Origin of the sequence: Pseudomonas sp. UBA5666 (assembly GCF_002420785.1) — a bacterium.
Lineage (GTDB): Bacteria > Pseudomonadota > Gammaproteobacteria > Pseudomonadales > Pseudomonadaceae > Aquipseudomonas > Aquipseudomonas fulva.
This window is the reverse complement of the sequence record NZ_DIIQ01000037.1, coordinates 1-115,343: the sequence shown is the minus strand read 5'-3', so window position 1 is coordinate 115,343 and position 115,343 is coordinate 1. Positions and strand designations below refer to the sequence as shown.

The following is a 115,343-nucleotide window of genomic DNA, read 5'->3' as shown; positions in this document are numbered from 1 at the left end:
GCCGCCTCGAGCGCGGCATCGGTGTCGAACGGGTAAGCGCCGATCTGTTCGCCGGTGAACGGGTCGAGTGAGATGGCGTGGGTCTGGCTGCTGATCGCATTCATGGCGGAGCACTCTCGCTGTAGTTATGCAGTGGGCTCAGACTAATGGGCTAGGGCTTTAATGAAAACTGAATAATAATGAGTCACTCATTCACGTTTGGAGAAAGCCGTGGACCTGATACAACTTGAGATGTTCAAGGCAGTCGCCGAGCAAGGCAGCATCAGTGCAGCCGCGCAGCATATCCACCGGGTGCCCTCCAACCTGACCACGCGCATCAAGCAACTGGAAGAGGACCTGGGCGTGGACCTGTTCATACGTGAGAAAAGCCGCCTGCGCTTGTCCCCGGCCGGCTGGAACTTCCTGGAGTACACCCGGCGCATCCTCGACCTGGTTCAGGAAGCGCGTAGCACCGTGGCAGGGGAGGACCCACAGGGCACGTTCGCTCTGGGCTCCCTGGAGAGCACTGCGGCGGTGCGCATCCCGGCTGTATTGGCAGCCTACAACCAGCGCTATCCCAAAGTGGACCTGGACCTGTCCACGGGCCCCTCCGGGACCATGCTCGAGGGCGTTCTGTCGGGTCGGCTGGTGGCCGCGTTCATCGACGGGCCGGTCTTGCACCCTACCTTGGAGGGCATGCCGGTTTTCGAAGAAGAGATGGTCATCATCGCGCCCCTCAACCATGCGCCTGTGAACCGGGCGCAAGACGTCAACGGCGAGAATATCTACGCGTTTCGCGCCAACTGCTCCTACCGGCACCATTTTGAAAACTGGTTCGTCAACGATCAGGCCGTCCCACGCAAGATTCACGAAATGGAGTCCTACCACGGCATGCTGGCGTGCGTCAGTGCCGGTGCGGGCTTGGCCATGATGCCGCGCACCATGCTGGAGAACATGCCAGGGTGCAGCACGGTCAGTGCCTGGCCGATGTCTGAAGACTTCCGTTACCTGAAGACCTGGCTGGTCTGGCGCCGTGGGACGGTCTCGCGCAGCCTTTCGACGTTCGTGAATCTACTTGAAGAAAGCATCTCATCATCCTGATTTGAAAAGATTTGAACGATGCTGAGGGCGTTCGGTCTAGGCATCGGACGCCGGGCTCGATGCATCAGACTGTCACGCTAGAGCCTTGGATATATCAAGCGGTCTAGCACGCTTATCTGCCTAACCCAAGCAGTAAACGGCTAAAAGGATCACGGGAAGTGATAGCAATCTACTTCCAAGTTCCTATACAACTGACCATAATCCGGCAATTATTACATCGTGTGACCGAAACACGAGATTCGGTTACCAAAAATTTCGAGAGGTTAAACCCTGCGCCGTTCGGTCAGCGTTCAGCAAGCTGACGCAACCAACTGACACAGGGTCCATGCCTCCAGTTGTCGCACTTACCATCAGGAGATGTCATAGATGAAATCCCGTATCGCTGCTTCGTTGGCTGCCGCCGTGCTGGCCTTCGCCGGGGCGAACCTGGCCCAGGCTGCCCAGGTTACCGGCGCCGTCGGTGTCACCAGCCAAGGCGACATGACCTACCGTGCAGGCTTGTCCTTCGACTGGGACAAGCAGTGGTTCGAGACCAGTGTCGGCCACCTGACCGGCTACTGGGACGCGGGCTACACCTATTGGGAGGGCGGTGACGCCAGCGGTGCCCACTCGCTGTCCTTCAGCCCGGTGTTCACCTATGAATTCAGCGGCTTCACCTACACCCCCTACATCGAAGCAGGCATCGGTATCGCAGCATTTTCCAAGACCCGGGTCGGCGACCAGCGCATGGGCTCGTCCTTCAACTTCGAAGACCGCATCGGCCTGGGCCTGAAGTTGCCGTCGGAGCAGAAGGTCGGCATCCGCGCCATCCATTACTCCAACGCGGGCATCCGCCAGCCTAACGATGGCATCGAGTCGTACTCGCTGTTCTACAGCAAAGGCTTCTGATGACCAGCCCGGCTCGGCGGCTGCCTGGCCGCCGAGCCGGTCGAGTGCCTGTCAGAAGGTGTAGGCCACGCCGGCCTGCACCGTACGAGGCGCGCCCGGATAGGCGTAGGTGTTGAACGAGCCTTCGTCATAGCCCTTATTGAACAGGTTCTTCACGTCCAGGTTCAGGCGTACGTGCTCGTTGACCTTGTAGAAGCTCAGCAGGTCCACCACGCTGTAGCGCTCCATGGTGTAGGTGCTGGTTGCGGTCTGGCCGGCACGGTCATCCACGTACTTCACCCCAACGCCCAACCCGAGCCCCTTGGCCAAACCGTCCTGGAACTCGTAGGTGTTCAGCAGGCTGAAGGTGTTGCGCGGGATATTGGCAAGGCGCGTACCGCTGGGCAGGCTGGTGTCCTTGGTGACTTGGGCATCAACATAGGAATAGCCACCGATGACGCGCCATTCTGGGGTCAGGTTGCCTGCCACGTTGATATCAAGCCCGCGGCTGCGCACCTCACCTGCAGCCACCTTGAAGGTGTTGGTAGGGTCGCTGGGGTCGTTGGCCAGGACGTTTTCCTTGACGATGTGATAGACCGCAGCATCCGCGCTCAGCTGGCCATCGAGCGACGCCCACTTCAACCCCAGCTCATAAGACTTGCCCTTTTCCGGATCGAAGCCGCCTCCGCTGGCGGGCGTGCCGGTGTTGGGCTTGAACGAGCGCGCGGTATTGGCGTACACCGCCAGGGTATCGGTCAGGTCGTAGATCAGGCCAAAGCGCGGCGTCACGCCATTTTCGCCTTTGCTGAAGTCGCGGTTGGTCGGCATCTTGTCGTCGTAGTCATGCTCGAAGCGCTCCAGGCGTACCCCGGCCAGCGCCTTGAGGCGCTCGGTCAGGGCCACTTGGTCCTGAATGAAGAACGCCCAGGTTTGCAGGTTTTCCTTGTCCCAGGTGGTCGTGCGGGTCAGGGCAGGGCGAGGCTGGCCCAGTACCGGGTGATAGATATCGATGGGGTAGGTGCCATCGCGCGCCGAGGAGCGCTGGATGATGGAGTTGTAATCGTAGTTCTCGTATTCGACGCCGGTCAGCAAAGTATGGCTGAACGCGCCTGTATCGAAGTGCCCTGTCAGGTTCAGCTGCCAGTCCCGGTCGGTCCACTGCAGCTTGCGCCAGTTGAAGTTGCGCTCCAGGGTGCGACCATTCACCGGGGCCTTGTTGGCTTCCACGGCATTGCCCTGCAGGCTGCCATCGAGGAACTGGAACCCGCCGGCCAGCGTCCAGTCTTCGTTGAGCAGATGCTCGAAGCGTATCTGGGCCATGTTGTTGTCGTTGTGCAGCAGGTTGTCACTGCCCTTTTCCCAGATGTAGGTGTCCCGCGAGGCGCTGCGCGGTTGGGTAGGGTAGCGGGTCAGGCCGCGATCAAGGGGGTGGTTGTTGCGCATGAAGTCGCCTTCGAACACCACCTTGGTGCTGTCGTTGACCTGCCAACTCAGTACTGGGGCCACGTCGTAGCGCTCGCCCTGCACATCGTCACGGAAACTGTCGCCGCCTTCGCCCAGCACATTGAGCCGGTAGGCCACAGAGCCGTCCTCGTTTAGCGGCCCGGTGGCATCGAGGGTGGCGCGGTGCATGCCTTGGTCGTCGAACTGACTGCCCAGTGTCACGCTCGGGTCCGACAGGGGTTGCTTGCTGACCACGTTGAAGGTGCCACCCGGATCGCCACGGCCATACAGGCTGCTGGCCGGGCCACGGATGACTTCCAGGCGCTCGACCGTATTGGCGTCTGGCGCATTGGGGTACCCCCGGTTGATCGGGAACCCGTTGCGGTAGAACTCGCCGGTGGTGAAGCCGCGCACCGTGAAAGTGGTAAGGCCTTGGCCGCCGAAGTTGTTGGCGCGGCCGACGCCGCCGGCATAATCGAGCCCGTCCTGCAGACGGGTGGCGCCGGTATCCTGGAGGACATCCTTGGGTACCACGCTGACGGACTGAGGCGTCTCGTGCAGTGCCGTGTCAGTGCGCGTGGCACTGACCGAGCGGCTGGCCTTGTACCCCTGGACCGGGCCGTCGGCCCGTTCGGCATCGGCACTGCCGGTGATGCTCAAGGCTTGAAGTTCGATTTGCGCGGCGTCGGGCGGGGAGGCCGGATCGGCAAACGCCAGGGGGGAAACGGCATGAAGTACACAAAGCGAGACGAACGTGCGACGCATCGACAGTACGATCCTGAGTAGGGCGCTGGAGTTGGAGGTGTAACCGCGCCGGGAAAATACTACGAATCATTATCAAATGCATCTATTTCGGTTTACACCTGTGCTCTGTTTGCGCAGAGGGGTAGGCGCAGGTCGCTACCCGCCTGTCATCCATTTTGTCAGGCCATTACGGCCGCTTACGCCTAACTTGGCAGCAGCGCGTTTGAGATAGGTTTCCACCGAGCTGTTCTTCACATCCAACCGCCGGGCGAGCTCAGGGACCGTGCAGCCGCTCAGCAGGCCCACGCACACCTCTTGTTCGCGCACCGAAAGCTTGACTGAAGCCTGCATCAGACGTCTGCCGAACGTCTGTTGCAGTCTGCCGACCTCTGCGTCATCCAGCGCCTGGCCAATCACTTCGGCGCCGTCATGATCGAGCAATTGACCGTGATGTTCGACGAGCGGCAGTAACGTACTCGAGAGGCTCTTGAGTTGCGACAGCTCTGCCAGCGAAAAGCGTCGCTCGCAGGGCAAGCGGTAGGCACTGATCACCCACCGTTTGGTACCGCTGCAGGACACCAGGTGGCATTGATGGGCCGGGCGCAGATTACGCGGATTGCTGCCTTCGGGCGCCTTGAACTCGATGAGCAATGGGTCGTGCATCTGCTCGATCGATTGCAGCAGGGGATGAGGCAAGCGTGAACCCACCTGCCTTGCATGCACACCGGCGCGGCCGAGCACCTCCACGCGGCTGTCCGTCAACTGCGGTGCATTGAGGGTCCATTCACTGATTTCCAACCCGTCGATGCTGACTTGATCCTGTACCAGTCGAAGCATCTGCTCGGCGAAACAGGCGCCTCCGGTCTGCGCGATCAATTCACCCAGTTGCAGATAGAGATGAGGGTCTGGTCGGTAGTCGGAGCGAGCGTTCAACATCATGTCGATGGGTTCCTGAGGGCCTGCTGTAACTGCGTCTCCCCGCGCAATCCCATTGCAATCGGGCAGGGTGTATGGGCGTATTCAAGCCCGCTGATTGGAAGACGTCTGTAGCGGGATTCAGGGACAGAACATGCCAGCAAAAGGTGGTAGGCGCAGATCATCGGATGCGTGGGGAACGCTGGAAAAAGGGCCAAATGCCAGCAAATTGGCGTCAGAAGGGTGGCTCCGCAGGGATAAGCGACGCCAATACAGTATGCCGTGAGCCATCGTCGCCAGCCCCGTGTAGGTAATCTCCTACAAGGATTTCAGCAGCCCACGTTGCTTGCGAGGGTGTCCGGGTTTAATGGGCCATACAGGGCAGGCGCCCGGTGTTTGAATCGCACGCTGACCCCTCAGAAGGACCTGACCGATCATGCCTGCCGCCGACCTTTTCGACCTCACCGTTGCCCAGCGGGATATCTGGCTGGAGCAACTCAGCCAAGGCACATCCCCGCTGTACAACATTGGCGCCTATGTCGCGCTGGAGGGGCAGGTGGACAGGACCAGGCTGACGCTGGCACTGCATCACCTGGCCAGCCTCCACGATGCCTTGCGTACCGTGTGGGTACAGGAGGGTGGCTCGGCGCGGCAGCGTTTCGCCCCCCAGCTGCCCGTGACCTTGATGTGGGACGACCTTCAAGCTGACGCCCACCCGACCGATGCAGCCCTGAACCTCCTCGATGCCTGGATGCGCATGCCCATTGCACTGGAGCAAGGGCCGCTTTGGGAGGCCAGGCTGATCAGGATGGGCCCCCGCGACCACTTGCTGGCCTTGCGCGCCCACCATCTGGTGCTCGATGGGTGGGGCGTTGACCAGTGGTTCAAGCAACTGGCCGACCTCTACCTCACGCTCGAACATCAACAGGCGCTGCCCGGCAACGCGCCCTCGTACTGCGCCTTTATCGAAGAGGATGCGCGCTACCGGGCCTCGGCGCGTTATCAGCGTGACCGTGAGTACTGGCTGACCAGGCTTGCCCAACTGCCCGACCCCCTGCTGCGGCCTACCCAACCGGCCTTGTCGCCGGAGCATTCACCGAGCCATGCGCTTGATCTGGCGGTTACGCCTGGCTTGATGCGCAAGCTGCGGGCGCTGGCCGACACCCTGGGCGTGTCGCCGTTGCCGGTGTTGCTGGGGGCACTGCACGTCTGTGTCTGCCGCACTTGGCAGCGCGATCAATGGATGGTCGGCTTGCCGGTACGCAACCGCGCCAACGCACAGTTCAAGGCAACCCTGGGATTGTTCACCCAGGTCAGCCCACTGCGCATGGACTTTGGCAGGAACCTGTCCTTCGCGGACCTGATTCAAGCCATCGTCGCTACGCTCAAGCAGGATTTTCGCCATCAGCGCTACCCGTTGAGCGCGCTCAAACGCGACGTCGCCGCGCAGCAGGAGGGGCGCACGCAGTTGTTCGAGCTGCTGGTGTCCTTCGAAGAAGACAGCAACGCGCTGCAAATCGGCGACGTGGCCGGTGCGACGGTCATGATCTGCAATGGCCATGAACCCTCACCCTTGAGCATCCATTTGCGCTGCAACACCCACGCAGGCACCGCGCGCCTGCACTTGGTGCACAGCCGCGCCTGGTTCAGCGACGAACAGGCCAAAGCCCTCGGCGCACGACTGCTGCATGTGCTGGAGCAGGGCCTGGCCCAACCCCAGGCCCTGGTATCGGCCTTCGACATGCTGACCGCACCCGAGCACCAACGCCTCAGGGCATGGAACATGACGGCCATGTCAGCGGCGCACACGGCGCCCTGCCTGATTCAGCAACGCATCGAGCTGCAAGCCCGCACGCAGCCGGGAGCCCTGGCAGCCTGTTTCGGCGACCAAACCTTGAGTTACGGCGAGCTCGATCACCGCGCAAGCGCCTTGGCCCAGCACCTCGCAAGTCTCGGGGTAGGCCCTGAACGGCGCGTGGCAGTGGTCGCCCAGCGAGGGCTGGACACCCTGGTTGGCCTGCTGGCGGTACTCAAGGCAGGCGGTGCTTACGTGCCGGTCGATCCGGCCCATCCGGCAGAGCGCATCGCCTACCTGCTGCAGGACAGCGCTCCGCACGTGGTCCTGACCCTTTCGCGCTTCGCACCGCGCCTGCCCAAGCATGGCAGGCCACAGATCGAACTGGACGACCCGTCGTGGCCGACCGAGCCCGCAGCCACCTTCTCGTTCTCACCGCAAACGCGTACGGATTTGGTCTACATCATCTATACCTCTGGCTCCACCGGCCAACCCAAGGGAGTGATGGTCGAGCAACGCATGCTGGCCAACCTAGTGGACTGGCACTGCACCCAATTCGCGCTTGGCCCAGGCCGCCATCAGTCCAGCGTGGCGGGCTTTGGCTTCGATGCCATGGCCTGGGAGATCTGGCCGGCGCTGTGCAGTGGCGCCACCTTGCACCTGGCACCGGTACGCGAAGGGGCCGAGGATGTACACGCCTTGCTCGCCTGGTGGCGGGCCCAAACGCTTCACGTCAGCTTCTTGCCCACGCCGATTGCGGAACTCGCCTTCGCCCAGGGGATGCCCCATCCAACGTTGGAAACCCTGCTGGTGGGCGGTGACCGCCTGCGACGACTGGGCCGGGAGCTGACGTGCAAGGTGATCAACAACTATGGCCCGACCGAAGCCACGGTAGTGGCCACGTCGGGGCAGGTGCAGCCGGGCGGGCCACTGCACATCGGCGTTCCGGTCGCCAACACCCAGGTGTATGTGCTGGACGGGCAGGGCCAGTTGCTGCCGCCCGGCGCGGCCGGTGAGCTGTATATCGGTGGCCAAGGGGTGGCCAGGGGCTACTTCAACCAGCCGCAACTGAGCGCCGAGCGCTTCGTTCAAGACCCGTTCAGTAGCGCGCCTGGCGCCCGGCTTTACCGGACCGGTGACTGGGTGCGCTGGCTGTCCGACGGCACGCTTGAGTACCTGGGCCGCAACGACGACCAAGTGAAGATCCGCGGTATGCGGGTCGAGCTTGCGGAGATCGAAGCCGCCTTGAGCCGTCACCCGGCGGTGAACGAAGGCGTGGTCATGCTCCGCGAGGGTCAGTTGCATGCCTGGTTCACGGCGACCCATCCGGTCACGCCCCGGGCCCTGCACGATCACCTGCGCGATAGCCTGCCAGTCGCCCTGTTGCCGGTCGCCTACATGCAGGTCGCCCACTGGCCCTTGACCGCCAATGGCAAGCTCGACCGACGCGCGCTGCCCCCAGCGGATGACACGACCATGGTGCGGCACGAGCATGAGCCGCCAGAAGGGGAGATGGAGCAACGCCTGGCCGCGCTCTGGGCCCAGTTGCTGCACATCGAGCGCATCGGCCGGCACGACCATTTCTTCGAACTGGGCGGGCATTCGCTGCTGGCTGTCCAACTGATCGAGGGCATGCGCCAACAAGGCCTCCAGGTCGATGTGCAGGTGCTGTTCGGGCAGTCGACCCTGGCAGCGGTCGCCGCCAGCACCAGGGCCACCGAGTGCGTGCACACCCCACCGCCTCGCATCCCTTTGGAGTGCCAGCGCATCGAGCCGGGCATGCTGCCCTTGGCCACGCTCGGTCAAGCAGCGCTCGACCGCATCGTAGCGAGGGTGCCGGGTGGCGCGGCCAACGTGCAGGAAATCTACCCCTTGGCGCCCTTGCAGCAGGGGCTGCTGTACCACCACCTGACGGACACGGTCGACCCGTACCAGCAACAGGCCGTGTTCTCGTTCGCCACCGAGCAACAGGTGCGCGACTTCGCCGCAGCGTTGCAGCATGTGATGCAGCGCCACGACATCCTGCGCACCAGCCTGGCCTGGGAAGGGCTGGAGACGCCGCACCAGGTGGTCTGGCGCCATGCCCGCCTGCCGGTCGAACGCTGGCAGGGGCCTGAAGGTCAATGGCGTGACCACTACCATCCCGGCCGGCGCCCACTCAGCCTGGACAAGGCGCCGATGCTGGCACTGGTGTGCATGGATGCACCTGAACAGGGCCGTTGGCTGGCCTTGCTGCGTTTTCACCATCTGGTCAACGACGCGGTGTCCTTGCAGGTGCTACTGGGCGAGCTGGAGGCCTGTATGGCGGGGCGGGGCGCGCAATTGCCAGCGCCAGTGCCGTATCGGGATTACGTGGCGCTCACTAACCGCGCCGAGCGCCAGGCCGCCCACCGGGCATTTTTCACCGAGCAACTGGCGGGGTTGGCGCCGCAGCAGCCGCTGTCGGGCTGGGGCGCAGTGGCGCTCGATCCGGCCGACCTCGAGAACGCCAGCCGTGACCTGCCCGCCGCCACGGTCGCCAGCCTGCGCGCCCTGGCAAGGGCGCATGGCGCCAGCCTTGCGAGCCTGCTGCACCTGGCATGGGCCCATGCACTGGGTAGCCTGAGTGGGCGCGACCAAGTCGTGGTGGGCACGGTATTGCTGGGGCGCAGCATGGCCGGCCCTGGCGCCGACCGGGCGCTGGGGATGTTCATCAACAGCTTGCCGCTGCGCATCAACCTCAATGACTGCACCCCAGCGCAGGCGTTGGTGGATACCCATGCTCGCCTGGCGGCGCTACTGGCCCATGAAGATGCGCCGCTGATCCTGGCCCAGCAATGCAGCGGTCTGCCGGCCGGCAGCGCACTGTTCGACAGCCTGGTGAACTACCGTCAGGGTGCGCTGCCGTTGGGCGAGGTCATGCCGGGTGTCGCGCTGGTCGAAGCCAGTGAAGTGACGAGCCATGGCCTGGTATTGACGGTGGATGCCCCGGGAGATCGCCTGCAACTGTCTGTGCGTGCCCCGCGTGCGCTGGGGGCGCAGCGCATGCTGGACTACCTGGGCACGGCGCTCGAACAGATCGGCCAGGCACTATCGGACCCGACATCCGGCATGCTCCAGCAGCTATGCCCGGTGCCTGCACGGGAGCTTGCGTTGATGCTCGAAGGCTTCAACGCCACCGAAGACCCCACCAGCCCTGTTCACCAGACACTGCCGACGCTGTTCGAGGCCCAGGTGCAACGTACCCCCTGCGCCATCGCCCTGCAGGCCGACGGCCAGAGCCTGGACTACCAGACGCTCAACGAACAGGCCAACCGCCTGGCGCACTACCTGATCGGCCTGGGCGTGACACCTGACAGCCGAGTGGCGGTGTGCATCGAGCGAGGTGTCAGCCTGATGATCGCCTTGCTCGGGGTGCTCAAGGCAGGTGGTGCCTACGTGCCGCTGGACCCTGAATACCCGCAAGAGCGGCTGCGCTTCATGTTGCAGGACTGCAACCCGGTCACGGTGCTGGTGCACGGGGCCACGGCAGGGCTCTTCGCGCCGTTGCAACAGCCCACCCTGAACCTGGACCGCTGTGATCTGACCGAGCGTTCTTGCACCGACCCTCAGGTGCCTGGCCTTGGCCCGCAGCACTTGGCTTACGTGATGTACACCTCAGGTTCGACCGGCACGCCCAAGGGCGTGATGATCGAGCATCGCGGCCTGTGCAACCTGATGCACTGGGGCTCGCTGATCCGGGCACCACGTGCCGGTGACGCCTTGCTGCAACGCGCCCCGTGCACCTTCGACGGTTCGGTCTGGGAGTTGTTCTGGCCGTTGACGGCGGGGGTGCGCCTGGTCCTGGCTCGCCCCGGTGGGCACCGCGACCCTGGCTACCTGGTGGAGCTGATCAAGGCGCAGCAGGTCAGCATCGTCAAGTTCGTCCCGGCGCTGTTGCAGCAGTTCCTCGATCAGCCAGGGGTGCAGGGGTGCACCCGGCTCACCGACATTTTCTGCGGAGGCGGCGATCTTACCCCCGCGTTGCTGCAAAGCCTTCGCGAGCGCTTGCCCTGGGTGTGCGTGCATAACGTGTATGGCCCCACCGAGGCCACTGTCGACAGTACCGCCTGGTCGTTGCCGGCCCATACGCCACTGCCGGTGCAGACACCGCCGATCGGCCGTCCGATCCCCAACACCCGCGTGTATGTACTCGATGAACACGACCGCCCGGTACCGCTGGGCGGCGTAGGCCAGTTGCACATCGGTGGAGTAGGCGTGGCGCGCGGCTATCTGGGCTTGCCTGAGCTTCAGGCCGAACGCTTCATCGCCAGCCCCTTCGTCGACGGCGACCGGCTCTACCGCACAGGCGATCTGGTGCGCTATCGAGAAGACGGCAACCTCGAATTCATGGGCCGCAACGACTTCCAGGTCAAGCTGCGCGGCCTGCGCGTGGAACTTGGAGAGATCGAGGCCTCGCTCACCGCCCACCCGGCCGTTGCGCAGGCGGTGGTGCTGATGCGCGAAGAGCGCCTTGTGGCCTACTTCACCCTGTGCGACGGCCAGCCTGCGCCGGCCCTCGAAGCCCTGCGCGGTCACCTGCTGGCCTGCATGCCGGAGTACATGGTGCCCCAGGCCTTCGTGCGCCTGGCACAGTTGCCCTTGAGCGCCAACGGCAAGCTGGATCGGCGCGCCTTGCCCGCGCCCGGCGCCGATGCGGTCATCAGCCGCGCCTACCGTGCACCCGAAGGCGAGCTGGAAGCGGCCATGGCGGCCATCTGGGCCGAGTTGCTCAAGATCGAGCAGGTGGGCCGTGACGACAACTTCTTCGAGCTGGGCGGGCATTCATTGCTGGCCGTGAGCCTGGTGGCGCGCCTGCGCCAGGCCGGGCTGCACGTCGATGCCAGGGCGCTGTTCACCCAGCCCACCCTCTCGGGGCTCGCCGCCAGCACCCAGGCCCAGCCTGAACAGGCCGTCATCCCGCCTACCACCATCCCAAGCCTGGGCAAACGCAGGCGCCTTTGAGGCCAAGCCCGGGGCCCGCCGGCCCCGGCAATCGTTTGCGCGGTTGTCCCCACTTCCCATGTCAGACCGGCCGGTCGCGTTGCTTTAGCGTGTCGGCCATCAACCCTTCCAGGCAAAGCAGGATGCTTACCGATGCACTTCAGCGAACTGATCAACGCACTTTCCACCCGTCCCATCCGTCTGCAGCGTGAAGACCAGGACCTGATCGTCCTGGGTGATGACCAGACGCTGGACGACCCCCTGTGGGAGGCGTTGTCCCGGCACAAGCCGGCCTTGCTGGAGATGCTTGCAAGTCAGGATGACGATTGGCTCAGCCCGGCATTTCGCGTCACCCCCGACATGCTGCCGTTGGTCAGCCTCGACCAGGCGGCCATTGACCGTATCGTCGACAGCGTGCCGGGCGGGGCGGCCAACGTACAGGACATCTACCCGCTGGCACCCCTGCAGCGGGGCATGCTGTACCACCACCTGTCGGCGCAGGACGGCGACCCCTACCTGTCGCAGGTGCAACTGCGTTTCGCCAGCAAGACGCACCTCGATGCCTTCGCCGACGCCCTGCAAGCGGTCATCCAGCGCCACGACATCCTGCGCACTGCCGTACATTGGGAATGCCTGGACGAGCCCGTGCAGGTGGTATGGCGCGAAGCGGCCCTGGTGCGTGAAGCGTTGCCGTTCAAAGGCCACGGTGCACTGACCGAGCTGTGCGACCACCTCGCCCCACGCCATTATCGACTGGACCTGCGCCAGGCACCCCTGATGCAACTGGCCCAAGCCCAGGGTGAGGGGCAGGCGTGGGTGGCAGTGCTGACCTTCCATCACATGATCATGGATCACACGGCGCTCGATATCGTGCGCCGGGAAATCCAGGCGCATTTGGCCGGTACGGCCGCGCAGTTGCCCGCGCCGACGCCGTTTCGCAACTTCCTGGCGGCGGCCCGCCAGGCCCTGGACGAACAAGCCCACACCCAGTTCTTCGAGCACATGCTGGCCGATATCGACGAGCCGACCCTGGCCTTCGGTGCCCAGGCAAAGCCCGAGCAGCTTCTGCAGCAAGCCCGCCTGACCTTGCCGACCCCTCTGGCCCGTCGCCTGCGTCAACAGGCCCGGCTGCTCGGGGTCAGCCCAGCCAGCGTCCTGCACCTGGGCTTCGCCCGGTGGGTAGGGCAGCTGGCCGGGCGTCAGACGGTGGTGTTCGGCAGCGTATTGCTGGGCCGCATGACCGCCGGGGAGGGCGGCGAGCAGGCATTGGGCATGTTCATCAACACGCTGCCGCTGCGTATCGACGTGACAGAGGTGGGGGTCAAGGACGGCCTGTTGCACACCCACCGTCGTCTGACCGGCTTGCTGGCCCACGAACAAGCGTCCCTGGCCCTGGCTCAGCGCTGCAGCGGGGTGGCTGCGCCCACGGCCTTGTTCAACAGCATGCTCAATTACCGTCACAGCGACGCCGGCGACGCCGCCGAGATCATTCCTGTCGCGCCGGGTATCGACATTGTCGGCGCCGAGGAGCGTACCGATTACCCATTGACGGTGAGCGTGGACGATTTGGGCGACGACCTGCGCCTGACCGTGCAAAGCCTGCCTGAATGGGATGCCGCACGCCTGAGCCAGCAGTTCGAGCAGGTGCTCGCCAATCTCGTGCACGCCCTGGAACACGAGCCCGACACGCCTTTGCAGCACGTGGCCGTACTGCCGCCGCAGGAATTCGATCAGGTGGTGCGTCGCTTCAACGACACCGCCTGCACCTATCGGCAGGGCGACACTGTGCACGCACGGATCCAAGCCCGTGCGCGCGTGGCGCCAGAGGCCATCGCACTGCGTCAGGACGGCCAGGTGCTGAGCTACGCGGCGCTCAACCAGCAGGCCAATCAGCTGGCCCACTGGCTGCTGGCTGAGGGTGTGGAGCCAGGCCAACGCATCGCCCTGTGCCTGCCGCGCAATGCCAACAGGCTGGTCGGCATGCTCGCGGTGCTCAAGGCCGGTGCGGCCTACGTGCCCGTCGATCCCGCTTACCCCGCCGACCGCATCGCCTACTTGCTGACCGACAGCGCACCCGCCTGGGTGCTGGCCGAGTCCGGCATCGAAGGCCTGCCCACTGGCGTGCCGCGTCTGGATCTGGACCATCCCCCTGCCGACGCCCCGACACACGACCCTGTGGTCACGGGGCTGGATGATCGGCAACTGGCCTACCTCGTCTACACCTCAGGCTCGACCGGCCAGCCCAAGGGCGTAATGGTCGAACACCGTGCCCTGGTCAACCTGGTGGACTGGCACTGCCAGGCCTTCGAGCTGGACGAGCACGGCCACGCCTCGAGCGTGGCCGGGTTCGGTTTCGATGCCCTGGCCTGGGAGGTATGGCCCTGCCTGTGCGCCGGGGCTACGCTGCACCTGCCGCCGGCGGATGTTGGCAATGAGCATGTCGAGGCGCTGCTCGACTGGTGGCTGGAGCAGCCGCTGACGGTGAGTTTCCTGCCAACGCCCGTGGCCGAGCACGCGCTGCGCCGCGAGCGCCAGCACCCGACCTTGCGCACCCTGCTGGTAGGCGGCGATCGCCTGCGCCACTTCGAGCGCGACCCAGGCTTTGCGTTGGTCAACAACTACGGCCCGACCGAAACCACCGTGGTCGCCACTTCTGGACAACTGCGCCCAGGCGGTGCCCTCCATATCGGTACGCCGATCGCCAATACCCAGGTCTACGTGCTGGACGCAGGCCTGCAACCGGTGCCCGTGGGCGTCGTAGGCGAGCTGTACATCGGGGGCGCTCAGGTGGCGCGGGGCTACTTCAACCGCCCCGAACTGACGCACTCGCATTTCATCAATGATCCGTTCAGCGATGACCCTCAGGCACGCCTGTACCGCAGCGGTGACCTCGTACGCTGGAACACCGACGGCACGCTGGATTACCTCGGGCGCAACGACGACCAGGTGAAGATTCGCGGCGTGCGCGTTGAGCTGGGTGAAATCGAGGCGGCGCTCAAGTGCCAGCCTGGTGTCGAAGACGCCGTGGTGCTGGTGCGCGACGGCCGACTGCTGGGTTGGTATACCCAAACTCGGCCTCTTGAAGCGCTGGCGCTGCGCGAGGCGTTGCAGGCCTGTCTACCTGCGCAACTGGTGCCCGCGGCACTGACCTGCCTCGATGCATTGCCGCTGACCCGCCATGGCAAGCTTGACCGCCGGGCGTTGCCAACCCCGGACACCTCAAGCCTTGCTGCCAGCGCCTTCGAAGCCCCGCACACCCCGACTGAAACAGCCGTGGCCGCGATCTGGGCCGACGTGCTGCAGGTCGACCGGGTAGGGCGCCACGACAACTTCTTCGAGCTGGGTGGGCACTCGTTGTTGGCGGTCACGCTGGTCGAGCGTCTGCGCCGGGCGTCGCTGGTGGTGGACGTGCGCATGCTGTTCGCTCAGCCCACCGTCGCCGCCCTGGCTGCTGTGGTCGGCGATAGCCCGGCCTTGCAGGTGCCGGCCAATGGCGTGCCGACGGGCGCGCAGCGCATTACGCCCGACATGCTCAGCCTGATCACGCTGGAGCAGCACCTGATCGACCGCATCACTGCTCAGGTACCAGGCGGCGCTGCCAACGTGCAGGAAATCTATCCGCTGGCACCCCTGCAGCAGGGCGTGCTCTACCATCACCTGAGCGCAGAGCAGGGCGACCCCTACCTCTTGCAGACACGCCTGGCATTCGACAGCATCGAGCGTCTGTTGGCCTGGGCCGGCGCCCTGCAACAGGTCATCGACCGACATGACATTCTGCGCACCGCTGTCCTGAGTCACGGCTTGGCGCAGCCGCTGCAGGTGGTGTGGCGCAAAGCCGAGCTGGGCGTCTTCGAGGTGACCGACCTGCACGAGGATTCGGGCACCTCGCGCATCGACCAGTTGCAGGCGCGCTTCGATGCCCGCCATCACCGCATGGACCTGAGCCAGGCACCTCTGGCGCAGTTGCACTATAGCCTGGACCCTGACAATCACCGGGTGGTGGCCGTGTTGCTGTTCCATCACCTGGCACTGGACCACACGGCCCTGGACGTGGTGCTGTACGAGATGCGCGCCTTGCTGTTCGGGCAAGGGCATACCCTGCCGCCGGCCGTGCCATACCGTAATTACGTTGCCCAGGCTTGCCTGGGCAACGAAGCCGCCCACGAGGCCTTCTTCAAGACCCTGTTGGCCGATGTCGATGAGCCCACCCTGCCGCTCGGTCATGCCGACGTGCAAGGCGACGGTGCTGGCATCGAGCACGCCTTGCTGGCGCTCGACCACGGCCTGGCCCAGGGCCTACGTGCCCAGGCCAGACGCCTGGGTGTCAGTGCTGCGAGCCTGATGCACGTGGCCTGGGCCCGTGTACTTGGGGTGTTGGCCAACCGCAGCGATGTGGTGTTCGGCACGGTGCTGATGGGGCGCTCGCAAGCCGGCGAGGGCGCCGACCGCGCACTGGGCATGTTCATCAACACCCTGCCTCTGCGTGTCGATACCGCCGCCGGGGTAGAACAAGGCGTGTTGGCCACGCACCGCCACTTGTCGGCCCTGCTGGCCCACGAGCATGCGTCGTTGGCACTGGCCCAGCGTTGCAGCGGCGTGGCCGCCGGGACGCCGTTGTTCAGCGCGCTGCTCAACTACCGCCACAGCGCCGACCCGGCCGCCCAGGCAGGTGACGGCCTCTGGGAGGGCGTACAGCTGCTGGGGGCAGAGGAGCGCAGCAACTACCCGCTCACCCTCAGCGTCAACGACCTGGGTGATGGTTTTACCTTCAATGTGCTGGCGTTGATCGACATCGGCGCGGCGCGGGTCGCCGAGTGGATGGCAATGGCCGTGGCGCAGATGGTTCGGGCGTTGGAGCACAACCCGCAAACCAGCGTTCAGCGCCTGTCCATACTGGACGATGCGGCGCGCGAGCAGGTGCTGGGCGGCTTCAACTTGACCGCGCAAGCGTACCCACAGGGCCAGACCGTACATGGGCTGATCGAGGCCCAGGCTGCCGCGGTGCCCGATGCCACAGCGGTGTGCCAGGGCTCCCTGACCCTGACCTTCGCCCAGCTTAACCGACGCGCCAATCAGTTGGCCCATCGGCTGATCGCAGAGGGTGTAGGCAGGGCTGACCGCGTCGCCTTGTGCCTTGATCGCACACTGGACCGTATCGTCGCCTTGCTGGCCGTGCTCAAGGCCGGGGCCGCCTACGTGCCCGTGGACCCGGCCTATCCGGCCAGCCGTATCGCCTACCTGCTCGAAGACAGCGCGCCGGCCCTGTTGCTGGCCCAGGCCGACATTGGCGGCCTGCCGCCGCACGTGCGCCGCATCGACCTCGACCAGCCGGATGCTTACCTGAGCCTTACCGACAACCCGCACGTGGCGGGGCTGACTGCCAATGACCTGGCGTACCTGGTGTACACCTCAGGGTCCACCGGCCAGCCCAAGGGCGTCATGGTCGAGCACCACACCGTGACCAACCTCGTCCACTGGCACTGCCAGGCGTTTGCCGTGCAGGCGGGCACACGCACCTCCAGCGTTGCCGGTTTCGGTTTCGACGCCATGGCTTGGGAAGTCTGGCCCGCCCTGTGCGCGGGGGCCACGCTGCACCTGCCGCCGGCCTACCTGGGCAACGAGCAGGTCGAGGCGTTGCTGGACTGGTGGCTCGAACAACCCCTGACGGTCAGTTTCCTGCCGACCCCTGTGGCTGAACAGGCGCTGCGCCGCCCACACCAGCACGCCACGTTGCGCACCCTGCTGGTGGGCGGCGATCGCCTGCGTCAGTTCGAGCAGGACCCAGGGTTCACCGTGGTCAACAACTATGGCCCCACCGAGTGCACCGTGGTTGCCACCTCGGGTGCGTTGGCACCCGGCGCAGCCCTGCACATTGGCACACCCATCGCCAATACTCGTGTCTACGTGCTCGATGACCTGGGCCAGCCTGTGCCGGTCGGGGTCACCGGCGAGCTCTACATTGGTGGCGCGCAAGTGGCGCGAGGCTATTTCAACCGGCCGGACCTGACCGCAGAGCGCTTCCTGCGTGACCCGTTCAGCCGCCTTCCCAACGCCCGCCTATACCGCAGCGGCGACCTGGTGCGCTGGAACAGCGACGGCACGCTTGATTACCTGGGCCGCAACGACGACCAGGTCAAGGTGCGTGGCGTCAGGGTGGAGCTGGGTGAAATCGAGGCCGCGCTCCGGGCGCAGCCCGGCGTCGGCGATGCCGTGGTGCTAGTGCGCGGCGAACGCTTGCTGGCCTGGTTCACCGAGACCTCTGCTGTCGAGGTGAGTGACGTGCGCCAGGGCTTGCAGGCAAGCCTGCCTGGTCAGCTGTTGCCCCAGGCCTTCATCCGCATCCAGGCGCTGCCCCTGACCAGCCATGGCAAGCTCGACCGTCGCGCGCTGCCCGAGCCACAGCCCCAAGACCTGGTCCAGCAGGGGTATGAGGCCCCGCTGGGTGAAACCGAGGCGATCATCGCTCAGGTGTGGGCCGACGTGCTGGGCCTGGAGCAGGTCGGCCGGCACGACAACTTCTTCGAACTGGGCGGGCATTCGCTGTTGGCCGTGAGCCTGATCGAGCGGCTGCGCGAACAAGGCTTGGCCCTGGATGTGCGCGTGTTGTTCGGGCAACCGACGGTGGCGGCACTGGCCGGGGCGCTGGGCTCAGCCCGCGAGGTCCAAATCCCTGCCAACGGCATCCCGGCCCACTGCACCCGCATCATCCCGACCATGCTGCCCTTGCTGATGCTGGATCAGACTGCGCTGGACCGCATCGTTGCTGCGATCCCCGGCGGTGCGGCCAACGTCCAGGACATCTACCCACTGGCGCCGCTGCAGGAGGGCATTCTCTATCACCACCTCAGTGCAGACGATGCCGACCCGTACCTGCTGCAATGGCGGGTCGCCTTCGATTCGCGGCAAAGGCTGCATGCCTTTGCCCAGGCCCTCGACCAGGTGGTGGCTCGCCACGACGTGCTGCGCACGGCGGTGCTCTGGGATGGCCTGCCCCAGCCGGTGCAGGTGGTGCAGCGTTCGGCGAGCCTGGCGTTGATCGAGGTGACCTCGAACGACGCGATGCTTGCCGGTCAACGTATCGAGCTTGCCTCGGCGCCGCTGATTCGGCTGTTGCCTATCCATGACGCGGCAGGCGTGCAGGCCGTGCTGCAGTTCCACCACATCGTGCTCGACCACACCGCCATGAAGGTGGTGTTGGCAGAGATTCGCGATCACTTGCACGGCCAGACGCCGGCAGGGGCGCCGGTGCCTTACCGCAACTACGTGGCCCAGGCCCGGCTGGGTATCAGCGAGGCCGAGCACGAAGCGTTCTTCAGGACCGAACTGGGCGATGTCGAAGAGCCGACGCTGCCCTATGGGCTTGCCGATCTGCAGCATGAAGGCGGTGATTTCGAGCTGGCCAGTACCGATTTGGCCACTGAGCAGTATCAACGGCTGCGGGCGCTGGCCCGCCAGTGCGGGGTGAGCGCCGCAAGCCTGGTGCACCTGGCCTGGGCGCGGTTGGTCGCGGCCACCAGTGGCAAGGACGACGTGGTCTTCGGCACTGTGCTGCTTGGGCGCCTGCAAGGCGGCGAGGGCGCCGACAGGGCCTTGGGTATGTTCATCAACACCCTGCCGCTGCGCCTGGACTTGGCAGGGCTCGACGTACGGGCAGCGGTACAGCTGACCCACCAGCGCCTGGCTGCGTTGTTGGTCCACGAGCACGCCTCGCTGGCGCTGGCCCAGCGCTGCAGCGGCGTGGCCGCACCCACGCCGCTGTTCAGCGCGATGCTCAACTACCGCCACGGCGCGACCGAGCAAGAGCAGCAGGCGCGCGACCAGGCCCTTGAGGGTATCGAGGTGCTGCCGGCCGGCGGGCATGGCAATTACCCGATCAGCGTCAACGTCGATGACCTGGGCACAGGGCTGCGCATCACCGCCCAGGTGTGCAGGCCCATCGGCGCCCGCCCACTGTGCGAGCAATTGGCGCATGTACTGGTCGAGCTGCTGGATGCGCTTGAACGGCGCCCGGCGCTACCGGTGCACAGCCTGTCACTGCTTGACCCTGCGGCGCGCGCAGCAGTACTGGGTAACCATCGCGCCTGTCCACATGACCTGACCCAGACCCTGCACGGTCTTTTCGAAGCGCAGGCCCTGCGCAGCCCGCAGGCCATCGCGCTGGTCGCTGAGGACGGCGAGCTGAGCTACGCCGAGCTCGATCAACAGGCCAATGGTCTGGCTCACCATTTGCTGTCGCTGGGCGTACAGCCCGACGACCGCGTTGCGCTCTGCCTTGAGCGCGGTGTCGCGCTGGTGGTTGGCCTGCTGGGCATCCTCAAGGCCGGCGCGGCCTATGTGCCGATCGACCCTGGTTACCCCGCCGAGCGGATTGGCCACATGCTGCGCGACAGCGACCCACGCGCGGTGCTGGTGCATCGCGCCACCGGCGACCTGGCGCTGCCTACCCAGGCGCCCAAGGTGGACATGGACACCGCCCTGTGGGCGCAGCAAGCGCTTTTGGCTCCCCAGGTGCCTGGGCTCACAGCACGCAACCTGGCCTACGTAATCTATACCTCCGGCTCTACCGGGCTGCCCAAGGGCGTCATGGTCGAGCACCGCAACGTGGTGAACTTGGTGCACTGGAGCCAAGGGCAGTGGCCGCTCGCGGGGATCCAGGCTGTACTGCACAAGACGCCGATCAGCTTCGACGCCTCGGTGTGGGAGCTGTTCTGGCCACTGTGCAGCGGCTTGCGCCTGGTGCTGGCCCGCCCGTTGGGCGAGCGCGACCCGGACTACCTGGCTCGGCTGATCCAGGCGCAGAGCGTGGCCGTGGTGCAGTTCGTGCCTGCGCTGCTGCAACAGTTCCTCGATCATCCAGGCAGCCGCCTGTGTTCAGGCTTGACAGACATCGTGTGCGGCGGCGGTGAGCTGACCCATGCGCTGGCCACGCAAGTGCGCGAGCAGTTGCCCCAGGTGCGTCTGCACAACGTCTACGGCCCCACCGAGACCACGGTCGATTGCAGCGCCTGGACGCTGCAGCCCACTGCCGGCATCCCCATCGCTGGTCTGCCGATCGGAAGCCCGGTGGACAATACCCGCCTGTATGTACTCGATGCACACGACCAACCGGTGCCGCCAGGCGTTGCCGGGCACCTGCACATAGGCGGTGCTGGCGTGGCGCGCGGGTACCTGGGCCTGCCCGAGCAGCAGGCGGAGCGTTTCCTCGACAATCCCTTCATCGAGGGCGAGCGGCTTTACCGAAGTGGCGACCTGGTGCGCCTGAATGCTCAGGGCGAGCTGGTCTTCCTTGGTCGACTCGACCAGCAGATCAAACTGCGTGGCCTGCGGATCGAACCAGGCGAAATCGAAACCTGCCTGCAGCGCCTGCCTGGCGTGCACGCCGCCGTAGTGCTGGCGGTGGACGGTACGCGCCTGGCTGCCTGGTACACCGGTGACCCACAGGCACCAGAGGCACTGCGCCAGGGCGTGCTCGAGCACTTGCCCGAGCACATGGTGCCTGCGGTGTTCATTCACGTGGATCGCTGGCCGCTGACGCCGAACGGCAAGCTCGACCGCAGAGCCTTGCCCACCCCGGACAGCGTGGTGCAGGGACGGGCCTTCGAGGCGCCGGTGGGTGATACCGAAGCCCTGCTGGCCCGCCTGTGGGGCGAATTGCTGGGGGTGGCGCAGGTAGGCCGGCATGATAATTTCTTCGAATTGGGTGGCCACTCGCTGCTGGCCGTCACCCTGACTGCTCGGCTGCGCCTTGAAGGCTTGCAGGTCGATGTGCGCACCTTGTTCGGCCAGCCCACCGTGGCTGCCCTGGCTGCCACGCTCACTGCCAGCCGTCAGGTCCAGGTGCCCGAGAACCGCATCCCGGCCGGCTGCTCGCACATCACCCCCGACATGCTCAGCCTGATCGAGCTGGATCAGGCTTGCATTGCGCGGATCGTCTCGCAGGTCCCGGGCGGTGCAGCCAACGTGCAGGACATCTACCCCCTGGCGCCGTTGCAGGAGGGCATCCTCTACCATCACCTGTCGGCCGAGCATGATCCCTACGTGCTGCACACGCGCCTGCGTTTTAGCGACAAGCAACGGCTGCAGGCCTTTGCCGCTGCACTGGACCAGGTCATCGCCCGCCACGATGTATTGCGCACGGCGATCTTCTGGGAAGGGCTGCCGCAAGCGGTGCAGGTGGTGGTGCGCCAGGCGCGCCTGAGCGTGGACGCCGTGGCTGACCTGTCGGCCACTGCCACCCTTGACCTGGCGCGGGCGCCGCTGCTGCGACTGGTGTACAGCCAGGGACAGAACGGCATCGACGCCAGCTTGCAGTTCCACCACATCGTGTTGGACCACACGGCGCTGGAGGTGGTGGGCGAAGAACTGACAGCCTTGCTCAGTGGTGCCCCCGCACCGGCTCATGCTGCGGTGCCTTACCGCAATTACGTCGCCCAGGCCAGGCTGGGGGTCGATCAGCGCGCCCATGAAGCGTTCTTCACCGCGCAACTGGGTGACATCGACGAGCCGACCTTGCCTTATGGCCTGGATGACGTACAAGGCGACGGCCGCGACCTGGACGAGGCCAGGCAGGTCTTGCCCGAGGCGCTGTCCACCGGCTTGCGCCAACAAGCTCGGCGCCTGGGCATCAGTGTTGCTTCGTTGTTCCACCTGGCCTGGGCCCGCCTGCTCGGGGCTGCCAGTGGCAGAACGCGCGTGGTGTTCGGCACCGTGCTGCTGGGGCGCCTGCAGGGCGGAGAAGGGTCCGAGCGGGCACTGGGGATGTTCATCAACACCTTGCCACTGCGTGTGGACCTGGAGGCCATCGGCATGGTCGATGCGGCCAGGGCCGTGCATCAGGGGCTCAGCGACCTGCTGGCCCATGAGCATGCCTCGCTGGCGCTGGCACAGCGTTGCAGTGGCGTCGCGGCGCCGCAGCCGCTCTTCAGCGCAATGCTCAACTATCGCCATGGCACCCAGCCGGGTGCCGATCGCGGCGAAGGCTGGGCGGGTATTGAGGTGGTGGACGGGCAGGAGCGCACCAACTACCCGCTGAACCTGAACGTGGATGATCTGGGCGAGGCTTTCCGACTGGTGGCTACCGTACCTGCGCAGATCGGCGCGCAGCGCATCTGCGGGCAGGTGCAACAGGTGCTGCAAGCGCTGCTGAGCGGGCTTGAACGCACCCCCATGCTGCCCGTACAGCAATTGCCCGTGCTCGAAAGCCATGAGCGTGAACGCGTGGTGGCAGGTTTCAACGCTACCGAAAAGGCGTACGGGCTCGATCACACGCTGCATCGACTGATCGAAGATCAGGTACAGCGCACCCCACAGGCCATCGCCGTCAGCGCCGAAGAGGGCGAACTGACCTTCGAGCAGCTCAACGCCCAGGCCAACCGCCTGGCTCATCACCTCATCGCGCTGGGCGTGACGCCCGATGATCGCGTGGCGATCTGCGTCGAACGCAGTTTGTCGATGATGGTGGGACTGCTCGGAATTCTAAAAGCGGGCGGCGCGTATGTGCCGGTCGATCCAGATTACCCGGCAGAGCGTATTCGCCACATGCTCACCGACAGCGCCCTGGTGGCGGTGCTGGTGCACGCGGCGACTCGGCATGTGCCTGAGCACGGCGTCGTGATCGATCTGGACGCGCCGTTGAGCCTGGAACTGCCTGCCACCAACCCGGAAGTGCCGGGGCTCACCCCGCAGCACCTGGCGTACGTCATCTATACCTCAGGCTCGACCGGCTTGCCCAAGGGCGTGATGAACGAGCATGCCGGCGTGGTCAACCGCCTGCTGTGGATGCAGGACGCCTATGCGCTGGGTGCCGACGACGTTGTGCTGCAGAAGACCCCGTTCAGCTTCGACGTTTCGGTCTGGGAGCTGCTGTGGCCATTGCAGACCGGTGCGAAACTGGTCATGGCCCGGCCCGGCGGGCACCGCGACCCGCAGTACCTGCAACAGGTCATCGATACTGAAGGTGTCAGCACGCTGCACTTCGTGCCGTCGATGCTGGACGTGTTCCTCTCGGCCATCGAATCAGGCTGGTGCGCGCCTTTGCTCAAGCGTGTGGTGTGCAGCGGCGAAGCACTGCCAGGCAGCCTCGTGCGCCGCTTCCACCAGCAACTGCCGGATGTTGAGTTGCACAACCTCTACGGCCCGACCGAAGCCGCCGTGGATGTGAGTGCCTGGCACTGCGTGAGCGCACCCGACAACACCCCAATCGGCAAGCCCATCGCCAACACCACCCTGTACGTGCTGGACGAGCAAGGCCAGCCGGTACCGCAGGGCGTGGCCGGCGAGCTGTACATCGGTGGCGTGCAGGTCGCCCGCGGTTACCTGAACCGGCCCGAACTGACTGCCGAGCGCTTCCTGGATGACCCGTTCGGTCAGCGCCCAGGCGGGCGGCTGTACCGCACGGGAGACCTGGCGCGGCACCTGCCGGACGGCAACCTTGAATACCTGGGGCGTAACGACGATCAGGTGAAGTTGCGTGGGCTGCGTATCGAACTGGGTGAAATCCAAGCGGCCATGACGGCTGTCGCGGGCATCAAGGAGGCCGTGGTCATCGCCCGCGACCAGCGCCTGATTGCCTACTACACCGGAGCCGAACAAAAGGTGGACGCGCTTCGCACGGCCTTGCTGCACCAATTGCCGGACTTCATGGTACCGGCGCTGTTCATGCACCTTCAGGCTTTGCCGCTAAGCCCCAACGGCAAGCTCGACCGCAAGGCGTTGCCCGAACCCGACGTACTGCCGGAGCGCCCGTTCGAAGCCCCCGAAGGGCCGACCGAGACCCTGATGGCTGCACTGTGGTGCGAGCTGCTTGAGGTGGAGCGGGTAGGGCGGCACGACAACTTCTTCGAGCTGGGCGGGCACTCGCTGCTGGCCGTCACCCTGACTTCAAGGTTGCGCGAAACGGGCCTTGAAGCCGACGTGCGGGCCCTGTTCGACCAACCGACACTGGCAGGCTACGCAGCCATCACAGACAGAATGGAGATCGTCCTGTGAGCATCAACCAATTACTGGCCACACTGGCCGACCACGACGTGCAGCTGGCGCTCAAGGATGGCCAACTGGTGGTGCAGGGCAACCGGCAGGCACTGACCGACGGCGCCCTGGTGGCCCAGTTGCGGGCCCACAAACCGGCGCTGGTGAGCCTGATCGAACGCGGCGAATACGTGGCTCGCAAGCACGGCCCGGTGGCGGTGCCACCCAACCTCATCGCACCTGGGAGCACGCACATCAGTGCAGCGATGCTCAACCTGGTGACCCTGGACCAGGCCGCCGTGGACCAGGTGGTCGCTGCCATCCCGGGCGGGGCGCCCAACGTGCAGGACATCTACCCGTTGGCGCCCCTGCAGCAGGGCATGCTGTTCCACCATGCCCGCGCCGAAGGCCACGACCCGTATGTGATGCAAGCGCGCTTCGCCTTTGCCAGCCAGGCACGTTTCGACGCCTTCGCGCAGGCGCTGCGCGGCGTCATCGCCCGCCATGACATCCTGCGCACGTCGGTACACTGGGAAGGCTTGGCCCAACCTCTGCAGGTGGTCTGGCGGCACGCTGAGCTCGCGGTGCTGACGCTGGCGGACCCGGCGACCGACCGGGACTGGATCGACTTGACCCAGGCACCCCTCATCCGCCTGCTGCGCGAGCCCGCTCAGGCAGATGGCACGTTACACGCCACCTTGCAGTTCCATCACATCGCCCTGGACCACAGTGCACTGGACGTGGTCCGGCAGGAGCTGATCGCCTTTCTGACCGGCAACGGCGCGCAGCTCGGGGCCGCGGTACCGTTTCGTGACTACGTGGCTCAAGCCGTGCTTGGGGTCAGCGAGGCCGAGCACGAAGCCTTCTTCCGCGACATGCTGGGCGACATCGACGAGCCGACCCTGGCCTACGGGCTTGCCCAGGTACAGGGTGGCGACTCGGTGCATGAGGAGCATCAACTCGACTTGCCGCTGGCGCTGTGTCAGGGTTTGCGCAGCCATGCACGCACCCTGGGGGTAAGCGTTGCCAGCCTGTTCCACCTGGCCTGGGGGCGCGTGCTGGGCGGGCTGACCGGGCGCGATCAGGTCGTGTTCGGCACGGTGCTGATGGGGCGCCTGCTCGGCGCGCAAGGCACCGACCGGGCCCTGGGCATCTTCATCAACACCTTGCCATTGCGGGTGGACCTGGCGGCGGCGAACCTTGAAGGCGCTATCCATACGACCCACAAGCGCCTGACCGCCTTGATGCGCCATGAACACGCGCCACTGGCCCTGGCCCAACGGTGCAGTGGCGTGGCCGCACCTGCGCCGCTGTTCAACAGCCTGCTCAATTACCGGCACAGCGCTGTCGGCCCGGCTGAGCCGCGCCGGGCAGCGTTGGCCGGCATCGACATCATCGACTCGGTAGAAGCCACCAACTACCCGCTGACCTTGAGTATCGACGACCTGGGTGAGGGGTTGCGCCTGACCTTGCTTGCCGACGCCCAGGTACCGGCGCAACGTGTCTGCGCCTATCTACGGCAGACCCTGGAGAGCCTGTTGCACGCGCCGCAGGCGGCGGTACTCGACCTGCCCATGTTGCCTGTCGCCGAGCGTCAATGGCTGCTGGACACCTTCAATGCCTCCCACGCCGATTATGACGAGCAGCATACGCTGCACCAGCGTATCGAGCAGCGCGCCCAGCATAGCCCTGATGAGGTGGCGGCGACCTTTGGCGAACGGCAGTTGAGCTACGGCCAACTCAACCGCCAGGCCAATGCCCTGGCGCATCACCTGATCGCCCTGGGGGTGCAACCGGATGACCGCGTGGCGGTGCTTGCCCGGCGCGGCCTGGAAACGCTGGTGGGCCTGCTGGCAGTGCTCAAGGCAGGCGCAGGCTATGTGCCTGTCGATGCTGCCCACCCGGACGAGCGGGTCCGCTACCTGCTCGAAGACAGCGCCCCGGTGGCGCTGCTGACCCAACGGGCGCTGCTGCCACGGGTCGGTCATAGCGCACGGCCGGTACTGCTGCTGGACCAGCCCGACTGGCCGGCCCGGTGCGACGATCCTGTCGTCAAAGCCCTCACCCCTCGGCACCTGGCCTATGTGATCTACACCTCGGGCTCGACCGGTGAGCCCAAAGGGGTGATGGTCGAGCACCTGACGGTGAACAACCTGGTCGACTGGCATTGCCGCGCTTTCGGCCTGGCCCCGGGCCGGCATACCTCAAGCCTTGCCGGGTTCGGCTTCGATGCAATGACCTGGGAGATCTGGCCGGCACTGTGCGCCGGCGCAACCGTGCACCTGGCCCCGACGAGCGGCGCCAGTGATGACCTGGACGCCATGCTCGCCTGGTGGCAGGCGCAGCCGCTGGATGTGAGCTTTTTGCCCACGCCTGTGGCCGAATATGCCTTCAATCATCACCTGGAACATCCCACGCTGCGCACCCTGCTGATTGGCGGTGACCGCTTGCGCCAGTTCAACCGAACTCAACGCTTTACCGTGGTGAACAACTATGGCCCCACCGAAACCACGGTCGTGGCAAGCTCCGGCGCCGTGCACGCCGGCTGCGCCTTGCACATCGGCAAACCGGTGGACAACGCCCGGTTGTACGTGCTCGATGCGCGCCTGCAACCGGTGCCGCTGGGCGTACCTGGCGAGCTGTACATCGGGGGTGCCGGGGTTGCCCGTGGTTACCTGAACCGCCCGCAACTGACGGCCGAGCGTTTTGTGCAAGACCCGTTCGCGACCTCGGCCAGTGCCCGCATGTACCGCTCGGGCGATCTGGTGCGCTGGCTTGCCGACGGCTCGCTGGAGTACCTGGGCCGCAACGATGACCAGGTCAAGATCCGCGGCTTGCGCATCGAACCCGGTGAGATCGAGAGCCGCCTGGCGGCCTTGGCAGGTATCGACGAAGCAGTGGTCATCGCTCGCGAAGATCAGCCGGGGCACCCGCGCTTGGTGGCTTATTACACGGTCAGGCCCGACGTGGCCCCGCTCGAACCTGAAGGCCTGCGCGCCCAATTGCAGGCCCACCTGCCCGAGTACATGGTGCCGGTAGCCTTCGTCGCCTTGCCAGCGCTGCCCCTGACCGCCAACGGTAAGCTCGACCGCCGCGCACTGCCGGCACCGGAGCGCACAGCGCTCTTCGAGGTGGGTTTCGAAGCGCCGGTGGGTGAACTCGAACAGGCCCTGGCCCAACTGTGGGCCGAGTTGCTGCACGTGGAGCGGGTCGGGCGGCATGATGATTTCTTCCGCCTGGGTGGGCATTCATTGTTGGCCATGCGCATGGTGTCCCAAGTGCGCGTACGCCTGGGGGCTAAACTGAGCCTGGCAGCATTGTTTGCCGCGGCACAATTGACCAGCGTGGCCAGGCACCTGGAGCAGGCTGGGCGCAGCGAGGTGCCGCCTATCGTGGCCGCAGCGCCAGGGCAGGCCTTGCCCATGTCCTTCGCCCAGCAGCGCCTGTGGTTCCTGGCCCAGCTGGAGGGTGGCAGCCAGGCCTACAACGTCCCCCTGGCCCTTGGCCTGCGCGGTGAGTTGGATGTCGATGCGCTGGAAGCAGCCCTGCTGCGCCTGCTGGAGCGCCACCCGGTGCTGCGCAGCCAGTTCAAGGCCGTGGCTGACAGCGCCGAAGTGGTCATTTGCCCAGTGCCGCAGACAGGCTGGTTGCAACGCGAAGCAGTGACGCCCGCCGCGTTGCCCGCCCGGCTTCAGGCGCTTGCCCGAATCCCCTTCGACTTGGCCTGCGGGCCCCTGGTGCAGGCGCATGTGCTGCGCTTGGACGAGCAGCATCACGTACTGGCCATGACCGTGCACCATATCGTGGCCGATGGCTGGTCCCTGGGCGTGATGACCCACGAGTTGAACCTGCTCTATGCCGCATTGCGTGAGGGCCGGGAGGACCCGCTGCCCGCACTGGCCCTGCAGTACACCGATTACGCCGTGTGGCAGCGTCGATGGCTGACGGGTGAACGCCTGCAACAGCAGCTCGATTACTGGCACCAGACGCTGGAGGGCGCGCCGACGCTGATCAACCTGCCCACCGACCGGCAACGCCCGAAGCGGCAGGACCTGGCCGGTGCCAGCGTGCCGGTGCACCTGTCGCCGCGTCTCTCGGCGGCACTGCGCACCTTGGCCCATCAGCACGGTGCGACGGTGTACATGACGGTGCTGGCCGCATGGTCAGCACTGCTGGCGCGCCTGTCCGGCCAGTCCGAAGTGGTGGTCGGCTGCCCGGTCGCAGGACGAGGGCGTGCCGAACTCGAACCCTTGGTCGGGCTGTTCGTCAATACGCTGGCCCTGCGCATCGACCCAAGCGCAGCACCGACCGCGCACGCCTTGATAGGCCAGGTACGCGACCGGGTTCTGCAGGCCCAGGCCCACCAGGACGTGCCGTTCGAACACGTGGTGGAAGTGCTGCGCCCTGCGCGCAGCCTGAGCCATACGCCCGTGTTCCAGGTCAGCTTGAACTGGCAGGCGACCGAGGGTGCCGCGCTGACGCTGGCAGGTTTGCAACTGGAGGCCGTCAACCAAGCCAGCGCTGTGGCCAAGTTCGACCTGACCTTGAACCTGGGGGAACAGGGCGACTGCCTGATTGGCAGCCTGGACTACGCCACTGCGCTGTTCGATGAGGCGACGGTGCGCCGCCACCTGGGTTACTTCGAGCGGCTGCTCCGGGCGATGACGGCCAATGACCAGCAACCGTTGGCCCAGGTAGACCTGTTGGACGCGTCCGAGCGTGATCATCTGCTGTATGCGCTTAACCAGACACACACTGCCTGTCCCCGCGCGTGCAGCGTGACGCATCTGTTCGAGCGACGCGCGGCCGAGCATCCCGCCGCCATCGCCGCGGTGCATGGCGAGCACGTCCTGGGTTATGGCGAGCTCAACCGGCAGGCCAACCGCCTGGCACGCTACCTGATTGCCCAAGGCGTCAAGCCCGCTGCGCAGGTGGCGCTGCTGTTGCCGCGCTCCTTCTCCTTGCTGGTGGCCCAGTTGGCCGTGCTCAAGTGTGCGGCCAGCTATGTGCCGCTTGACCTGCATGCACCTGCCGAGCGCCAGGCGTTCATGGTGCAGGACTGCCAGGCCAGCCTCGTGCTGACAGTGGCCACGGTCAATGCACCCCTGGGCCCACGTCGCATCGACCTGGATACCTTGCAGCTTGCACACGGGTCTGGTGATGACCTGGGCCTGGCACCGGCCGCCGACAGCACTGCCTACGTGATGTACACCTCCGGCACGACCGGTCAGCCAAAGGGCGTGTGCGTCCCGCACCGTGGCATCGTGCGCCTGGTGGTGGACAACGGCTATGTCGAACTGGGCTCCAATGACCGCCTGGGCCTCGCCTCCAACCCGGCGTTCGATGCCAGCACCTTCGAGGTCTGGGGCGCGTTGCTCAACGGCGGCCAGGTGCATGTGATCGACCACGCCACGCTGGTCGACCCTGAGCGTTTCGCCTGCGCGCTGCAGGACCAGGCCATCACGGTGCTGTTCCTGACCACCGCGCTGTTCAACCAGTACGTACAGCTGGTGCCCCAGGCCCTGGCCGGGCTGCGGGTGCTGATCAGCGGCGGGGAGCGGGCCGAGCCGGCTGCGTTCCGCGCGCTCCTGGCCCAAGCACCTGGCCTGCGCCTGATTAATGGCTATGGCCCTACCGAGACCACCACCTTTGCCGTGACCTGCGAAGTTCAGGCCCTGGCGCCGGATGCAAACCAGGTCCCCATTGGCCGCCCCATCGGCAATACCCAGGTGTATGTGCTGGATGCGTGGCAGCGCCCGGTGCCACAGGGCGTGGTCGGTGAATTGTATGTCGGCGGTGACGGTGTGGCCCTGGGTTATCTGAATCGGCCCGACCTGACCGAACAGCGCTTTGTCCAAGACCCGTTCGGCCAGCAGGCGGGGGCGCGTCTTTATCGCACGGGCGACCTGGTGCGCTGGAATGCCGACGGCCAGCTCGAATGCCTGGGGCGTAACGATGATCAGGTGAAAATCCGCGGTTTCCGTATCGAGCCTGGCGAAATCGAGCAAGTGCTGGCTCAGGCACCCGGCATCGGCGAGGTGCTGGTGATGGCCATGGAGCAGGCCCACGGGCCTCACCGATTGGTCGCCTGGTACACACGCCGTAGCGAGGACCTTGATGGCACGGATCTTCGCGATTACCTGCGCGCCCGACTACCCGATTACATGGTGCCGTCGGCGTTCGTGCCTCTGGTGCGGATGCCGCTGAACAACAACGGCAAGATCGATCGTATGGCGCTGCCGGCCCCGGGGCTGCAGGATCTGTCGACGGTGGTGTTCGAGGTTCCTCGGGCTGGGCATGAGGCTGACCTGGCGCGTATCTGGGCCGATCTGCTTGGGCTCAACACCATCGGCCGGCAGGACCGTTTCTTCGAGCAGGGCGGGCACTCCTTGCTGGCCATGCGCATGCTGGCCCAGGTACGCGAACAGATGGGCTGCGAACTGGCGTTGGCCGACCTGTTCGCCGACGACTGCCTGGCTGCAGTGGCGGCCACCTTGCAAGCCAGCGTGCAGGCCTTGCCGGCCCTGGAACCGATGCCGCGTGAAGAGCGCCTGCCGCTTTCCCTGGCCCAGCAGCGCCTATGGTTCCTGACCCAGATGTCTGAAGCCAGTGCTGCCTATCACATTCCGGTGGCGCTGCACCTGGAAGGGCGCCTGCACCGTCAGGCGCTGGAGCGCAGCCTGCGTGCGCTGGTGGACCGTCATGAAAGCCTGCGCAGCCGATTCCATGAGCATGACGGTGAACCGTATGTGGCGCTGGCAACCGATACAGAGGCGTTCACCGTGCAGTGGCACCGGGCCTGCGGGCTGGATTCGCCTGGTCTGCAAGCATGGGCCCGTGCCGAGGCCGCGCGGCCCTTTGCTCTGGACCAGGACCTGCCGATACGCGCTCACGTGCTGGACCTCGGTGATGACCGCCACGCGCTGCTACTGGTCGTTCACCACCTGGTGGCGGATGGCTGGTCCCTGGGCATTCTGATCGGCGAGCTCGCGGCGCTCTACCAGGCTTTCGCTACGCACGCCCCCAACCCGCTGCCCGCGCTCAGGGTGCAGTACCTCGATTATGCCCAGTGGCAGCAGCGCTGGCTCAACGGTTCGGCGCTGGATGCCCAAGCCGACTACTGGCGCAAGCAGCTCCACGGCTCGCCCGCGCTGCTCAGCCTGCCATGGGACCGGCCTCGTCCGGAGCGCCAGCAATACGCGGGCGACAGCGTCCAGGTCCAGCTCGACCTGCCGTCCAGTGAAGCCCTCAAAGCCGTGTGCACGCGCCATGGCGTCACGCCTTTCATGCTGTTCACGGCAGCGTGGGCAGCGCTGCTCGCTCGCCTGTCCGGGCAGCAGGATGTGGTCATCGGCTCGCCGGTCGCCAATCGACGGCAGAGCCAGGTCCAGGGGATGGTGGGCATGTTCGTCAATGCCCTGGCCTTGCGCCTGGACCTGTCGGGCCGCCCGCCGGTATCTGCGTTGCTGGCGCAGGCCAAGGCCGTGGTGCTGGAGGCCCAGGCCCATCAGGATGTTCCGTTCGAACAGGTGGTGGAGCTATTGCGCCCGCGGCGAAGCCTTGGGCATACGCCGCTGTATCAGGCAACGCTGGACTGGGACGCCAACGCCGGGCATCGGGCCCCTGCGTTTGCAGACTTGCATGTCAGCGCCATGGCTGCCGAGGCCGAAGTGGCCAAGTTCGATTTGAGCTTGAGCATGGGTGAGCGGGCCGGCTGCTTTGCCGGTGGCATCGTGTATGCCACCGCGCTGTTCAACCGCGCCACAATCGAACGCTTCGCCGGTTACCTGCAGCGCGTCCTGCAAGCCTTTGCGACCAGCGACCAGGCCATCGTCGCGGACATCGACCTGCTGGCTGGCGAAGAACGCGAGCGGGTGCTGCACGCCTTCAATGCGACCGGCACCGACCATGACCTTATCTGTACCCTGCACGCGCTGGTCGAGGCCCAGGCGCAGCGCACCCCGCAGGCCGTCGCCGTCAGCGCCGAGGAGGGCGAGCTGACCTTCGAGCAGCTCAACGCCCAGGCCAATCGCCTGGCTCACCACCTCATCGCGCTGGGCGTGACGCCCGATGATCGCGTGGCGATCTGCGTTGAACGCAGTTTGTCGATGATGGTGGGGCTGCTCGGAATCCTGAAGGCGGGCGGCGCGTATGTGCCGGTCGATCCGGACTACCCGGCAGAGCGTATTCGCCACATGCTCACCGACAGCGACCCGGTGGCGGTGCTGGTGCACGCGGCGACCCGGCATGTGCCCGAGCACGGCGTCGTGATCGATCTGGACGCGCCGTTGAGCCTGGAACTGCCTGCCACCAACCTGGAAGTTCCGGGGCTCACCCCGCAGCACCTGGCGTACGTCATCTATACCTCAGGCTCGACCGGCTTGCCCAAGGGCGTGATGAACGAGCATGCCGGCGTGGTCAATCGTCTGCTGTGGATGCAGGACGCCTATGCGCTGGGTGCTGACGACGTTGTACTGCAGAAGACCCCGTTCAGCTTCGACGTTTCGGTCTGGGAGCTGCTGTGGCCGCTTCAGACCGGTGCGAAGCTGGTCATGGCCAGGCCCGGCGGGCACCGCGACCCGCAGTACCTGCAACACGCTATTGAGGCCGAAGGCGTCAGCACGCTGCACTTCGTGCCGTCAATGCTGGACGTGTTCCTCTCGGCCTTGGAATCAGGCTGGTCCGCGCCTTCGCTCAAGCGTGTGGTGTGCAGCGGCGAAGCACTGCCGGGCAGCCTCGTGCGCCGCTTCCACCAGCAGCTGCCGGGCGTTGAGTTGCACAACCTCTACGGCCCGACCGAAGCCGCCGTGGATGTGAGTGCCTGGCACTGCGTGAGCGCACCCGACAACACCCCAATCGGCAAGCCCATCGCCAACACCACCCTGTACGTGCTGGACGAGCAAGGCCAGCCGGTACCGCAGGGCGTGGCCGGCGAGCTGTACATCGGTGGCGTGCAGGTCGCCCGCGGTTACCTGAACCGGCCCGAACTGACCGCCGAGCGCTTCCTGGATGACCCGTTCGGTCAGCGCCCAGGCGGGCGGCTGTACCGCACAGGCGACCTTGCGCGGCACCTGCCGGACGGCAACCTTGAATACCTGGGGCGTAACGACGATCAGGTCAAGCTTCATGGCCTGCGTATCGAGGTGGGTGAAATTCAGGCGGCGATGACGGCCGTGGACACCGTCAAGGAAGCGGTCGTGCTCGCCTGCGACCAGCACCTGGTAGCGTACTACACGGGCCAGCGTCTCATCCCCGAGGCGCTGCGGGCCGTCTTGATGGCGCGCCTGCCAGCGTTCATGGTTCCGTCGCACTTCATCCACCTGGCCGCGCTTCCGCTCGGCCCTAACGGCAAGCTTGACCGCAAGGCGTTGCCAGCGCCCGAGGTGCAGCAGCGCCCGTTCGAAGCCCCTTGCGGGGACGTCGAGCAGCTTGTCGCGAGCCTTTGGTGCGAGTTGCTCGACGTCGATGAGGTGGGCCGCCATGACAACTTCTTCGAGTTGGGCGGCCACTCGCTGGCGGCCATTCGCCTGGTGGACCGCCTGCGCAAGGCCGGGGTACCCGTTGCGCTCACTGACGTCTTCCAGCGTCCGAGCGTGGCGTTGCTGGCCAAGCGGGTGGACAGGCAAGCGCCAGCGGTAGCGACCGTGATCCCGGTCCGGCCGGGTTCTGCCCAGACGCCGCTGTTCCTTGTGCATGAATTTTCCGGGTTGGACTTCTACTTCCCCGTGCTTGCCCACCAGATGGGAGGCGACTTTGCCATCTACGGCCTGCCGGGATTACCCAGCGATGCCCCACAGCCACGCACGCTGGAATGTCTGGCGCGCTACCAGATCACGCAGATGCGCACCGTGCAACCCCACGGGCCCTACCGTCTGGCCGGGTGGTCATTCGGCGGTGTGCTGGCCATGGAAATGGCCAATCAACTGCGCGGCGTTGACGAGCAGGTGGCATTCATCGGTTTGATCGACACCTACGCACCGCGCTTGGCCGACCAAGGCAAGGCACGCTGGGAGGGTCCGTATGCCTTGGAGCGGCAGTTGCTGCTCAACTGCACGGCGTACTGGCAAACCAAGGGCGAGGCAGGCCGCGCCAAGCGGGCGCTGCTCGCGCGCCTGGAGCAGGACCAGGCCGACTTTGCGACCTTGCTGGCAAGCTGCCGTGAGCACGAGGTGCTCTACGGCCTGTGGGCCAGCATGACGGACGCGGACCTGCGGCATTATTTCGGCCGCGAGCTCGCCCATGGCCATGCTCTGGCCCATTACCGCCCAGCGCCGGTGGATGTGCCGGTGCACCTGCTCTGCGCCGCGCAGGCTGACGAGGCGCCTGAGGGCCTTGGCTGGCGCACGGCGTTGCCGACCCAGGTGCTGGTGACGCACACCGTTCCGGGGGATCACCGCAGCTTGATGCAAGCGCCCCATGTGACGACCGTTGGCCAGGTGCTGACGCAGGCGCTGGCGTGTGCTGCTGCCCCGGCTGTACCACCGCCCTTGGCCCCCGTGGCTATTCAGACCGGCGCTGCCGGGCACACGCCCGTGTTCTGCGTAGCCGGTGCCGGCGACAGTGTGACCAGCTTCATCGGCCTGGCCGAGGCGTTGGGCCCGCAGTGGCCCGTTCAAGGCTTGCAGGCCCGAGGCCTGGATGGCCTGTCGCTGCCGCACACCTGCGTCGAGGCTGCGGCGGCCTGGCATGTGCAGGCTATCGAAGCGGTCTATCCCGAGGGCCCGCTGAACCTGGTGGGGCATTCGTTCGGAGGCTGGGTGGCCCATGCCATGGCCGCGCGCTTGCAGGCCAAAGGGCGTCAAGTGCGCTCCTTGACGTTGATCGACAGCGAGGGCCCAGGCCCAGGGAGCATCTGCGGCCAGCCCCATACCTTCAGCCAGACGCTGCTGCGCCTGATCGAAGCGCTGGAAATGTCCACCGGCAAACCCCTTGGTCTGGACCGGGTGGCGTTTGCACAAGCCAGCGACGACCAGCAACAGCAGCAACTGCACACGGCCGTGGTGCGGGCAGGGCTGATGCCCGCCAGATCCAGTGCGCGTGCGCTCGACGGCACGGTGCGCACTTTCGGTGCTGCGCTGCGCACGCCTTACCATCCAGAGCTGCCGTACACCGGCCCGGCAGGGCTGGTGCTGGTGGACGACCCGGGGCTGGACGCCGAAGGCAACGCTGCCGAGCACCGTCTCATGCAGCAGCGCTGGCAACAGTTGCTGCCTGGGCTGAAGGTATGGAAGGCGCCCGGCGATCATTTCAGCATCCTCAAGGTGCCCCATGTGTTCAGCCTGGCAGCGTGGTGGCATGACGGTCAGGCGCTTGCGCAGGCCCAGGTCGTTCAATAGCCGGTTACCTGGCGGCCGGTGGGCGAGCCCGCCGCTGCCAGGTGTCGGTGCAGTCTTGTCAAACAAAGGAATTACGCGTGTCCATGGACAAAACCAAACTGCGCAAATGGGGCATCGGGCTGGGCATTGCCGTGGTAGCGGGCATTGGCCTGTATGCGGTCCAGGCCCCGGCCAAGGCACCGCAGTACATCACCGCCCAGGTCGAGCGTGCCGACATCGAGAATGCGGTACTGGCCACCGGCGTGCTCGAAGGGATCAAACAGGTGGATGTGGGCGCCCAGGTTTCCGGTCAGCTGAAATCGCTCAAGGTGAAGCTGGGCGACAAGGTCACCGAAGGCCAGTGGCTGGCCGAGATAGACGCGCTGGTGCTGCGCAACACCCTGCGCCAAGCGGAGGTGGACGAGCAGAAACTGCAGGCCCAACGGCGCTCGACCCTGGCCCAGCTCAAGCAGGCCAAAGGGGTCTATGAACGCTATCGAGAACTGCAAATCGATGCCTCGGTCTCGCGTCAGGAATATGAAAAGGCCGAGGCCGACTATCAGGTCCAGCAGGCTGCCGTGGGCTCGCTCGATGCGCAGATCCGCAGCGCTCAGGTGGAAATTGACACGGCCCGGGTCAACCTGGGCTATACCCGCATCAACGCGCCGATCACAGGCCACGTGGTGGGCATCGTTACCCAGGAAGGGCAGACGGTGATCGCCAACCAGCTGGCCCCGGTGCTGCTCAAGCTGGCTAACCTGGACACCATGACCGTCAAGGCGCAGGTCTCGGAAGCGGATGTGATTCACATCACGCCGGGCCAGGCGGTGTATTTCACCATCCTGGGGGAAGACAAACGCTACTACGCCAAGCTGCGCGGCACCGAGCCTGCCCCACAGCACTACGCCCAGAGCAGCGACAAGGCAGAGGGCGGGGCCGGCAAGCCAACTGGCGCGGTGTTCTACAACGCCCTGTTCGAGGTGCCCAACCCGGACCACCGCCTGCGCATCGCCATGACTGCGCAAGTGCACATCGTGCTCGATACCGCGCAAAAGGTTCTGACCGTGCCGGTGGCGGCACTGGGTGGGCGCGAGGCGGACGGCCGCTTCGCCGTGCGGGTGCTCGACGACAAGGGCTTCGCCGAGCAGCGCAAGGTGGTGGTGGGGATCAACAATAACGTTCGGGTACAGATCGAGCAGGGCCTCGACGAAGGTGACCGGGTGGTGATTGGCGAGCCGATTACCGGCGATTCGGGAGCCTGAGCATGAACATGAACGTGCAACCCACCGCCCCCCTGTGCCAGGCAACGGGGCAGGGCGAACCCTTGCTTTGCCTGGAGGGCGTTACCCGCAGCTTCCAGGCCGGCGAGCGGGCCTTTCTCGCGCTCAAGGGCATCGACCTGCAGATTCACCGTGGTGAACTGGTCGCTATCATCGGCGCATCGGGCTCTGGCAAATCCACGCTGATGAACATCCTGGGCTGCCTGGACAATGCCAGCACTGGCAGTTACAAGGTCGATGGCCAGCAAACCCGGGACCTTGACGTCGATGCCCTGGCCGCCCTGCGTCGCGATCACTTCGGGTTCATTTTCCAGCGCTACCACCTGCTGCCGCACCTGGACGCCCTGCACAACGTCGAGATCCCCGCCGTGTACGCCGGCATGGACCTGCAATGGCGCCATGAACGCGCCCAGACGCTGCTGAGCCGGCTTGGGCTTGGCGAGCACTTGCACCACCGTCCCAGCCAGCTGTCGGGAGGCCAGCAGCAACGGGTGAGCATATGCCGGGCATTGATCAATGGAGGGCAGGTGATCCTGGCGGACGAACCCACAGGCGCACTGGACAGCGCCAGCGGCAAGGAGGTCATGAAGATTCTGCTGGAGCTGCACGCCTCGGGTCACACCGTGATCCTCGTCACCCATGACCCGCACGTGGCCGCGCACGCCGAGCGCATCATCGAAGTCAGCGACGGCCAGATCGTCAGCGATCGGCGCAAGGTTGCTGACACGGTGCCTGCACGGGCCGTGGCGCCGACGCCGGCACGCAAGCGGGGACATCGCCTGTTGGCAAGCCTGGGCATGTTCCGCGAGGCGTTCAAGATGGCCTGGCTGGCCTTGGTGTCACACCGCATGCGCACCTTGCTGACCATGCTCGGGATCATCATCGGTATCACTTCGGTGGTGTCGATTTCAGCCATCGGCGAAGGGGCCAAGGGGTACGTACTCAAGGACATCCAGGCCATCGGCAGCAACACCATCGATGTGTATTCGGGGAGCAACTTCGGCGACAGCCGGGCCAGGAACTTTGAAACGTTGGTGCCGGCGGATGTGGCGGCGCTCAACGCCTTGTACTACGTCGACAGCGCAACCCCTGTGATCGGCCAGGGCACGCTGGTGCGCTATCGCAACCTGGACGTGGATGTGCAGCTCAATGGCGTCAGCGAGCACTACTTTCAGGTGCGCAACATCCCACTGGCAGCGGGCATCGTGTTCAGCGCCGATGATGCGCGGCGCCAGGCCCAGGTCGTGGTCATCGACCATAACACCCGCGAGCGCCTGTTCGGCCCGACCACCAACCCCCTTGGGCAGGTGATCCTGGTCGGTAATCTGCCCTGTACCGTGATCGGTGTGACGGCGCGCAACAAGAACCTGTTCGTGGCCAGCAACCAACTGAACATCTGGGTGCCGTACGAGACGGCTGCCGGACGGGTGCTGGGACAGCGTCACCTGGACAGCATCAGCGTGCGGATCAAGGACGGGGTGCCCAGCAAGCGGGTCGAGGAGGAGGTCAGCCGTGTACTGCTGCAGCGTCACGGCAGCAAGGACTTCTTCACCAACAACCTGGACAGCATCATGCAGACCGTACAGAAGACCAGTCGATCCCTGACCTTGCTGCTGTCGCTGATCGCGGTGATCTCGCTGGTGGTGGGCGGCATAGGGGTGATGAACATCATGCTGGTGTCGGTGACCGAACGTACCCGTGAAATCGGCATACGCATGGCCGTTGGTGCCCGTCAGGCCGACATCCGCCAGCAGTTTCTGGTGGAAGCGGTCATGGTCTGCCTGTTGGGCGGGGTCGTGGGCGTGGGGTTGTCCTACGCGGTGGGCTACCTGTTCGAGCTGTTCGTCAAGCAATGGGAAATGGTGTTCTCCCCAGCCTCGATCGTGATGGCGTTCGCCTGCTCGACCTTGATCGGTGTGGTGTTCGGCTTCGTGCCGGCGCGCAATGCGGCTCGCCTGGACCCCATCGAAGCACTGGCACGGGACTGAACCACCTGCGATGCCGGTCGACCGATGCCTAGGCGTGCATCCAGCGCATCAGCGAATGCCGCCCGCCGATGCCCAGCTTGATCACGGCCCGGCGCAGGTAACTTTCGACAGTGTTCACGCGCAGGCCAAGCCGGTCGGCCTGCTCGGGGGCCGTTTGACCGGCCAGCAACCCTAGGCAGACCTGGCGCTCGCGTTCGGAAAGCTTGAGGCCTGTTTGGGCCAGGCGTTCGACGAACCGCTGCTCCAGGCTGTCGTGGCTGTTGCGCGGCACGGTGGGTTGCAGGGCACGCAGGTGTTTCTCCAGCATCGGCAGCACCAGGGGCGTGATGGCTTCGAGCCTGTTGCGCTCCAGGGGGGAGAAGCCATAGGTGGTGTCGGCGCGCAGTACGCGAATCTCGACCCGCGCGTCACTGGCGCGGATACGGTGCAGGCGCGAAGGGTCATCCGAGGCGGTGGCCGTGGCTTGATCGCACGAGAACACGGTTTCGTCGAGCACGGTGGTTTCGCTAGGTGAGCGTGGCAGCTGGCGGATCTGCGTGGCGTCGATGCACAGGTGAGCCTGAATCAGGTCATGCAGCAGGCGGGGAAACTGACGGCTGCCGGTGCTGGCAATGATCTTGCCGATCTGCGGATAGATGGAATTGATGCTCATCGAATCGTCCTTGAGGCCAGGGCACAAGCCCGGCTGTAGTGCAAGCCCTCATCCTGGGCCTGCATCGGTGCGTGAGGGGTATGCTAGTACAACGAGCAAGCCTTGGCTAAATCCAGCCTGGATGATGCCATATTGATATCTCCTACGGACGCCATGCCGATCAGCGGGTTTGCTATCATGCCGCCTCCCTGACTAGCACAAGGCCCATTTTCATGCCCCTGAGCGCTGAACAGATTGCCGAGTTCCGTGGATTTGCCGAGCAGTTGGCCGATGCTGCGAGCGCTGCCATCACGCCTTACTTTCGTGCAAGCCTGGAGGTCGAGGACAAAGGCGGCCGGTTGTACGACCCGGTGACCGTGGCCGACAAGGCGGCCGAGGACGCGATGCGCGAGCGGATCCAGGCGCGCTACCCAGACCATGGCATCCTTGGTGAAGAGGCGGGCGTGGCCGTGGGCAGCAGCCCGTTGACCTGGGTGCTCGACCCGATCGACGGCACCCGCGCCTTCATCACCGGCCTGCCGTTGTGGGGCACGTTGATCGCGCTCAACGACGGTGCCCGGCCTGTGGTGGGGGTGATGAACCAACCTTTTACCGGCGAACGGTTCATCGGCACGCCCGAAGGTGCCTGGTCGGGCACGCGAGCGCTAAAGACCCGCGCCTGCAAAGCGCTGGCAGCGGCCACCTTGATGTGCACCACCCCTGACATGTTCGATACGCCTGCGCGCAAGGCTGCGTTCGAGCACGTGGCCAGCCAGGCACGGCTGATGCGCTACGGTGGGGATTGCTACGCCTATTGCATGCTGGCCTCGGGCTTTGTGGATGTCATCGTCGAAGCCAGCTTGCAGCCCTATGACGTGCAGGCACTCATGCCCATCATCGAGGGCGCGGGCGGCGTGATCACGGCCTGGGACGGCAGCAGCGCTCAGCAAGGCGGCTGCGTGGTGGCCTGCGGTGATCCGGACCTGCATGCCCAGGTCGTTGAGCTGCTGCGCGGCGCGATGTAGTTCAGGTAGCTACACCTGCTGGCGCATGCTGCACTTTTTTGGCTTTCGGGGCTCTATGCTAGGCCCAGGCTGCCGCGATCCCCGCGGCGGCCGCCGAAAACGAACCGGTGCCGATGGTAGTGTGCAGTTGCTCCACGATAGTTCGCCTGCTGTTGGCAGGCATCTTGGCCAGCTTGTGCGCCTGCACTCAGCAGCAGGGGCGAGACATCGTCAACCAGCTGGGCGAAGGCAAGCCCAGCGAGCTGTTCCAGACCAGTGTGGACCGCCTGGCGACCTTGTCGATGCGCGACAACCTGCAAAGCCTCTACCTGCTGATGAACAAGCTGTACCTGCGCAATCCCAACCAGTTGCAACGCTCGGGCTACCTGGACGCGGCCACGGCCGAGCGCCAGATCCGCCTGGCCATCGAACAGCGCCAACCCCTGGCGCAACTGGGCAATCGCCGCGACCTGGCTGCCTTGAGCTATGCCTTGAGCCCAGAATTTCGCGGTGATCGAGTGGGTGCGTTCATCTACGCCATCGGCAGTATGCTGATCACCGCCCACGGCGGACGCACCGCGTTCTACATGACCGACACCCTCGACCCGTTGTTCATCAACAACGCCGCGCGCAACATCGAGAAAGCCACCTGGATGCTGAGCCAGCGGCAGGACGCCAACGGTGTGCTGTTGCTGTTCTCCAACGAGATTTCGGAGGAGGGCAGCAACCTGAGTTTTGCCGTGGAATTTGGCAAGGTGGTGGCCCGCCTGGACTTGCTGGCCGAGCTGCTCGACGAGCGCTACCGCCGTATCGGCCTCAATTATGCGCAAAGCCTGCTGTTGATGAATTTCCTGCCGGTACAGTGACCTGCCGCGCCTGGAACAGGGCCTGTATCGCCTTGCGATAACGCTGCCCGGCCAGGCTCATGCTGTTGTTGTGTGTCGCACCTGGCACCAGCAACAGCGTCTTGGGTTCACGCGCGGCCTCGAACAGCTGCTGGCTGAAACGCGAGGGCACGTAGCGGTCGTCCAGGCCATGGACCAGCAGCACCGGCAGGTCGATATCGCCAATTTTGCCCAGTGAATCGAACTTCTGCGACAGCAGCCAGCGCACCGGCAGCGATGTATTGGCGACCACGCCTGCCACATCGCCCAACGAGGTGAACGTGGACTCCAGGATCAGCCCTCGCGCCGGGGCAGGGGTGCGCGTGTCTCGGGCTTCACGGGCGAGCGTGCGCGCCAGGTCGACCGCTACGGCGCCCCCCAGGGAGTGCCCGTAGATCAGACGTTTGCTCGCATCAGGTTGCAGTTGGGCGAAACGCTCCCAAGCCACGCGAGCGTCCTCGTACACGGTGGCTTCGGAAGGCAAGTCCCCTCGGCTGCGGCCAAAGCCGCGGTAGTCCACCGCCAGCACCGCATAGCCCATGGCGTGCAGCTGTTCGATGCGAAACAGCTGGCCGGTAAGGTTCCAGCGCACACCGTGCAGGTAAAGGATGGCCGGGGCATCGGCGCGTCTGGCCGGCCACCACCAGGCATGCAGGCTCTGGTTATCGGCGAAAGTGCGCGGGCGCAGGTCCAGCTCCTGGACACCGCCGGGCAGGCCATGAAACCAACCGGCCTGGCCTGGCTCGATGCGAAATACCAGCTCGCGTTCCTTGTGCTGCAAGACCGAGCAGCCGGCCGGCAGGGCGAGCACCAAGGCGGCGGCGCACAGCCAGGTGAACCAGCGACGGCGTAGGGCGCAGAGCAACCGGGTAGACATACGGATGTTGGGGATCTCGGAAAGGGTCAAGGCTCGGGAAAGTACAAGCAACGTGGCGTAGTTCTATCAAATGCTGCAGCTCAGATGTAAGAAATATTACCAGCCGGCGGACCAGCTTTTTTGCAAGCTGTTTCCAGCGCGGGCCTGCGCACCGTCCGCCGATTGCGCAAGCGCCCCGCAAGCAGGTAGCGTGGCCCAACACCCTCCTGACGAAGGCTTTGATTTGGACTCGATAACCCAAGCTGTTCTTGGCGCTGCGTTGCAAGGCACACTGTTGGGGCGCATTCAGGGCCGTAGGGCCCTGGTCTACGGCGCTGCGTTGGCCACACTGCCGGACTTGGACGTGATCATCCGTTATGCCGACCCGGTCTCGCAGATGACCTACCACCGCGGCTTTTCCCATTCAGTGTTCGTGCTGACCGCGCTGGCAGCGCTTCTGGCGTGGCTGGTGAACAGGACCTGGCCGGACAAAGGCTACACGCTGCCCCGGTTGTTCCTGACATTCTGGCTGGTGTTGGTGACCCACCCCGTGCTGGACGCGTTCACCGTGTACGGCACCCAGTTGCTGTGGCCCTTGCACGTGACCCCGCAAAGCTGGGCGGCCGTGTTCATCATCGATCCGGTGTATACCGTGCCGCTGCTGGTGGCGGTGGCGTACGCCGCCGTGCGCGGCACCCACGCCCGGGCGGTACGGTTCATGGCCGTTGCGCTGGGCTTGAGCACCGCTTACCTGGGCTTAGGCCTGGCTAGCCGTACCCTGGCCGAACACCGTTTCCAGGCCGCGCTCGATGCCAAGGGCGTGACCGTGAACGAGGTTCGGGCAGTGCCCATGGCGTTCAACAGTCTGGTCTGGCGGGTATTGGCCAAGGCGCCGGACGGCGTCTATTACGAAGGGGTCAGTAGCCTGTTGGACCGCGAGTCGCCGGAGATGCTGCGCCTGAACCGCAACCTGCCTCTGGCCCAGGTGCTGGCAAACGATCCGCTGCACCAGCGGCTGCGCTGGTTCACCGACGACTGGCTGCGCTACGACCAGGTCGGCGACCGGCTGGTGGTGACCGACCTGCGCATGGGTACGCCGGGCAACTACACGTTCCGCTTCGACATGGCCCGGCAGGGCGAGCAGGGCCGCTGGCAGGTGCAGCAACCGGCCGTGCACACAGCCAGCGGGCCGCGCGACCTGTTCGACGGGCAGGCGCTGGGGTTGATCTGGCGCCGCATCGTCTTCCAGCAGCCCCCGCTACCCTTGGCCGCCTGGACGGCGCGCATTGCAGCGCCTGGACAAGGGCAGGGGGAGTAGCGCCCAGTGCGCTCAGCCGGGCTGGACCTGGTCAAATGGCTCGCAATGCTGGCGATGCTCGCCGACCACCTACGCTTCGTCTGGCCGCAGGCCCACGGCCTGTTCGTGGTTGGCCGACTGGCGTTTCCGCTCTTTTGCCTGGCCATGGCCATGAACGTGGTGCGGCGCGAGCCTGACACGCCGCTCGATCGCCACCATGGGCGGTATCTGGGGCTGATGCTGCTGTTCACCGTGCTGTCCGAGCCTGCCTACCGCTGGCTGGACAGCGGTTCGACCACGTTCAGCGTAATGCCGACGCTGTTGTTGGGCCTGCTGGTGACCTGGAGCGTGCAGCATACCCAGGCAGCCGCGCGGCTGCTGGGGTTGGTCGCGCTGGGCGCGGCTTGGGCTGGCAGCCCGTGCCTGATGTACGGCCTGCCAGGGGTATTGCTGCCCGCCGCCTGCGTACTTGCCTACCGCTGTGGGGGCGCAATGTGGCTTGTGCCGTGCGTGCTGGCGGTGGCCGGCAACTTGACCAACAGCTGGTTGATGACGCACCTGGGCGCCCACTTCACCTGGGTCACCCTAGCGGTTGCCGCCGTGGCCATTGCGGTCGGCAACGGCCTGTTGCACTGCCGATGGCATCGCGTGCCAGCTGTGGGTCGCTGGGCCTATGGTTTTTACCCGCTACACCTTTTGCTGATCAAAGCCTTGAGCACGCTTGGGCTGTGACACACCTGTGCCACGGTTGACCCAGGGTTGACGCAACTGTGTCGAGCATTTGCCCGTATCCAGCCCCTCCCCACTGACGGCTCGAAGGCTCTACTGCGGTATCTGCGGCCGTCAGCCGGCCGTTTGGCACAGCCGTTGCTCTTGTTTGGACTGACGCTCGTCGCAGCGTCGCCATAACAAGAACGGAGAACAGTGCATGAATCGATCAGGCCCCCAACGCCTTGCACGCGGCTGCTTGGCCCTGGCTCTCAGCTGGACACCCCTGGCCTTCGCCGCCGGTGTCGATGGGCAACGCATCATTGATGCGGACAAAGAGCCCGGCAACTGGATGAGCCATGGCCGCACGTACGACGAGCAACGCTTCAGCCCCCTCAAGACCATCGACCAGAGCAACGTGGGCCAGCTGGGGCTGGCGTGGAGCTACAAGCTCGACCTGGACCGCGGCGTGGAGGCGACCCCCATCGTGGTCGATGGGGTGATGTACACCACGGGGCCGTTCTCGGTGGTGTACGCGCTGGATGCGCGCAACGGCCAGCTGCTGTGGAAGTACGATCCGCAGTCCGACCGCAACCGTGCCGGCGAAGCCTGCTGCGATGCGGTCAACAGGGGCGTGGCGGTGTGGCAGGGCAAGGTCTATGTGGGTGTGCTGGACGGTCGCCTGGAGGCCATCGATGCCAAGACCGGCAAGCGGGTCTGGTCGGTCGATACCCGCGCCGATACCAAGCGCAGCTACACCATCACCGGTGCGCCGCGGGTGGTCAACGGCAAGGTGGTGATTGGCAATGGCGGCGCCGAATTCGGCGTACGTGGCTACGTCACCGCCTACGATGCCGAGACCGGGCGCCAGGCATGGCGGTTCTACACCGTACCGGGCGATCCGAAGCTGCCGCCTGAGGATAAAGCCATGCAGATCGCCAGCAAGACCTGGCACGGGGATGCCTATGTCGAGTGGGGCGGCGGCGGCACCGCCTGGGATTCCTTTGCCTACGATCCGCAGCTGAACCTGCTGTACATCGGCGTGGGCAACGGCGCGATGTGGGACCCCAAATGGCGCAGCCAGGCCAAGGGCGACAACCTGTTCCTGTCCTCGATCGTGGCGGTGAACGCCGATACCGGCGAGTACGCCTGGCACTACCAGACCACGCCCGGCGACGCCTGGGACTTCACGGCCACCCAGCACATGATCCTGGCCGAGCTGCCCATCGACGGCAAGCCGCGCAAGGTGCTGATGCAAGCGCCCAAGAATGGCTTCTTCTACGTGCTGGACCGGGAAACCGGCGAGTTGCTGTCGGCCAAGAACATCGTGCCGGTGAACTGGGCCAAAGGCATCGACATGAAGACCGGCCGGCCCATCGTCGACGACGAGGCAGCGGCCTACTGGAAGGACGGCAAGCGCAAGCTGGTGACCCCGGCGTTCTGGGGGTCACACGACTGGCACCCGATGTCGTACAACCCGCAGACGGGGCTGGTGTACATCCCGGCCCACATCATGTCGGCCTACTATGAACACGTGCCAGAAGCGCCCAAGCGCAACCCGTTCAAGAGCGTCTACCAGTTGGGGCTGCGTACCGGCATGATGCCCGAAGGCGCCGAAGGGCTGCTGGACATGGCCAAGACCTGGTCAGGCAAACTGATTGCCTGGGACCCGGTCAAGCAGGCGCCTGCCTGGGAAGTGCCGTACATCACGATCTTCAATGGTGGCACCTTGAGCACGGCCGGCAACCTGGTGTTCGAAGGCAGCGCCGACGGCCGGGTCATTGCTTATGCCGCCGAAACCGGCAAGAAGCTGTGGGAAGCGCCTGCGGCCAGCGGCGTGATGGCCGCACCGATCACCTATGCCGTCGACGGCGAGCAATACGTCACGTTCATGGCTGGCTGGGGCGGCGCATTTTCCACGTTCGCTGGCGCACTCTCTTTGCGTGCAGGCGTGCAGCCCTATGCACAGGTGCTGACCTACAAGCTGGGCGGCACGGCCAAGCTGCGCGAGCCGGCCCCGCCTGCCGATGCGCCCAAGCCGCCACCTTTGACCGCCAATGCCGAGACGGTCGCTGCAGGCGCTGCGCTGTACGACGGCAACTGCTCCCAGTGCCATGGCATCCATGCTGTCAGCGGCGGGGTCCTGCCCGACCTGCGCAAGCTGGGCGCCGACAAGCACCAGATGTTCCTCGGGATTCTCTACGGCGGCAGGGTGCCCGATGGCATGCCCTCGTTTGCCGACAACCTCAACCCTGAGCAAGTCGAGCAGGTCCATCAATACCTGATCAAGCGTGCTCACGATTTGCAGGAGGAAGGCGAGGTCTGGAAGCGGTTCAGCGCCCGTCCGGCAACCCCTTCATCGCTGGCTGACAATGCCCCACAGGAGTGAAATGCCCATGAACGATTCGGTCTACCAGAACTTCATCGACAACCGGTTCGAACCCGGTGAAGCCCTGCTCGAGGTTCATAACCCGGCCAATGGCCAGTTGCTCGGTCGCGTGCCGGAGTCTTCGCAGGCCCAGGTCGACCAGGCCGTGAGCGCGGCACGCCGGGCTCAGCGCGCCTGGGCAGCCCGGCCTGCGCAGGAACGCGCAGGCTACCTGCGCGCCATCGCGAACCGGATACGGGCCAATGCCGATCAGCTGGCCCGGACCATCACCCTGGAAGGCGGCAAGGTGCCGGCCCTGGCCCAGGTGGAAGTCGGCTTCACGGCCGATTACCTGGACTACATGGCTGAATGGGCGCGACGCCTGGAAGGCGAGGTGTTGACCAGCGACCGTCAGGCCGAACACGTGTTTCTCATGCGCAAGCCCGTGGGCGTGGTGGCAGGCATCCTGCCGTGGAACTTCCCCTTTTTCCTGATCGCCCGCAAGATGGCGCCGGCGCTCATTACCGGCAACACCATCGTGGTCAAGCCGAGTGAGGAAACCCCGATCAACTGCTACGCGTTCGCCCGCCTGGTGGCCGAGACCGGCCTGCCACCCGGGGTGTTCAACGTGGTCGGCGGCACAGGCGCCGCCGTGGGCCACGGCCTGTCCAGTCACCCGGGCGTGGACATGGTCAGTTTCACCGGCAGCGTGGCGACCGGTGCGCGGATCATGGCAGCGGCGGCGCCGAACATCACCAAGCTGAACCTGGAGCTGGGCGGCAAGGCGCCTGCCATCGTGTTGGCCGATGCCGACCTGGACCTGGCAGTCAACGCGATCGTCGCCTCGCGGGTGATCAACACCGGGCAGGTGTGCAACTGCGCAGAGCGTGTTTATGTGGCGCGCCAGGTGGCCGATCGGTTCATCGATCAGGTGGCCCAGGCGATGGCCGCCACACGCTATGGCGACCCATCGACGCAGCAGGACCTGCACATGGGACCGTTGATCAACCGGGCCGGCCTGGACAAGGTGGCGCAGATGGTGCGCACTGCCCAGACCCAAGGCGCGCAGGTGGTCACGGGCGGGCAGGTGGCTGACCTTGGCAGCGGTTTTCACTATCAGCCCACCGTGCTGGCAGGCTGCACGGCCGACATGGAGATCATGCGCAAGGAAATCTTCGGGCCGGTGTTGCCAATTCAGGTGGTGGAGGACCTGGACGAAGCCATTGCCTTGGCCAACGACAGCGAGTACGGGCTGACCTCGTCACTCTACACCCGCGATCTGAACGCCGCGCTCAAGGCGTGCCGGGAAATCGACTTCGGCGAGACCTACATCAACCGCGAAAACTTCGAGGCCATGCAAGGCTTCCACGCCGGGGCCCGCAAGTCGGGCATTGGTGGGGCGGACGGTAAGCACGGGCTCTACGAGTACACGCGCACGCAGGTGGTCTACATCCAGGGTTGAAGCCCAGCCGTGGCCAGTGCCCCGGCGTGGCGGGGCACTGGGCTCAGTTGCCCTGGCGATTCGGTTGCACGATGCCGTGGCGCTTGATCTTGCGGTACAGCGTGGACCGCGAGATGCCAGCGGCCTGGGCGGCGGCACTCATGTTCCACTGGTTGCGCCGCAACAGCGCCAGCAGGTGGTCGGCCTCGGCCTCTTCCACCTGCTGCCCAAGGCGCGGCGTTGCGCAGATCGTCCTGCCTGGTTCGACCTGCGCTTGCTGCAACTCGGCGGGCAGGTCGGCCAGCTCGATGCACCCGTCTTCGGCCAGGGCAGCGCCCTGGCGCAGGGCATTGAGCAGTTGGCGAATATTGCCCGGCCAAGGATAGGCCAGCAGCGCGGCGCGTGCTTGGGCCGAGAGGTGCAGCCCCGGCGCCAAACGTGCTAGAACACCCTCGATCACCTGCGCCCGATCACTGCGTTCGCGCAGCGCCGGCAGGGTGATACGCATGCCGCAGAGTCGGTAGTAGAGGTCCTCTCGGAACTGGTGGGTGGCGATCCTGGCAACCAGGTCCTGATGCGTCGCCGATATCACCTGAATATCCAGCCTTACCGGCGTGGTCGCCCCCAGCGCAACCAGCTCCCGTTCCGCCAGTACCCGTAGCAGGCGGGTTTGCAGATCGGCAGGCATGTCGCCTATTTCATCGAGAAACAGCGTGCCGCCATTGGCCTGTTCCAGCTTGCCTTTCATGCCCTTGCGGTCTGCCCCGGTGAAGCTGCCGGCCCGGTAGCCGAATAGCTCGCTTTCGATCAGCGCTTCTGGAATGGCGGCGCAATTGAGCGCCACGAAAGGCCGGGCGCTTCGGGCGCTTGCCTGGTGCAGGGCGCGAGCGAACGCTTCCTTGCCCGTGCCGGTTTCACCGCTGAGCAGCAGCGCGATGTCCTTGTCCAGCACCTTGCGCAGGCGCGTCACGGCGTGCTGAAGCTGGGGGTCGCCGCCTGCCAGTTGGTCGAGTGTCGGATGCGCGTTGGCAGATGCCGCCGGTGCGGCCGGGGCACAAGCGCGATAAGCGCGCGGCACTCGCAGGCCCACCTCAAGGCCCTTGACCTGGCTGGCATCGTACAATTGCGCGCCCCGAGCACCGCCCTGGGTCAGGGCCAGCAGCTGGTCGATATCGGCGCTTAACACATGCTCGATGCGCAGCCCGAGCAGGGCATGGGGGTTGTTGCTGAATGCGGCCCGGTTGGCACCGACGATACGGCCACCCTCGTCGAGTGCCAGCAGTTGCTCGGCTACCAGGTCCGCATCGCCGTCGCAGGGCTTGACCGCGAGGGTCAGGCAGTCGCGGTAACGCTGGCGAAAGTGTGCGTTTTCGATCAGGCGGGCGTACAGCGTCACCAACTGCAGGGTCAGGTGCTGGGCCTGCTTGGGACCATCGTCATACAAGCAGGTCGCGTTCAGGCAACCGAGCAGGTGGTTGTGGCTGTCGAAGATCGGTGAGACCGAGCAACTGAGCCGGGCATTGCTGGCCAGGAAATGTTCCTGACGGTGAATGGTCAGTGCCTGTTGCGAGGCCAGCGCGGTGCCTATCCCGTTCGTGCCGGCGATGGACTCGTCCCAGCGCGCCCCCACCACCAGCCCGGAACCTGTGAAGCGCCCGGTGTCGGCAGGTAGGCGAGCATCAAGCGTGACCCCTGCCGCATCGCTGAGCAAGACGGCGAAACCTGCATCCGCTACCCGCCGGGCCAAACCACTCACGCCTTGGCTGGCGAGGGTCAGGTAGGCTTGGTGTTGGGCTTGCAGCTGGCGGATTTCGGCGGCGCTGAGGATGTTGTCCGTTGGGTGCACGCTCGGGTCCAGGCGGTGCTGGGTGACGCTGCGGTACCAGGATTCGGCGATCACCGTTTCCGGGACCAAGCCGCGGTGGCCGAAGTGACTGTCGACGAAGGCCGCCAGTTCCGAGGCAGGATTATGAGCGGGCATGGGCGCTCCACAGTTATTGTTATCGAAGGTGAAGATAACCATAGCTGATGGCGCGCTACCAGCCCGGGCGCAGGGCAAGCCTTGTCAGTGGATCAGTTCGAGTGCCTCGGCGGTGGTGAGCGGGCGCTTCATGCGTTGCGACAACTGCATCATGGCTGAGGCGTAACCCTTGGCGACCACGGCCTGCACCTGATCCTCCAGGCATTGCAGTGCAATGAAATCACCGCTCTCCGGCGTGCCAACGAAGGTGATGGCGTCCCACTGTCGGGCGTGGCCCAGCACTTCGAACCGCTGCCCATGGTGATAGGTCCAGAAAAACGGCACGTCGGCGTAGCGGCGTTGCTCGCCCAGCATGTTTGCTGCCGCGATGACGCCGTGCTGCTGCGCCAGCCGCCAGTGCTCAATGCGCACCGGTTGGCCGGCGAGGGGGAAGGTGGCCATGTCACCCACAGCCCACAAGCCTTCGGTCACCTGCATTTCACCGTTGACCGGCACGGAAAGGTCATCGGCCAGCGCTACGCCATTGAGAAAAGCCGTGGCCGGAGCTACCCCCGTTCCCAGCAGCACCACCTGGCAGTGCACTCGCTCGCCGCTGCCGAGCATGACCGCTTCGACCTGACCATCGCCTTCGATCGCCGTCACCTGGGTCGGGCCATGGAACGTGACGCCCTTGCGCGCGTGCAAGGCACGGATCGCCCGCCCGATACGCTCGCCCAGTTGCTTGGCCAGCGGAACTTCATGCCGTCCAATCACGTGGACCTTGGCACCGTATTCGCTTAACGCCGAGGCTGCTTCCAGGCCGATGAAACTGTCGCCCACGATCACAACCGGTTTGCCCGGTTCCACGGCATCGAGCAGTTGCGCAGCGTCCGCGCGCGAACGCAAGGTGAAGACCCCAGGCAGGTCGCGCCCCGGGATATCCGGGCGCTGCGCCTTGGCGCCCGTAGCGAGCAAACAGGCGTCATAGTCGATGCGTTGGCCGTCGGCCAGCAGGAGCTGGCGTTTCTGGGCATTGAGTGAACGGACCTTGGCGTGCCGACGCTCCAGTTGACCGATGCGCAGATCATCAGGCTCCAGCAGCATCGGCACCTCATCCGGGGCCATTTGGCCTGCGAGCACGAATTTGCTCAGGGCCGTGCGGTCGTAGGCCGGCTGGCGCTCCTGGTCGATCCACACCAGGCGGCCATTGAAGCCATGGCGGAGCAAGGTGACCACAGCGGCGCTGCCTGCCGCACCGGCTCCCAGCACCACGAAACACCGCGCATCGCTGTGCCGGGGCGGGCGCGCCCTGGGCAAAGGGCGGTCGTCCACCCACACCTGGTCACCCTTGACCCAGGCCTTGTAGCGGCGCAGGTCGGTCAGGGCAGGGGGCTCGCACACGGCGCCCTCGTCCACGGCGAACGCGGCCTTGTGCCAGGGGCAGATCAGCAAGCCGCCGCAGACGCGGCCCTCGTCCAGCGGCGCTCCTGCATGAGGACAGTTACCCTGAAAAGCACGAACCTGATCACCCTGACGCACGATGATCAGCTCTTCGTTACCGGCTTCCACGCGCAAAGGGGTGTGTTCATCGAGGTCGGCCAGCCGGGCCACGGCGTATTCGGTCATGGTGAATTCTCCAAAGGGGGCCTCTGGAACGGTTCGACGCCGATTTACCCGAACGGGCTGCGTCGAGCTGACGACTGGAGTGCTGTACAGGGAACAAGATGATCAGCCTTCCTTGCACGGGTCTGGATGACCCAATGCAAGGAAGCGCTGTTGACGCGACCGTCAGTCGGCTATGGCAGGCGCCGGCAGACGAGTACGGGTGGCGCGCAGGGCCACCAGGCTACCCAGCACGATCAACGCCGCCAGGGCGTAGAGGGCAGCGTCGGTCGAGCCGGTCTGGTCCTTGATGAACCCGACCAGGTAAGGGCTGAGAAAGCCCGCCATCTGGCCCACCGAGTTGATCAGGGCCAGGCCTGCCACGGCCGCACCTGCGCTAAGCAACGCCGTGGGCATCGGCCAGAACATGGGTAGGCCAGTGAGGGCGCCCATGGTGGCGATGGACAGGCCAAGGATGGCGATCGCCGGGGTGGCCGCGAAATTCACGGCCATCAGCAGGCCCACGGCGCCCATCAGCATTGGCACTACCAAGTGCCAGCGGCGCTCGTTGCGAAGGTCCGCCGAGCGCCCGCACAGGATCATGAAGACTCCGGCCAGCAAGTAGGGAATGGCGCTCAGCCAGCCAATGAGCAAGGGGTTGTCGAAGCCCATGTTCTTGATGATCGAGGGCAGCCAGAAGTTGATGGCGTACACACCGCTCTGGATGCAGAAGTAGATGAAGCCGAAGGTCCAGATCAGTGGGTTGGCCAGCACGGCCAGGACGCTGTCGCCGGTGGTAGGCGGCTTGCTGTCGGCATCGGCCTGCAGGTCGGCGGCAATCAGCCGGCGCTGCTCATCGCTCAGCCAGGTCGCCTTCTGATAGCCATCGCTGAGCAGGAACACCGCCAGCACGCCGAGCGCAACGGTTGGCAGCCCTTGAATCAGGAACATCCATTGCCAGCCGGCAAGGCCATGTTGCCCGGCGGCGAAGTGTTCGAGGATCCAGCCGGAAAACGGGCTGCCCAACAGACCCGAGACCGGGATCGCGGACATGAACAACGCCATGATGCGGCCACGTCGCGCACCGGGGAACCAGCGCGAAAGGTACAGCACCACACCCGGGAAGAAGCCTGCCTCGGCGGCGCCTGTGAGCAGGCGCAGGGCATAGAACTCGGTGGGGGTCGTCACGAACAGCAAGCAGGTGGACAAGCTGCCCCAGGCAATCATCATCAAGGCGATCCAGCGCCGTGGGCCGAAGCGGTTGAGTGCCAGGTTGCTGGGAAGGCCGCACAGGACATAGCCGATGAAGAAGATGCCGGCGCCGAGGCCGTAGACGGTTTCGCTGAATTTGAGCGCGTCGAGCATCTGCAGCTTGGCGAAGCCGACATTGACGCGGTCGAGGTAGTTGAACAGGTAGCAGATGAAAATGAACGGAATCAGCCGCAGGGTGATGCGCCGGTAGAGCGCATTGCGGGTGGTGTCCGTGCCTTGGTCAGGGGCGGGGCTGTGTGCCATGATCGGGTTCTCTGTTGTTATGGTTGTCACCGCGTCGCCTGTTCCGGCGCTCGCTTGAACGAGTCTCGGGGACGGCGGCGTGGCTGTCTTTGTGCTTTTGCACAAGCCATGGGCCTTGCTGCTGTGCCCGAGCCCAACCGCACGCCCTCAAGGACCGTTGAATGTTCGAACTCGACCACGACCTGGCACAGGATATCGTAGACCGTGCCATGGCGATTCTGCCCTGCAACGTCAACGTCATGGACAGCCACGGCCTGATCCTGGGCAGCGGCGAACCAGAGCGCGTCAACACGCGGCACGAAGGCGCCCAGTTGGTGCTTGCCAATGGCCGCATCGTGGAGCTTGACCAGGAAGCGGCACGCTGCCTCAAGGGCGTGCAGCCGGGGGTGAACCTGCCCCTGATGCTCGACGACCGGCTGATGGGCGTGCTGGGCTTGACGGGTGATCCGCAGCAGGTTCGGGTGTATGCCGAGCTGGTGCGCATGACCGCCGAAATGCTGCTGGCCCAGCGTCACCTGCAGGCTGACCAGCAGTGGCGCAAACAGCGCTGCGACGATTTGCTGGCCCTGCTGCTGGGCGGAACCGGCGACGCCTCGCGGCTGCTGGACGAAGCGCGCCAGTTGGGGCTCAAGCCGCAACTACCGCGCATTCCCTGTCTGTTCGAGCTGGCCAGTGGGCCCGACGCCGAGGCGCTGGCAAGCTGGCTGATGAGCCGTTACCCGGACAGTTGGTGCGTCAGCCCAGCGCGCCACTCGCTGCTGTGGTGTCGCCCGGCAGGCGTGGCGCTGGAGGCTGCACGGCTGGTCGAGCGCATAGAGCGGCACGGTTGGGCAGTTGAGCGCTTGGCCATGGGTACTGCCGCGCAGGGCCTTGAGCAGCTGCGCCGCGGCTACCGGCGTGTGCGCGACCTGCTGGCCTATGGGCGTGAGGTGGTGCCCCAGGAACGGCTGCTGAGCTTGCAGCGCTACCGCCTGCCAGCCTTGCTCTGGCGCCATCGCAACGATGAGGCGCTTGACGAACTGCTCGAGCCGTTGCTGCGCATCCAGGCCCGCGACAGCAGCGGGCAATTGCTGGCCACGCTGCGCGCCTGGTGCGCCCACGATGGTCAGAGCCAGGCCTGTGCCGAGGCGCTGGGTATTCACCGCAACAGCCTGCGTTACAGGCTTGAACGTATCGCCGAGCTGGGCGAGGTGGACCCGATGCGCCTGGAAGGCCTGCTTAGTTTGTACCTGGGGCTGCAATTGCTGCCTACCCGATAGCGCGCACTGGCTGGGCAGGGCCGCCGGGCGCTGGCATCTGCCCAAACAATCTGTCGGGCGGTTTGTGCATTTGACCGACGCCGCCTTGCTGGTCAGCTGTCAGCATGCCGCTACCCGGACAGGAGAATCATCATGAAGATCGTCATCGCGCCTGACTCGTTCAAGGACAGCCTCGAGGCGGCCGACGTGGCGCGCGCCATCGCCGCTGGCCTGGCCAAAGCGTTGCCCGACGCCCAGTTGATCGAGTGCCCCATGGCCGACGGTGGCGAAGGCACGATGCAGGCCATTCTCGCCGCCAGCGACGGCGAGCTGCGCCGGCTTACCGTGCGCGGCCCGTTGGGCACGGCTGTTGAGGCAGGCTGGGGCTGGCTGCCCCAGAGCCGCACCGCAATCATCGAAATGGCCCAGGCCAGTGGCCTGCAACAGGTGCCCACCGGGCAGCGCGACGCTTGCCGCAGTTGCACCTGGGGCACCGGCGAGCTGGTTGCCGCGGCGCTCGACGCTGGCGCGCAGCGCGTGGTGCTGGCGATCGGCGGCAGTGCCACCAACGATGCTGGCAGTGGCATGCTGCGCGCCTTGGGCCTGCGTTTGCTGGATGCAGACGATCAACCACTGGCCGAGGGTGGCCTGGCCCTGGGTGACCTGGCGCGGCTCGATGCCAGCCAGCTGGACCCGCGTCTGGCGCACGTGCAGTTCGAAGTGGCGGCCGATGTCGACAACCCGTTGTGCGGCCCACAAGGCGCATCGGCCATATTCGGGCCGCAGAAGGGTGCCAGCGCGCAGCAGGTTCAGGCCTTGGACCAGGCGCTCGGTCACTTCGCCAACCACTGCGCCCGCTTGCTGGGCCAGGATGTGCGCGATTACCCAGGTTGCGGCGCCGCCGGAGGCATGGGCTTTGCGGCCAGGGCCTTCATGGGTGCCCAGTTCCGAGCCGGTGTGGAAGTGGTGGCCGAACTGGCGGGCCTGCAAGCTCATGTCAGGGACGCAGACCTGGTGGTGACCGGGGAAGGCCGCTTCGATGCCCAGACCCTGCGCGGCAAGACGCCGATGGGGGTGGCCCGGGTCGCCAAGCGTCATGGCGTGCCGGTGATCGTGCTGGCGGGCATGCTCGGCGAGGGCTACCAGCAGCTGTATGCTCATGGCGTAGATGCCGCCTTTGCGCTAGTGGATGGGCCCATGACCTTGGACCAGGCGTGCCGCGACACCGCCCGCTTGCTTCAAGCCCGCGCCTGCGACATCGGTCGGCTGTGGGCCTGCCTCAAGCGCGTCTGAGCCAATAAAGGGCGCAGCTCAGGGTGCCAGCACCGGCAGGGGTGTGCTGGGCAACAGGGCCAGGTCACCGAAGCGTTGCGTCGAATCGATGTAACGCAGCGCGGACTTGGCATCCTTCCAGCCCACGTAGCTCATGAGCGACTTGAGCTCCCAGCCATTGGCGCTGGCCCAGGTGGCAAAGCCGCGACGCAGTGAATGACCGGTATACAGCGCTGCTGGCACTTGGGCGCGGGTCAACATGCGCCGCAGCAGGCCCACCAGGCTGTTGCTGTTGAGCGGTTGGTCACCGAGGTTGCCCCAGCGGTCGAGCTTGCGGAACACGGGGCCGTGGGCGATGCCGGCTACCTGCACCCATTGCAGGTAGGCCGTTACCGGGCACAGTGCCTTGAGGGCAGGGGTGCGATGCTGTACGCCCAGTGCCTCGCGGTCGCCTTTACTGCGCGGCACGAACAGCGTGATACCCACGCCCGCTTCGGCCTGGATGTGTTCGACCCGCAAGCGTGCCAGTTCATCGCCGCGAAAGCCACGCCAGAACCCTATCAGCAGCAATGCCGTGTCGCGCCGGGCGCGGCGCAGGCCGGCCACATCGTGGCTTGCCTGTGCTTGGCGGGCCTCTTGCTCGAAGCAGGTCACGGCCGTTTGCAAATGTTGCAGCAACAAGGGTGCTGCCTGCCTGGGCGGGGTGGGATGAAGCGTGCGGATGCCCCGCAGTACCTGGCGCACCACCGGCGCTTTGGTGGGGTCGGGGAAACCTTGGCTGATGTGCCACTGGCTGAGGGCCGCCAGGCGCTGGCGCAGGGTGCTGACCGCATGCTGCTGGGCGTGGTCGGCCAGGTATCGGGCGATGCTTTCGGCGGTGGCCGGTAGAAAACCGCCCCATTGGGTTTCGAAATGATCCACTGCCGCCTGGTAGCTGCGGCGGGTGTTGTCACGCGTGGCGGCGCGCAGGTAGCGCTCGATATCGGTCATGGTGCGGTCGTCGGCGGGTGGGTGCAGTGGTACCACCTTAACCCCTGAGGCCTGTTGGCACCAAGGGTTAGCCAGGGGCTTGCATTCAGTGCCTGGCTTCAGTGCAACGCGGCGAGGGGCTGCGACTCACCCCTGAAGGGCGCGTAGTCACGCAGTTGCGCGGCGGACAGGGGCCGACTGAAATGATAGCCTTGGGCAACATCGCATCCCGCCAGGCGCAAGCACACGACCTGCTCGCGGGTTTCCACGCCCTCGGCCACCACCACCAGCCCCAGGCGCTTGGCCAGGATGATGGTGGAGGCCACGATGGGGCTGTCGTCCGGACTGTTGGAGAGCGAGGCGATCAGGGATCGATCAATCTTCAGCTTGCTCAGGGGCAGTGCATGCAGATGGGCAAAGCCTGCATAGCCCCGGCCGAAGTCGTCCAGGCTGATCCCGATGCCTGCCTGGCGCAGGCGATGCAAATGCTCGATTGCCGGGCCCTCTGGGTCGAGGATGGTGGTTTCGGTGATCTCCAGTTCCAGGTGCTCGGGCGCAATGCCGTGGTCGCTCAGGTGACTGAGCAGACGCGCGGCGAAGTCAGGCTGAAGCAGCTGCAGGGCAGATACGTTGACGGCCAGACGGACCAGTCGACCTTCCATCTGCCAGGCCGACAAGGCCTCGCAGGCAAGGCGCAGCACTTCCCAGCCCAGCTCGACGATAAAGCCGCTGCGTTCGGCCAGGGCGATGAAACGGTCGGGGTAGAGCAGGCCGAACTCCGGATGCTGCCAACGCACAAGCGCTTCATAGCCTGCGACCTGGTGGTCATCGAGATCGATCTGCGCTTGGTAATGCAGGACGAATTGCCTGCCTGCCAGTGCCGTGCCAAAAGCTTGCTCCAGGGTAAATGCCTGGATGTCGGCCACGTTCAGGGAGGGGTCGAAGTAGCGGTACTGCGCGCGGCCTGCCTGTTTGGCCGAATACATGGCCGCGTCGGCGCTGCGCACCAGGCTGTCGATGTCCTGGCCATCGCGCGGGCAGATACTGACCCCGATACTAGGACTGGTATTGACCTCCTGGCCATCCAGGGCATAGGTGGCCGACAGCCTGCGCACGAGTTCGCGTACCCAGGCATCGATCTGCTCCTCGCTGCGCTCGCCTGCGAGCAGCACGACAAACTCATCGCCACCAAAGCGCGAGGCTTCATCGCCGGGTTCGAGCAAGCGCTGGATGCGGCCGGCCACGGCCTGCAACAGCAGGTCACCGACCTTGTGGCCTAGCGAATCGTTGATGGACTTGAAGCGGTCCATGTCGATGAAAAGGATGGCCATCAGTTGCCGCCTGCCACGCTGATGGATCAGCGCAGCACCTGCCACTTCGACGAATTGACGACGGTTGTGCAGGCCGCTGAGATGATCGGTGGCGGCGGCATGGCTGCTGCGCCGGTGTGCATCCTCCAGGCGCCCGATCAGCTGCTGGTTGATGTGCTGGGCTTGCTCCAGCGCCGTGAAGGCGTCCTGACGCTTGCGCAGCAGGCGCAGGGTCCAAGCCAGGCTGGCCAGGATCATCAGCGTCATGCCAAGGGTCAGCCAGAACTGCCGGGCATAGGCCGCGTCGACGGCCCCGGTGATCTCGTTCTCGCGCTGGCCGATGATGAGGGTAAAGCCATGCTCGGGCCGGCGCCTGAAGACGCTCTGGTAAGCGTCACCCTCCAAATACTGGGTCAGCGCGCCCGCAGGGGGGCCATCGATTGGCAGTGGCGGCTGTAAGGCAGCAGTGATCGGCACCAAGCCGCGATTGCCGATGCGCAGGCTTTCCGTGCCGTCGGCCTGCCACACACTCACGCGGGTCGAGTCGCCCAACTCCACCTCTTGCAGCAATTGCGTCAAGGGCTGGGCGGCGAGGTGCACTGCAACCAACGTGCTGCATGCTTTGGACTGCTCAGGTGAGGGCATGAGGAACGGGGAGGCGGTCGCACACGCTGCGCCGTCGGTAGCTGCTTGGGCACGGTCGAGCAATTGGCTGACGCTCTCGGCAAGCAGGTTGGCCAGCCGCTGATGTTCGCTGCCACGGTTGATCAGGGCGTCCTGCCGAGCAGTGGATTTCTGCGCAACATGCACCCCCCACAGAAAGGCCAACGAGGCAGCGCACAGCAGCAGGATCAGCAGCCTGAGCAGGCTCGCCGACGAGAGTGAACGTCGTGTCAATTGCAGTGTTTCCCGGCCTTGGGTGAGGCCCGGACACTACGACAGCAACATGACAGGACCATGACTAATGGCAAATAGCCTGTAGCGATGCCTGCACGAAGGATGACAGCCGCGGGTCAAGTCGGGTATACCTTGCCGCTACCAAGGGGAGCCCGATAACGGGCTGAGAAACCGCTGAGCCTGGTGCAGCGCGGTGACCCTTCGAACCTGATCCGGATAATGCCGGCGAAGGGATGGGGTGCAATTCCACCTGCCTTTCTGCCGGTCTCAAGGCGAGACCCCATTCATGACGATTGTCCAGGTCTCGCTGCCACCTCCACCAAGGACAGCGCCATGACCGAAGGTTTCACCCAGACCCTGCGCCGCCAGAGCGAGGCGACATGGGCCGCCGCCACGGGCCATCGTTTCGTGACTCAACTGTGTGACGGCAGCCTGCCTGACCCGATCATGATCGACTACTTGGTCCAGGATCATCGCTTTCTGGACAGCTTCCTGATGCTGCTGGGCGCCGCCATTGCCAGTGCCGACACCTTCGAGGCGCGCCTGCGCCTGGGGCGATTCGCGGGCATGATCAGCAGCGAGGAGAACACCTACTTCCTGCGGGCGTTCCAGGCGCTGGGTGTCAGCCCGGCGCAGCGTGAAGCGCCGATGGACACGGTGCCCACGGCGGCCTTCAAGGCCATCATGCGCGAAGCGGCCGCCACCCGCTCGTATGCCGCAGCGCTGGCAGTGCTGAACGTCGCCGAAGGCCTTTACCTGGACTGGGCGCTGCGCGCGCCCAAGCCCCTGCCGCCGCGCTTCATCCACGCCGAATGGATTACCCTGCACGACAATGCGGATTTCCAGGCTTTCGTGGCGTTCCTGCACGCCGAACTGGATCGCGTCGGCCCCCAGCAGGCCGCCGTGGCGCAAGACTTTCACCAGCGCACCGTGGCGTTGGAGCTGGCCTTCTTCGACGCCATCTACCCGGAGGCTCAATGAACATGGACATTTTCGATCGGCTCAAGCAGGCCGCTGCACCGCAGTGGCACAGTTACGTGGACCATGCATTCGTGCAGCAGATGGGCGATGGTACGTTGAGTGAAGCCGCATTTCGGGCCTATCTGGTGCAGGACTATCTCTTCCTCATTCAGTTTGCCCGCGCCTGGGCGCTGGCGGCTTACAAAAGCAGGCGGCCTGCCGATATCCGTGCCGCTCAGGCGGGGCTCGCAGCGATTCTCGACGAAACCGACCTGCACGTGCGTTTGTGCGCACGCTGGGGCCTGAGCCAGGCTGACATCGAGGCCGCCCCCGAGCATCCGGCCACCGTGGCCTACACGCGGTATGTACTGGACTGCGGTGCTGCTGGCGACTTGCTGGAGCTGCACGTGGCGCTGGCGCCCTGTGTAATCGGCTACGCCGAGATCGGGCAGTCCCTGGCCGCACGTATCGGCAACCTGGCCGAGCACCCCTATCGCGAGTGGATCGGCGAATACGCCGGTGCCGGCTACCAGGCCGTCGCAGCAGCTGCACGCACCCATCTGGATTCATTGGCGGCCCGCAGCATGACGGATCAGCGGTTTGCCGAACTGGCCGCGATCTTTGCCCAAGCTTCGCGGCTCGAGGCCGATTTCTGGCAGATGGGTCTGGACATGGCGTGACGGGGCAGCCCCATGCCTGGATCGCCACTGGCTCCGTGCGCCATTGGCTGGCAAGCTGTGGTGCACAAGGGCTGGGCGCGGATGAACGCCGCGACTGGCCCGTAGCGCTCGAATACGATCCAGGACGAGGAAGGACAGCATGAACATCATCAATGCACGGCTGCGTGGCAAGCCTGGCCTGTTTCGCATCGAGCTGGCGGGCCAGCGTATTGGCGCGATCACCGCGCAGGACGCGGGCGTGCTGCCCGTGGCCGGCGCTGACCTGGATGCCGGCCAGAACCTGGTGGTACCACCCTTCGTCGAGCCCCACATCCACCTCGACGCGACCCTGACGGCCGGGCAGCCTGAGTGGAACATGAGTGGCACGTTGTTCGAGGGGATCGAGCGCTGGGCCCAGCGCAAGCAGAGCACCACCCATGAAGACATCAAGACCCGGGCCAAGACCACCCTAAACATGCTGGTCGATCATGGAATCCAGCATGTGCGCACGCATGTGGACGTTACCGAGCCCGGCCTGGTGGCACTCAAGGCCATGGTCGAGGTCCGCGATGAAGTGCGTGATCACGTGGACCTTCAGATCGTTGCCTTTCCTCAGGAGGGTATTGAATCCTACCCTGATGGCCGCGCATTGATGACCGAGGCGGTGGCCATCGGCGCCGATGTGGTTGGCGGCATTCCCCATTTCGAGAACACCCGTGAGCAGGGTGTGTCGTCGATCCAGTTCCTGATGGATTTGGCAGAACGCACCGGCTGCCTGGTGGACGTGCACTGCGACGAGACCGACGACCCGCAGTCGCGATTCCTGGAGGTACTGGCCGAACATGCTCGGGTCCGGCAGATGGGGGCGAGGGTGACTGCCAGCCACACCGTGGCCATGGGTTCGTACGACAATGCCTACTGCTCGAAGCTGTTTCGGCTGCTGAGGCTGTCAGGCATCAACTTCGTGTCATGCCCCACGGAGAGTATTCATCTGCAGGGGCGCTTTGACACCTATCCGAAGCGTCGCGGGGTCACCCGCGTAGCCGAACTCGACCGCGCGGGCATGAACGTGTGCTTCGGCCAAGACTCGATCGTCGATCCGTGGTACCCCTTGGGTAACGGCAATATCCTGCGGGTACTGGAGGCGGGCCTGCACATTTGCCACATGCTGGGCTATCAGGACCTGCAGCGCTGCCTGGACCTGATCACCGACAACAGTGCGCGCGCCTTGAACCTGGGTGAGGGCTATGGCATCGAGACCGGTCGCCCTGCGAACCTGCTGCTGCTCTCGGCCCCGGACGACTACGAGATGGTGCGCAGCCAGGGCCACGCGCTGGTGTCGGTGCGCAATGGAAAGGTACTGATGCGGCGCCGGCCTTCGCAGGTACAGCGCGAATTTTGAACCCGGCGCTTTCAGGCGCCGATGGCCGCCAGCACACAATCGGCGATCTGCGCATCCTGGATGGCGACGCCGGTCAGGTCGGCCAACGTGATCTGGTCATCAGACTCCCGGCCATGGGCTCGGCTTGCCAGCAGCGTTCCAAGTTCGACCAGTTGGCTAGCTGTGATCAGGCCTTTTGCGATCGCCTGGGACACTTCGCCGTACTGGGTGCACTGAGTGACGGAGTCGACGACCACGCGGTCGGCCCTGGCGACCAGCGCAGGGTCCAGCTCTTGCTTGCCAGGCCCGTCCGCACCTACAGCGGTAATGTGAGTGCCTGGTTGTATCCAGTGCGCCTGCAACAGCGGCTGGCGCGAAGGGGTGGTGCAAACGATGAGGTTGGCAAGGCCGGCCAGTTCTGCGGCATCCAGTGTACTGCGCACGGTAAAGCCAAGTCCTCGCGCCATCGCGATGTAAGCGCCTAGTGCCTCGGCGTGACGCCCCCAGACGATCACCTGGCGGCAGTCGGTGACGCTGCGCAACTGCGCCAATTGCATCCTGGCCTGCATGCCTGTGCCCAGTATGCCGATGGCCTTGACCTGAGACGGCGCGAGCAGCCGTGCCGCGATCCGCCCCGCCAGTGCTGTGCGCATCGCCGTGAGCCAGCCTTGGTCCTGGAGCAGGGCCAGCGGCTGGCCGGTGTGGGCCGAAAAGACCATCATCAGCCCGTCGTTGCTCGGCAAGCCGTTGGACGGGTTGTCGTAAAAGCCGGTGGACACTTTGACAGTGAACGTGGGGCTGCCGGCTTTGTAGGCTGACTTGATGCAGCAATCCCCGTTGGTTTCGGCGAAGGTGAATGCTTGTACGGGCGGTACCTGGACGTTGCCAGCGGAATAGGCGATAAAACCCTCTTCGATGGCCCTCAGTGCTCGCTCGGTGTCCAGGCTCGCCAGGATCTGGGGCTTGGCGATCAGCTTCATTTCACGGCCTCGAGGAAGGTATCCAAGGCGATGTTACGCCCACACAGCACCACGGCCACACGCTTGCCCTGGTATCGGTGCGCGCATTTTTTCATGGCGGCCACGGCGACAGCTGCCGCGCCTTCGATGATCCAGCGCTCGCTACTGGCGATGTCGCGCATGGCGGCGCGTATTTGCGCTTCGCTGACCAAGACGGTGTCGGTGAGCAAGGCCTTGCACAGGGGCAGGGTGATGGCGCCGGGCTCGACACCGCCCGCCGTGCCGTCGGATAGCGTAGCGCTGGCAGGGACCTCGACGATCTTGCCGGCCTTGAGCGACTGCTCGAGGGCTGGATCATTTTCGGGCCAGCAGCCGATGATATCGACACCCGGTGCCAGGGTCCGCAGGGCAGCGCCGATGCCGGCGATCATGCCGCCACCCCCCACCGCGACGAACACGGCGTCCAGGTCCGGCGCCTGCTCGAACAGCTCCATACCGATGGTGCCCTGGCCGGCGATCACCTGCAGATCGTTATAGGGCGATACGAAAGGCACACCCTTGGCCTGGGCTTGCCTGGCCGCTTCCAGTTCCGCGCTCAAGGGGTCGGTCGGCAGGCAGATCACTTCAGCGCCGAGGTTGCGCATGGCTTCGACTTTATAGGTGGACGCCGTCGTGGTGGTGTAGAGGGTCACCGGAACCCCGGCGGTCTTGCCGGCCAGGGCCAGCGCCTGGCCGTGGTTGCCGGACGAGGCGGCGATGACGCCGTGTTCACGTGCACTTTCTGGCAAAAGCCTGACTTTATTGCTGGCCCCGCGAAACTTGAAGGAACCTGTGGGTTGCAGGTGTTCGCACTTGAGCCATACGTCCACGCCGGTCGTTGCCGATAGAGGCTGGCTGCGCGTCAGCGGGGTTGTGCTCACGGCTGGCCGCAATGCGGCATGAGCATGCTTGATTGCCTCGAACAGAGCATCGAGGTCAGTTTCGCAAACGGTTGGCGTTGCAGGGTTGGACATGAGTTTCAGGCTCCGTATGGAATTTCCGTCTACGGTAGACCTGTTGTCTATATTCTTGCAAACACTTCTTTTAGCGCGGAGCAGGCCTCGGCATCGAATTCGTCATGCCTTGAGCGCCTTCAGGTATTTGTAAACCGTCGCACGTCCCATGTTCAGCACATTGGCCACATAGTCCACGCCAGTTCGGCCTTCGAATGCGCCTTCGGCGTGCAAAGCCTGAACAAGACTGCGCTTGTCCTTCATCTGCAGTGTCTGCAGAGACAACGTGCGCGCCTTGAGCCAGGCATGCATGAAGGTATTGATGCGCTCCTGCCAGTCATCACGAAACAGCGCCTGGGGCTGCTCGACCAAGCGCCCCATCTGAAAGAACGCTTCCAACGCTTGGCGGGCGTTTTCAAGCACCGACAGGTCCAGGTTGATGCACAGCACGTGCCGCGCGTCACCTTGCTCATCACGCAAGACCGTACTGATGGAGCGGACCTTCTGACCGTTCCAGTTCAACTTTTCATAAGGGCCCAGCTTGGCACCGCCGAGCAGGTCGCCCAGATCCTCGGCGATCGCCGAGTCATCACCCAGGCTTCGCTTGGAGATGTTGTTGGCGATATGCACCACCGTCTGGGTCTGCAGGTCATGGACGACGACTTCAGCGTGTGGATATAGCAGCAGGGCGATGCTTTCGGCGATGGCCTGGTAGTTCTCGAGCGACATGCGGGACCACTGTGCATTTTTAGGAAGCGCTTATGGTGGCCCTGGGAGCTCGCTTGCACAAGGCGCCGTATGGCACGCGAGCCCAGGGTGTACGCCAACCTGCGCTGATTACGCTCAAGATGGGCTGAAAATCGGTATCACATTCGATAAGCCGTGATTATTCCATGTTAGCTAGCTCTTGTATTTACGATCAATAACTAACAAAATTAGTATGTAATTACATGGTACGTACAACATTACGAAATCGTAGGAGCGCGCATGGCACGTGGCGGGATCAACAAGGTGGTTGTGCAACAGGCCAGGCAGGCACTGATCGCAAGGGGGGAGAACCCCAGTATCGATGCCATCCGCATCGAGCTAGGCAACACGGGCTCGAAAACCACCATTCACCGCTACCTCAAGGAGCTCAACGGTCAGCAACCAATGCCCTCCGAGGGCGGCGCGCCAATCAGCGAGGTGCTAAGCCGCCTGGTAGGGCAGTTGGCGACGCAGCTGCAAGATGAAGCGGACTTGGTGATCGAGCGCGCTGAAAGCGTGTTCACCGAGCAGCGTGAAGCGCTCGAAGTGGCCTTGGCGACAGCCCAGCAAGCGCTTGCAGCGGGGGAACAACAGCACGAAATCGATGCAGCCGCCTTGCGCGAGGAATCGGAGAAACTCAGCAGCACCCTCAGTACGTTGCAGGCTGAGCAGCTGCGCAGCGCCAGCCTCAACCAGTCCTTGGGGGAACTGCAGGTGCGCCTTGCAGATAAGGATGAGCAGGTCAAATCCCTGGAAGACAAGCACCGGCACGCCCGCGATGCGCTTGAGCACTACCGCACGGCAAGCCGCGAGCAGCGCGAGCACGAGCAGCGTCGTCACGAGGCTCAACTGCAGCAGATGCAGGTCGAGGTACGGCAGTTACAGCAGGCCATGATCGTCAAGCAAGACGAGCTCACTCGCTTGCACCGTGATAACGAGCGCCTGCTGGGCGAGAACCGCCAGGCGAGCAACGAACGGCGGGCTCAGGAGCAGCTGCTTGAGCAGCGCGACGCCCAGATCCAGGGCTTGCGCACGATGCTGGCGCAGGCCCAGGGGGGTAGCGACGAGCTGCGCCGCCAACTGGATGTGCAGGCCAGAGTGCTGGAGGACAGTAGGGCGTCGTGTCGGGACCAGGCGCTCAAGCTTGAAGCGCTGGAGCGGGCGTTGGCCGAGAACCAAGCGTCGCTGCGCCTGTGTCAAGACCAGCTACGGGATGGCGAAGATAAATAAAACTTTCTGGCGCACCGGCTTTCTTCCCTAGACAGCCATTTGGAGAAGACCGCATGAGCGAACAAGGCACAACCCACGGCACGCAGCACGGGCCTCACTCGACTGACGATGCCGATAAACCGGATGATCTTGGCTTTGACCCTGACTCTCCTGACCTCGATGATCCTCAGGTGGACCCGCAAGGCCCCGCTAAACCGCCACGGGATGTAGAGAAGAACACCTGAAAGACGCGTACCAAGCAAAAGGCCCTGATCGTTATGATCAGGGCCTTTTACATGATGCGTCCACATCAGGGCGGGTTTTGCCAGCGGTGGCGCGTGAACGTCAGGCTTGTGCCTGTTTGTCCACTTCAGCCTGCTTGGCCGCTTCGACACCCTTGGCCGAGAGCTTGATCGGGTAGTTGAGCGTCACCTCATGATCAGCATCGACACTTACGCTACCATCGTGGATCAGGCCATCGTCCTGCAGCGATTTCAGCATGCCGGCCACGGCTTTTTCACCGCGGTAGTTGTCCAGCAGCTCCTTGCCCAGGCCATGAGGGTGAGCATGGTTGAGTCGAGTCAGAATTTCGCTTTTCAGTGCGTCGTTACTCATGCTTGCCTCACTTGCCGTGATGGGTTTGCAGTGCCTTGGCTTCTTCCAGGTGCTTTTCAAGGGTAGGCAAGGTCTTGGCAGCGAATGCCTTGAGCTCAGCCTTGTCCGAAGAAGCGGCTTCCTTCTTGAACAGTTCGACGGTTTTCTCGTGAGCATCGACTTGATTGTTCACGTAGGACTTGTCGAAGGACTCGTCACGCCATTCCAGAATCACTTTCTTCACTTTGTCGGTAATGGCCGCGTCATCGGGTACCGAGATGTCCAGCTTTTTCGCGATGTCTGCCAGCTCCTGGTTGGCCTGGGTATGGTCGGTCACCATATGCTGGGCAAAGGTCTTGATCTCAGTGTTCTGGCTCTTTTCCAGGGCAAGCTTACCGGTCACGATCTCTGCGATGCCGGCTTCGGTAGCCGCGTCTACGAAGTCGTCCGAGCTAGCAGCAAAGGCGTGAACCGAAGCCATGCCCAGCACCATGGAAAGGCCGACGCGCTTGATGAAGAGATTGCTCATGTTTCACTCCTTAAACGATGGCGCGACATCAGTGTCGCGTACTGTTGAGGGCGCGCGCAGGCCAAAGGTTTCATCTTTTTTGCATCATCAGGGCGTGGCAGTGGTCAACTGCGTTGACGAAGAACGTGCAGGGGATGTGCATGCGAAGCGCCAGGCAGACCGACGAAGAAACAGCCCTTGCGCTGGCGGGCCAGGGGCGAGCGGTGGCCCTGTTTCGCCTGGTGCTGGCGTTCATGTTGGTGGTCATGACGACGTTCGCAGCCGTAGAGGGCTGGCGAATCTGGCGTGATTACCGGGACGCGTTCCACAATGCCGCGAACATGGTGACCAATCTGGCCCAGGCCACTGCACAGCATGCCGAGGACGCCATTCGCCAGGTCGATTCAATCAGCGCGGCGCTGGTGGAGCGGGTGGAGGGCGATGGGTTCGAGCACTTGGATCGCAAGCGCCTGCATGGGCTGCTCAGCCAGCAAGTACGCATCATTCCGCAACTTCACGGCCTGTTCATCTACGACAGCCACGGTCGCTGGCTCGTCACGGACCGGTCGGCAACGCCACCAGCTGCTAACAATGGCGACCGTGATTACTTCATCTATCACCGCGACCATCCTGACAGCGCCATTCGTATCGGTGCAGTGGTGCGCAGCCGCTCGACGGGTGACCTGATCGTACCTATTTCAAGGCGTCTGAATTACCCGGATGGACGTTTTGCGGGGGTACTGCTGGGCACCATCAAGGTCGACTGGTTCGTACGTTACTACGGAGAATTCAAGATCGACGAGCGTGGTGCGCTGGTGTTGGCCAAGCGCGACGGTACGATTTTGGTGCGGCGTCCATTCGTCGAGCCGCTGCTTGAACGCAACCTGGCCAACAGCGACATTTTCAAACACCACCTGCCATACGCTCCCCAGGGGTTGGTCGAAGCGGTAGCCGTTGTCGACGGCACGCCGCGCCTGTATGCCTACCGAGCCTTGGCCAGCTACCCACTGGTGGTCGAAGCGGGCCTTTCTCGCGAGTCGATCATCGCCCCCTGGCGCCAGGACGCGATCAAATCGCTGCTCGTGTTACTGGTGCTGGTCATGGTCCTTGCGTTGTTCGGTTGGGTGGTCCTGCGCCAGGTGCGCGAACGCATCGTGATCGAGCGCGCCCTGCACCAGGCACACCAGACGCTCAAGACCCTTGCCTTGACCGACAGCCTGACAGGGTTGGGCAATCGTCGCAGGTTGGACGCGGTGTTCGAGGCCGAGCTGCGCCGTGCCCGACGACAGGCGTACCCTGTGTGCGTGGTGATGCTCGACCTGGATCACTTCAAGGCCTACAACGACCGTTACGGACATGGGGCAGGCGATCAGTGCCTGCAGCGCGTTGGCGAACTGCTGCGCCAGGCTGCCCAGCGTCCGGCAGACCTGGCGGTACGCTACGGGGGCGAGGAATTTACCTTGCTGTTGCCCGACACGGATGTATGGGGAGCGAAGGTGTTTGTCGAGTCGCTGCAGCAAGCCCTGCGCAAGGAGATGATGGTGCATGCGGGCAGCCCACTTGGGATTGTTTCATTCAGTGCGGGTACTGCGGTGGCGGAACCCGCGCGCAGTGAACAGAGTGCGCAGCAGCTATTGGAAGCGGCAGATGCGGCCCTGTATGAAGCCAAGCGCCAGGGCCGGGACCGCTACGCGGTTGCTGATCCTGAAGTACGGCATGGGGATGCGGGCAGCCCGGCCTAGCCCCGGCAGGCACTGGCCTCACGCCTGAAGTTGCCAACGTACCGAACTGACGCCTTTCTCCAAGCTGACCCGGCTGACCAGCCGCTCCAACTGGGCTGGCGCCTGTGAGGTACCCAGTAGCTGGGCGCGCACCTCCAGCCGGGCCGGGTCTGCCAAGTCCTCGCTATGCAAGGACTGCAGGCGCAGTTGAGTCTCGCCGAAGCTGTGCAGCATCAAGCTGCGGATCTGAATTTCATCCTGGGCTCGACAGACGATACGCACCTCGAACTGCTGCTCCACCTCCGTGGCAGGCACAACCTCCTGGCGGTCGAGGCGCTGGGCAATATCGCGCAGCAAGATGTTGGCGCACAGCACGACCACTGCACCCAAGGTTGCTTCGAGTAGCAGCCCCAAGCTGCACAACACGCCAATGGCCGCGGTGCACCATAGCGTTGCGGCGGTGTTCAGCCCACGCACGTTGAAGCCGTCCCGCATGATGACGCCGCCGCCCAGAAAACCGATGCCCGACACCACATAGGCCGCCACCCGGGAGGCATCGGTAGGTGCCATGCCCGGGACCGTCTGGGTCATCAGCACGAACAGGCAGGCACCCGTGCTGACCAGGCCATTGGTGCGCAGGCCAGTCAAGCGCTGACGCAGTTGACGCTCGGCGCCGATCAAGGCCCCTAGCAGCAGGGCGGTGCTGACACGCAGCAAGAATACGTTCCAATCCATAACAAACCTCTTCCGCGGGCACAGGCCCGCTTCAACGCCATCACTCAGGAGGGCGCGGTGGTAACAACCAGAGATGCGAAAGGACCACGGGAAAGGAGGGGGCGATGCTGTGCATCGGCTACCTTGGCAACTCGGCCAGGCAGCATGGGAGACTGACTGGCTAGCGCGCTGCGTGGGCCTGTCGCAAGCGACTGGGGCTAGTGTCCAATGCAGGGCTCCTGTTGATGAATGCAAAAGTGCGGCGCGGACGATAAGCCCGACCCTTGATCAGGTCAAGGGTAAAAACATGACAATGGCTTCATCCGGAAAAGCCTGACAAGCCGGCGGGTACGATGGAAAAATCCACGTTCAATGGTTAACCTTTTGCTTTTTACGGACCGTCGCGGGCTGATTCATGCTGTTCAATATCCTCGTCCTGCTTGGCACACTGGTGGCCATGGAGGGTGTCGGCACCTTGGCGCACAAGTACATCATGCATGGCTGGGGCTGGTGGCTACATCGCTCGCACCACGAACCCCACCTGGGCGTGCTTGAAACCAACGACGTTTACCTGCTGGCACTGGCGGTCATTTCGCTGGCACTGGTGGCGGTTGGCAAGGCCGGGCACGCGCCATTGCAATGGGTCGGAGGCGGGGTGGCGGCTTACGGCGCGCTGTACGTGATTGCGCATGATGGCTTTTTTCACCGTCATTGGCCGCGCAAGATGCGCCCGGTGGGGCGCTACCTGACGCGCTTACACCGCGCCCATCGGTTGCACCATGCCGTCAAAGGGCGCGAGGGTGGTGTGTCGTTCGGTTTTTTCTACGCACCTCCGCTAAAGCGCCTGGTGCGCGAGCTGCGGCGCAACAGGGACGCCGGTCACTGAGATCTCACGCGCACAGGCGCTTTAGCTGAGCGAGTTCCCCCGCGATCCTACCGGTTCGGGCATACATTGCACTGTCTGAGTCTGCGCAGTAGCATGCGCGCTTTTCAGCCCAGGACTCGCTCTTCATGTCGTATCAGCAAGGTCTGCTTGCCACGCCCGTGCCGGTGCACGCGCGTCACCTGTTCTTTTCCATCGAGTCAACCGAGGCCGTGCCTGCGGCGTTAGACGCCTTGCTGGGCCATGTCGACGGCCTGCGCGTGACACTGGGTGTGGGCGCGCCGTTGGCAAAAGCGCTGAACGCTCACGTCGAAGGCCTGACCCCGTTCCCGCTGCTGGACGCCGCGGTCGAGAACCCCAGTACCCAGCACGCGCTGTGGCTATGGTTGCGGGGTGACGAACGCGGGGACCTGTATCTGCAGGCCCAGGCGCTGGAGCGCCTTCTAAGCCCGGCGTTCGCGCTGGTTGATCACGTTGATGGTTTCCTTCACCAAGGCGGCCGGGATCTGACCGGCTACGAAGACGGCACGGAAAACCCCAGTGGCGATGACGCCATCGAGGCCGCCATCCTGGGTGAAGGTGCGCCAGGGTTGCAGGGGTCGAGCTTCGCCGCATTTCAGCTGTGGAAGCACGACATGCAGTATTTCAAATCGCTGCCTCAGCAGGTGCAGGACAACATCATCGGCCGTCGCCTGAGCGACAACGAAGAGCTGGATGATGCGCCCGAGTCAGCGCATGTGAAGCGTACTGCCCAGGAAAGCTACGCGCCCGAAGCTTTCATGGTGCGTCGCTCGGTTTCCTGGGCTGACACCCGCGGTGCGGGACTGGCATTTGTGGCCTTGGGTACGTCTTTCACCTCGTTCGAGGTCCAGTTGCGCCGCATGAGTGGGATGGAAGACGGTGTGATCGATGCTCTGTATCAGTTCACCCGCCCGCTAACCGGAGGCTATTACTGGTGCCCGCCGATGACGCACGATGTTGTGGATCTGCGCCTGCTGTTGCGGGCTGAGCGTTAAACATCCAGATACACAAGATGATCGCAAGGCGTCTATGAAGAACTAGCATTGGATATTTCCGCTGTGTTACCGGAGAGTTCCTATGTATGGACGTCGGGAAGTCCTACGTGCAGGCGCTGCGATCGGTCTGCTGGCCGCCAGTCCCTGGCTGAGCGCAGCTGCACCGGCGAGCATGCTGTCGCGCCCCATCCCGTCAACGGATGAGCGACTGCCGGTGATCGGCGCTGGCACGTCAGGCAGCTTCGAAGTCGCGGCAGGCTCAGCGGACTATCGGCAGCTGTATCAAGTGCTTGAAGCCTTTTTCGCAGGTGGCGGGCGGGTCATCGACACCTCTCCCAATTATGGCGGAGCAGACAGTATCCTGGGGCAGTTGCTCGACGAAGGCGGGTGGCACCGCCAGTGCTTCATTGCCACCAAGATCGCCGCCAACAGCCGCGCAGATGCCCAGGCCCAATGGGCCGGCACGCTGCGCAGCCTGCGCACGGACAGCGTGGACCTGCTACAGGTGCACAACTTGCGTAACTGGCAGCAGCAGTTACCTTATGCACGTGAACTCAAGCAACAGGGCAAGACGCGGTATGTGGGCATTACCCACTATCTGAACGCTGGGCACGATGAAGTGGCCGCAATCGTGCGCAGCCAGGCCCTGGACTTCATCCAGATCAACTACGCGGTCAATGCCCCCGGCGCTGCGCGTGAGCTTCTTCCCCTGTGCCGTGACAAGGGTGTGGCGGTGCTGATCAACCGCGCCTTCGATGACGGTCGTCTGTTCGCCACGGTCAAGGACCGCGCGCTTCCAGAATGGGCACAGGAGCAGGGCATCGGTAGCTGGGCACAGCTGTTCCTGAAGTTCGCCCTCAGCCACCCGGCGGTCACCGCCGTCATACCGGCTACTGGCCGACTGGACCGTCAACTGGACCAGCTCAAGGCAGGGCAGGGCCCGTTGCTTACCCAAGCGCAGCAGCAAGCGCTCATCGAGCAGTTCTCCTGACATCATGGTGACGTGGCGGCAGCGCCTGCAGCGGATGCTGGACATGCGGCCCGGGGAGGCGCCAGCCGTCCTGGCAGGCAGCCTGCTGTTCTTCATGCTGTTCACGGGCTATTTCATGCTGCGGCCCGTGCGTGAAACCATGGGCGTTGCCGGTGGTGTCGAAAACCTGCAATGGCTGTTCACCGGTACCTTCATCGCCACTGTGGTATGCCTGCCTGTGTTTGGCTGGCTGGCCTCCCGTGTACGACGCCGGTACATACTGCCTTGGACCTATGGCTTCTTCATCTGCAACTTGCTCGCCTTTGCAGCGTTGCTGGCACGCCACCCCGACGGGCCTTGGGTGGCACGAGCGTTTTATATCTGGTTGTCGGTATTCAATCTACTGAGTATCTCACTGGCCTGGAGTGTGCTTGCGGACCTGTTCAGCACCGAGCAAGGCAAGCGCCTGTTCGGTGTAATGGCAGCAGGGGCAAGCCTGGGCGGGCTGAGCGGGCCGCTGCTCGGCACACTGCTGGTGGCGCCTCTTGGACACCCAGGCTTGTTGACGCTCGCGGCGTTACTGCTGCTGGGCAGCGTACTGGCCGCCTGGGTGTTGCAGCATTGGCGTACGACTAACCCTCTACCGACCCGCGAAGCCCCCCATGAAGGCCGCGCGCTGGGTGGCAATCCGTTTTCAGGCGCAGCGGCGGTGATGCGTACGCCGTATTTGCTCGGGATCGCCGTGTTCGTCGTGCTGCTGGCCAGTGTCAGTACATTCCTCTATTTCGAACAGGCCCGCATCGTCAGTGAAACCTTTGCCGACCGCACTCGCCAGACGCAGGTGTTCGGCGCCATAGATGCAATCGTTCAGGCACTGGCTATTCTGACGCAGCTGTTTCTCACCGGTCGACTCGCCCGACGCCTGGGTGTGAGGGTATTGCTGGTGGCAGTGCCCCTGGCCATGGCCGCTGGGTTCGTATGTTTGGCCTTGTCACCTGTCTTCGTTTTGTTCGTCATCGTGATGGTCGTACGGCGTGCCGGCGAGTACGCCCTGGTACGGCCAGGACGCGAGATGCTGTTCACGGTGGTCAGCGCCGAAGACAAATACAAGGCCAAGAACTTCATCGACACCGTGGTGTATCGAGGCGGTGACGCGGTCAGCGGCTGGATAAAGCGGGGCCTGGACCTTATCGGGGACCATCCACAAGTGGCCATGTTGATCGGGGCGACACTCGCCGTTTGCTGGGCCGCAACCGGTCATTGGCTAGGTGGCCAGCAGGGCCGACGGGACAAAACGCCAGGCCGGTGACGGGGGCGCGAACTATTGGGCATACCCTTGTTTAAGCCGTTTGTCCGAAGCCTTCTCGATAATGCGAATCCTGGCGGACGTCCGGACTCCCAATTCATGTACGGCATTGGCGCCGTGCATTCCGAAGTCATAAGAGGTTTCAGATCATGGCCACTAAAGACAATAGCCGTAGCGGTAACCAGCAGGGCAGCCAAGGCGGTAGCAAAAATTCGGGCAACGTCGCCAATGACCGCGAGAAGGCTTCCGAAGCCGGCAAGAAGGGGGGCCAAGCAAACGCTGGCCACTCCAGCGAGTCGGGCCGCAAAGGCGGCAAGTCATAAGTGAAGCCTTGCAGTGCCAGGCCCGCCTGGCACTGCGTTTACTCGAGCAAGGAGCCTGCCATGCGCACATTCCCACTGATCATACTGATTGGCGCCTTGACCATCGTCGGCGGTTGTTTTGACCGCGACAATAATCACCCCGGCAAGGATTCCGATGCCAGCAAGCCGTCCTTGCAGATGCAAAAACCCGATGAAAACGCTGCACCCCGTTCTGCGCCAGCCCCTGAGCCGATGACAGGGCAGAAAGCCAATCAATAATACGCGCACGAGGAATATGCCATGACGGTCATGACCCGCCAGACCGCCGCGATGGTCCAAGCCCCATCTGTCGCCCCCAGCCTGAAGGACCGTTACCACGCCTTGCTCGAGGGCCATGACACCAGTAGCCGGGCCTGGCTTGATGCCCAATTGGAGCAAGCTCAGGACATGCCTGACGACTTGCCAGATGATCCGGCGCAACTCGACGCCTGGAGCTTGCAACACGCTGCCGGTGTGGCCGAGGGCTACAAGGCCTATCTGGATCAGCGCAAGCAGGGCGGCCCGCGGCGCTTTTTTGCTAACCGGGCCCAGGCCTTGTGGTTCCTGCAACAAGTTGAGCCCACTAAGGTTGTAGACGGTGCCTGGCTGTTCAGTGCTTTGCGGGAATGGCAAGATCCACGTTATCACGGTCTTATCCGTACGTACCTCGAAGAACTGGGCAGCGGTGATCCTCGCTGCAACCATGTATTAATCTACCAGCGCCTGATGAGCCGGCTCGGCTGCCTGGAGCGTCCGGACCTGGAGGATAGTCGCTACTTGCAGGCATCCTTGCAATTGGCGCTCGGCGAGTATGGCCAGGACTATCTACCCGAAGTGATTGGCTACAACCTTGGCTATGAACAGCCGCCTTTGCATCTGCTGATTACAACGTACGAATTGGCAGAGCTGGGTATCGACGGATTTTACTTCCAGCTGCATGTCACCATCGACAATGCCGCCAGCGGGCATGCCCATCTGTCGCTCCAGGCGCTGCGCCAATTGTGCCCGGCCTATGACGTGGCGGGTTTTTATGAGCGCGTCCGTCGGGGCTACCGGCTCAATGATCTGGGGATCAGCACCCCTGCGCTCATCGCACGTTTCGACTTGGAAGCAGAGCTGCTCCAGGCCCTGGAACACAAGCGCAATTTCGGTCAGTTCATGCATTCGGACCACTGCCGTCTGCAAAAGCGCACCATTAATCAGTGGCTGGCCGAGCCGGGCGCCATGCCGGCCTTTCTTGAAGCCATGCAGGCCCAAGGCTGGATTCGCCGAGGCGAGGCTCCCGAGCAAAGCCGCTGGTGGCAACTGATCGAGGGGCCGACCGCGCCCATGTATGGTGTATTTACCGCCTACGAGAAGCAGTTGTGGCACGACTGGATCGCCGCAGGGTCGCAATCGCGCATTCGCCGGGTGCTACCGGGTACCTGGGAGGCAGCCCTGCAATTGCAGGACCAGACGTCGAGTAATCGGCGGCCGTGCACTGCGGACTACGACATGGATACGCTGATCGGTGCCATGTCCGGCAACAAACATGCGACGCCCGAAGGATTGGTCGCGACCCGGGCTTACATACAGGCCACTGGCCTGCTCCAGGAAGGATCTCACTGATGCCCCTCGATTCATCTCAGACAGCCGCAGACCAAGCCTTACTCCAGTTGGGTAAGCGCCTTCGCGCCGATGGTTATCATTTTACCTGCGTGACACCCGCAACCCATGCTTTGGTCAACGCCCGGCCAGGCGCCGAGAAGGCTTGCACCGTCCGCGATGTGTTTGGTTGGAGTCGGCCGTTTGCCGCCTCGATGCTGTCGGACGATGAGCTCGACCTGATGAAAACCGCCGGCGTAGTGAACACTCATCGAGACCTGCTGGCCAGCACCGTCCGTTGGTCGACCCTGGACGGGGTGATGCTGGTGCACTCGGCTTACCCTACGCAGGCCAGCGATGCGGTGTTCTTTGGCCCTGACAGCTATCGTTTCGCCCATGTGATCCAGGATCACCTGCAATCGACCCTCAAGCGCATTGAGCGTGCGGTGGACATCGGCTGTGGCACAGGGGTGGGCGCATTGGTGATCGCCCGGGCTGCGCAGCATGCACAGGTAACCGCCGTGGACATCAATCCCAATGCATTGCGTTTTACTGCGGTCAATACAGCCCTCGCCGACGTCAGTAATGTCTCTGTTCAACACAGCAATATTCTCCAGGACGTGACGGGTCAGTTCGACCTGATCGTGGCCAATCCTCCCTACATGCTTGATGACGGGGAACGCACGTATCGTCATGGCGGAGGATCGCTTGGGGCTGACTTGTCGCGTCGCATCATCGAGCAGAGCCTTAAGCGACTGACCGTGGGGGGATCACTGTTGCTCTATACCGGCGTTGCCATCGTTGAGGGGCAGGACGCTTTGCTCGAAGGCGTTCGCGAGCAACTGGCCGGCCCTGAATTTTCCTGGGTCTATCGAGAGATCGACCCTGACGTGTTCGGCGAGCAATTATTGGAGCCAGGCTATGAGCGAGTCGAACGTATTGCGGCTGTGGCACTGACGGTTACGCGTAATCGGTGATGGTACAGGATTGAGCGATATCCAGATGTGCCCCATGGGGCGCACAGCGGTCTCCGGGGTTCGGTATCACATCACACATTTCATCTTTACCGCTGCTTGCAGGGGCGCTCTGGCCGGGTGCCTCTTTGGCAGTCCGGCCTTCGTACGTAGGTGTTTGATTTCACCACCGGTTCAATGAGAATAGCGGGATCCATCACCGTTGTGCCAAGGACCGTAACCATGATGCTGACCCCGCTGTTCCCACGTGTAGCCCTTGAAGACACGCTGTTCGTCTTCGCCTTGGAGGCAGAGGCGGGTGGTTTGTTCGGGCATATGAATACGGTCTTCACCGGCATTGGCAAGGTCAACGCGGCGATTGCACTCACCCGCGCCGTTACCACGCGCAGGCCCAGGCTCATCGTCAATCTCGGTTCGGCAGGCAGTCGGCTGCATGGCAAGGGCAGCCTGGTGTGCTGCACACGGTTCGTCCAGCGTGACATGGACGTCACGCCCCTCGGGTTTGCGCGCTACGAAACACCGCTGTCCGACATCCCTGTCGTGCTCGAGCATGGGCTGGCCATTTCAGGTTTACCCGTGGAGACCTGTGGCACCGGGGACAATTTCGAGATCAGCCACGGTGATGCACCTTATGACGTGGTCGACATGGAGGCCTACGCGCTGGCGCTCATCGCACGCTCCGAGAACATCCCGTTCGTGTGTCTGAAATACATCTCGGACGATGCCGGGAGTGATGCGGCCAGCGACTGGTCCGTGCAGGTGCACTTGGCGGCCGAAGCCTTCAAGCGGGTGCTCTTCAATCCTGGCTGAGTTTCTGTCCAATGGCTGTGTTAGCCACCCAGCGCTGCGGTTAAACCTTTGCCCAAGTAGCGCAGTCACTTGAGGTATCAGCAGATCACTCAGGGAGCATGTCAATGGCCAGGGCAATCTGGAAAGGCGCCATCAGTTTCGGTTTGGTACACATACCCGTTGCGCTCAATTCCGCCGTCAGCAGTGAACGCGTTGATTTCGACTGGCTGGACAAGCGCAGCATGGACCCGGTGGGCTACAAGCGCATCAACAAGGTCACTGGGAAGGACATTGACAAGGAAAACATCGTCAAGGGCGTGGAGTACGAGAAGGGCCGCTATGTGGTGATCAGTGAACAGGAGATCCGCAAGGCGCGCCCGGAAGCCACCCAGACGATCGACATCTTTTCGTTCGTGGATGCGGGGGACATTCCCCTTCAGCACTTCGATACCCCTTACTATCTGAGCCCTGACCGGCGTGGGGGCAAGGTCTACGCGCTCTTGCGCGAAACGCTGGCTACCACCGGCAAAGTGGCCTTGGCGACAGTCGTACTCCACACCCGCCAGCACCTTGCACTCATCCGGCCCCTGGACGAGGCCCTGGTGATGATCACGTTGCGCTGGCCAGATGAGGTGCGTGGGCTCGACACGCTCGAACTGGACACTACAGTGACCAAGGCCAAAGTGGACAAACGAGAGCTGGATATGGCCAAGCGTCTGGTTGAAGACATGGCCGGCACCTGGTCACCGGACGAGTATCATGACGCGTTTCGAGACACGATCATGGAACTGGTTGCCGAAAAGGCCAGCAAGGGCAAGATCGAGACGGTGGAAAAAGGCGAGGACACCGGCGGCGAGAAGGGCGCAGATATCATCGACCTCACCGAGCTGCTCAAACGCAGCCTCGGCGGCAAAGGCCCTGCGCCTTCCAAAAAGAAACCTGCTGCCGCGAAGAAGCCCGCCAAACGCACGCGCAAGGCTTCCTGACGGCAGTCACAAGTGCTTGGCCTGCAGGTGCTCCTGCAGGCCGGCCAAGTAATCGCCAAACCCTTCGCGTGCGCGACACTCGCGTCGGCTGCTGGTAGCCACACTGTGCCCGGCTGACCAACTGATCGGTACCCCCAGCGCTTCCAGGTCCCGGACCAGACGCACATCCTCGTGGGCCGCCAGAGGCTGGAACCCGTCGACGCTCTGATAGGCCTGTGCGCTCACGCCGAGATTGGCACCATGGATATGACGATGACCATCACGTGCCTCGTAGCGGCTCAGATAGAGTTTGCGCAACGCAGCGGTTTGCCAAGGCTGCCAGTGGCTCACATGGACCGTACCGCACACTACTTCAGCGCCGCATTCGAGCTGTGCCGTCAGCCAGTGGGCAGGGACCTGGCTGTCTGCGTCCGTGCAGGCGAGCCAGGTCGCACCGCGCGCGAGCATCCATTCGGCACCCGCGCGCCGGGCCATACCGACGTTGCCAGCTTCAATCGCGAAGGTGTGTGCTCCGTGGCGCTGTGCGACGGCGGCGGTGCCGTCGGTACAGCGATCCAGAACCACCAGAATGGCGACGTGATGACCTGCCGCCGCAGCGTATTGGGCAGCAGTCGAGGCGGCCTTCAGGCATCGTCCCAGACGCCGGGCCTCGTTGTGGGCCGGAATGACGACGCCGATCATACGCACGTCTCGTCAAGGTCTACCACGCTAGGTTGGTTAGACCAGTAGGCCATGATGAAGTCGGCCTCGTCGTGGCAGAACACCGGGTATAGCGGCAGGTGTTTGGACAGCATCCGATGCACCTCGCGCCCGTCCTGCGGACACCCGGCGATGGGATGCTTCCAGTGGCACGCCAACAGGCCTCCATCATAGGACAGGCTGGCAACAGACTGCTCGATCACCTGCAACCAGTCGGTGGGATCAAGGTAATACCCCACTTCGCTGAGCACGATCAGATCGAAACGCCCGCCCGGCCAGTCGGCAGGCAGGCGAGCGCGTTCTACCCGTGCGTGGCGGATATCGGCCAGGCGATCGGTGGCCAGGCCCACGGCTTTCGGGTCGAGGTCCTGGCACACCAGCTCGGCACAGCGCTCGGCGAGCAGCACACTGAGTTCGCCATTGGCGCAGGCCGGCTCGAACACACGCTCGTAGCACTGCCGGGGGAGGCTGGCCATGACCAGGTCGCGCTTGCGTTTTTCATACCAGCGGGTACGAAAAGCCCAAGGGTCTTCATTGGCGGCATACAGGTCGGCAAAATATTGGGCATCGATACTCATGGCAGATCCTTTTACAAGAAGACCAGTTCGAAGGGCTGTAGCACGCAGTCCAGCAAGTTGGGGCGTAGCACTGGCGGTGTACAACCGTCAGGTTCGAACTGGCTGACGTGTGCAGCGATGGCTTTGCGCTTGCGCCCCACCTGATCCTCATTGAGTTGCAAGCGGTGCGCACGTTCCCAGGGCAGACGTGGATCCTCGGGTTGGCCCCAGTGCCATGCCCATACGGGGACTTCCACCAACTGGGCCTTACGCGCCAACGCTGCCTGCGCGCCGGCCCGGCCTACCGCCTCGTGATCGCAGTGGCCGTCACCGCGCCAGGTTGTCATCAGCACATCTTCCGGGCGCAGCAGCTGAGTCAGGTGGCTAACCAGAAAGGCTTCCTCCCTGGCCAGTTGACTGTCCTTCAGGTGCAGGCGGCGCCAATCGATGCGCTTGGGGTCCAGCCCGAGCTGCTCGATGGCCTTGCGGCTTTCTTGCGGCCGGTCGCGACGCAGGCGATGCTCTGTCCAGCGAGTCGAGCCAGGATGGCTGCCTTCGCCGTCGGTCGCCGAGATCAGCACCAGGTCCTCTTCGCGCCCTGCAAAATCGGCCAGCAGACCACCGGCCATGAGAATCTCGTCATCTGGATGTGGGGCGATCAGTACCAGGCGTCGACCCGGTGGGCAGAGCTGCTGGGCAGAGACCCAGGTGGCCCGGGCCAGGTGGGCCGAGTGCTGCCACGCTGACCAGGGCGTGCCGTCATTGGACTGGATCAGGTCTTCACTCATAGCTGCCATGCTCCGGAAGAAAGCTGTGCGATCTGCGCGCCGAGTGCTGCAAGGTCTCGTTCGGCGTGACTCTGACGAATGAACACTGGCAGGTCAGCGCTCAACCGCGCAAAGTGTGCATTACGGCAAAACGGTGTTGCGCCCAACGCGCGGCCTACATGTCGCATGACGTGCTCCACGGCGTGTTCGACGTGGGCGCGCACGCGCTGCACGATGAGACTGGCATCGGCGCGTGGATTGCGATCGATCCAGGCGGCACATTCACGTAATGCCGCCCGAGCGCCGCACAGGGCGGCATCCACGGCGCCCAGGTGCGCATCGGCGTGGGGGTCCGGTTTGGGCTTGCGGCAATGCTCGCGCAGGTAGTCGGCCAGCGCTTCGGCCGCCCCATACCAACAGGCGGCAATGCCCGCGCCGCCGTGCCAGAAGCCAGGCCTTGATAAATACTCGCCCGCCGTACCGACCAGCACACCCGGCGTGTCGTTGAATTCGACCTCGACGCTGGCGGTGCTTGCCATGCCTACGGCCTGCCAGTGCTCGATATTCAGACCCAGGGTTGGGTCGGCCAAGCGGATGGCAACCAGCTGCGGTTGACCCGACTCGTCCCAGGCGGTGATCAAGGCCTGGTCGATTTGCAAGGCGCCCGAACACCACGCCTTCTTCCCGGCAAGGCGAACGCAATCTCCGTCTCTGGATGCAACGACGGCGCGAGCATCCGGCGGCTCTGCGGCCCACACACCCCAGATCCCATCGCCTACAAGATGGCCAGCGCCACATTCGGCCAGAATCGCCAAAGCGTCAGTGTGGCCCTCATAGAGCTTGGCCAAAGCCAGGTCACAGCCGGCCACGCGCGACAACGTCTGCCAGCGCTCCAGCGTCCTGCCGTGACCCGGGCGCGGTAGGACGTCCAGGCACTGGGACCGCAAGGTTTTCATCAATTCGAGTGACTGGGTATCGACATTGAGGGGCTGCAGCCGCTCCTCGTAAGTGCGCAACAAGCGGTCCAACGGGGTGAGGTCGTGGTCCTGAGGCATGCTCATGCGCGAAACTCCCTGTAGCGGTAGACGTCGGCCATCACGTGAGGCCAAGTTGTTTGCGCATCCGCGCCGTGATGGATTGACGGGTCTTGCTCATGTCGGCCCAAGGGTCCTGGGCATCGGCCAGTCGCTCGCCAACGGTGGCGATGGTCCACTGGTTGGCCCCCTTGAGCTGCGCCAGCTCTTCACGCCAGACGGGCACTGAAACCGGCAAGCCCTCGCGAGCACGCAGCGAATAGGCGCACACCGTGGTGGCGCCTTTGCCATTGCGCAGGTAGTCGATGAAGATACGGCCCACACGGTTCTTGGGGCCGGACACCGCGGTGAGCCGATCAGGGAACAGATTTGCCAGGTAGGTGACGATGGCGTGACTGAAATCCTTGACGTCGTCCCAGCTCGCTTTTCTCGTCAGCGGGACAACGAGGTGGATACCTTTGCCCCCGCTGGTCTTGATGAACACCTTCAGACCCAGTTCGTCCAGCAGGGTCAAGGTCAGCTGCGTGGCCTCCAGCATCGCTTTCCAGGGCAGGGCCGGGTCAGGATCCAGGTCGAGCACGAAACGATCTGGCCGGTCGAAGTGCGTGTCCGTGGCGTTCCAGGTGTGCAGTTCGAGCATGTTCATCTGCACAGCGCCCAGCAAGGTGTCGGGGCGGTTGATCACCATGGCGGCTTGGCCGGCCTGCTCTTTGTCGTATGTACGCACGTTTGGAATGTGCAGCTGACCAGCGTTCTTCTGGAAAAACAGTTCCCCGGCGAGGCCGTCTGGCGCGCGTACGAGCGCAACCGGCCGGTGCTTGAGGTGCGGCAAGATCCATTGGCTGACCTGGGCGTAGTATTCGACGACGTCGCGCTTGGTCATGCCTGAGGTGGGATCGATCACGCGATCAGGGTGGGTCAGGCGCAGGTCGCCCAGCGTCTCGGTGTCCTTGGCCGCCTTGCGCTTATGGACGGTCTTGCTCGGCATGGCGCGCTCCAGGTCGATAGCAGTGGCCGGCTTGTCGTCGCGCAGGCCGTGAAATACCGCGTGGCGTACTACACCGTCACGCGTCATCTGGGCAAAAGCGATCTCGGCCAGCAAGGTGGGGTTGAGCCAATGTACACCGCGGGCCTCGGCTCCAGTGGGGGGGTTGGCCACAGGGGGGCTGGCGGTCTGCAGGGGTTCGAGTCGTGCGTGCAGCGTATCCAGAGTGGTGGTACTGAAGCCGGTGCCGACCTTGCCGGCGTAACGCAGCGTGCCCCCGTCGCCCTCGTGCAGAGCCAACAGCAAGGCGCCGAACCCATTGCGGCTCCCCTTGGGGTCGGTATAGCCCACTACCACGAACTCTTGCCGCCGCTTGCACTTGAGTTTGATCCAGTCGGCGCTGCGCTTGCCTGTGTAGCTGCTGTCGGCGCGCTTACCTATCAGGCCTTCAAGGCCCAGCGTACAGGCGCTTTCAAGCAACGCTTCGACCGGCTTGTCGAAGTCTGCGGAGTAGTTGAGGTTGTCCGCAGTGTTGTGCTCGAGCAAACGCTTCAACGCGTCGCGTCGCTGCTGCAAGGGAAGGGCGCGTAGATCCTGGCCGCCCAGGAACAGCAGGTCGAAGACGTAATAGGTAATTTGTTCATCATGAGCGGTATCGAATGCATTCTGCAGGGCCTGAAAATCTGCAACCCCTTGATCGTCATTGACGACCATCTCGCCATCGAGCCACGCAGAGTCCACGCCTAATGCGCGTAGCGCAGCGACCTGGCCGGGCATTTTGGCGCTCCAGTCATGACCATTGCGGGTGTAGAGCCGTACATCATCGCCCTCAATGCGCGCAAGGATGCGATATCCGTCGTACTTCACCTCATACCGCCACTCCCCGGAAGGCGGTGAATCGACCAACGTGGCTAACTGCGGCTGTAGGTGGTCTGGTAGTTTACCGGACTTGGACTTGGACTTGGACTTGGCGGCCTGCTTGGCCGGGGCAGGCTTACTTTTAGCCTGTTTGGCCGTCTTCGCAGAAGGCTTGGGGGTCAATGTCCGGTCGCTCAGCACGCTGTCGGGCTGTTCCTCGACGATACTGTACTGCGCCTCACTGCGGGCCTGGCTGTCGTTTGACTTGACCAGCATCCACTGCTCTTTCTTGCCTGCCAGCCGTGTTCGGAACAGGTTCCACATGCCAGCGAGCTTCTCGCCTTGCAGACGAAAGCGTAGCTTTCCTTTCTCGTACCCCTCACGCGGATCACCGTCCGGCTCCCAGACGCCACGGTCCCAGACGATGACATCGCCGCCACCGTAGTGACCTTGCGGAATATGGCCTTCGAACGTGGCGTAATCGAGCGGATGGTCTTCGACATGCACGGCCAGGCGTTTGACTTTCGGATCCAAGGAAGGGCCTTTTGGAATCGCCCAACTTTTAAGCGTGCCGTCGAGTTCCAGCCGGAAATCATAGTGAAGATGGCTGGCGTCATGCTTCTGAATGCAGAACTGTAATGCGTGGGCCGCTTTGGTGCGGCCGGATTTGCCGCTCGGCTCAGGCGTGGCGTTGAAATCGCGCTTGCGCGCGTATTCCTCGAGGGGCTTGGCCATGGGAACTCCGGAACCTGCGCTGTCTTGATCTTGGGAGGTGGCGAACAGCGCTGGAGTTCAAAAAACCACCGGTAGCCGCGTAAAACTCTGAATCTTCCTGGGTGCAGAGCAGTCGACTTTGGGTAAGCCAACTGATGGAGAGGCGTAATGTCCAGACCCGATGAACCCAAAGCCTATACCCCGACCGAGATCGATGACATCGAGGATCGAATGGGCAGCGTGCATGAGCTGAACTTCAGTGATCGCCTTGATGACCGTCAGGGACGGGTAGGTGATGAGCGGCCAGAAAGTGAAGTGGAGCAGGAGTTTCCGGAAGAACGGGTGCGCCAGAGCGGCTTGACCGGCGGCGAGGCACTGACCGACAGCCTGCATGAGGACGGCGTCACCGATGACGACCTGAGCCCGGACACGCTGCTGGATGAGACCGGCGCCCGAGATCCTCATGAGCCTGGATATGGCGGCCCTGCCGATCAGGCCCTGACCGAAGTAGACGCGATGGAAATCGGCGGCGGCCGTGGCCTTGACGAAGCAGAACTGGCCCGCACCAACCCGCTTGACGGGAAACCGTGGACTGATGATGCAATTGAAGAAGACGAAAGGAGCTGATCATGAGCGAATTACGCTGCGCTTGTACCGAGTGTTCCTGCACGGTGAGCACCTTGCCGCAGAATGGCAAGGCCTACTGTTGCGAGGCGTGTGCAACCGGACACCGCAACGGCGAGCCATGCCGCATGCCAGACTGTACCTGTGGCAAGGTCGAGCAAAAGAAGGAAACCAGTGTGGACAATGCACTGGATGAGACTTTCCCTGCCAGCGATCCTATTTCGCCGTGAGGGATATTGAGCCGGGTCTGCTCGGGCAGACCCGGCCTGTTCAACCTGCTTTGCATTGTTTGTGATAGCTAGCGAATTTCCGTGTGTGGGCGCGGCCTCGCCGGCGCCCCGGCAAGACCGCTCCAAGGAGCTGAGCTAAGTCGGGATCTGCGCTATCCCTGCTCTACTTACCTGTCAATCACGTTGGTGCTGCCGAGTCTTGCCGGCGCATGGCCTTGGCGCGCTTCTCCAGCACGAGGTAGGTGATGACCGCCAACACCAGCGGTATCAGGTAGTACAAGGTTCGATAGGCCAATAGGGCTGCAACCAGGCTGCCTTGTGGAATCTGTCCTTGGAGCAAGCCTAGGAATACCGTCTCCAGCACCCCGAGCCCTGCCGGTATGTGGGCCACTACACCGGCCACGCAGCTGATCAACAGCACCCCCAGAATGGAGGGATAGAATGCCTGATCTGGCAGCAGCCAGAAGATCAGCAGCGCCATCATTGCCCAGTTGCTGGCACCCAAGGCCACCTGGCATAGCGCAAGGCGCAGCGAGGGTAACGTCAGTTCATGTTCGCGCCAGCGCCAAGTGCGTTTTTTGGCAAAACCGCAGGCTAGCAGGTAGCCGATCGAGATGGCCAGCAACGCAAAGCCAATCAGCTGCAGCCCGGTGGTGCCGACGGCCCAGTTTGCCGGCAACTCAACCAGGCGCATTGCAAACACGCCGCCTGCCAGCAGCATGTAGCCCATCCAATTGGTCAATAGCCCCAAGGTCAGGATGCGTGTGATGGTGGGGGTATCGAGCCCGAGCCTGCCATATAACCGATAGCGCAACGCGACCCCGCCTACCCAGGTGGTGAAATTGAGGTTGAAGGCGTAGCACACGAAAGCGATCGGCAGCACTTGACGCACCGGCAACTTGTGACCGGTATAGGCACGAGCCAACAGGTCATAGCTGGCGAAGATCAGGAAGCTCATCAGTGCCATGACCAACCCGACAGCCAATGTGCCGGGCTTGTAGGCCAACAGCGATTCACGTACCTCGTTCCAGTCCAGGTTGCGCGCCAGCGTGAACAACAACGCCGGGATCAGGATCAGGAACAGGACCGTGAACAGACGCTTGGCCCACACTTGCCAACGTTTTCGTTCCATCAGGTGTTGCCCTCGTGCAGGTTGCCTTGGGTCTCCACCGCTTGCCCTGGCGTCTTTAGGCGCTTGCGATGCGCAGGTAGCCAGCCGGCAATGCGCGGGAAGTGACGTATGACATGGAAGCTCAAGAAGATCAGCGGCGCCCGCCACCAGTAGCCGCGGATCATTCGCTCAAGGGTGACCGTCTTGCACTGTTCGCTGGCCAGCGACTGCAAATGGTCGTGGAGCTGTTGGTTGAAGGCGCGGCTGCGGATGAACAGGTTGGCTTCAAGGTTGAACGACAGGCTCAGCGGGTCGAGGTTGCTCGAGCCGACCGTGGACCATTCGTCGTCCACCAGCGCGACTTTGCCGTGCAGGGGGCGTCGGCAATACTCATGGATCCGCACCCCATCGCGAAGCAGGTAGTTGTAGAGCAGGCGAGCCAGCGTACGCACCCACCACATGTCCGGCTCACCTTGCATGATGAGGGTCACTTCAACCCCTCGACGCGCGGCGTTACGCAGTTCGCGCAATAGGCGATAGCCTGGGAAAAAATAGGCATTGGCTACCACTATGCGCTTACGAGCGCCACGCAGGGCTTCGAGGTAATACGCTTCGATCGCGGTGCTGCGTTGGCCGTTGTCCCGCTCTACCATCACGGCGGTGATGTCGCCAGTGGGGTCGGTAACCGGGCGCACCTCGCTTGGGGGCTCCAGCACCGGCGACATCAGTCGACGGCTCACGGCATGCACCTGGGCGACCACTGGACCGGTGACCTCCACGGCGTAGTCCTGCTTGGCCATCGGCCCATAGTCGCCGAGATGATCGGCGCTATAGTTGATGCCGCCAATGAACGCACGCTCCCCGTCGATCACGACGATTTTGCGATGCAGGCGGCGGAACAGGTTGGTGCGCAGGCCAGCCAGACGAGGCTGGGGATCGAACAAGTGAAACCTCACCCCCGCTTCGGTCATCGCTCCGATGAATTCAGCTGACAGGTCAGCGGTGCCATACCCATCGGCAACCACTTCGACACGAACCCCACGTTGCGCTGCCTCGATCAGGGCACGCTGCAACTGATGGCCAACCTTGTCCTCGTAGATGATGAATGTCTCAAGGAGAATTTCATCGCGCGCCTGGCCCATGGCCTCGAAGACTCGCGGGTAGAACGCCTCACCATTGATCAACAGCTCGACGCTGTTGCCATCGACCCAAGGTCTTTTCACACGTTGATCTCCGCAGCCAAGGGGGCGTGGTCGGACAGGTGCGACCACGGATAGTTGGATAAAACCTTTGCAGCATGGGGCATGGCATTGCGCACGTAGATCCGGTCGAGCCGAAGCAGCGGCAGGCGCGCGGGAAAACTGCGGGCCGGAGAGCCGAAACGCTCCCCGAATGCCTCAATCAGGCGCTCTGACAACACGGCATCTGCCTTCAAGCGCCAGTCATTGAAATCCCCGGCGATGATCACGGGCGCCTTGGCAGGCAGGCGGTCGAGCAACTCGAACAGCAAACTCACCTGTTTCTGGCGGTGTGCCTCCCGTAGCCCCAGGTGTACACAGATTGCATGCACCTCGTCATGGCCCGGCACCTCCAGTTGACAGTGCAGCAGACCTCGCTGTTCGTTTCCCTCGACCGATACGTCGAGGTTCTCTGAACGTACGATTGGGAATTTGGAGAGCAAGGCGTTGCCGTGATCGCCATGGGGGTAGACGGCGTTGCGCCCATAGGCGAATTGCGGCCACATGCTGTCTGCCAGAAACTCGTACTGGGGCGCCTCCGGCCAGGCGGGATGGCTGATCGCATGCTGCTGGTGGCTGCCATGCACTTCCTGGAGAAACACCAGGTCGGCGCCTGTGGCCCGTACCGCATCGCGCAGCTCCGGCAGGATGAAGCGGCGGTTGAAGAAGGTGAAGCCTTTGTGCACGTTGAGCGTCAGCACGTTCAGGCGGTGCACGGCGGTGATTTTGTCGATGATGCAGTTTGGCGCGGGGAGTGTAGGGTTCACAGCTTAACCTCCGGCTCGGCGCCCGGCTCGGTCATCAATTCGTGGTCCAAGTGCATCTTTTCCAGCAGTCGGCGCGCGTCGTAAGGGGCATGGACTTTCTGATCGTTATCGAAATAGCAGTACACGTCACGCGTTGGGCACCGGGGTGGCGGCCCTTGTACGATCAGATGTGCGTCGTCGGGCTGGCTTCCCTCAGTCCACTGTTCGATACGTTTCTTCCAGCGGCGAAGCGCGCTGACGGTATACCCGCTGCTATAGAGTTCGACATCGCCATGCAGGCGCATATACATGAAGTCTGCGGTGACGTCTTCGACGTAAGGCCACTTACCCGCGCTGTCGGCCACCACCAAGGCAACGTTGTGCTGGCGCAGCAGTTCCACGAAGCGATCGCACAGGAAGCTTTCGTGGCGTATTTCCACCGCATGGCGTAGGGGTGCATTCCCGCTTATCTGCGTACCGCCGTTACCTTGCAGGCGTTGCTCGCAGCCATTGGCGCTACGTTTGGCAGCGGCTCGGTCACGCGGTAGCAGCTGCAGAAATGCACCGAATCGCTCAGCGTCGAAGCGCATGTTGGCAGGGAACTGCCATAAGAAAGGGCCGAGCTTGTTGCCCAGAAGAAGCGGCCCGGAAGCGAAGAAATTGGCCAATGGCGTATCGATGTCCTTGAGTCTGCGGATGTGGGTGATGTATCGCGGTGCCTTGACGGCGAAGACGAAGTCATCGGGTGTGGCGTCATGCCAGGCTTGATAGCGTTCGGGCGTTTGCAGGCTGTAGAACGAGCCATTGATCTCGATGGTCGTGACCGCCCTCGATGCGAAGGCCAGTTCGTCATCCTGGCGCAGACCCTTGGGATAGAAATCCCTGCGCCAAGGGCCGTATCGCCATCCTGAAATGCCAATGCGTACCTCGCTCACGCTGCCTCCTATCGCATCTCCATTCCATTCACCATTGCGACCAGCGCAGCGGCAGGAGGGTTCAGGCGCAGTTGATCAATGGCGGTGGCCGGGGGGTGGAATTGAACTTTGCAGATGAGCTCGATTCCATTTTTAGACAGGCAGGGTGGTGACCGACGCTCTGTATCGACACTTCTTGGAGGTGCGCATGGCCAGACACATCATCCATTTCACCGGCCCTATCAATTCTTCTACCTGCGGCAACCTGATCAACACCTGTACCAAGGCTGTGAACCAGGGGGCCGAGGTGGTGCAGCTGAATGTCGCCACCATGGGCGGCGAGTGCAGCTACGGGTTTACCTTGTACAACTACCTGCGGACTTTGCCTGTCACTGTGCACACGCATAACCTTGGCACGGTCGAGTCGATGGGCAACATCCTGTTTCTGGCCGGCGAGCGCCGCACCGCGTGCACCTACAGCAAGTTCCTGTTCCATCCCTTCCACTGGACGCTGCACGGTTCCATCGACCACTCTCGGATGGCCGAATATGCAATGAGCTTGGATTATGACTTGCGCCTGTACGCCCAGATTGTGGCTCAGCGCACGGAAGGCGCGGCGCAGGCGCTTGACGTGCCCCGCTACCTGATGGCGGCCCCACGGATCCTTGGCCCACAAGAGGCTCTGGACAGCGGGATGATTCATGCGATCGACGATTTGCCGATTGAGGCGGGCGACTGTCAATGGAGCGTGCACGCCTAAAGCGGCACGCCTGTACTCCAGATAGCAGCCAGTCGAGGAGGGCGTCAGCGAACAGACGCCGCAGTAGCCGCGTCACACTCGAGCAACGAGCGAATCAACTTCCTGATGTCTTGCTTGAGCGTGCTGACGTGTTCGAAATGCGCGAACTGAAAGTCAGCGATCTCATGCAAGGCGCAAGGCTGGGGCGCTTCATCAAACTCGGCCTCGAAGACATAGTGCATGCGCTGGGGCGTCTCGTGGCGCATCAGCAGCGTGAAATTGTGGGCCTGCAGACCTGTCTCCTCCAGCAATTCACGCTGGGCCGCCTCAAGCGGCGTCTCACCAGGCTCAACTTTGCCACCTGGCAGCGTCCAAGGGGCGTTTTGCTTGCGAACCCATAGCCATTTATGAGCGTGTTTGCCATGCCGACAGATAATGGTTGCGCGGGGCTTGGCAGATTTCATGGGTACTCCGGCGAATCACATTCCTATGAGGAATTAGTCGCCGAGAACCGTAAAAAAGTCATAAAACTGTAACAATTCACCGACGAACGGTCAGTAGAGAACCGAACCGTGCAGGCTTTCGATGGCCTCTACCAATTCGTCATAGCCGACGGGCTTGTTCAGGTGGCGATCAAAGCCTGATTGCTTCGACCGGTGCTGATCGGCGCTCGCCCCATAGCCAGTCAGGGCGATGGCCGGCGTGTGCTGCAGGTGCTTCATGTTTCGCAGGGCCTTTATCAGTGCATGGCCGTCCATGACTGGCATGCCGATGTCCGACAGAATGACGTCGTACTTCGTGTCCCTGGCGACCTCGAGCGCCTGGCGCGGGTCAGCGAATGCGCTTACCTGCGCACATTCCATTTCCAGGAGCTGTTGCATGACGTCGAGCACTTCGGGCGAGTCGTCCACCAGCAGCACGTGCAAGCCATCAAGGCGACCCATGCGCTCAGGTTGCTGGCAGGCAAGCTGCTCACCTCTACCACTCTGGGACAAGGGCAGAGTGACGGTGAACGTACAGCCTTGACCGAGGCCTGCGGAGTACGCGCTTACGCTTCCGCCATGGGCCTCCACTAACTGACGGACCAGCGACAACCCTATTCCCAGACCCTCTCGAGCCGCGTGCCCGAGCGGCGACGCTGCCTGGCTGAACAGATCGAAAATGTGCTCCAGGCTGTCTGCCGTGAGGCCGATGCCCTGGTCTATCACGCTGAGCGACACCTGCGTGTCATCGTGGCTGAGCGACAACCGAATGGCGCTACCGGGCGGGCTGAACTTCAGGGCGTTGTTGAGCAGGTTCCAGATCACTTGCTCCAAGCGTGTGCTATCCCCGTCGATGAACAGCGGTAGACGGTCAGCAGGCAGCTCCAGCACCACTGCCGAGTCAGGCTGCTCGCTGACGACAACCCCATGGATACCCTCGACGATGGCAGCCACGTCTACTGCTTCGGTCTTGAGCTTGAGCTTGCCGGTTCGGATACGGGCCACGTCCAGGAGATCGTCGATGATGCGCGCCTGGCTGGCGACAGCCTCGCGGATGGTGGCTACCGCCTTGCTCGCAGCGGCGATGTGGGCGATCGAAGGCAGACGACGCAGGATCTCGGCGTTGAGCTGTATCAGGTTGAGCGGGTGTTTGAGCTCGTGGGACATGATGGCAAAAAACTCATCCTTCATGTGGCTGCTGCTTTGCGACTCGGCCAATTGCTTGCTCTGTTCATCGTGCAGGCGCTTGTGCCCGGTCAAGTCACGAGCGATCTTCACGAAACCACGCAATGAATTGCCTTTCAAGCGCGAGATCTCACCGCTGGCATAGAAGCGGCTATCGTCATTGCGCATGTGCCAGCGCTCATCCTGGCTACGGCCGTTGGTGCGCGCCCTTTGCAACTCCTGCTCGGGAATGCCGTGCTGGCGATCTTCCTCGGTGAAGATGAGCTGGTAATGCCGGCCCACCACATCGGCCTTTTCATGGCCGAAGATCAATGTGGCGCCTGTGTTCCAATCAGTGATCAAGCCCTGCTCATCCAACAGGATGATGGCGAATTCGTGGGTACTTTCAGCGACTACTCGCATGCGTTCCTCGCCAAGTCGCAGACGCTCCTCGGCCGCGCGGCTCTTGCTGATGTCGATAAAGGTAAGCACGGCCCCGTCGATCTTCTGTTCGCTTGAGCGATAGGGCAGCAACCTGGCCAGGTACCAGTGGTAGGCCTGGCCTCCGATTTCGCGCTCGATGATGTGCTCGCCATTGACCACGGCACGCGCATCATCTGCCAGAGCGGGGTAATCCAAGCGATGAGTGATGTCGAGCAGAGAGCGGCCTGTGTCCACCGGCAGCATGTTGAACAGGTCGGTCGCACGCGGGGTGAACCAGCGAATGTGCAGGTTGCGGTCGACGAACACGGCGGCGATGTCAGTGCTGGCAATCAAGTTGCGCAGGTAGTCATTGACCTTGTCGGTCTCCTCGACCTTGTTCTTGAGCTCGTAGTTGACGGTCAACAGTTCTTCGTTGATCGACTGCAGCTCTTCCTTGCTGGTTTCAAGTTCTTCGCTGGCCGAGCGAAGCTCTTCGTTGATGGTCTGCATCTCTTCATTGGAGGCGGTGAGCTCTTCACTGGAGATCTCCGACTGCTCGATGGTCTCCTGCAATTGCAAGCGCGTGCGCTGCAACTCTCGCTCCAGGTTGTTCAGCACCATGCTGTCGGTCTGGCGAATGGCACCGACCAAGGGCAATGACGGATCGGGCGCGCGCTCTTCGAACACTACCAGCAGGTATTCGCCGGCTGTCTGCTCATCCTTATGCGGTTGCACCGTAATCTCTACCTGGCAGCGCTGGTCATCCTCGCCCAGGTCCACAGGGCGAGAGGTGACCGCATGGGTGCCCTGGCGCGCCTGGAACAGGGTGCTGCGAAGCGCCAGTCGCAGGCTGGGCAGTACCAGGTTGAGCAAGTTACGGCTCAATTCACCGCTGCCCAGTTGCATGAAGCGCCCGACCCCTTCACTCAGATGAAGGATGGTACCCTCACCGTCGATGATCAGGCTCGGCGGGGTTCGGCGCGCCAGTGCGCGGTGGTGCACCTCTGCATAGGAGGGCTTGCGCTGGGCTCTGCTTTTGGCGGTGGCCGGCTGCTTCAGAGCGCCTAGATCACCCCCTTGCAGCTGACGCCCCGGACGCGTGCCGGCACCGGCGACCTCGCGCGCCCGGTAGATGCGATTACGCTTGTCCACCACTGCAAACAGCTCGCCAGCCAGCTCTGCCGATTCGGACGAGCCCAGGAACAGGTACCCACCCGGGCGCAGGGCGAAATGGAACATGCGCAGGATGTCACGCTGGATTTCGCGGTCCAGGTAAATCAGCAGATTGCGACAGACGATCAAGCCCAATTGCGAGAAGGGCGGATCGGACAGCAGGTTATGCCGCGCGAAAAGCACTTTCTCGCGTATTTCCTTGCGTACTCGATAATGCTGGTCTTCCTTGACGAAGAACTGGCGCAGCCGCGATGGCGGCACGTCGGTGATGATGGACTCTGGATACAAACCCGTGCGGGCATGGCCAATGGCGCGCTCGTCAAGATCGGTGGCGAACACCTGTACGTTATTGGCACGTTGGTCCACGGCCAACTGCTCGCATGTCAGCATGGCCAGGCTGTAGGACTCCTCTCCTGTCGAGCAGCCGGCGGACCAGATGCGAATCTCTGCCGGGTTGTCAGCCGAGTCCGGCTCGCCCACCAGTTGGGGCATGACAATTCGTTCCAAGGCTTCGAACGCTTCACGGTCGCGGAAAAAATTGGTGACGCCTATGAGCATGTCCGCCAGTAAGTCGGCGGATTCCTCCTTGTGGTTTTCGAGGTAGTGCAGGTAAGCCCGCAGGTCGGCCTGCCCCGTGACATGCAGGCGCCGCTCAATCCGTCGTAGCACGGTGGCGCGCTTGTAGTGCTGGAAGTCATGCCCGGTAGCACTACGCAGTTGCAGCAGGATCTCTTCCAGCAAAGGTTCGCATGACTCCGGGTCGCCCGCCCGGGTACCCAGCGCAGGCGGCAGGCTGTCATCCTCGATGCGTGGGAGGTTGACCTGCCGTGCGTTATGCCACAGCTCCATCAGCTTTTGGGCAAGCTCTGCCGCCGGGAGCACAACGTCGACCAGCCCGGTTTCGATGGCCGCCCTGGGCATGCTGTCATACTGGGCATCATCCGGGCTTTGCACCAAAGTGACGCCGCCTTGCTCCTTGACGCGCGCCAACCCTACGGCGCCGTCTGCGCCGGTGCCGGACAGTACCACGCAAAAGGCATGGTCCTTGTGTACGTCGGCCAAGTCACGGAAAAACAGGTCGATCGCCACATGGTCACCGCGTCGCCTGTTGGCGGGTGCCACACGCAGATAGCCGTCATTGGTCGACAGCCGATTGGCAGGGGAGATCACGTATACATGGTTGCGTTCAATCGGTACCGGCGCCGTTACCTGGCTCACCGGCATGCCGGTGGTCTCCTGAATGATTCGATCAGCGACACTCTGATGGTCTGGAGACAAGTGCAGCACGATGACGAATGCCATGCCAGAGTCGGCAGGCATCTGCCTGAACAGGGTACAGATGGCTTCGATCCCCCCTGCAGAGGCACCAATACCCACCACCGGGAAATTGAGATGACTAGGACTCAGGTTCGAAGGATGGGGCGCGGCGGGCTGGTTAACGGTCGACTTCATGGCGGTGCCCTGTACAGACCTGACGGACAGCCCATCGACATGTCGCGGGGCAGGAGGAGCGACATTATAGGCAACGCGCGAGGATATTCGCGAGCGCCTTTACGAGGCGCTAATGGCTGGCCCGCAAGTGTTCGGCCAGAGAATCCATTCGCGCCACCGATCTGCAATCCATGCCTTGGGACTGAGTAGCCTGTCATCGCACGGGTTCTGATGAAGGGCGCGGCTTCGTGCCATGCGCATTTCCAGAACCGCAAGGAGAAACGATATGGCTCGTGATCAAAAATCGACCGGTCAACGTGGCGGCACCAAGGAAACCAACCCGGGCAATTTCGCCAATGACCGCGAAAAGGCCTCCCGTGCTGGGCAGAAAGGGGGTCAGGTTTCAGGTGGAAACTTCGCCAATGACCGTGAGCGCGCTTCGCAGGCTGGCCGTAAGGGTGGTCAGAACAGCCACGGCGGCGGGCGTAGTGCAACGAACGAAGCGCGTGGCTGAACTCATCCTGGGTGCCTGCCAAAGGCTGTGCCAGGCACCCCTTGGGAGCAATGACGCATATTCGATTGAATCTTTATCGCCGAGCTGCACTCCATCGCAGGGTCATCCACGCAAAAGAGGAGGGTGCAGCGATGCCTAGTCCCCAGTTGTACATCATCGATTATCGGCTCCATGGCGAGCCCCGCACCTTCATCATTCGTCTTGAACGCCTGGATAACGCCGAAGCCTGGCACTGGGCGAGCTGCGATGCAGGCATTGGCATCATTCCGAAATTCGGGCGCGAGAAAATCCGCAAGGTCAGCCGGCCCATGGCCGAACGCTACGGCGTCACGGACGTGACCTGGCGCCTATCAGGCAGCAAGCCTGGACAGTCCCTGGAAGACCCTGCCACCACCGCCTGATTGCGCAGCCTGCATCATCAACCGATCACGCACCCGCCTCGGGATCGCTGGCAGGCACGCCTGGCCGATCCTGGTCTTCATCGGTCAGACCGGGATCAGTGTCCGGGTCATCGACTTTATCATTGCGCTGCTCTTGCTCAAGCTCGGGCCAGTCGTCCTGGACATTGCCGCCCCCCATCATCAGTTTCTGCATCATTGCGCGCGCCTCCGCTGGTTCTAAAAAAAGGCCCGCCCTGACGGCGGGCCAACACAGGAGTGAGGGGCACAGCCATTGCCAGGCCTCTCACTTGTTCAGAGCACCACCGCACGCGTAGAAGTCCGTCTAGGCAGGCGCAGGTCTGACCAACGGTGCTACCCGGCCGAGTACTTGACGGCAGCAGCGGTACGCGAGCTGACATTAAGTGCCTTGAGCAGTGACGAAACGTGGATGCGCACCGTGAAGGGCGAGATATCCAACGCCTTGGCTATCTCCTTGTTGGTCTTGCCCTGAGCGATCAAGCGCAGTACGTCTTGTTGGCGTTGAGTCAGGTGCTCGGTACCCGAGTCGGCATTGGCGACCGGCAGCAGCCCTGAGGGCGCGAAGCGCACCAATACTTCTCCGGCTCGAACGGCAAGGATCGCAGCGCCCATTTGCTCGGCGCTCAGGCTTTTGCCGATGAAACCATCAACGCCGCAAGCCATGACTTGGTCGATGATGACCGGATCATCCACCATCGAGACGACGATCAAGGTCGTGCGCGGCAGTTGGCGTTTGAGCTGGGCGAGGCGGCTGACGGAATCCAGGCCCGGAAAACGCAGGTCAAGGATCAAGGTGTCGAGGGCCTCGCCGACGCTGGCAAGCTGCAGTACCTCATCCAGGCTGCCGGCCTCAGCTACATGGGCGCTTGGTAGCACACGGTAGACGGTACGCACCATGGCTTCCCTGAAAAGCGGATGGTCGTCCGCCACGATTATTCGACTGGTCACGCTTGGCAACTCCCTTTGGCCGCAGGTCGATCGGGCCATGTTAACGTAGCAGCCCTGGCAAGTGCGTGCCGCCCCGTCACGGGAGCAAAGCCGCCTGATGAAAAGGATTCCGGCCATGGCCCTGGATAAAAACAACGAGCTCGATCAAGCGAACTTGCGTCTGGTCGTTGGCAGTTGCGCCTTCGCCTATGTGGCGATGCTGGTCTTTCTGCTGGACCGTTCTGCTGCGCTCTACGTGCCGGTGGTCGTCTACATTGTCGTCTTTCTCCTGGTATCGGTGCTTCTGCGCCAGGCCATCGCACGCTGGCCGGGGCACTATCCGTGGCGCCGGGTGCTGGGCATGGTGCACGACTACACAGGCACCTGCTTCGGCCTGGTAGTCGGCGGTGAGGCGGCGCTGCCCCTGTATGCCGTGATGGTGTGGGTCAACCTGGGCAACGGCATGCGTTTCGGCTCCCGGTACCTGGCCATCGCGACCGGACTGGCGCTGATCGCCTTGGTTGCGGTGTACCAACTGACGCCTTACTGGCAGGCCAACCCTTTTCTGGTGCTGATGTTGCTGACCACCAGCACCGTGATCCCCGTCTATGCGCACTTGCTGCTCGAACGCACGCGCCGAGCTTCGGAGCAGGCCGCTGCAGCCAATCTCGAGAAGTCCCGCTTTCTGGCCCAGGCGAGTCACGACCTGCGCCAACCCATTCACTCCATCAGTCTGTTCACCGCTTGCCTGCGCGAGGCGCGGCTGGGCGAGGAGGAACGCAGGCTGGTGGACAGCATTGATCGATCGCTGCTGAATGTGTCCCAGCTGTTTCGTTCGATTCTGGACCTGTACACCTTGGACAACGGGCGTGTGCAGCCGCGCCATGAGCCCTTTGCCCTGGGCGATTTTCTCGAGACCCTTGCGCGTGAGCACGCCGAGGCTGCTCGCTGGGCGGGGGTGGAGATACGGGTGCGGCCTTGTGCCTACTGGACGCGTGCAGACCGCGGCATATTGACGACTATGGTCCAGAACGTCCTTTCCAACAGCCTCAAGTACGCACCGGGACGGCCACTGTTGATGGGTGTCCGACGCTGCCAGGGATGTCTTGCCATCATGGTCTGTGATCAGGGGCGAGGCATCGAACCTGCACACCAGACGCTGGTGTTCGAGGAGTTCTACCGGGTCAGGCAAGTGCGCGACAAGGACGTCGAGGGCGTCGGATTGGGCCTGTCGATCGTTCGTCGGCTTGCACGGCTGATGGACGTGCAGGTGCACCTGCAATCTCGACCCGGCCACGGCACTACCGTGAGCCTGAAGGGGTTCGCGCAGATAACGCCTCAACCTACACTGCCAGCGCCTGAGCACGAGCTTGCCGCTGCAGGTTTGCTCAGCGGCCTGCGAGTCTGCCTGATAGAAGACGACCATAACGTGCTCAGGGCAACGTCGGCCCTGTTGCAGCGCTGGGGGTGCGAAGTGGATGGGCACAGTTCTGCTGCCGCTTCGAATGAGGACTGTGACGTCATCGTTGCCGACTATGACCTTGGCCAGGACGCCACCGGAGTCGATTGCATCGAGCGGCTGCGCAGCGAGCGGGGCTGGGCTGTACCAGCCTTGATCATGACGGGGCATGATCCGGACCGAATACAGGACGCGGTACAGGGTCGCGATATCGCAGTGCTGTCCAAGCCTGTGCGCCCTGCCGAATTGCGAGCCATGCTGCGCACGCTCTGTGGTGAGCCCACATTGCCTCCCTGTTGAAAGCGGCCGCAGCCCTGGTCACAGGCGGCCGGTCTGGCCTTCTTTCACGCAGCTGGGGGTGGGTTGATAAATGCCCATGCCCGCCGCAGCGACAAGTGCATCACTGGGCATCTGGCATTCGAACCGCCCTTTGCCAGTCGTGGCGGTGTAGTAGGTGATGGTGCTGTCGCTGCGCACATCTTCCACTTTCGACACTTTGGTGTTGAGCACGAACTCGGTACGCTTCTTCAGGGTGTCATCAGACGGCTTGACCGTTTGGCAGCCCGCCATGGCCAATAGAGCCCCGGTAATGGCGATCAGCTTGAAGGGGGTCATGGGGATGGTTCCTTAGCGATGAAAGAACCGAAATATAGCGTGGGCGGGATGCAGGATCGATTAGGGCAGATGTGCTAAATGGCATTTAGCTACTCAGTATCCGACAGGCAGATATCAAGGCCGCTATTGGTGTATCGCCGCACCTGCTGCGCAAGGTCGAGCAGGGGTCGCCTCACGTCGACTTGCGCTCCTTCATGCTGGTGCTATGGCGGCTCGGCATCAAGGATACCGTCCTGGAACATCCCGAGAGCGGCCAAGTGGTCACCCTCGGCCGCCTAACCCTGAAGGGCAAACTGGGCACCTGCGCTTCGCGATCACTTTGCCACCTTCCTCGCGGGTGCCGACCTAGGCAGCGCGTGCGCAGCGGCGAGCAGTGATCGGATGCCCAGTTGAGCCTCAGACCATAAGGGCCAACAGCGCTGCGGCTAGAGCTGGCGGCATGACCAGCAGCCCCAGGCGCAGAAATTGCCAGGCGCTGACAGACTCGCCTTCACGTCGAATCGCCACCAGCCAGAGCAAGGTTGCAAGGGATCCGGTAATGGACAAGTTCGGGCCCAAGTCGACCCCAATCAGCAACGCGGCGGTAGTTTGCCGAGGGAGGTGGGCGATATCGACCATGGAGCCGGCAATCAGCCCACTCGGCAGGTTGTTCATCAAGTTGCTAGCCACGGCTACACCCACCCCCGCGGTCCAGCTGGCAGCGGTCTGAGACGTCTGCTCCAGGGTCATGAGCGCATGCGCCAGCTGTTCGATCGCGCCTGTCTGAGCCACTGCTTCGACCAACACGAACAAGCCCGCAACCAATGGCAGCACACTCCAGACAACGTGTCGCAAAACTGGCATCGGGCTGCGCCGCTGGCGCAAATGGATCAGCGCGGTGGTCGCGATACCAGCGCTGAAGGTAGGTAGGCCTAGTGGTACGTCAAGCGCCGATGCACCCAGCAGCACGCAGGCAGTCAGCGCAATGCCCCATGCACACAGGCGCGCACCGGCTGGAAGAGGCTGTATTTGCACGGTCAACGCAAGCGGCTGGCAGATCTGACGGCGTTGGGTGATACGCAAAATGACATAGGTCGCCGCGATGGCTGCCAACGAAGGCAAGGTGAACTGCTTTAACCAGTCCAGCAGAGGAGGCATCTGGCTGCCGAATACCACCAGGTTGGCGGGATTGGAAATGGGCAGAACGAAGCTTGCGGCATTGGCGATGAATGCACAGATGAACAGGTAGGGCAGAGGCTCAGCCTTGGCGGCCTTGCAGGCGGCATACACTGCTGGCGTCAGAACCACGGCAGTGGCATCGTTCGAGAGAAAAACGGTCACCAGGGTGCCGACCAGGAAAACCAGATTGAACAGCCGTTGACCAGACCCTTGGGCATGGCCTACGGCATAACGAGCCACCCAATCGAAAAGCCCCTCCTGGCGGGCCACTTCGGCCAGAACCATCATGCCGATCAAAAACAGGTAGACGTCGCTCCCCTTGACCACCGCCGCCAAAGCGTTCATCGGGGCAATCAGCCCAAACAGCACGAGTACGGTGGCACCGCCTAGGGCCCAGATGAATTCGGGCACCTTGAAGGGTCTGAGTATGACGCCAGCAGTGGCCAGGGCCGAGACGATCCAGATGATCAACGATGTTTGGCTCAGGTGCATCAAGGGTTCAGTTTCCGGCGGCTGACGGCATAGAAGAGGAGGGCGCAGCGCCCTGGCGTGGGTGCGTTTCGGGGAGGGCGACCAGCACAAGAACAAATGCGCAGGCTGCGATCCCGGCCAGCGTCAGGAACGCGGCATTGTAGCCCGCCGCTTGGACGACGAACCCCGCCAGACCAGGGCTCAGCGCAGCACCAAGGCCGAACACGGCGGTGAGCGCGCCAAGGCTTACGTTGAACCGCCCGGTACCCTCGGTGAGGTCCTTGACGATGATCGGGAACAGCGCCCCGAAAATGCCCGCGCCAATGCCATCGAGTAGCTGCACGCCTACGAGCCAGAAGGGGTTGTCAGACAAGGTGTAGAGCGCGCCGCGCAGTGGAAGTATCAGGAACCCCACGAGCATGAACGGCTTGCGCCCCCAATGTTCGGCACGCGCCCCGACCAGCAGCGCCATGGGCACCATGACCAGCTGGGCTGCCACGATGCAAGCCGAGGTCAATGGCGTGGCCAGGCGCAGGTCGACTTGAGAGAGTTTCTGGCTTACCAACGGCAGCATGGCCGCATTGGCCAGATGGAACAAGGCACAGCAGATCGCGAAGAGCAGCAATGTGCGGTTGTGCAACAGCAGCGCCAAGCCCGCCGGATTGTCCTGATCGTTCGGGCTATGGGTCAGGCCTCGAGCCACGTGATGGTCAATCTCAGCGCCCGGGACGCAGGCTACCGCGATGATGCTGGCCACGGTCAGTGCAGCCATCAGGTAGAACACCACCACCGGCCCATACAGGTAGGCGAGGCCACCGGCCAGTAGTGCAGAGAAAGCATTTCCAGCATGGTTGAAGGTCTCGTTGCGCCCCACGCGTCGCGTGAACGCCTTCGGTCCGGTCAGCCCCAGAGAGATGGCTGCGATCGCCGGCGCGAACACGGAGCCGGCCAAGGCGCTGATGGTTTGCGTTACGGCAACCCAAGTGAATGATGTGATGAAAGGCAGCAACAGACAGCTCCCGGTTACCAGGACTGCCGCTATGACCACAACGGCACGTTTGGCGGGCGTACGGTCAATCAGGGCGCCGGCGGGCGTCTGAGCGAGCAGGGCAGTAACACCGGCAATCGTCATGACCAGCCCTATGCTCGCGGGCTGCCATTGATGAACGGCGAGCAGATAGATGGCAAGGTACGGTCCAAGTCCGTCACGTACATCGGCAAGGAAGAAGTTCAACCAGTCAAGCGAGCGATGCGGGGCGGATTGCCTAGGATTTTCCAAGGACGTGCTCTCGAGAGGGCCACGTAGCCATCGCTGGCATGGGCCAGGGTATGGGCGGCGGGCGAGTGGTGATGCTGGGGTATCTTTGGCAAAGACTGTGCACGGCGAGGATAGGTTCCAGAGGCGGATTTAAGTTATCTGGATGAGGGCCGGGAATTCGGCGAGGGATGGAATGGCGGGCTCGGTCGGCACGCATCGCCCAATGAAAACCTGGTACGGAAGGGATGGATAGGCGACGACAACCTAGGTCAATTATATAACTAAACTAAATGAATATTTAGTGTAGTTATTACTGAGAAGAATATTGAGTTAGGGTAGGAGACGCCCTAACCATACTGTCAGTCCCCCGGAATCCGGATCTTCAACAACATGATCAAGCACCTCGAACCCGTTGGCGTGTAACTGATCGACGTATTCATTGGTACTCAAGCTGGCGTGATACAACGTCTCGCCCTCGAATGTACCCAAGGCTTCGCCATGGGAGGGCCCACTTGTAAACATGAGCAACGCCCCTGGGGCCGCATGGCGACGAAAAATCGGGAACATCAGGCGCTGATCGGTGGGCTTTAGGTGGAAAAAGCTGTTCCAAGCAATGATTGCGTCGAACTGACAGCCCAATGTAAGTGTGCGCATGTCTGCGTGAATCCATTGCTGCTCAGGAAACTGTGCACTGCACAGGATCAGCATCTGTTTGGACGAATCAACACCCACAACGCAGGCGCCGATTTCGACCAGGTGTCGCGCCACAGGTTGGCCAGAGCCGCAGCCCAGATCCAGAACACGTGCTGACGGCTTCAGCATGTTCCCGAAATGCGCAATCCATTTGCGATCAGTGAAGTGATTGGCGCGCTTTTGGTGCCAAGTAAATGCATGGCGGTCGTAAAGGTCGATGATGTGGTCTGCTGATGGATGGTGGGACATGGGAGGACGGTTTCCTTAAACGATCTTACGAGAGGACGCTGTAAGCGATTCGTGGCTTCAAATGTACCCCGGGTTGGTATCGAGCAGGAAATTCCTGGGTGCGCATAATGTGTATTATGTTAAATCATGTATAAGGCTGCTGGGGCTGGATCTGTCACCAGCCCCCGAAAACCAGACTTTGCCTCGATTGACCATACAACCCTCGAATCAAGCCGTTACGTCCCATCCCTTCAGTCTCTTCTCAGCTTCGCAGCCCAGAAATCCGTGAATGCTCGGTTTGAAAACCATAATTTTGCAACCAGAAACCTTGTCTCAAATCCCATCGTCTAGTCCAATCGTCTAATTAAGTTTAAACATCTCCGGTCATGCCTGTGCTCTGCTCGACGATCGGCACAATTGCGTATCCAGCGTCCAAGCCTGTTCACAATTTGAGGCTATCGCTAAATGAGGCGACTCATCATTAGTCATGCTTAACCCATTGATCTGATTGAATAAAATCGACCATTAAGGCAATGCCCTGCGAATTAAAGCGACATCTGTGCTGCTCAGCCTCATCATCTGAAGCCAAAGTGCCCAATTTTTTGAGTCAGACATCGATTCCTAAACCTTTTAGCGTTGGCAATTAATGAGGAGTTTTTCCCACTCTTCGGAGTAAGCGTCGTGAATCGACGAAAAATCCTCCCTTCAGAATGCAAGATTGAGGCGACTCTCCCGCGCTCGTGCAACAGATTGAGGCGACTTTCCCAGGTTTTGGAATCAATAAGGCGACTTTCCCACGCCTTGGAAGTAATGAGGCGACTTTCCACCAGCACCGCTGCTGCGTTCAAGTATGGCTTTAAGGATGTTTGTGCAGCTTTTATATCAGTTAGGGAGTATAGGGAAGTATCCAAATTTAAGAGCGCTTGATGAGCGCATTTGCCTGAACCTGAAGGAGCGCGCAAGACATCTGTCATTGATCCAGTCACGGCACTCTCATGTTGCGCCTAGCTAGGCTTGTCGTTACCATCAGTCATTCGACGCTTTTTCTTCGCAAAAGGTTGAAACTTCCGATTACTGTCATAACTGGAAGTCTATTGTATTCAAAATTCTGGCTGGTACTTCATGGCGCGCGCACCCCAACCCTTGTTCGAAACCCACGATAACTTCATCGAGCAGGACTTCAGTTTGCACGGCTCACCGCTGGCCTGCGTCGGCGCCTTTCTGGGCGAGTGTAACGCCGCACTGGAGGCTGACCGCGGCTACGCCGCGGTACGTTCGTTTCTGCGCGCCTTTTCCGACAACGCCCAGACGTTCAACTCGTACCGCAGTCATACCGAGCGCTTACTGCTGTGGGCGCTGCTGGTCCAAGGCAAACCGCTGAATCAACTCAAACGCCAGGATGCCCAAGACTATCTGAACTTCTGTCGAAACCCGCCAGATGACTGGATGGGTCCGGTGACCCGCAGCCGGTTCGTCAGTAACCCGCACGCGCTCGATGCCCGCGAGGCCTACATCCCCAACCCCAAATGGCATCCGTTTAATAGCAAGTCCCGCAAAGTGATCGCTGCAGAAACTCCCAGCACCCCGGAGTATCATGCTGCGAATGGCACGTTGAATCAGGTGTATACGGTCTGCAGTCGCTTCTATGAGTTTCTTGTTGAAGATGGCTTTGCTCAGACGAACCCCTTTCGGCTCCTTAAAAAAGGCAATCGATTCTCCACGGAAGCGCTGGGAGTTACTTCTTCGCGGGCACTTACGCCGTTGCAGTGGGACTTTGTGCTGGATACCGTTGAAGCAATGGCGAACGCCGAACCGGAGCGGCATGAGCGAACATTATTTATTGTTGCTACGCTGTTCGCCATGTACCTGCGGGTTTCAGATCTCTCCGGTCGTAAAAACTGGAAACCCACAATGGGTGACTTCCGCTTGGATGATGAAGGCAATTGGTGGTACTTCGCGGTGGGTAAAGGCAACAAGGCGGCGAAGATTGCCGTGCGGGATATCTACGTAGAGCGCTATTTGAAACGTTATCGGCGATTCCTGGGACTTCCCGAGTTACCTCATCCAGGAGAAACTACGCCTCTGATCACGACGCTCAACGGCCGCGCCGGTTTGTCTGATCGACAGATCCGCGCCCTCCTCCAAACCGTGTTTGATAAAGCCGTAGAGAAGATGCGCAGCGAAGGCCGCGCGAACCACGAGATGGAAAGTCTGCGCTGTGCGTCTGCGCACTGGCTACGTCACACCTCGGCCACCTTTGACGCGCCGCTGCGAAATCCTAAGGACCTGCAGGAAGACTTGCGTCACAGCAACCTCAGTACGACCCAGAACACCTATTATCACTCGCATGATCAGGAGCGCGCACATTCGGTCAAGCGCATTGGCATGCGTGACCGCGGTTGAACTCGAATCACTTGGTCGCCGATCGCCAGCCTGCCCTCCAACATGGCACGAATCCATTTTCTAGGAATTCACAGTGAAAATTACCGGGCTGGTCGAGATTGAGTGCATAACCGATATCATGTGTGACGTCTGCGGGAATTCTACGCGCCTGGCTGCGGGCATTTATCAGTATGGAACCCTACAAGCCCACTGGGGGTATGGCAGCGAACACGACGGCCAGCGATTCGAGGTACACCTCTGTGAGCACTGCTTTTTCCAGACCCTGGCGTACGTGAAGCAAGAGCGACGTGTTCAACAGCTGTTCAGTGATGAGCCGAAGGCTGAGAGCGGTGATTTGGGCTTGGTCGCCCAGGACGACTACTTCCAGGACGCGGGCCGCCGTTGACTGGTCGACCATTAGTCAGCCGGTGGATCCGAATTAGTGGTGGTCTATCTCTCAGCGGGCAGCTCAGAACTGGCTGCTGGCATCCCCTACCCCCTAATTCTTAAGGAGGGTCTCGCAGATGAGCGAAATTCGAAAGGCGAGGAATGTTGCCGGTCGAGAGGCGATTTTCCAGTCCAAGGCACAATCCAGAGTCATGGCCAGCGGAGATTGGCTGACCTGGCCTGAGCTAAATGCGCTGCTGCCGGAGTTAGCAGAGCAACTCAGCGCCGGCGCTCCTGGCCGGTATTTAGACGGTGCAATCTTCTCTATCAACTACGAGGGCGTGGAGTACTTTCCACGTTTTGCCATCGATGCATGCGCCTTGGCCATTGCGGCCCGGGGAATACAGCGCGTCATCGCTGTGCTGGCCACCAGGCTGAATGGCTGGGGCATGGCGTTATGGTTCGAATCATCCAATTCGTATTTGGGCGGTAAGCTGCCGAAGGACATCATATCGTCCGACCCCGACGCGGTGGTTCAAGCCGCACAGTACGAGATAGATGGGGCCTTGCATGGTTAGCGCTGCTCGTAGCTAGGCCCATCGCCGCGCCTCGCTCGCTATACCCAAGAGACAAAACCGCTTTATTTAGCGACGCCCTCCTCCATTCAGGCTTCCGGCCGGCAGTCTTCGGCAGTGCTAGTCAGGAATCTTCCACGATTCTCGACACGGTGTCCTGTACAGGCCAATTGAAAAACGGGGAGCAGCGGCGGTGGCCATAGGCATTTTGGATGTAGAAGGGGCCACCTTAGCCATGGAATGATCTACGCATAGCTACGCTGCTCCCCGAAGCGGGTTTCAGTGAGCAGCGATGGTAGTCGATCCAGGACGACATGAACACTATAGCGCTCATTTTGGGCGCTGAATCGACGGTCAAGGCTTGAGCGCCTCTTTTTTCACCTGTTTGATCAGCCCGTCGAAGCTCACCTCCGGGTCTTGGATAAGATACGCAGATACGATGAGGCTGAGTGGGTGGACACCCATGCGGCCGGCCAGCTCTTCAATTTTTTGGATGGTCGGCGACTTGAGTCCTCGTTCGAGGGAGCTTACGTAGGTTCGACTACTGACTACGGCGAAATCTTCCTGGGTCAGATCGTGCGAAATGCGCATGCGCCGCAGTGCCTCACCCAGGGATTCACGGATTTCCATCATCATTCCTCATAAAAGGAATGATGAAGCGCTATCGAACACGATAGGGCTACAATCTATAGTGTTCATTGTGGGATAATTTGAGTTTTCCAGCCCTGGTGACTGGTCGCCTAGGGGTATGCAGCGCTCAGTGGAGCCCGTTTTGATCTATTTGTCCGAATCTCACACCCGTACTGTCCGTACGGGTTCCTATTGTGAAATTGAAGGGATGTGCTTTTGGGTAACCTTGCGGCCGCTTTTCAACGGTGAGAGCGAGCGAGCAGCTGTGGTTGAAGATGCCTACGAACTCAACGTCTTCCTGTCCCAGGCAACGGGCGTCGAGATCGCGCAGGTACAAATGCTATGCCCTCCTTCCATCACCGGACGTCCGCACTGGAGTCTGGAAGAGCTTCGTAAGATTGTGATTCACCGTGGGCTTGAGTCCTCGCAAAGCGCAGTGATTTACGAGACTGCGGTGGCCACCTACAAATTAGGTGACCTCGATTTACGCCTGCGGAAACGGTCACACGCGTTGTACTCAGCGCGAAACCTGAAAGCGCGAATCACCAGCGCGGCCCCTCAACCTAAGTCTGCTGACGAACCGCAGTTGTACGCGCACTTTTGATGTAGGAACGCACACCGTCGTTGAACGGTGAAGCGTCCACACATGTTTTTTCGGCGCGAGGCCCCCGAATTGGTTGTTCACTGATCCGATGCCACCCGCGGCCGCTCTCCTGGCAGCCTTCCCTGCCCCACGTTAGGAAGATGAGTACTCATGGACACCCTAGCAAAAGCCGCAGACGCATTGCGGGATGCGCAACATATCATGGTGTTTACCGGCGCTGGCGTTTCTGCCGGCAGCGGCATTCCGACTTTTCGTGACCGACTAACCGGGTTGTGGGAGCGCCAAGACCCTCAACGGTTAGAAACCGCGAAGGCATTTCGCGAAAACCCGGCGCTGGTTTGGGGCTGGTACCTATGGCGTCGCCAGCAGGTCATGCAAGCTCTGCCCAATGCGGCACATCAGGCGATCCACCGGTTATCTGGCAGCGGTCGGAGTGTCACTGTGGTTACTCAGAATGTTGATGATCTGCACGAGCGGGCGGGCAATCAGGACGTGCTTCATCTCCATGGCAGCCTGACGCTTCCCAAGTGTTTCAGCTGTCATCGCTCTGTCGCGGGATCGCTTGAATTTCCGAGCTTTCCAGCGGAAGGCGCATTGATAGAACCGCCCCGCTGCCGACGGTGCAACGGTCGCTTACGTCCAGCTGTGGTGTGGTTTGGTGAGGATCTTCCGCCAGGCGCATGGAAAACCGCCAGTCGAACAGCACGACAGTGTAATGTCATGCTTTCTATCGGGACTTCCGGCGTGGTCCGGCCCGCTGCTGACTTACCAGAAATGGCGTTGGCGTCTGGTGCAGTGGTGATACACGTCAATACCCTAGATGTATCCATGAATGGGCCGAAAGAGATCATGCTGATTGGCCCCGCTGAGAAAATACTGCCCGATCTGGTTGCTCTGGCGCTGAACGACTGAGTTATCGCAGCGCTGCCAGTGTTTATTTCGTCCAAGCTCTCCCTTCGTCTGTTCCACTTGGCGGGCCTTAAAAAATCCGTGAGAATGTCATTTGGCCATTACCAAATGTACGGAACACTCATATGCCACGGAAGCGCAAAGGGAGCGGCGGCGGGTCGATCGCTCTGTACGCCCTGTTATTTGTTATTGCCCTCTTGGCACAGATCCCTAAACAGGTGTGGATTGCCATTGGGGTCGTCTTGGGCATAGGCGTATTGATATGGGCCGTCAGACGTGCCACCCGGGCAAAGCCTTACGTTCCTGAAGATGACTTTTCTGTCGAGATCGCTGCGGTGTCTCGACACGCAACGTCCCCCAGTGTCACTGTCCAGTTCAGCACCAGTACCCGCGAACCAGACTTCCATACTGTCCAGGTCGGCTCCTCCAGCGACAGTCAGAGTTACGCCATTCCAAAGCCAAGTGCCAAGCCCGCGGGGGTTCGTTGGCTGGCTGAAAATGAGTCCGTTAACGTGGCTGGGTTGGCCATCCCCGGCGGACTGCTTTACATCACCGAGCGGGCGACTCAATTTGGCCAAACTGAACCGTCCCTGATCGACGCCACGCTCCGTGTCGCGCGCTCACCGATGAACCTCACCGAGCGACAGATGCCGTACTGGCCAAGCTACCGGAGCATCACGCCCGAGGCGCGGCGAGCGTACCTGCAATGGTTGGCAGGAGGTCGTCGCCAGCCTGCTGATGCGGGTTACGTGTTCCTGTTTTTCTATGGGCTTGAACGCCGTGCGCTGATCGATGCACCGACCGACCCTCAGGCCAAGGCAGAAATCCCGGCCATCAAGGCCGAGGTCGAGCGTTTACTTGGTCTTTACGGCGATAACAATTCTTTCCGCGGTTACGCTACCCGTTTCCTCGCCCATATCGACGCGGGCGCTGTTCAGCCTCAGAGCTACCTAAGCGAGCCCGGCGCCAGCCCCGCAGATGGGTATGAGCTACCTATGTCCCTGCGCGTTGCGCTGGGACAGATGGCCGTGGACAAGTATCCGCTTAATTCGAGCTGGGCATTGGCCTGGGCGCTTGCAGAGCCCAACATCTCCAGGCGCACACCTGTGACGCGGTGTCCCGAGCAATTCGCAGCGCTCTTCAAACACGAATTCGCGAAGCGCTATCCCAGCGGCATTGTGCTGCCTCAGAACAAGACCAAGCTGAAGGTCGCCTATCGACCCGCTACTGCCGGATTGAATATTCCGGCAGTAGCCGTAGGTGACCTTCCTGATGTCGCGGCGACCTCAGGAACGCGTAACAAGCTGCAGGTCATTGTCGAGGACTGCACCTCCGTACTCGACGCTTTCAGTCGGTACCTAGGGCGTAATCCAGACGCCGGAGATAGCCTGGAAGCCATCCTGCAGTTGCCAACCGAACTCTGGCCTATTGAGGCAAAAGCAGAGCTCGAACAGTTGGAGCAACGCGTCGGGGGCGAAACCATCTGCATGAGTTTCGGAGAGCTGGCAGGTCGATTCAAATCGGCCGGCGCGCTTTCCCGTGACAAAGTGATCGCCCTTGCCCGGGCGTTGGAGAGCAAGCGGATCGGATTGGAACCCGACGTCCTGTCTGGCAGCCGCACCCCCAAGTCTGAAGACACCATCGCGCTGTTCGCGGCGGACTCTGACGAAGGCACGCTTCGCTCTACCGATGCCTACAGCGCCGCAGCAGTGACGTTAGACCTGGCCAGTGCAGTCGCTGCAGCAGACGGTGACACCTCGCTTGAAGAAGTAAGTCTGCTCTCAGGCCACATTGACTCGTGGGATCACCTCTGCATCGCGCATCGCAAACGCCTGAAAGCGCACCTCCAAATTCAGCTGAAGCAACCGCCCACGCTGGCAAGCCTCAAGAAGAAGCTTGAGCCCTTGACCCTCGAGGCCAAACGGAAAATTGCCAGCTTCCTGGCCCACCTGGCACATGCGGATGGCGAGGTGACGCCGCAGGAAGTGAAGCTGCTTGAGCGCGTGTACAAATCGCTCGCTCTCGATCCGCAGTTCGTCTACAGCGATCTCCATAGTGCAGCCGTTCGCCCTTCCCAGGTCATGGAGGCAATGCCTTCGACTGTCGCGCCGGCGACTGCGACGGAGGCGTCAGAAGGCATGGGTTCAGGCTTCGCACTGGACATGAGCAAGGTCGCTCGTCTGCAACAAGAAACGGCAGAGGTGTCGGCGCTTCTGGCCAGCGTCTTCAATGAAGAGTCTCCCCCCGAAACATCTGGCGCCTCGGCACCAGAAACGCTTCAAGATCAGGAGGGCAGTAGCGCCGAACAGCTTGCTACCGTTCATGGTTTGGACGTCGAGCATTCTGCCTTCCTCCGCCTGTTGGTTTCTCGGACTGAATGGAGCCGCGCTGAGCTGGAAGACGCAGCCAGTGATATGGAATTGATGCTGGATGGCGCCCTGGAACGGATCAACGACACAGCATTTGAGCTGTTCGACATGCCCGTGACTGAAGGCGATGATCCCATCGAAATCAACCCCGAAATTCTGGATGAATTAGCCCTATGAGTAAGATACGAGCCAAGGATCGCGACGCGGTCATTCAATCGCTGCGTGCGGGTGTTGTGCCCCGTGTAGGGCAGCACCTGATCCAGGTAGGTCGGGCGGGTGAACTCGACTCGCTGCTCAAGGATGTGGATCGTCTCGCAGATGGCGGCTCCGCATTCCGCGTCGTCGTTGGCGAGTATGGCGCGGGTAAAACCTTCTTCCTCAACCTGGTTCGCGGCATCGCAATGGAGCGCAAGCTCGTCACCATGCACGCTGATTTGAATCCGGACCGTCGTCTTCATGCTTCGGGTGGTCAGGCGCGATCCCTTTACTCCGAACTGGCCAAGAACATGGCCACGCGCACCAAACCCGATGGCGGCGCGCTCCAGGGTATCGTTGAGAAATTCATTTCCCAGGCTAAAACGGAAGCCAAGGCTAAAGGTGTTGAGAGCGAGGTCGTCATTCGTGAGTACCTGGCGGAGCTCACCGAAATGGTCAACGGTTATGACTTTGCCGACGTCATTGCTGCCTATTGCCGCGGTTTCGAGGAAGGCAATGAACAGCTTAAGGCTGATGCCATCCGCTGGCTGCGCGGGGAATTTTCCACCAAGACCGATGCCCGCGCTGCGCTAGGCGTCCGCACGATCGTCGACGATGCCTCCGTTTACGATCAATTGAAATTGCTGTCGCGGTTCGTGCGTCTGGCTGGCTTCGGCGGACTGATGGTGTGCCTGGATGAGTTAGTCAACCTGTACAAACTGGCGAACACTCAGGCCCGGAATGCCAACTACGAACAGATTCTTCGGATCCTCAATGATTCGTTGCAGGGCTCGGCTGAAGGCCTGGGCTTTGTGCTGGGCGGCACGCCAGAGTTTCTGATGGACACGCGTCGGGGGCTCTACAGCTACCCTGCCCTGCAATCGCGTCTCGCAGAAAACAGCTTTGCGAAGTCTGGACTGGTTGACCTTTCTGGGCCTGTCATTCGGCTCAGCAGCCTGACCCCTGAAGACTTCTACGTGCTGCTGCAGAAGCTGCGCAATGTCTATGCCTTCGGCGAAGCTGAGAAGTTCTTGCTGCCGGACGAAGCCATCCCAGCGTTTATGGCGCACTGCAACCAGCGCTTGGGCGAGGCCTATTTCCGGACGCCGCGCACGACCATTACCGCTTTCATCAACCTGCTCGCGGTCATCGAGCAGAACCCTACAGCGGACTGGCGCACCTTGCTGGGCGCGGTGGAACTGGCCAAGGATGAGGCTGGCCAACAGGATCTTGAAGTTGAGGCCGACGATGAGCTCGCCAGCTTCAAGCTCTGACTCTTCTTCGTTTGAGCGTCTTCATCCCGAGGTTCAGCAATGGGTCTGGTCACAGGGGTGGACGTCGTTACGTGATGCCCAAGAGTGGGCGGTACCAGCGTTGGTGGGCGCTGATCGCGATGTGATCATTGCAGCGTCTACCGCAGCAGGCAAAACGGAGGCCGCATTCCTCCCTATCCTGACCAACCTGCTCAACGACCGCGAGCCCGCCGGCGCAGTGCTATATATCAGCCCACTCAAGGCACTGATCAATGACCAATGGGACAGGCTCAGCCGGCTGTGCGAGCGGCTAGAGCTCCCCGTCGTTGCCTGGCATGGTGATGTGGCAGCAAGCAAGAAACAACGGTTCCTGAAATCACCTGAGGGCATCTTGCTGATCACGCCGGAGTCCCTCGAAGCCCTCTTCGTAAACAGGGGCTCAAGTTTGCCCGGGGCTTTTCAGAACCTGCGCTACATCGTCATCGATGAGCTTCATGCCTTCATTGGCAGTGAGCGCGGTAAGCAACTGCAATCGCTCATGGAACGGGTTGAGATCGTCGTAGGCAGGGCGCTGCCTCGCGTAGGACTTTCCGCGACGCTTGGGGAGATGTCGCTGGCCCGGAAGTTTCTGAGGCCGGTTCGCCCGGATGACATCACCATCATTGAGTCGAAATCCTCTAACCAAGAACTCCAGGTGCAAGTCCGCGGCTACCTTGAACAGCCGATGCAACAGGTGGTGGCGGAATACCCTGGGAAATCGTCAACAGATGAAGGCGACGAACAGGAGGAGACCTCTGGCACCAAGGTGGCAATTGCAGGCCATCTGTACAAGGTGCTGAGAGGGCACAACAACCTGATCTTCCCCAACAGGCGCCAAGAGGTTGAATGGTTTGCCGACCGACTGCGCTCACTGTGCGATAACGATGGCGTGCCAAACGAGTTCTGGCCGCACCACGGTAGCTTGTCCAAGGAACTGCGCCAGGATGCCGAGCGCGCGTTGAAGGCGGGAGATCCTCCTGCTTCTGCCGTATGCACTACTACCTTGGAGCTGGGTATCGACATCGGTAACATCCGGACGGTCGCACAGATCGGTTCCCCACCCTCTGTGGCAAGTCTCAGGCAACGGCTTGGCCGCTCGGGTCGTCGACCCGGTGAGCCTGCAATGCTCAGGGCGTACTGCCGAGAGCGCCCCTTAACGGATCAGTCTGATCTCTCCGATCAGTTGCGTGAGGGCCTTGTCCAAACGGTCGCTATGATCCGCTTGCTGATCGGTGGATGGTTTGAACCACCTCGGTCGGGAGGCTTGCACGCCTCGACACTGGTGCAGCAGTGCTTGTCGTCAATTGCTCAGCTCGGCGGTGCCTCGGCAGCGCAATTATGGGGAAATCTCATAGCAAGCGGCAGTTTTGCGAGCGTCACCAAGCCTGATTTTCTGTCTTTGCTGAAAGGTATGGGTGAGAAAGAGCTGATCGTCCAGGACAGCTCAGGACTTCTGCTGCCAGGCGAACTCGGGGAGCGATTGATCAACCATTATGAGTTCTACACTGCATTCACGAGCGATGAAGAGTTTCGTTTACTCAGGGATGGCAAGCCACTTGGCTCGCTGCCCGTCAGCAAACCCCTGACCAAGGGGCAACGCATCATTTTCGGCGGCAGACGTTGGCAGGTTCAGAGTGTCGACCTGGAAGCGAAGATGATCGTAGTCACGCCGGCGCGGGGCGGCGAGCCCCCTCAGTTTGATGGGCTAGGTGCGCAGGTGGATGATCGCGTCAGGCTTGAAATGCGAAACGTGCTGATGGAAACCACCCCCTGTCCTTTCCTGGACAAGCACGCTCAAGTCCTTCTGGAGGAGGCTCGGAGTAACTTCCGTGCCCTCGGATTGGGTAGCACGGCAATTGTTGGCTCCGCCAGTGTCAGCTACGTGGCGACCTGGCGAGGGGACTACACCAACGATGCGCTGGCCTTGCTGCTCCGGCATGTGGGCATTCACTGTGAAAACACAGGGCTCTTCCTGGAAGTTGCATTCAGTGAAGAGGATACGTTGCGAGCGTTGCGCGTGGTCGGTCAAATGGATATTTCAAATGTAGAGCCCATCTTGGAGAGCGTAGAAAACATGATCCGAGAGAAATGGGATTGGGCCCTTCCCCGCTCGCTCCTAATGAAGTCATTTGCCTCGAGCCATCTTGATCTCCAGGCCGCGGTTTTAACAGCACGACTTCTTGGCGAAGAGGCGTAGGGCGAGGCTAGCGCCCATGGCGTCTCCTCTCCTAGGATTTAGGCCTTGTTGGATGAATCGAAATCATCTACGATCTCTTCATACACCACTTGGTTAGGAGTCAGCACGGTAGCTGATTTCGCCTTGGGATATGCGAAAGCACATAAAAGCCACCTCCTGGGTGGTTTTTTTGTGCCTGCTGTTTTGGCCCCTGACGGACACTTCCAGCCTGTAGCAAAGACCCGACGCAAGTATCCCGACTCCAGGCTTGCTGGTCCACGTAATGGTGGCCAAGTTTGCCGATCACTTGCCGCTGTACCGGTAGGAGAAAATTTTTGGCCGCATCGAGCTGGCAATCGCTTTCTCGACCATAGCCCAGTGGGTTGGGCAAACTGACGTGCAATTCCGGCCGCTGGTCGATGCGCTGAGTGAACCTGTGCTGAAGCAGAGCGTGATTCAAGCTGATGAAACGCCCGTGCAAATGCTTGCGCCGGGCGAAAAGAAAGCCCATCGGGCCTACGTCTGGTCCTACAGCACTACGTCGATCTTGACGCTCGACTTTAGCCCAAGTCGCGCTGGCGAACACGCGCGCAACTTCTTGGGCGACTGGAACCCACTCATATTAGGTCTGATAAGCGAACGTTATCTGGCCTTGGGAGTGCCGTTGGGGCGGACTCGCTGGCTCACGCCACTACCGTGGCAGCCGAAGCGCTTACTGACGCCTTTGCGGCGTGGATATTGATATGGGTCAGTACCGCCCTGCTGCTGCCACCGATTGCCCTACCTAGAGGGCACCTCCCGACCCGAAGCTGCCCTTCACGAAGGGCAACAATCTGCCAATGGCGGTCATTCAGGCCGATTACAAAGGGGTTTCATTCAGCTTGATCCACATTTTTCATCGCGGCTTTCATACTCTCAAAATATCGCTTTTCGAGTATACCCAGAGCCTTAAAGGCCTTGACCCGCTTAGTCGGATCGTCAATGTCTAAGTTCTCGCCAGCCTTATCCAACTCAGCATGCGCGAAGTCAGCAAATTTATCGATGATTTCGGGCATCGTCATTAACATGCTTGCGTCGTATTGCTGCAACGCTTTGGACGTGAAATAAGATCGCACAGCATGCGCCCGCTCCGAAACTTTGGAGCTCCATATCAGCTGCGCGAGACCGACGCCTTGCTGAATCCCTCCAAGCATTACTTCAATAAACTGTATCAAGCCGACGTGGCTAATCATGAGTTCAGCAGAATCATGATATTTTGTGTTAACCAACACATTTTTTAGCCGCCGATCTGCTGTCACGAAAATAGATTTTTCGCCCTTTTCAAATTCGCTACTGAGCACGGAGACCTGAATAGCATCATGCTCAATCAGCAAAGGCGTTTTACCATGAGACAGGGAATTGGCATACGCCCGTTCCATGATGCTGTAGAGCTCTGAAAATACGGTGTTTTTAGGTATTGAAACGACCTCAAAACCTTGTTTGATCAACCAAGTCTTGAGCTTGGACTCATTGCTGAACGGAGCAAACCGAGCTAGATAGTCCGGGAATGTGATCTCCTGGTTATTGGCGATCTGAATCGCCCCTGGTTTCCTA

79 protein-coding genes, 2 pseudogenes and 1 riboswitch (1 of these 82 running past the window's edge) are annotated in these 115,343 nt (G+C 62.7%); of the genes and pseudogenes, 46 read left to right on the top strand and 35 right to left on the bottom strand.

Annotated elements, in window-relative coordinates:
- Positions 1–104 carry the 5' portion of an aldehyde dehydrogenase family protein gene (locus B2Y33_RS16265; RefSeq protein ID WP_206406074.1) on the bottom strand. 1,282 nt of this gene lie to the left of the window's left edge, so only the first 104 of its 1,386 coding nucleotides appear in the window; the start codon lies at positions 102–104; its stop codon lies off the left edge, out of view.
- A gap of 106 nt (positions 105–210) precedes the next feature.
- On the opposite strand from B2Y33_RS16265, the gene ptrR reads away from it, so the two are divergent.
- Positions 211–1,080, top strand: a complete 870-nt coding sequence (gene ptrR, locus B2Y33_RS16260; protein ID WP_023535440.1) for a putrescine utilization regulator PtrR — start codon at positions 211–213, stop codon at positions 1,078–1,080.
- Between the two features lie 366 nt (positions 1,081–1,446).
- Positions 1,447–1,968, top strand: a complete 522-nt coding sequence (locus tag B2Y33_RS16255; RefSeq protein ID WP_027916324.1) for an acyloxyacyl hydrolase — start codon at positions 1,447–1,449, stop codon at positions 1,966–1,968.
- A gap of 51 nt (positions 1,969–2,019) precedes the next feature.
- Here the strand turns inward: B2Y33_RS16255 and B2Y33_RS16250 are convergent, their stop codons facing one another.
- A complete protein-coding gene (locus B2Y33_RS16250; protein ID WP_206406075.1) occupies positions 2,020–4,155 on the bottom strand; it encodes a TonB-dependent siderophore receptor in 2,136 nt (711 codons plus the stop codon).
- 135 nt (positions 4,156–4,290) lie between these two features.
- The gene (locus B2Y33_RS16245) at positions 4,291–5,073 is read right to left on the bottom strand and encodes a helix-turn-helix transcriptional regulator (RefSeq protein WP_206406076.1); all 783 of its coding nucleotides are present in this window, start codon (positions 5,071–5,073) and stop codon (positions 4,291–4,293) included.
- Between the two features lie 412 nt (positions 5,074–5,485).
- Here B2Y33_RS16245 and B2Y33_RS16240 point away from each other — a divergent pair, with 412 nt between their 5' ends.
- The 5 genes from B2Y33_RS16240 (at position 5,486) to B2Y33_RS16220 (ending at position 39,355) form a co-directional block, all read left to right on the top strand.
- Complete coding sequence (locus tag B2Y33_RS16240) at positions 5,486–11,827, top strand: non-ribosomal peptide synthetase (RefSeq protein WP_206406077.1); 6,342 nt, start codon at positions 5,486–5,488, stop codon at positions 11,825–11,827.
- A gap of 132 nt (positions 11,828–11,959) precedes the next feature.
- A complete protein-coding gene (locus B2Y33_RS16235) occupies positions 11,960–24,793 on the top strand; it encodes a non-ribosomal peptide synthetase (protein WP_288633133.1) in 12,834 nt (4,277 codons plus the stop codon).
- A complete protein-coding gene (locus B2Y33_RS16230; protein ID WP_206406230.1) occupies positions 24,790–36,108 on the top strand; it encodes a non-ribosomal peptide synthetase in 11,319 nt (3,772 codons plus the stop codon). Before B2Y33_RS16235 ends, B2Y33_RS16230 begins: the two co-directional genes overlap by 4 nt.
- 83 nt (positions 36,109–36,191) lie before the next feature.
- The gene (gene macA / locus B2Y33_RS16225; RefSeq protein ID WP_206406011.1) at positions 36,192–37,349 is read left to right on the top strand and encodes a macrolide transporter subunit MacA; all 1,158 of its coding nucleotides are present in this window, start codon (positions 36,192–36,194) and stop codon (positions 37,347–37,349) included.
- A 2-nt stretch (positions 37,350–37,351) separates the two neighbouring features.
- Positions 37,352–39,355, top strand: a complete 2,004-nt coding sequence (locus tag B2Y33_RS16220; protein WP_288633131.1) for a MacB family efflux pump subunit — start codon at positions 37,352–37,354, stop codon at positions 39,353–39,355.
- Positions 39,356–39,383: 28 nt separating this feature from the next.
- On the opposite strand, the gene B2Y33_RS16215 is transcribed toward B2Y33_RS16220, so the two are convergent.
- Complete coding sequence (locus B2Y33_RS16215; RefSeq protein WP_241194941.1) at positions 39,384–40,007, bottom strand: helix-turn-helix transcriptional regulator; 624 nt, start codon at positions 40,005–40,007, stop codon at positions 39,384–39,386.
- Positions 40,008–40,219: 212 nt separating this feature from the next.
- On the opposite strand from B2Y33_RS16215, the gene hisN reads away from it, so the two are divergent.
- Entirely contained in the window at positions 40,220–41,011 is a 792-nt protein-coding gene (gene hisN, locus B2Y33_RS16210; RefSeq protein ID WP_027915634.1) for a histidinol-phosphatase, read from the top strand.
- Between the two features lie 113 nt (positions 41,012–41,124).
- Positions 41,125–41,856: a hypothetical protein gene (locus B2Y33_RS16205; protein ID WP_028687501.1), complete on the top strand. Its 732-nt coding sequence runs from the start codon at positions 41,125–41,127 to the stop codon at positions 41,854–41,856.
- Here B2Y33_RS16205 and B2Y33_RS16200 read toward each other — a convergent pair.
- The gene (locus B2Y33_RS16200; RefSeq protein WP_206406028.1) at positions 41,807–42,751 is read right to left on the bottom strand and encodes an alpha/beta hydrolase; all 945 of its coding nucleotides are present in this window, start codon (positions 42,749–42,751) and stop codon (positions 41,807–41,809) included. The genes B2Y33_RS16205 and B2Y33_RS16200 overlap by 50 nt on opposite strands.
- A 223-nt stretch (positions 42,752–42,974) precedes the next feature.
- On the opposite strand from B2Y33_RS16200, the gene B2Y33_RS16195 reads away from it, so the two are divergent.
- The 4 genes from B2Y33_RS16195 (at position 42,975) to aldA (ending at position 48,565) form a co-directional block, all read left to right on the top strand.
- Complete coding sequence (locus B2Y33_RS16195; protein WP_028687503.1) at positions 42,975–44,048, top strand: metal-dependent hydrolase; 1,074 nt, start codon at positions 42,975–42,977, stop codon at positions 44,046–44,048.
- A gap of 6 nt (positions 44,049–44,054) precedes the next feature.
- The gene (locus B2Y33_RS16190; protein ID WP_206406012.1) at positions 44,055–44,759 is read left to right on the top strand and encodes a TraX family protein; all 705 of its coding nucleotides are present in this window, start codon (positions 44,055–44,057) and stop codon (positions 44,757–44,759) included.
- A gap of 196 nt (positions 44,760–44,955) precedes the next feature.
- Positions 44,956–47,124, top strand: a complete 2,169-nt coding sequence (locus B2Y33_RS16185) for a PQQ-dependent dehydrogenase, methanol/ethanol family (protein ID WP_206406013.1) — start codon at positions 44,956–44,958, stop codon at positions 47,122–47,124.
- A 7-nt stretch (positions 47,125–47,131) separates the two neighbouring features.
- Positions 47,132–48,565, top strand: coding sequence for an aldehyde dehydrogenase (aldA, locus tag B2Y33_RS16180; RefSeq protein WP_088523660.1), 1,434 nt, complete (start codon positions 47,132–47,134; stop codon positions 48,563–48,565).
- A 43-nt stretch (positions 48,566–48,608) separates the two neighbouring features.
- Here the strand turns inward: aldA and B2Y33_RS16175 are convergent, their stop codons facing one another.
- The 3 genes from B2Y33_RS16175 to B2Y33_RS16165 form a co-directional block, all read right to left on the bottom strand.
- Positions 48,609–50,525 (bottom strand): sigma-54-dependent Fis family transcriptional regulator, encoded by a 1,917-nt coding sequence (locus B2Y33_RS16175; RefSeq protein WP_206406014.1) that lies wholly within the window; start codon positions 50,523–50,525, stop codon positions 48,609–48,611.
- Between the two features lie 84 nt (positions 50,526–50,609).
- The gene (locus B2Y33_RS16170) at positions 50,610–52,130 is read right to left on the bottom strand and encodes an FAD-dependent oxidoreductase (RefSeq protein WP_028687508.1); all 1,521 of its coding nucleotides are present in this window, start codon (positions 52,128–52,130) and stop codon (positions 50,610–50,612) included.
- Positions 52,131–52,292: 162 nt separating this feature from the next.
- Complete coding sequence (locus B2Y33_RS16165) at positions 52,293–53,621, bottom strand: MFS transporter (protein ID WP_027915625.1); 1,329 nt, start codon at positions 53,619–53,621, stop codon at positions 52,293–52,295.
- Positions 53,622–53,782: 161 nt separating this feature from the next.
- On the opposite strand from B2Y33_RS16165, the gene B2Y33_RS16160 reads away from it, so the two are divergent.
- Both B2Y33_RS16160 and B2Y33_RS16155 read left to right on the top strand, forming a co-directional pair.
- The gene (locus B2Y33_RS16160; protein WP_028687509.1) at positions 53,783–54,880 is read left to right on the top strand and encodes a sugar diacid recognition domain-containing protein; all 1,098 of its coding nucleotides are present in this window, start codon (positions 53,783–53,785) and stop codon (positions 54,878–54,880) included.
- A gap of 132 nt (positions 54,881–55,012) precedes the next feature.
- A complete protein-coding gene (locus B2Y33_RS16155; RefSeq protein WP_110606521.1) occupies positions 55,013–56,152 on the top strand; it encodes a glycerate kinase in 1,140 nt (379 codons plus the stop codon).
- Between the two features lie 18 nt (positions 56,153–56,170).
- Here B2Y33_RS16155 and B2Y33_RS16150 read toward each other — a convergent pair whose 3' ends face one another.
- Positions 56,171–57,157: a site-specific integrase gene (locus B2Y33_RS16150; RefSeq protein ID WP_206406015.1), complete on the bottom strand. Its 987-nt coding sequence runs from the start codon at positions 57,155–57,157 to the stop codon at positions 56,171–56,173.
- A 62-nt stretch (positions 57,158–57,219) separates the two neighbouring features.
- Positions 57,220–59,307, bottom strand: a complete 2,088-nt coding sequence (locus B2Y33_RS16145) for a putative bifunctional diguanylate cyclase/phosphodiesterase (RefSeq protein ID WP_206406016.1) — start codon at positions 59,305–59,307, stop codon at positions 57,220–57,222.
- A 134-nt stretch (positions 59,308–59,441) separates the two neighbouring features.
- Positions 59,442–59,558, top strand: a riboswitch (TPP riboswitch).
- Between the two features lie 82 nt (positions 59,559–59,640).
- Between B2Y33_RS16145 and B2Y33_RS16140 the strand changes: the two genes are divergently transcribed.
- The 3 genes from B2Y33_RS16140 to codA all read left to right on the top strand — a co-directional run bounded on the left by B2Y33_RS16140 (position 59,641) and on the right by codA (position 62,328).
- Positions 59,641–60,288: a TenA family protein gene (locus B2Y33_RS16140; protein WP_027915620.1), complete on the top strand. Its 648-nt coding sequence runs from the start codon at positions 59,641–59,643 to the stop codon at positions 60,286–60,288.
- Positions 60,285–60,947, top strand: coding sequence for a thiaminase II (gene tenA / locus B2Y33_RS16135; RefSeq protein ID WP_049695966.1), 663 nt, complete (start codon positions 60,285–60,287; stop codon positions 60,945–60,947). The genes B2Y33_RS16140 and tenA overlap by 4 nt, the downstream gene beginning before the upstream one ends.
- Positions 60,948–61,086: 139 nt before the next feature.
- Entirely contained in the window at positions 61,087–62,328 is a 1,242-nt protein-coding gene (gene codA / locus B2Y33_RS16130; protein ID WP_059184016.1) for a cytosine deaminase, read from the top strand.
- A gap of 11 nt (positions 62,329–62,339) precedes the next feature.
- Here the strand turns inward: codA and B2Y33_RS16125 are convergent, their stop codons facing one another.
- The 3 genes from B2Y33_RS16125 to B2Y33_RS16115 all read right to left on the bottom strand — a co-directional run bounded on the left by B2Y33_RS16125 (position 62,340) and on the right by B2Y33_RS16115 (position 64,987).
- Positions 62,340–63,287 carry an ornithine cyclodeaminase family protein gene (locus tag B2Y33_RS16125; RefSeq protein WP_028687514.1) on the bottom strand — a complete coding sequence of 316 codons (948 nt, stop codon included), beginning with the start codon at positions 63,285–63,287 and terminating at the stop codon, positions 62,340–62,342.
- The gene (locus B2Y33_RS16120) at positions 63,284–64,279 is read right to left on the bottom strand and encodes a threonine/serine dehydratase (RefSeq protein ID WP_033695114.1); all 996 of its coding nucleotides are present in this window, start codon (positions 64,277–64,279) and stop codon (positions 63,284–63,286) included. The genes B2Y33_RS16125 and B2Y33_RS16120 overlap by 4 nt, the downstream gene beginning before the upstream one ends.
- Before the next feature lie 102 nt (positions 64,280–64,381).
- Positions 64,382–64,987: a helix-turn-helix transcriptional regulator gene (locus B2Y33_RS16115; protein ID WP_206406017.1), complete on the bottom strand. Its 606-nt coding sequence runs from the start codon at positions 64,985–64,987 to the stop codon at positions 64,382–64,384.
- Between the two features lie 258 nt (positions 64,988–65,245).
- Here B2Y33_RS16115 and B2Y33_RS16110 point away from each other — a divergent pair, with 258 nt between their 5' ends.
- Complete coding sequence (locus tag B2Y33_RS16110; protein ID WP_028687517.1) at positions 65,246–66,235, top strand: DNA-binding protein; 990 nt, start codon at positions 65,246–65,248, stop codon at positions 66,233–66,235.
- A gap of 53 nt (positions 66,236–66,288) precedes the next feature.
- The gene (locus tag B2Y33_RS16105; protein ID WP_169738687.1) at positions 66,289–66,459 is read left to right on the top strand and encodes a DUF6021 family protein; all 171 of its coding nucleotides are present in this window, start codon (positions 66,289–66,291) and stop codon (positions 66,457–66,459) included.
- Between the two features lie 100 nt (positions 66,460–66,559).
- Here the strand turns inward: B2Y33_RS16105 and B2Y33_RS16100 are convergent, their stop codons facing one another.
- Complete coding sequence (locus tag B2Y33_RS16100) at positions 66,560–66,829, bottom strand: hypothetical protein (RefSeq protein ID WP_027915613.1); 270 nt, start codon at positions 66,827–66,829, stop codon at positions 66,560–66,562.
- A 7-nt stretch (positions 66,830–66,836) separates the two neighbouring features.
- On the bottom strand, positions 66,837–67,337 hold the full coding sequence (locus B2Y33_RS16095) for a DUF4142 domain-containing protein (RefSeq protein WP_028687519.1): 501 nt from the start codon (positions 67,335–67,337) through the stop codon (positions 66,837–66,839).
- A 140-nt stretch (positions 67,338–67,477) separates the two neighbouring features.
- On the opposite strand from B2Y33_RS16095, the gene B2Y33_RS16090 reads away from it, so the two are divergent.
- Positions 67,478–69,058: a sensor domain-containing diguanylate cyclase gene (locus B2Y33_RS16090; protein ID WP_288633129.1), complete on the top strand. Its 1,581-nt coding sequence runs from the start codon at positions 67,478–67,480 to the stop codon at positions 69,056–69,058.
- Between the two features lie 18 nt (positions 69,059–69,076).
- On the opposite strand, the gene B2Y33_RS16085 is transcribed toward B2Y33_RS16090, so the two are convergent.
- Positions 69,077–69,772 carry an MgtC/SapB family protein gene (locus B2Y33_RS16085; RefSeq protein ID WP_206406019.1) on the bottom strand — a complete coding sequence of 232 codons (696 nt, stop codon included), beginning with the start codon at positions 69,770–69,772 and terminating at the stop codon, positions 69,077–69,079.
- 394 nt (positions 69,773–70,166) lie between these two features.
- Here B2Y33_RS16085 and B2Y33_RS16080 point away from each other — a divergent pair, with 394 nt between their 5' ends.
- The 10 genes from B2Y33_RS16080 to B2Y33_RS16035 all read left to right on the top strand — a co-directional run bounded on the left by B2Y33_RS16080 (position 70,167) and on the right by B2Y33_RS16035 (position 78,600).
- Positions 70,167–70,637 (top strand): sterol desaturase family protein, encoded by a 471-nt coding sequence (locus B2Y33_RS16080; protein WP_027915609.1) that lies wholly within the window; start codon positions 70,167–70,169, stop codon positions 70,635–70,637.
- Positions 70,638–70,762: 125 nt separating this feature from the next.
- Positions 70,763–71,650: a Dyp-type peroxidase gene (locus B2Y33_RS16075; RefSeq protein WP_206406020.1), complete on the top strand. Its 888-nt coding sequence runs from the start codon at positions 70,763–70,765 to the stop codon at positions 71,648–71,650.
- An 82-nt stretch (positions 71,651–71,732) separates the two neighbouring features.
- Positions 71,733–72,641 (top strand): aldo/keto reductase, encoded by a 909-nt coding sequence (locus tag B2Y33_RS16070; RefSeq protein WP_206406021.1) that lies wholly within the window; start codon positions 71,733–71,735, stop codon positions 72,639–72,641.
- A 4-nt stretch (positions 72,642–72,645) separates the two neighbouring features.
- Entirely contained in the window at positions 72,646–73,929 is a 1,284-nt protein-coding gene (locus B2Y33_RS16065; RefSeq protein WP_027915606.1) for an NTP/NDP exchange transporter, read from the top strand.
- Between the two features lie 146 nt (positions 73,930–74,075).
- Entirely contained in the window at positions 74,076–74,249 is a 174-nt protein-coding gene (locus B2Y33_RS16060) for a KGG domain-containing protein (protein WP_059184008.1), read from the top strand.
- A 60-nt stretch (positions 74,250–74,309) separates the two neighbouring features.
- Positions 74,310–74,507: a hypothetical protein gene (locus tag B2Y33_RS16055; protein ID WP_027915604.1), complete on the top strand. Its 198-nt coding sequence runs from the start codon at positions 74,310–74,312 to the stop codon at positions 74,505–74,507.
- Positions 74,508–74,528: 21 nt separating this feature from the next.
- Positions 74,529–75,875, top strand: a complete 1,347-nt coding sequence (locus B2Y33_RS16050) for an iron-containing redox enzyme family protein (protein ID WP_206406022.1) — start codon at positions 74,529–74,531, stop codon at positions 75,873–75,875.
- Complete coding sequence (locus B2Y33_RS16045; RefSeq protein WP_027915602.1) at positions 75,875–76,828, top strand: methyltransferase; 954 nt, start codon at positions 75,875–75,877, stop codon at positions 76,826–76,828. The genes B2Y33_RS16050 and B2Y33_RS16045 overlap by 1 nt, the downstream gene beginning before the upstream one ends.
- Before the next feature lie 219 nt (positions 76,829–77,047).
- On the top strand, positions 77,048–77,635 hold the full coding sequence (locus tag B2Y33_RS16040; RefSeq protein WP_027915601.1) for a nucleosidase: 588 nt from the start codon (positions 77,048–77,050) through the stop codon (positions 77,633–77,635).
- 104 nt (positions 77,636–77,739) lie between these two features.
- Complete coding sequence (locus tag B2Y33_RS16035) at positions 77,740–78,600, top strand: Ku protein (protein ID WP_059184006.1); 861 nt, start codon at positions 77,740–77,742, stop codon at positions 78,598–78,600.
- A 6-nt stretch (positions 78,601–78,606) separates the two neighbouring features.
- Here the strand turns inward: B2Y33_RS16035 and B2Y33_RS16030 are convergent, their stop codons facing one another.
- The 5 genes from B2Y33_RS16030 to ligD are packed head-to-tail and all read right to left on the bottom strand — an operon-like array spanning position 78,607 to position 84,235.
- Entirely contained in the window at positions 78,607–79,281 is a 675-nt protein-coding gene (locus B2Y33_RS16030; protein ID WP_049695957.1) for a glycosyltransferase, read from the bottom strand.
- Complete coding sequence (locus tag B2Y33_RS16025; protein ID WP_027915598.1) at positions 79,278–79,877, bottom strand: class I SAM-dependent methyltransferase; 600 nt, start codon at positions 79,875–79,877, stop codon at positions 79,278–79,280. Before B2Y33_RS16025 ends, B2Y33_RS16030 begins: the two co-directional genes overlap by 4 nt.
- 11 nt (positions 79,878–79,888) lie before the next feature.
- Positions 79,889–80,644, bottom strand: a complete 756-nt coding sequence (locus B2Y33_RS16020) for a PIG-L deacetylase family protein (RefSeq protein WP_027915597.1) — start codon at positions 80,642–80,644, stop codon at positions 79,889–79,891.
- The gene (locus B2Y33_RS16015) at positions 80,641–81,684 is read right to left on the bottom strand and encodes an acyl-CoA dehydrogenase family protein (protein ID WP_027915596.1); all 1,044 of its coding nucleotides are present in this window, start codon (positions 81,682–81,684) and stop codon (positions 80,641–80,643) included. The genes B2Y33_RS16020 and B2Y33_RS16015 overlap by 4 nt, the downstream gene beginning before the upstream one ends.
- A gap of 34 nt (positions 81,685–81,718) precedes the next feature.
- Positions 81,719–84,235, bottom strand: a complete 2,517-nt coding sequence (ligD, locus tag B2Y33_RS16010; RefSeq protein ID WP_288633127.1) for a DNA ligase D — start codon at positions 84,233–84,235, stop codon at positions 81,719–81,721.
- A 147-nt stretch (positions 84,236–84,382) separates the two neighbouring features.
- Between ligD and B2Y33_RS16005 the strand changes: the two genes are divergently transcribed.
- Together B2Y33_RS16005 and B2Y33_RS16000 are read left to right on the top strand one after the other, a co-directional pair.
- Positions 84,383–84,841 carry a hypothetical protein gene (locus B2Y33_RS16005; protein WP_027915594.1) on the top strand — a complete coding sequence of 153 codons (459 nt, stop codon included), beginning with the start codon at positions 84,383–84,385 and terminating at the stop codon, positions 84,839–84,841.
- Between the two features lie 2 nt (positions 84,842–84,843).
- Complete coding sequence (locus B2Y33_RS16000) at positions 84,844–85,068, top strand: metallothionein (RefSeq protein ID WP_027915593.1); 225 nt, start codon at positions 84,844–84,846, stop codon at positions 85,066–85,068.
- 178 nt (positions 85,069–85,246) lie between these two features.
- On the opposite strand, the gene B2Y33_RS15995 is transcribed toward B2Y33_RS16000, so the two are convergent.
- The 4 genes from B2Y33_RS15995 to B2Y33_RS15980 are packed head-to-tail and all read right to left on the bottom strand — an operon-like array spanning position 85,247 to position 89,098.
- Positions 85,247–86,200 carry a lysylphosphatidylglycerol synthase domain-containing protein gene (locus B2Y33_RS15995; RefSeq protein ID WP_028687531.1) on the bottom strand — a complete coding sequence of 318 codons (954 nt, stop codon included), beginning with the start codon at positions 86,198–86,200 and terminating at the stop codon, positions 85,247–85,249.
- Positions 86,200–87,402, bottom strand: a complete 1,203-nt coding sequence (gene clsB, locus B2Y33_RS15990; RefSeq protein WP_027915591.1) for a cardiolipin synthase ClsB — start codon at positions 87,400–87,402, stop codon at positions 86,200–86,202. Before clsB ends, B2Y33_RS15995 begins: the two co-directional genes overlap by 1 nt.
- The gene (locus B2Y33_RS15985) at positions 87,399–88,184 is read right to left on the bottom strand and encodes an endonuclease/exonuclease/phosphatase family protein (protein ID WP_027915590.1); all 786 of its coding nucleotides are present in this window, start codon (positions 88,182–88,184) and stop codon (positions 87,399–87,401) included. The genes clsB and B2Y33_RS15985 overlap by 4 nt, the downstream gene beginning before the upstream one ends.
- Positions 88,181–89,098, bottom strand: coding sequence for a DUF72 domain-containing protein (locus tag B2Y33_RS15980; protein WP_027915589.1), 918 nt, complete (start codon positions 89,096–89,098; stop codon positions 88,181–88,183). Before B2Y33_RS15980 ends, B2Y33_RS15985 begins: the two co-directional genes overlap by 4 nt.
- A 187-nt stretch (positions 89,099–89,285) precedes the next feature.
- On the opposite strand from B2Y33_RS15980, the gene B2Y33_RS15975 reads away from it, so the two are divergent.
- Positions 89,286–89,837: an ATP-dependent Clp protease proteolytic subunit gene (locus B2Y33_RS15975; protein WP_027915588.1), complete on the top strand. Its 552-nt coding sequence runs from the start codon at positions 89,286–89,288 to the stop codon at positions 89,835–89,837.
- A gap of 44 nt (positions 89,838–89,881) precedes the next feature.
- Here the strand turns inward: B2Y33_RS15975 and B2Y33_RS15970 are convergent, their stop codons facing one another.
- Both B2Y33_RS15970 and B2Y33_RS15965 read right to left on the bottom strand, forming a co-directional pair.
- Positions 89,882–90,280 (bottom strand): NUDIX hydrolase, encoded by a 399-nt coding sequence (locus B2Y33_RS15970; RefSeq protein ID WP_027915587.1) that lies wholly within the window; start codon positions 90,278–90,280, stop codon positions 89,882–89,884.
- A 90-nt stretch (positions 90,281–90,370) separates the two neighbouring features.
- A complete protein-coding gene (locus B2Y33_RS15965; protein ID WP_059184001.1) occupies positions 90,371–94,510 on the bottom strand; it encodes a CheR family methyltransferase in 4,140 nt (1,379 codons plus the stop codon).
- A gap of 319 nt (positions 94,511–94,829) precedes the next feature.
- Here B2Y33_RS15965 and B2Y33_RS15960 point away from each other — a divergent pair.
- Positions 94,830–95,003: pseudogene (locus tag B2Y33_RS15960) on the top strand (general stress protein); the annotation flags it as partial.
- A 131-nt stretch (positions 95,004–95,134) separates the two neighbouring features.
- Entirely contained in the window at positions 95,135–95,404 is a 270-nt protein-coding gene (locus B2Y33_RS15955) for a DUF6555 family protein (RefSeq protein WP_027915584.1), read from the top strand.
- A gap of 25 nt (positions 95,405–95,429) precedes the next feature.
- Here B2Y33_RS15955 and B2Y33_RS15950 read toward each other — a convergent pair whose 3' ends face one another.
- Together B2Y33_RS15950 and B2Y33_RS15945 are read right to left on the bottom strand one after the other, a co-directional pair.
- On the bottom strand, positions 95,430–95,600 hold the full coding sequence (locus B2Y33_RS15950; RefSeq protein WP_154665202.1) for a hypothetical protein: 171 nt from the start codon (positions 95,598–95,600) through the stop codon (positions 95,430–95,432).
- 155 nt (positions 95,601–95,755) lie between these two features.
- On the bottom strand, positions 95,756–96,370 hold the full coding sequence (locus B2Y33_RS15945) for a LuxR C-terminal-related transcriptional regulator (protein WP_027915583.1): 615 nt from the start codon (positions 96,368–96,370) through the stop codon (positions 95,756–95,758).
- A 115-nt stretch (positions 96,371–96,485) separates the two neighbouring features.
- On the opposite strand from B2Y33_RS15945, the gene B2Y33_RS15940 reads away from it, so the two are divergent.
- Positions 96,486–98,108, top strand: coding sequence for an ATP-binding response regulator (locus tag B2Y33_RS15940; protein ID WP_206406023.1), 1,623 nt, complete (start codon positions 96,486–96,488; stop codon positions 98,106–98,108).
- An 18-nt stretch (positions 98,109–98,126) separates the two neighbouring features.
- Here B2Y33_RS15940 and B2Y33_RS15935 read toward each other — a convergent pair whose 3' ends face one another.
- The 4 genes from B2Y33_RS15935 to B2Y33_RS15920 all read right to left on the bottom strand — a co-directional run bounded on the left by B2Y33_RS15935 (position 98,127) and on the right by B2Y33_RS15920 (position 102,252).
- Positions 98,127–98,423 (bottom strand): hypothetical protein, encoded by a 297-nt coding sequence (locus B2Y33_RS15935; protein ID WP_206406024.1) that lies wholly within the window; start codon positions 98,421–98,423, stop codon positions 98,127–98,129.
- A gap of 396 nt (positions 98,424–98,819) precedes the next feature.
- Positions 98,820–100,073 (bottom strand): arsenic transporter, encoded by a 1,254-nt coding sequence (locus B2Y33_RS15930; RefSeq protein ID WP_206406025.1) that lies wholly within the window; start codon positions 100,071–100,073, stop codon positions 98,820–98,822.
- A gap of 7 nt (positions 100,074–100,080) precedes the next feature.
- A complete protein-coding gene (locus B2Y33_RS15925; RefSeq protein WP_206406026.1) occupies positions 100,081–101,331 on the bottom strand; it encodes an MFS transporter in 1,251 nt (416 codons plus the stop codon).
- 309 nt (positions 101,332–101,640) lie between these two features.
- Entirely contained in the window at positions 101,641–102,252 is a 612-nt protein-coding gene (locus tag B2Y33_RS15920) for a class I SAM-dependent DNA methyltransferase (RefSeq protein ID WP_049695950.1), read from the bottom strand.
- Positions 102,253–103,353: 1,101 nt separating this feature from the next.
- Between B2Y33_RS15920 and B2Y33_RS15915 the strand changes: the two genes are divergently transcribed.
- The 3 genes from B2Y33_RS15915 (at position 103,354) to B2Y33_RS15905 (ending at position 105,578) form a co-directional block, all read left to right on the top strand.
- Complete coding sequence (locus B2Y33_RS15915; protein WP_047149825.1) at positions 103,354–104,634, top strand: tyrosine-type recombinase/integrase; 1,281 nt, start codon at positions 103,354–103,356, stop codon at positions 104,632–104,634.
- 73 nt (positions 104,635–104,707) lie between these two features.
- A complete protein-coding gene (locus B2Y33_RS15910) occupies positions 104,708–105,019 on the top strand; it encodes a hypothetical protein (RefSeq protein ID WP_009681873.1) in 312 nt (103 codons plus the stop codon).
- Positions 105,020–105,137: 118 nt separating this feature from the next.
- The gene (locus tag B2Y33_RS15905; protein WP_009681872.1) at positions 105,138–105,578 is read left to right on the top strand and encodes a hypothetical protein; all 441 of its coding nucleotides are present in this window, start codon (positions 105,138–105,140) and stop codon (positions 105,576–105,578) included.
- 351 nt (positions 105,579–105,929) lie between these two features.
- On the opposite strand, the gene B2Y33_RS15900 is transcribed toward B2Y33_RS15905, so the two are convergent.
- A complete protein-coding gene (locus B2Y33_RS15900) occupies positions 105,930–106,205 on the bottom strand; it encodes a helix-turn-helix domain-containing protein (protein ID WP_016487079.1) in 276 nt (91 codons plus the stop codon).
- 142 nt (positions 106,206–106,347) lie between these two features.
- On the opposite strand from B2Y33_RS15900, the gene B2Y33_RS15895 reads away from it, so the two are divergent.
- The 6 genes and pseudogenes from B2Y33_RS15895 to B2Y33_RS15870 all read left to right on the top strand — a co-directional run.
- On the top strand, positions 106,348–106,809 hold the full coding sequence (locus B2Y33_RS15895; protein WP_172828431.1) for a hypothetical protein: 462 nt from the start codon (positions 106,348–106,350) through the stop codon (positions 106,807–106,809).
- 150 nt (positions 106,810–106,959) lie between these two features.
- Complete coding sequence (locus B2Y33_RS15890; RefSeq protein WP_033690120.1) at positions 106,960–107,721, top strand: SIR2 family NAD-dependent protein deacylase; 762 nt, start codon at positions 106,960–106,962, stop codon at positions 107,719–107,721.
- A gap of 122 nt (positions 107,722–107,843) precedes the next feature.
- Positions 107,844–110,264, top strand: coding sequence for a TerB N-terminal domain-containing protein (locus tag B2Y33_RS15885; RefSeq protein ID WP_009681867.1), 2,421 nt, complete (start codon positions 107,844–107,846; stop codon positions 110,262–110,264).
- Positions 110,261–111,556, top strand: coding sequence for an ATP-binding protein (locus B2Y33_RS15880; protein WP_009681866.1), 1,296 nt, complete (start codon positions 110,261–110,263; stop codon positions 111,554–111,556). The genes B2Y33_RS15885 and B2Y33_RS15880 overlap by 4 nt, the downstream gene beginning before the upstream one ends.
- Positions 111,531–113,771 (top strand): DEAD/DEAH box helicase, encoded by a 2,241-nt coding sequence (locus B2Y33_RS15875; protein WP_033690117.1) that lies wholly within the window; start codon positions 111,531–111,533, stop codon positions 113,769–113,771. The genes B2Y33_RS15880 and B2Y33_RS15875 overlap by 26 nt, the downstream gene beginning before the upstream one ends.
- 223 nt (positions 113,772–113,994) lie before the next feature.
- Positions 113,995–114,363, top strand: a pseudogene (locus B2Y33_RS15870) (IS66 family transposase); the annotation flags it as partial.
- Positions 114,364–114,622: 259 nt separating this feature from the next.
- Here B2Y33_RS15870 and B2Y33_RS15865 read toward each other — a convergent pair.
- Positions 114,623–115,343, bottom strand: a 721-nt coding sequence (locus B2Y33_RS15865; protein WP_286920370.1) for a hypothetical protein, incomplete at its 5' end; no start/stop codon positions are given.

What these genes read in the sequence shown, in the direction of transcription:
- B2Y33_RS16255 (WP_027916324.1), top strand. Translation starts at nt 1,447, where the DNA reads ATGAAATCCCGTATCGCTGCTTCGTTGGCTGCCGCCGTGCTGGCCTTC.
- B2Y33_RS16250 (WP_206406075.1), bottom strand. Translation starts at nt 4,155, where the DNA reads ATGCGTCGCACGTTCGTCTCGCTTTGTGTACTTCATGCCGTTTCCCCC.
- B2Y33_RS16245 (WP_206406076.1), bottom strand. Translation starts at nt 5,073, where the DNA reads ATGATGTTGAACGCTCGCTCCGACTACCGACCAGACCCTCATCTCTAT.
- B2Y33_RS16240 (WP_206406077.1), top strand. Translation starts at nt 5,486, where the DNA reads ATGCCTGCCGCCGACCTTTTCGACCTCACCGTTGCCCAGCGGGATATC.
- B2Y33_RS16235 (WP_288633133.1), top strand. Translation starts at nt 11,960, where the DNA reads ATGCACTTCAGCGAACTGATCAACGCACTTTCCACCCGTCCCATCCGT.
- macA (WP_206406011.1), top strand. Translation starts at nt 36,192, where the DNA reads ATGGACAAAACCAAACTGCGCAAATGGGGCATCGGGCTGGGCATTGCC.
- B2Y33_RS16220 (WP_288633131.1), top strand. Translation starts at nt 37,352, where the DNA reads ATGAACATGAACGTGCAACCCACCGCCCCCCTGTGCCAGGCAACGGGG.
- B2Y33_RS16215 (WP_241194941.1), bottom strand. Translation starts at nt 40,007, where the DNA reads ATGAGCATCAATTCCATCTATCCGCAGATCGGCAAGATCATTGCCAGC.
- hisN (WP_027915634.1), top strand. Translation starts at nt 40,220, where the DNA reads ATGCCCCTGAGCGCTGAACAGATTGCCGAGTTCCGTGGATTTGCCGAG.
- B2Y33_RS16205 (WP_028687501.1), top strand. Translation starts at nt 41,125, where the DNA reads ATGGTAGTGTGCAGTTGCTCCACGATAGTTCGCCTGCTGTTGGCAGGC.
- B2Y33_RS16200 (WP_206406028.1), bottom strand. Translation starts at nt 42,751, where the DNA reads ATGTCTACCCGGTTGCTCTGCGCCCTACGCCGTCGCTGGTTCACCTGG.
- B2Y33_RS16185 (WP_206406013.1), top strand. Translation starts at nt 44,956, where the DNA reads ATGAATCGATCAGGCCCCCAACGCCTTGCACGCGGCTGCTTGGCCCTG.
- aldA (WP_088523660.1), top strand. Translation starts at nt 47,132, where the DNA reads ATGAACGATTCGGTCTACCAGAACTTCATCGACAACCGGTTCGAACCC.
- B2Y33_RS16175 (WP_206406014.1), bottom strand. Translation starts at nt 50,525, where the DNA reads ATGCCCGCTCATAATCCTGCCTCGGAACTGGCGGCCTTCGTCGACAGT.
- B2Y33_RS16170 (WP_028687508.1), bottom strand. Translation starts at nt 52,130, where the DNA reads ATGACCGAATACGCCGTGGCCCGGCTGGCCGACCTCGATGAACACACC.
- B2Y33_RS16165 (WP_027915625.1), bottom strand. Translation starts at nt 53,621, where the DNA reads ATGGCACACAGCCCCGCCCCTGACCAAGGCACGGACACCACCCGCAAT.
- B2Y33_RS16160 (WP_028687509.1), top strand. Translation starts at nt 53,783, where the DNA reads ATGTTCGAACTCGACCACGACCTGGCACAGGATATCGTAGACCGTGCC.
- B2Y33_RS16155 (WP_110606521.1), top strand. Translation starts at nt 55,013, where the DNA reads ATGAAGATCGTCATCGCGCCTGACTCGTTCAAGGACAGCCTCGAGGCG.
- B2Y33_RS16140 (WP_027915620.1), top strand. Translation starts at nt 59,641, where the DNA reads ATGACCGAAGGTTTCACCCAGACCCTGCGCCGCCAGAGCGAGGCGACA.
- tenA (WP_049695966.1), top strand. Translation starts at nt 60,285, where the DNA reads ATGAACATGGACATTTTCGATCGGCTCAAGCAGGCCGCTGCACCGCAG.
- codA (WP_059184016.1), top strand. Translation starts at nt 61,087, where the DNA reads ATGAACATCATCAATGCACGGCTGCGTGGCAAGCCTGGCCTGTTTCGC.
- B2Y33_RS16125 (WP_028687514.1), bottom strand. Translation starts at nt 63,287, where the DNA reads ATGAAGCTGATCGCCAAGCCCCAGATCCTGGCGAGCCTGGACACCGAG.
- B2Y33_RS16120 (WP_033695114.1), bottom strand. Translation starts at nt 64,279, where the DNA reads ATGTCCAACCCTGCAACGCCAACCGTTTGCGAAACTGACCTCGATGCT.
- B2Y33_RS16115 (WP_206406017.1), bottom strand. Translation starts at nt 64,987, where the DNA reads ATGTCGCTCGAGAACTACCAGGCCATCGCCGAAAGCATCGCCCTGCTG.
- B2Y33_RS16110 (WP_028687517.1), top strand. Translation starts at nt 65,246, where the DNA reads ATGGCACGTGGCGGGATCAACAAGGTGGTTGTGCAACAGGCCAGGCAG.
- B2Y33_RS16105 (WP_169738687.1), top strand. Translation starts at nt 66,289, where the DNA reads ATGAGCGAACAAGGCACAACCCACGGCACGCAGCACGGGCCTCACTCG.
- B2Y33_RS16100 (WP_027915613.1), bottom strand. Translation starts at nt 66,829, where the DNA reads ATGAGTAACGACGCACTGAAAAGCGAAATTCTGACTCGACTCAACCAT.
- B2Y33_RS16095 (WP_028687519.1), bottom strand. Translation starts at nt 67,337, where the DNA reads ATGAGCAATCTCTTCATCAAGCGCGTCGGCCTTTCCATGGTGCTGGGC.
- B2Y33_RS16090 (WP_288633129.1), top strand. Translation starts at nt 67,478, where the DNA reads ATGCGAAGCGCCAGGCAGACCGACGAAGAAACAGCCCTTGCGCTGGCG.
- B2Y33_RS16085 (WP_206406019.1), bottom strand. Translation starts at nt 69,772, where the DNA reads ATGGATTGGAACGTATTCTTGCTGCGTGTCAGCACCGCCCTGCTGCTA.
- B2Y33_RS16080 (WP_027915609.1), top strand. Translation starts at nt 70,167, where the DNA reads ATGCTGTTCAATATCCTCGTCCTGCTTGGCACACTGGTGGCCATGGAG.
- B2Y33_RS16075 (WP_206406020.1), top strand. Translation starts at nt 70,763, where the DNA reads ATGTCGTATCAGCAAGGTCTGCTTGCCACGCCCGTGCCGGTGCACGCG.
- B2Y33_RS16070 (WP_206406021.1), top strand. Translation starts at nt 71,733, where the DNA reads ATGTATGGACGTCGGGAAGTCCTACGTGCAGGCGCTGCGATCGGTCTG.
- B2Y33_RS16065 (WP_027915606.1), top strand. Translation starts at nt 72,646, where the DNA reads ATGGTGACGTGGCGGCAGCGCCTGCAGCGGATGCTGGACATGCGGCCC.
- B2Y33_RS16060 (WP_059184008.1), top strand. Translation starts at nt 74,076, where the DNA reads ATGGCCACTAAAGACAATAGCCGTAGCGGTAACCAGCAGGGCAGCCAA.
- B2Y33_RS16055 (WP_027915604.1), top strand. Translation starts at nt 74,310, where the DNA reads ATGCGCACATTCCCACTGATCATACTGATTGGCGCCTTGACCATCGTC.
- B2Y33_RS16050 (WP_206406022.1), top strand. Translation starts at nt 74,529, where the DNA reads ATGACGGTCATGACCCGCCAGACCGCCGCGATGGTCCAAGCCCCATCT.
- B2Y33_RS16045 (WP_027915602.1), top strand. Translation starts at nt 75,875, where the DNA reads ATGCCCCTCGATTCATCTCAGACAGCCGCAGACCAAGCCTTACTCCAG.
- B2Y33_RS16040 (WP_027915601.1), top strand. Translation starts at nt 77,048, where the DNA reads ATGATGCTGACCCCGCTGTTCCCACGTGTAGCCCTTGAAGACACGCTG.
- B2Y33_RS16035 (WP_059184006.1), top strand. Translation starts at nt 77,740, where the DNA reads ATGGCCAGGGCAATCTGGAAAGGCGCCATCAGTTTCGGTTTGGTACAC.
- B2Y33_RS16030 (WP_049695957.1), bottom strand. Translation starts at nt 79,281, where the DNA reads ATGATCGGCGTCGTCATTCCGGCCCACAACGAGGCCCGGCGTCTGGGA.
- B2Y33_RS16025 (WP_027915598.1), bottom strand. Translation starts at nt 79,877, where the DNA reads ATGAGTATCGATGCCCAATATTTTGCCGACCTGTATGCCGCCAATGAA.
- B2Y33_RS16020 (WP_027915597.1), bottom strand. Translation starts at nt 80,644, where the DNA reads ATGAGTGAAGACCTGATCCAGTCCAATGACGGCACGCCCTGGTCAGCG.
- B2Y33_RS16015 (WP_027915596.1), bottom strand. Translation starts at nt 81,684, where the DNA reads ATGAGCATGCCTCAGGACCACGACCTCACCCCGTTGGACCGCTTGTTG.
- ligD (WP_288633127.1), bottom strand. Translation starts at nt 84,235, where the DNA reads ATGGCCAAGCCCCTCGAGGAATACGCGCGCAAGCGCGATTTCAACGCC.
- B2Y33_RS16005 (WP_027915594.1), top strand. Translation starts at nt 84,383, where the DNA reads ATGTCCAGACCCGATGAACCCAAAGCCTATACCCCGACCGAGATCGAT.
- B2Y33_RS16000 (WP_027915593.1), top strand. Translation starts at nt 84,844, where the DNA reads ATGAGCGAATTACGCTGCGCTTGTACCGAGTGTTCCTGCACGGTGAGC.
- B2Y33_RS15995 (WP_028687531.1), bottom strand. Translation starts at nt 86,200, where the DNA reads ATGGAACGAAAACGTTGGCAAGTGTGGGCCAAGCGTCTGTTCACGGTC.
- B2Y33_RS15975 (WP_027915588.1), top strand. Translation starts at nt 89,286, where the DNA reads ATGGCCAGACACATCATCCATTTCACCGGCCCTATCAATTCTTCTACC.
- B2Y33_RS15970 (WP_027915587.1), bottom strand. Translation starts at nt 90,280, where the DNA reads ATGAAATCTGCCAAGCCCCGCGCAACCATTATCTGTCGGCATGGCAAA.
- B2Y33_RS15965 (WP_059184001.1), bottom strand. Translation starts at nt 94,510, where the DNA reads ATGAAGTCGACCGTTAACCAGCCCGCCGCGCCCCATCCTTCGAACCTG.
- B2Y33_RS15955 (WP_027915584.1), top strand. Translation starts at nt 95,135, where the DNA reads ATGCCTAGTCCCCAGTTGTACATCATCGATTATCGGCTCCATGGCGAG.
- B2Y33_RS15950 (WP_154665202.1), bottom strand. Translation starts at nt 95,600, where the DNA reads ATGATGCAGAAACTGATGATGGGGGGCGGCAATGTCCAGGACGACTGG.
- B2Y33_RS15940 (WP_206406023.1), top strand. Translation starts at nt 96,486, where the DNA reads ATGGCCCTGGATAAAAACAACGAGCTCGATCAAGCGAACTTGCGTCTG.
- B2Y33_RS15935 (WP_206406024.1), bottom strand. Translation starts at nt 98,423, where the DNA reads ATGACCCCCTTCAAGCTGATCGCCATTACCGGGGCTCTATTGGCCATG.
- B2Y33_RS15930 (WP_206406025.1), bottom strand. Translation starts at nt 100,073, where the DNA reads ATGCACCTGAGCCAAACATCGTTGATCATCTGGATCGTCTCGGCCCTG.
- B2Y33_RS15920 (WP_049695950.1), bottom strand. Translation starts at nt 102,252, where the DNA reads ATGTCCCACCATCCATCAGCAGACCACATCATCGACCTTTACGACCGC.
- B2Y33_RS15915 (WP_047149825.1), top strand. Translation starts at nt 103,354, where the DNA reads ATGGCGCGCGCACCCCAACCCTTGTTCGAAACCCACGATAACTTCATC.
- B2Y33_RS15905 (WP_009681872.1), top strand. Translation starts at nt 105,138, where the DNA reads ATGAGCGAAATTCGAAAGGCGAGGAATGTTGCCGGTCGAGAGGCGATT.
- B2Y33_RS15900 (WP_016487079.1), bottom strand. Translation starts at nt 106,205, where the DNA reads ATGGAAATCCGTGAATCCCTGGGTGAGGCACTGCGGCGCATGCGCATT.
- B2Y33_RS15890 (WP_033690120.1), top strand. Translation starts at nt 106,960, where the DNA reads ATGGACACCCTAGCAAAAGCCGCAGACGCATTGCGGGATGCGCAACAT.
- B2Y33_RS15885 (WP_009681867.1), top strand. Translation starts at nt 107,844, where the DNA reads ATGCCACGGAAGCGCAAAGGGAGCGGCGGCGGGTCGATCGCTCTGTAC.
- B2Y33_RS15880 (WP_009681866.1), top strand. Translation starts at nt 110,261, where the DNA reads ATGAGTAAGATACGAGCCAAGGATCGCGACGCGGTCATTCAATCGCTG.
- B2Y33_RS15875 (WP_033690117.1), top strand. Translation starts at nt 111,531, where the DNA reads ATGAGCTCGCCAGCTTCAAGCTCTGACTCTTCTTCGTTTGAGCGTCTT.